The following is a 115,343-nucleotide window of genomic DNA, read 5'->3' on the forward strand; positions in this document are numbered from 1 at the left end:
CAAAGGGATCAGACTGTAAATCTGACGGCTCTGCCTTCGAAGGTTCGAATCCTTCTCCCTCCACCATCATTCAGAAAGCCCGGCCTTGCGCCGGGTTTTCGCTTTCTTGCCCACTAACACTTTCCGCCCTTGTCAGATTTGACAGTTGCAATTGCATCCCACCTTGCTCATCGTGGCATCATCAACATCAGAGTGTTCACATCATGTTTGAAGTCTGGGATGAGCATGGCCACGCAACAGGTCTGACACTGCAGGCGCTCAAAGTCAGAATTAGCAACGACTATCAGGGCGATCTGATGGTGCGCTACAGCAACAAGCTGGGACTCCCCACGACTCTTTTTCTGACGGTTCACAAGGGAGTGGCCTACCAGCGCTTTAAAGCGGGCTCGCCAAGACTGGACTGGGAGTGGCTGGCTGGGGCTGGTAATGGCCATACACCCCGCGATTTTATGAGTGAGCAGTTCCCCTTATTTCAGTTCTCCCTCGACAACAACTGACTCTTCATACCGTTCGCTTAACCCCCTCAGCTCCCCGATGATTTGCTGTAATTGGGCACGAAATCCGGTCAGCTCATCAGCACAAGATGAGGACCCGAGCTGGCGGATCTTCTCTTCCAGTCGCCATGCCTCTTCAGCCAGCTGCGGCGCCATCATCATGCTGATGGTCCCCGCCTGACGATGCACCCAATTCGCCAGTGCCTTGTCATCCTGTGGCTGCTGCACCATCGCTTGCTCAAGCTCCTGGCGAAATAGCGGAAACATCTGCCGTAACTTGTCACCTTGGCCAAAAAATGCCTCCATGGCCGCGACATCAATCAAGGATGGCGATGGCAGGATACACCACTTTTGCAGCATCTGACGCAAACCATCCAGCAGCACCGGCTTGCCCAGCAAATCATCCATGCCGGCGGCAAAGCAGCGTTCAGCCTGCTCAGGCATGGCATTGGCCGTCATGGCAATGATCAGCAAGCGCTTCTTATCCTCCCCAGCCCGTACCCTGCGCGTGAACTCATAGCCATCCATCACCGGCATCTGACAGTCACAGAGCACCAGATCATAGGGATACTGCGCGACCATCTCGAGGGCTTGCTGGCCGTGCTCAGCCAGCTCGCAGTTCAGCTTGAGCTGCCCGAGCTGGCGTATCACCAGCTGCTGGTTAAGGGGATTATCTTCCACCAGCAGTATCCGACAGGGCAGCATGGACCCACGCGCAGCGCTATTGGGCATCAATTGTGAGGCGGTCTCATCGCTCAAGACCAGCTGGCGATAGCAGACTTCCCGCACTGCATGCCAGGTCATGGGATTGCTGTTGAGAATGTAACCCTTCTCATCACTGCGATAGCCAAGAGGGGTTGCCAGCGGCAGCACCCGGATAACGCCCTCAGCCGCCAGGTCATGGTCACTGAAACGCAACTGAGCATTATCAGGGGGCGACGTTCGCGTGACTCCCAGAGCGTCAAGATGCAGTAACAGGGTGTGACACAGCTTATCGTCATGCAGTTCAATGCTGGCTTGCAGGCCATTGAGACGGAGATCCGGCTCTCGCAGTACCAGAACAGGCAACGTGACTGTCAAGGTGATAAAAGTGCCGAGCCCCGGGGCACTCTCCAGCCGGATCTCGCCCCCCATCAAGGTGGCCAGGGTCTGGCAGATACTCAGCCCCAAGCCAGTACCACCATAACTGCGGGTGGTAGAGCTCTCCGCCTGCTCAAAGGCATTGAAGATCCGGCCAAGCGCTTCGGGTGTCATGCCGATACCGCTGTCGCGCACGCCGAAGCGCAATTGCTGTTGCCCCTCCCCCTGTGCCAGCAGTTGCACCGAAATCTCGATAAAGCCCCGCTCGGTAAATTTGATGGCATTGCTGACAAAGTTGAAGAGGATCTGACGCAAACGCAACGCATCGCCGCTTACTCTGGCGGCAACACCAGCATCTGCCCAGAGGTAGACACGCAGCCCCTTGCGGTGTACCTCGCTCAGCGTCATGGTCAACACACTGTCGATCAGCTCACGGAGGAGAAACGGGGTTTGCTCGAGCTGCATCTTGCCTGCCTCCAGCTTGGCATAGTCGAGCACATTGTCGATCAGTGCATGCAGTCCCAGGGCACCGCGGTTGATGATCTCGACCATCTGGCGCTGATCCTGAGTCAGCTCGGTGAAGGTGAGCTGCTCCGCCATGCCGACGATACCATTCATGGGGGTGCGAATTTCGTGGCTCATGGTGGCCAGAAACTCCCCTTTCATGGTCGCCGCCGATTCCGCCCGCTCTTTCGCTCTGGCCAGTGCCAGCTCCACCTGCCGGCGCCTGGTAATTTCCTGACGAAGGCGCCAATACGCAATGCAGATAACCAGTATAAAGAGGGTTATACCCGACCCCAGCGGGATAAGTGTGCGCATCAGTTGCTGCCATGACACCCCCTCGCTGTAGTTCAATGCCAACCAAGTATTGCGGATCTGCCGTCGCTCCTTGTCGCTCATGCTGGCCAGCACCCGATTGACCAAAGGCAAGAGAGGGGTATAGGGCTCACGTACCGCTACCACCAGCTCATCCTTGAAGGGCGAAGGAGCCGCAATATTAAGCTGGTCTTCAAACTGATCCGCAATGAGTCGCGAGACTACCACCAGGTTGCCGATATAGGCATCCCCCTCACCAGCCGCAACTGCCGCCAACCCTTCACTGGCGTTGCTTGTCACCTTAATCGTCACATCCGGCAACAGCGCCTTGATCTGTGGAATTAACATGCCGTCGGTCAATAGCAGTCGCTTGCCTGTCAGGTCCGTGATATCTCCTATGGTGGGCGTACCGCTTGCCGTCACCAATACCATGGGAAATGATGCGAAAGGCTGGCTGGCATGCCACCCCATCAACCTGTCGATGATGCGGGTTGGCAGCACAACAAGATCGACATCATGATGCAGCAACTGTTGTTGAAGATCAGGCCAGCTCTGAACCGGAACCCTGCTGTAAGCCAAGCCAAGCTTCTCTTGCAGCAGCGCCAGATAGTCAACTACCATTCCAACCAGATTGCCATCCCTGTCACGATAGTAGAAAGGCATCCAATTGGGGCTCAATCCCAACTTCAATGGTGGCAGAGCCGACAACCATGCTCGCTCATCAGGGCGCAGCAAAAAATTACTGTGCCCCATAAAGTTGGGGACCAGGTTCTCCCCCAACCAGCGCTTCTCAAGCTCGCTGCGGGTCTCGACCGTCAACGCCTGAATGGCAGTATTAAGCTGGGTAGAAAGCGTTTGATTCTGGCTGGCAACAGCAAGATGAAGGGTCTCCATCAACAGGGGAGACTGTGCAACAACCGCCAGCGCAGGGTGACGCTTGATAAACAGATTGGCTACATACAGATTGCCGATATAGGCATCCGCTCGCCCTTGCTCCACCGCCTGAAGTGCGCTGCGAGTATCTACGAAGAGCCGCGGTGTGACCTTCGGATAGTGCAGCTTGACCAGCGTCTCGGTCATAAAGCCCTTTTCGATGGCAATGCTCGCAGACTGTAACCGGCTCACGTCGCGAAAGAGGGCGCTGTCCTGACGCACAACTACCACGGTCGGTGAGGTGTAATAGGGCAAACTGTAGGTGACACATGGGCGTCCCCCAGCATTAAAAGCATCGAGCAAGAGATCAATCTTGCCACGGCAAATATCCGCATACATGGCATCCCAGTCAGGGTAGGCATGCCAGGCAATCCGGTAATCCAGTTTTTTAGCTAATTGCTCCATTAATTCCACGCTGAATCCAGCGGCAACCTTACCATCCCATCGCTGAAATGGAGCCCATCCTCCTGCTAATATACCGACTTCAATAGTGGCAACCTCAGGCGGCTCAGAAGCCTGTAACACAGGGGTAAAGAATAAAGAAAATCCAACAATAATGGTAATTTGACTGAGCAATGACTTTATTGAGCAACATATCGACATAGTGGTTTACATATTTTTACAAATCAGTGTATGCATATAAAAAACAGGGATCGCACGGTAGTATATCAATGTCAGCTTTGATAGCCTTAATTTTACTAATCGCATCAAGAGAGACTCACTTATGACCTTTAGGATTATACTTTCTGATGATCATCCATTGATTTTAGCTGGTATCCGTAGCCTGATTGAAAAAATAACCCCACGCTGTGATGTCGTAGCAGAGGCATATAGGGTTTCTGATTTGTATATTTTATTAAGGCAACAGCCATGTGACTTGCTGATAACGGATTTCAGCATGCCGGGTGATAGTCGCAGTGATGGCCTCGTAATGGTACAGCAATTACGCAGAGAGTATCCCAATTTGGCGATCATTGTACTGACACAACTCCACAACAATGCAATATTACAGGCTCTGCTTCAATGTGGGATTAGTGGCCTGATATTAAAAAAATCTGTTATCACTGAGTTATCAGAAGCCATTCGCCAAGTGCTGCTTGGCCACACTTATATAGGTAAGTCTGTTAAAAACCTGCTGACTGAGGCAGGCATATCTCGTCACACCGATCTCACCCCGCTTACACCAAAAGAGAGCGAGGTAGTGCGTTTGCTGGCCAGTGGCATGTCGGTCACCCAGGTAGCAGAACACTTGAATCGCAGTGTGAAGACCATCAGTACACAGAAAAAGAGCGCCATGATGCGCCTAGGCTTGCAAAGCGATAGTGAACTGTTTTTTTATGCACAAAATAACGGTTTAGTTTAATATTACATACCACCAACAGGTATTGTTGCATCGACAATTAATGTCACAATGCCTTTATATGTAGCTCCTGGTCGCTTCCTCATTTCATCAACTTTAGACTGTTCTATTTCAAATAAGAAAAAATCATTGGCACTTTCTTTACTATTCTTAAATGGCACTTTCACGGATGGACTTAAAATAAACTTCCCATATGCATTATTACGTGAAATAACAATTGGTACTCTATGGCTACCAGAGCGATCTCTTATTTCACATTGCCCGCCCCCCACATGTGTATACTGGCACATCAAACCGATCCAGAAAGGCGTATCACTTGATATTCTCACAGGTAACGTTGAGTTTAATACTGTAGGCAATGTGGAATTCCACCAGCCTTTAGGTGGCGTCAAGACAACTGTATTACTACCATGAGGAAACTCTACTTTCATTTGATTTCTTACAACTAAAGATATATCCATTTCGATAATTGATGGTGCTCTATATGCCGAATTACCAAGATCAAGATCTTTGTTTGATGAACCAACAGTAAGTGTCACTCTTCCTTGGTATCGACCATTCGGAATAGTATCTATGTTATCAGCAGAAAGTTTATAACCAAAATAATATTTACTTATTATCGCATTGATCCTTTTAATTGGGTTTGGATATATTTTCGTGTAACATGAACCCCCATTTTTTTGAGCGTTGGCCGCGATTGAATAAAATACTGTTTTGGTGCTACTCGCGGTATCTCGATCAACTAGGGAACAGTTCGAGTTAGGATGCGCCTGATATGCATCACCAATATCCACCCCTACATTTTTTAGAGTATAGCCGGTATGAGTAAAGGAGAATTTCATGTTCACTTTACTGCCTGTGGGACTAGTCAGTGTGACAGATTTTTCTCTAGGGAAGCTATGGAAAAAAAATCGGTCCCATGCATTACTACCTCTAAATATTGGTTTGTCAATATCTGCATCCACAGCAACCACTCTAGACACATTATCATCACAGAAATAAGATAGTGGTAGTTTTATACAAGGGTCTGTAATTCTAAATTCATTTTTTCCAGGGTTATCCCGTGATTGTGAGTATTCTGCATTGACCTTCAAAACGACGGAATGCGCCATCGTAAATGGCATCATAAATATAAATATAAAAATTAATGTTTTAATCATATTTAACTGAACTCAATTTTGTTTCTAAACTGTGACAGGCTAGATCACCTAAAAATAGTATTCTGCTATTTATTGGTAAGGTGGGGACATCGACAACAGTCTCACACTGGCTAATGCCGTTTATCTCCATTTTCAAGATTGGATTGCGGGCGCTCATCTCAACGGCAAAAAAACCATCCACTTCACTCATGGTTCTACCTGCATGATTGACAACCATTGCCCCCTTCAAAGGAGCCCCCTTCTCATCCAACAGACGACCAATGACTGTTACCGTCTTCATGACGTGAACCTGATGATAGGCCACCCCCCCCTTGTTGAGGTGATAAGGCAACACGTTGGGGCGAATGCTCACCGAGGGGGCATCATGGCCAGCCAGATCCAGCTCAACAGCACCGCTGCGATAGGCTGCTACGGGTATTAGGTTGCGCCCTGGCCGCAACTTTAAATTACCACCCTGATCGTCATCGGCACGCAAGATCAGATCAGGCATATCGGACTCCAGATCCACTATCATGCCCGCCTCATACCCCTGAGATTGGCCGGTCATGGTCAGACTGCCCTCATCACCAAACGCCAGGGTGCTGTCAAGATTGAGCCCACCGCTCAGAGTACGGTTATAGGAGGAAGACAGCAGGTAGGCATCACCACTGACCAGATCCCCCTGAAACCTGGCATAGCCTGCTGTGCCGACGCCATAACTGTCAGTTGTCAGATTTACCCCGACGCTCTGCAGGGCCCCCCACTCCAGTAACTGCTGGTAACTGAGAGATCCGTTACGCTCTTGCCCGCCGGAACGGGAGGTTCGACTACCTATACCGACAGCCAATTGACTACGTTCTCCACCCAAGTTCATGCTTAGAGAGAGCATACTCCCCCTGTCCCTCGCGTTATCGGTACTGATGCTACCTGGCCGGTCAAATACCGTCAGGTTCCAGCTCACCGTCTGACCGAGTAGCTCGCCGTTGTAACGCCAGCCCAGATCAACCCCCAACCCACGCTCCGCCTGATGTGCCAAATAGAGGTTGGCAAAGTGTCGCTCGTCGAGCCGCTGCTGCAACGATATATTGCTCTGCTTGAGGTCGTGACTCCCCTCCCAAACTGGCCCTTTCTGGTGCTGCTGCTGGTGGCTGAGCACCAAGCTACCCTCGCCATAGTGATACAAGGCCTGCAGATCGAAGCCGCTTCCAAGTTCCTGTGTCGACATCAGGTTACCAAACAGCCGCCACTGATCATTCAGGCTCCAGTCGGCAGAAAGGCCGTGCTGCCAGCGCTGGTCGATATACTGGCTGGATGCCCCGACGATCACGGAGGGAGTGAGCAAATAATTGAGCATGATACCGCTACTTAGAGGACTGGGAGTGTCCTCTTCCAAGTTGCTGAACAGGCGGGTCTGCTGGCCAGCAAACAGGTTGAAACGCCATGCCTCATCAGGGTTTTGCCAGTTCATCGGCTTGTAGATCATCTCGCGCCGCCGTTCGGTAATCTGGCCATCTTCCAGCACACGCAGTTCCACCTCGTAGATCCCAGCAGGAAACACCTTGGTGTCCAGTGCCTGCAGCCCCGAACTCACCTGCTGCGAGTTAATGAGCTGCCCATCCCGATAGATCTCCACCATGCCGGGCCGGCTCGGGGTGACATAGACAGGAGTGGTACTGGCCTGGCCTTGCTCTATCAACAGGGTGTCGGAGTCCCCCAGCATGACACCCAACACGGTCGGGGTTCCCCCGCCAAACAGGGTAGGTTGACGCACCAAACCTTGTGCATAAGGCGAGAAGTAGCCCAACCTATAGAAGTGCCCCTTTCCTTCATGCTCGGCATAAAGTTGCTGTACATGGTGCTGCGCCACCTGCCCATTTCCTGACCGGCTCACTTCTCCCTCAAACAGCGGAGTCCATTGGCCTATGCTTCCCTGTGCAATTAGGTTGTAACGGCCACTACGCAGCTCACCTTCCTCCTGGGTCAGGTTCAACTGATGGCGCAACAGGGCGCCATAGCTGCCCCCACTGGGCAGATTGTAATAACGGTTCTGCGGCTGTCCCTTCTCGGCACCGGCCGTCAGCACCGACAACTGGGAGTTCTCTAGGCTGTACTCCAGCGCCAGCACTTCGTCAGCGCATGGATTCTGACATGGGCCCAGTCGATGGGATGCCTCCAGCGCCTTGGTCCAACGCTGACGGCTACGCTCGTCCAGCTCACTTTCATGGCTGCTGGTCAGAGCCAACAGTTGTACGCTGGTGTCTTTGCCCAGCACTATCTCGCCTTCCCCCAACAACTGCCCATCCACCAGAATGCGCACCGCCAGCGGGACGCCGAAGAAGTGATCGGCAAAGCCATCAGGCAAACCCTCTACTTGTTGCAACAGATCAAGGGGTTGTGCAACATGCCTACCCGTGGCCCAGGCAGGTGCGCAAAACACAACCAGGATCAACAGGAAAGAGAAATACTGCATGTATCTATCCCACTTCTTCTAAGCACAGACAAAAAGGCTCCCTTGATGCAGGGAGCCTCCATCAATCGGTTTATACGCCGCCTTTGGGTGCTTCTCCTTTGGGAGCTTCCGACTCAAAAATCATGTTGACCACACCTTGGTAGTTACCTGGCTTATAACCCGCGACAGGAGCATCCGCCGGGATCACTTCCAACCCGAGCAACTTGCCGGTCTTGGCATCATCCGCCTTCATAACTTCCACGGATGTTGTCCCCAACGTGACCCCACCAATTTTTACGGTCAATGCGATGTTGTCATTACCGCTGGCCATCATGGCCGGATTGGTCAAATAACCGGTAATTGCTCCGATTGTGCTTTTTACATCCAACTGCTTGGTAAGCTTGTCCAACTTTTTGGTATATGGGTTGTAAGCCAGCTTCTGCGGTACGTTCATCCAGTTGTCACCGCCTGTCGGCTGTACATAGAAAGCCTCACTCGGGATCTGAGCCGTCACTGTAACCTGATGCTCAAGACGTTCAGCAGCAATCAAATTGGCTGACACCAGCATGGCCAAAGGGACTGCTATCCATACTTTCATTACTCTCTCCTTTTTGGGAATATGAAACATCAGTGACCAATCACGATGCTTCTGCTCTTATCACCCTCTATCAATGAAAACTGATAGAGGTGATTACTTTTTTTGACTAATTGTTTAGACATGTTTGGCAACAAATGAATCTTGCTTGGCGTTGAACAGTTTTTTCCCCGTGAATCACATTCTTCAAAAAAATCCAACACTATAGTGGTATTTCCTTTATTAATGACTGTTGTCGTGGAATCCTCTTTTATAAATTGGGTATCAAATAGACTTTCTTTAGGCATGACAAAGACAATTGTGCCAAAGCCAGTCAATATATTTACACCCGCTGAAACTGCCTGCTGACTCTCTGAATCTATATTGGCCCCCAAGTCAAATCCATCCTCCTGTTTTGGCAAAACAGGAATGAAGCGAATTCTGAAGTAACGTTCCTTGTCCCGCCCCCCCATATATAATAGTCGGGTAGCCTGCATGCCATTGGCCGGAATAATCATGCGAGAGGGGCTAGCAATCAGCGGCCGAGGCCCTTCGGTCAACTCAGCCAACTCTGATGGTTTTCCCATCTCATCGTAGATGATCTCGTGGATTGCCACCTTAATAAAGGCAGTGCTATCGCCCTGATTACGAACCCGTTTTAAATAGGTACTTTGCTGGCCATTCATATAGTCATACAAAGTTCCTATATTTATTTCAGCAGAAGCAAAAACATCTTTATTAAAGAACATCAAAATAATGAATGCAGAACATATTTTTTTCATGAGCCTTCCACTAATTTTTAATACAGCATGATTCTTAACTCTTCGATTTCGAAAAGAAAAAAGCATATAACTGTATCTAGTCTATTGAAGTTCACAAATTACGTTAATAAGAGAATTCCTATTTTGATTACAGGCGCACTCTTATTATCAGATGATTCCTACAGGTCATTCTGCTATCCCTGTTGTATTATGCGCCCCTATGTCTATCAACAGGTAAGCGCCATGTTTGCGTTCAAAGAAGAGTTTTCGGTCGGTGACGTGGCATCCCTGGCAACAGCGGATATTGCCATCCCCTTCTATCAGCCGATCGTTGACCGGAACAGCCAGATCATCGGCTTTGAAGCGCTGGCCAGACGCTGGGAACCCCGCCAGCAGCGCTATCAGGGGATCGACTTTCTCTCCCTCAGCGATGAGGAGTCCCTTCATCTGGACATCGTCATGCTCAGAGCGATTCTGCGCGACCTGCCGACGCTCGCGCAGAGCAGCACCAGTCTGCTCTCAATCAACCTCAACCCGACTCTGAACAGCCCCACCTACCAGAACCTGTTGTTGCTGGTACTGATCCAGGCGCGCAAGGTAGGGCTCGACATCTGGTTCGAGGTACTCGAGCACGCCCCGCTACAGCACAAGGAGCTGGCCCTGATTGAAGTGTTGCGCAGCCACGGCGCCCATATCGTCTGCGATGACTTTGGCACCCAGGAGTGCAACTTCCAACGGGTGCTGGCGCTGCCCTACGAGATCATCAAACTGGATCGCTCCCTGTTGCTGCAAGCGACCAAGAGTAGCCATGCACTGCGGATGCTCACCGGTCTGGTAGAGTACCTGCAGCGGCTCGGCACCAAGGTGGTGTGCGAGGGAGTTGAGACCCAGCAACACATCGAGGTAGCCAACCTGCTCGGCTGTGACTATCAGCAGGGTTATGCCCATGCCATGCCATCTCCCCTCTCCCGCTGGGCCTGAGCGGCTGTTTCATTTCGGCATCCTGTCGGCTCGCGCAGCCAACAATTTCCTGCCAAATTGCATGATGACGTGGGGGCGAGTACAATCTCGCACCCCGAATATCCGGCGCATCTTCTTTCGATAACCCCGGATATGCCGTCATCGGGTCGCGCTGCATTGAGCATCCTCTCGGAGGCCATCTTGCACCGCAACTCAACCACTACGACGCCATCAGGTGGCGTTGTCCTGATTTGCAATCAGACATAAAGAGTCCGACATGTTTAAACCAGAATTGCTCTCCCCCGCAGGTTCCCTCAAGAACATGCGTTACGCCTACGCCTATGGCGCCGATGCAGTCTATGCCGGCCAGCCCCGTTACAGTCTGCGGGTGCGTAACAACGAATTCGATCACGAGAACCTTCAGCTCGGCATCAACGAGGCTCATGCCCTCGGCAAGCAGTTCTATGTGGTGGCCAACATCCAGCCCCACAACTCCAAGCTCAAGACCTTTATCCGCGACATGCGTCCGGTGGTGGAGATGAAGCCAGATGCGCTGATCATGTCAGACCCCGGTCTCATCATGATGATGCGCGAAGCTTTCCCTGATATGCCCATTCACCTCTCGGTGCAGGCCAACGCGGTCAACTGGGCCACGGTGAAGTTCTGGCATCAGATGGGCTTGACTCGGGTCATCCTCTCCCGCGAACTGTCGCTGGACGAAATCGAGGAGATCCGCATGCAGGTGCCGGAGATGGAGCTGGAAGTGTTCGTTCACGGCGCTCTGTGCATGGCCTACTCCGGCCGCTGTCTGCTCTCCGGCTATATCAACAAGCGCGACCCCAACCAGGGCACCTGCACCAACTCCTGCCGCTGGGAGTACAAGGTTCACGAAGGTAAAGAAGATGACGTGGGCCAGATCGTCCACCGTCAGGAGCCCATCGCCGTGCAGAAAGTTGACCCGACGCTGGGCCTCGGCAAGCCGAGCGATGCACTGGTGCTGCTGGAGGAGTCCAACCGCCCGGGCGAGTACATGAGCGCGTTCGAGGACGAGCACGGCACCTACATCATGAACTCCAAGGATCTGCGCGCCGTCGAACATGTCGAGCGCCTGACCAAGATGGGCGTCCATTCGCTGAAAATCGAAGGGCGCACCAAGTCTTTCTATTACTGCGCCCGTACCGCCCAGGTCTATCGCAAGGCCATCGACGATGCGGTTGCAGGCCGTCCGTTCGACCGCAGCCTGATGGGCACCCTCGAAAATCTGGCCCACCGCGGCTATACCGAGGGCTTCCTGCGCCGTCACAACCACAGCGAATACCAGAACTACGACTACGGCTACTCCGTCTCCGACACCCAGCAGTTCGTCGGCGAGATCACCGGTCGCAACGGTGACATGGTCGAGGTCGAGGTAAAGAACAAGTTCCTGGTGGGCAACAGCCTGGAGCTGATGACCCCGCAGGGCAACCTCAGCTTCAATCTGGAGCTGATGCAGAACCGCAAGGGCGAGCTGATCGACACCGCACCGGGCAACGGCCACGTAGTCTATGTGCCGGTGCCGAAGGAAGTGGACGTGAACTACGGCATCCTGCTGCGCAACCTCGGTGAGCGTCAGGATACCCGTCAGCCCCACTCGGCCGCCTGAGATGGCACTGCTCATCACCGACAAGTGCATCAACTGTGACATGTGTGATCCCGAGTGTCCGAACCAGGCCATCAGCCTGGGTGAGGAGATTTACGAGATCGACCCCAGTCGCTGCACCGAGTGCGTCGGTCACTATGAGAAGCCGACCTGTATCAGTGTCTGCCCTATCGACTGCATCATCTGGGATCCCGCTCATGTGGAAACCGAAGATCAGCTGATGGAAAAGTTTGTGCGGATGCATCGGCAGTAACCTCGGTATCAGCATCAACAACTCACAGGCTGCATCCTCCGGGAGCCCGTCCATATGATGAAACCGCAGCGCTGCTGATGAAGAAGTTTGTACAGATGCACCGACAGTAAATGCAACAAGGCCGGGAAATCCCGGCCTTTTTTGATCCCGCCATCATCTCCATGATGGCTATTTTTTGTTTACCAACCGGTGCAATTCATCCAGTTCCCGCTGCGCCGTCAGCAAGTCGGTCTGTGCCTGCTCCAATTTGCTCTGCTTGTCGGCAATCTTGTCCGGCTTGCCACTGACTCTCGCCTCCTGCAGCTCGAGCAGGCGCTCGTCCACCTCGCCGCGCAGTTTGTTAACCCGCTCTTTCTGCTCCTTGAGCAGACCTTCATCAGTACAGTTGGCCTTGATATTGCGTGCTGCCTGTTCGAGCCCGGCAATCTGCCCGGCATTGTTGTGTGCTTTGGCAAACACCAGCTGGTCATTGACGGCCTGCAGACGAGCCTTGCAACCGACCGCCTCACTGCCAAAGGCCTGACCCGCCAACAGCAGCAAGCCGGCTCCCAATACTTTCCACATCTCGATTCATCCGGTCTTGTTTGCGAGCTGACCATAAAAACCTCGATCGGCAGCAGGGTCAAGCAAGCGGGAAAAAGGTGCGACAGAAGTTGTGCAACATCACGCAATTGGCAACCTGTTGGTTCTACAATGGCGCTCTTTTCAATCTGGAGTCTGTTATGAGTCAACAAATTGTGGTCATTGCCAACGGGGCCCCCTATGGCAGCGAATCCCTGTTCAACGCCCTGCGTCTCGCTATCGCCCTCAACGAACAGGGGGGTGCCAGCCTCAAGCTGTTCCTGATGTCCGATGCGGTGAGTGCAGCGCTGGCCGGTCAGGCACCGGCCGAGGGATACAACCTGCGCCAGATGCTGGAGATCCTGCTGGCGCAAGGCGTCACCATTCGCCTGTGCAAGACCTGCACCGATGCCCGTGGCATCACCGCCCTGCCGCTGATCGAGGGCATTGAGGTCGGCACCCTGCCGATGCTGGCCCAATGGACCCTGGCTGCCGACAAGGTGCTGACCTTCTGAACCATAAGGGGCTGGCCAGCGGCGAAGTCAGCCCCGTTAGCCTATCACCGACTCCTGCCGGGCACTTCGCCGACCATGATGTCGGGCGCCAGCTTCATAAAGCGCAAAAATCGCCACACAAAGCAGCGCCATCAGCACATAGAGCAACTGCCCGCTCCACTGCTCGAGGATCCAGCCTCCCAGCAGGGCGCCGGCAGCCCCTCCCAACCCGGCCAATGCGCTGGCACCAAAGTAGCTCCCCTTGAGATGAGCGGGGGCCATCTGGTCGATCAGCACGTTGAGCAGGGGGAAGAGGATAGTCTCGCCGATGCTGAGCAGCAGCACAGCGCCAAACCAGTGGCTACGCACCAGCGGATCCCCTGCGGCAAACAGCAGCTGGGCCGCCAGAAACAGAGCCATGCCGATATGAAGCCGCACCCGCACCGGCCAGCGTGACAACAACCGCAGCAGCGGAAATTGCAGCAGCACCACGGTCAGGGCGTTGGTCGCCACCAGCAGGGCCACCAGCTCGGCCACCTGTGGCATACCGGCACGGGTCAGGTACTGCACCAGCGGCGAGTGAAACTGGGAGTAGACCAGCACCATCAGGAGATTGGCCATCACCAGCAACAAGAAGGCGCGATCCGCCAGCAACACCTTGATGGCATCCCGCAGTCCGGGGCCAGCCGCCCCCGGCTTGCCTGTGCTGCCAGCCCGGCGAAATCCCCAGCCAAAGGCCAGCGCCAGCAGCAGATAGCTCACCACCAGAAACAGGAAGGTCTCCTGCTGGGCGTTGATCCCGAGGGTCACCCCCAGCAGCGGCCCCAACGCCGCCCCCAGGTTGAGCAGAAAATAGCGCAGGTGCAGTGCCAGCTCCCGCGCCTTGGCCGAGGCCAGACTGTCAGCCATCAACGCCTTGCCGGGGGCATCGATGAGCCCCGACGAGAGGCCGCTGCCCATCACCCCGACCCCGAGCCAGAACACCGCATGGGAGAAACCGAGCAGGCCGAAACAGCTCATCGCCACCAGACAACCGGCCAGCAGTATGCTGCGCCGCCCGAAGCGATCAGAGAGCCAGCCGCCGTAAAAGCTGACCAGGGTAGAGAGGGCCATTGAGCCCCCCAGCAACAGGCCGATGAAGGTGGCCGAAAGGTCATACTCCCGATAGAGCAGAATGGAGAGGAAGGGCCACACCATGTAGTAGCTGGTACGCACCATAAAGGTGCCCAGAATGACGATCCAGACCAGCGGGGTAAATTGCCTGAAGGTGCTCCATGACATCGCTTTGCTCCATGCCCCGCAGCTCTTACCACAAGATCCTGTCATAAACGGGGAAAGCATTCAGTTGTAACAGAGGGTCTCAATAGAAACAACCCTCGCTCACCGACAAGGTGCAACCGGATGCAAAAAGGCCAGCCGATGGGCATCGGCTGGCCTTTTTATCGCGGGATTTCCCTCTGGCTAGCGCCAGGGGGCCGGGCTTAGCGCCAGGGGCTCTGCTGCCACAACCGCCCCAGTCCTGCCTCCAGCGCCTGTGCGCCCTGCTGTCCCAGCTTCTGAGTCAGGCTTTTTGGCTTGCGATAGCTGATGCCGATCACCTTGTGGTGGCTCGCCTGCGCCAACAGATAGTCATCACTGGTGCAGAGGGTATCCACCAACCCCAGCCCCTTGGCCTGACTTGCCAGCCAGTGCTCACCGGTCGTGACCTGATCGATATCGAGTTGCGGGCGGTGTTCGGCCACAAAGGCCTTGAAGCGCTCGTGGATCGCCGCCAGCTCCTCGCGAAACTTCTCGCGCCCCAGATCGTCGTTCTCGCCGAACATGGTGATAGTGCGCTTGTACTGACCGGCAGTGTGCATCTCGAATTCGATATCGTGCTTTTTCAACAACTTGTTGAAGTTCGGCAGCTGGGCGATCACCCCGATGGAGCCGACGATGGCAAAGGGGGCAGCCAGGATCTTGTCTGCCACGCAGGCCATCATGTAGCCACCACTCGCCGCCACCTTGTCAATCGCCACGGTGAGCTTGATGTCACGATCGCGCAGTCGCTGCAACTGAGAAGCGGCCAAGCCGTAGCCATGCACCACGCCGCCACCGGATTCGAGCCGCAGCAGTACCTCGTCGCCGGGCTGGGCGACGCCAATCACCGCGCTCACCTCTTCGCGCAGAGAGGCCACCTCTTTGGCATCCATGCTGCCGTTGAAATCGAGCACAAACAGGCGACTGCGCTCATCCCCCGCCTTGGCGCGCTTTTTCTGCTCCTCTTTCTGCTGCTTTTCCAGCACCTTGCGCTCGGTCTTGCTGGCGAGCGCGCTCTTGAGCGCAAATTGCCCCTGCTCCAGCTCGCTCGAGAGATCGGTCACCACTAGCTCCCCCTTGCGCGCTTTCGGCTGGCGAGTGCTGACAATCATCAGGATGATGGCGCCGATGGCCAGCAGGAAGGTCACTGTCTTGGCCAAAAACAGGCCATATTCGGTCAGAAATGTCACGATGGACTCCAGAATGGATCGGTTTTCGTCACATTCTAGGGAGTTTGATGGAGGCGCGCAAAAAATCGCTGCCAGTGCCATGAAAAACCAACCCGAGCATCACAACCTCTCTATTTTCTTCACATTTTTCTTGCCGCTGGCTGGTCAAACAGGCGCGCGGATCAGTACACTTGGCGCCGATTGCCATGCACTTATGGCCGGAATTTGTTAACAGGAGTTGTCATGCTCGATTATCAGGCACCCCGCGATCTGCTCAAGGATAAAGTCATTCTGGTCACCGGTGCCGGCGACGGGATCGGCCGCGAAGCCGCCCTCACCTACGCCGCTCACGGTGCCACCGTGATCCTGCTCGGCCGCACCAGCGCCAAACTCGAAGCCGTGTATGACCAGATTGAAGCGGCCGGTTATCCGCTGCCCGCCATCGTGCCGGTGGATCTGAAAGGGGCCACCGCCGCCCACTACCACGGCATGGCCGAAACCTTCGCCCAGCAGTTTGGCCGCCTCGACGGCGTGCTGTTCAACGCCGGTCTGCTTGGCACCCTCTCTCCGTTTGAACACATTCAGGAGAAGGAGTGGGACGAGGTGATGCAGGTCAACGTCAAATCGGAATTCCTGCTGACCCAGGCGCTGCTGCCGCTGCTGCGCCAGACCGCCAAGGCGCAGGGCGATGCCTCCATCGTCTACACCTCCTCCAGTGTGGGACGCAAGGGGCGCGCCTACTGGGGCACCTATGCCATCTCCAAATTTGCCATCGAGGGGATGATGGAAGTGCTGGCCGACGAGCTTGAGAACACAGGTGTGCGGGTCAATACCCTCAATCCGGGCGGTACCCGTACCAAGATGCGCGCCAGCGCCTTCCCGGCGGAAGATCCCATGAACCTCAAGACTCCGGCCGACCTGATGCCGCTCTACCTCTACCTGATGGGGTCGGACAGCCGCGGCAAAACCGGCCAAACCTTTGTGGCTCAGCCCAAATAAATCAATAAAATACCCAGAGTGTTGTGCGGCAGGGGTTAAATTGAATAGGGAGCACAGGCTCCCTGTTCGAACCACTGACCATCCTATCTCCAATCAGGTTGAACTATGTTTCGTCCCAAGAGCACGTTTGAGCAATGGCGGATCTTTCAGGCGGTGGTCGACTGCGGCGGCTACGCCCAGGCGGCCGAGGCGCTGAACAAGAGCCAGTCCTCCCTCAATCATGCGGTTGCGAAGTTGCAGCAGAGTCTGGGGGTGCCCTTGCTGGAGGTGCGCGGCCGCAAGGCGGTGCTGACGCCGGCGGGCGAGATCTTCCTCAAGCGGGCCCGTCAGTTGAGCCAACAGGTGGAAGAGCTGGAGAATCTGGCCAACAACCTGGAGCGGCAGTGGGAGCCGCAGATCAACCTCTATGTTTCGGCGTTGCAACCAAGGGATCGCCTCTATCGGGCGCTGGCCAGCTTCTATCCCCGCAGCCGGGGTTGCCGGGTCAACCTGCACGAACGCATTCACTGCCACTTCAACGCCCTGCAACCGGGGGACCTGATGCTCTCCGAGCACCTGCCCGGCGATCGCACCGGTCTGCTGCTGGACGAGGTGTGCCTGCTGCCCCTCTGCGCCGCCAGCCATCCGCTGGCGCAAGAGGAGGGGCCCATCCGCAGCGATGTATTGACCAGCCACAACCAGATCAGCCTTCATCCCCCCATTCACCGCTCGGTGGACTGGAATGATGCGGATGACACCGGCTGGAAGGCGACCCACTACCACGAAGTGCTCGCCATGCTGCGCCTCGGCCTCGGCTATGCCTGGCTGCCGCGCCATCTGGTAGAGCGGGAGCTGGCGGAAGGGTCACTCATACAGCTGGATCTGGAGAGCGGCAACGAGCGCCACCTCTACACCTATCTGCTGACCCTCTCCCCCGAATCTCTCGGTCCTGCGACCGAGCTGCTGCTGCGCTGCCTGCGCAACGAATATCAGGGCGAATCAGCGCCGCTTCCGCACGCCTAGCCCCAACACGACAAATTAACAGCCAGCCCCCCTGTCAGACGTTGGGCACCCGCCAGCTGGCGGCCAGTGCCACCAGCGCCAATCCCAGCGCCACCATAAAGACCCCGTGGAAACTCCACACCTCCGCCACCACACCGGCGATGGCCCCAGCCATGATGGAGCCGGTGCGGATGCTGTTGGCAAACAGGGTAGTCGCCACCCCGGCTCGCCCCGGCATCAGATCCTGAAAGTAGGACATGCCGATCCCCGCCACGATACCGATGAAGATGGCGTTGAACAGCTGCAAGGCGATCAGGGCGTATTGGTCGGTGAGGGTCACCAGACCTGTGTAAAAGGCCGCGCCAGCCAGCACCGCCAGCAACATCATGGGGCGCTTGCCAAAACGGGCAGTGTAATAACCCGCCAGCAGCATGAAGGGGATCTCCAGCGCCGCTGCCGTGCCCATCAGGATACCGGCAAGCTTCTCATCCATCCCGAGCTCCCGGGTGATGTAGAGCGGCATATTGATGAGGTACATGCTGTTGCAGGTCCACATCAGGGTTGAGGCGATAAAGAGTGCCCGCACCGCCGGATCCCGCCAGCTGCTGACCCGCTCGCTCTCTTCAGCCATCTTGGGCAAAGGGAGAGAGGGGAGCCAGCGCCACACCACCAGGGCACAGAGCAGATAGGCCAGTGCCGAAGCCAGGTACATCAGCTCGAAACCGTAGCCGATGGCCAGCGCGAAGGCGATGGGTGGGCCTATGACCCAGGCCAGCGAAAACTGGGCCCGCATCACCGAGCTGAACATGTCCGCCCGCCGGTTGCGGCTGTCAGAATACTCCCGCGCCAGCGCAAACAGCTGGGGACTGGCAGTGGCCGCCAGCGCAGCCAGCATCACCCCCAGACTCGCCAGCAGCCAGTAGTTGCGGTTCCAGGCAAACAGCAAGGAGAGCGCCACCCCGGCAAAACAGCAGCGCAGGATCAGTCGCTTGCGCTCCCCCTTGTTGTCGGAGCGGTGGCCCAGCCACTGGCTGACCAGAATGCCCACCACCGCATTGATGGTATAGAAGAGCCCGACCAGAAAGGGGCGCACCTGCACCTCCTCGGCCAGAAACAGACTTAAGGTAGGCACCTGCAGTGCCACCGCGACGCCGGTCATAAAGGTCACGGCAAGAAATGAAAGAGAGACGGGGTCCGGGCGTTTGACCGCCGCTATCGACAAGCTCATAGGGTTACCACTGATTGGAAGGACGATACGGGCTAACGGGCGGCAGCCGTATGAAAATTCGGCGCCTATCTTATGTCACTATCAAGAGCGGGCTCAAGGATGGCATAAGCAGGTGTGCGCCTTGCGAGGGAGGCCGCGACCCCGTAGAGTGAAAGCCCATCCTGCCAGCACAAGGAGTTCGCATGTTTGATTTTGATCAGGAAGTAGACCGCAGTGGCACCATGAGCCTGAAATGGGACAAGTACAAGGGTCAGGATGTGCTGCCCATGTGGGTTGCCGATACCGACTTTGTCTCCCCCCCGTCCGTGATTGAGGCGTTGACCAAACGGGTCGCCCACGGCATTTTCGGCTATTCACGCCCCTCGCCGCGCCTGATCGAACTCATTATCGAACGGATGGCGACCCGCTATGGCTGGGCCATCGAGCCCGAATGGCTGGTGTTCCTGCCGGGCGTGGTGCCGGGGCTCAACCTTGCCTGCAAGGCGTGGAGCCAGCATGGCCGCGGTATCATCACCCCCAAGCCGGTCTACTACCCCTTCCTGCAGGCGCCGGGCTTCAATGATCGTCCCCTGCTCACCGTGCCGATGATTGAAGAGGCAGGTCGCTGGGTGCTGGATCTGGCAGAGCTGGAGCGTCAGGCACCCGCCGCAGATCTACTGCTGCTCTGCAACCCCCACAACCCGGGCGGCACCATCTTCACCCGTGACGAGCTGCTGGCCATCGATGCCATCGCCGCGCGCCACAATCTGGTGATCTGCTCCGATGAAATCCACTGCGATCTGCTGCTGGATAAAAACGCCCGCCACATTCCCTACGGCGCCATCAGTGCGCAAGCGGCCGAGCGCTGCGCGGTGATGATGGCCCCGAGCAAGACCTTCAATATCGCTGGTCTCTGTTGCTCCTTCGCCATTATCCCCAACGCCCGTCTGCGCTTCAGGCTGCAACAGGCGATGCGCGGCATCAGCGCCGACGTCAACCTGCTGGGCTTTGTCGCCGCCGAAGCGGCCTATGAGGGTGGCGAACAGTGGCTGACCGAGCAACTCGACTATCTGGCGGCCAATCTGGCCCTGATCCAGCAGGCGGTTGCCCGCTGGCCCGGCGTCAAGCTGGCCAGTCATCAGGCGACGTATCTGGCCTGGATCGATGTGAGCGCACTTGGCCTTGCCGATCCCATCGCCTTCTTCGAGCTGGCAGGGGTTGGTCTCTCCCCCGGCGCCCAGTTTGGCGACGGCCAGTTCGTGCGGCTCAACTTCGGCTGCACCAGGGCACGACTGACCGACGCGTTGGCGCGGATGGAGCGGGCAATCCTCAACCACAGCAAGCCCTGATCAGCCAGCAACGGGATGGGCAAGCCCCATCCCTTTTCCCTGTGTCATCAGCCAGCGGTCAACTCAGTCAACGGTCAATTATGTCTCTACGGATCTTGCATCACCTTCTGCTCCCACTCTGTGCACTCTCTGCGCTGCTCCCCTTTGGCAGCCAGGCGCTGACTATCGGAACGGGCCCGCTCAATGGGGTCTACTACCCGACCGGTGGCGCCATCTGCCGGGTGCTCAATGCCGGCCATGCCCTGCATGGGGACAGCTGCACCGTGCAGAGCACCCGTGGCTCGATGGCCAACCTCAAGGCACTCGACAAGGGGGACGTACAGCTGGCGCTGGTGCAGTCCGATGTGTTGCACCACGCCCTGCACGGCACCGGCCCCTTCAGCGGGCAGGGGGCCAACAATGAGCTGCGCAGCCTGTTTCGCCTCTATCAGGAATCGTTGACCCTGCTGGCCGCCTCCAATAGCGGCATCACCACCCTGGCAGATATCGAAGGGAAGCGGGTCTATCCCGGCAACAAGGGCGCCGGTGAACAGATCACCAGCCAGGCCCTGATGGCAGCCATGGGATGGCAACCCGGGCAGTTTGCTGCCTATCAGCTCAAATCGGACAGCGAACCGCTGGAAGGGCTGTGCGATGGCTCGCTGGATGCCGCGTTTGTGGTTGCCGGTCACCCCAGTCTGGCGGTCGGCGATCTGATCAGCCGCTGCAAGGTGCGCCTCATCCCCATCGAAGGGGAGCAGATCGACAGGCTGCTCAAGCAACACCCCTACTACCAGCGCAGCCGCATCGCCGCCAACCTCTATCCGGGGCAGACCACCGCCATCAACAACATCGGGATGAGTGCTGAACTGGTGGCGCTGGCCAGCTTGCCGGACCCCATCGTCCGAACCGTGCGCGATACCCTGCTGGCCCGGGTCAAACAGTTCAGTCGGCTGCATCCCGCCCTGAGCAAGGTGACGCCCGAGCAGTTGCAGGCGCAAACCGAGCTGCCCCTCCATGCGGGGATGTCGGATCAACCGCCAGCCCCCTTGCCACTGACCCCCGAGCAGTTAACTGCGGAACAGCTGACGCCGGAGCCGTTAACACCAGCGCCATCGGCCTCGGAGGCGGTGCCCACGACAGGGCCGGTGAGCGCCGCCAACGGGACGACTGCGCCCATTGAGGCGCCCTCCGACGCGACCGCCACCAGCAGTGCCGCAGTGGCAACAGAAGCCACAGAGGTTAATCCCTTGCCCGAAGAGGCGCTCGAGGTCACCTCTGAGCTCACTGCGCCAGCCACCGAGGGTGAACGCGGGGCCCCTTCGGCCTCTTCTGCAGTGTCAACGGTTCCATCACCATCGGCTGCCGTGTCGACTCAGTTGCCACAGAGCGCCTCTGCGGCCACTTCGCTACAAGAACAGGCAAACCAGCCGGCCAGCAGTGCGGTGACTGGCGAAACCTCGCAGCAGGATAAAACCGATACACTGCCCTCCCCTGCCGCCAACGCAGCCACACAGCTGCAACCCTGAATGGTCAGCGCCCACAAACTCATCAGGGCAGCCTCGGCTGCCCTGATTGTTTACGCGCGTTCGATAGTGACGCAATTGATGGCAGCACAGTCACCCCGATAGGCCTGCTCACCTTGCCGCCCCGCTACGGCTCCATCACCCGGGTCAGATAGGGGTTGGGCTTCTGGATCTCCTCCTCCACCCAGTGCAGCAACTGCTTGATGGCCCGCGACAACACCTGATTCTGGCGCACCACGTAGCCCAGACTGGTACCGGGAAAGTCGCCGAGGCTGGTGACCGGCGCGGTGAGGTTGAGGCGCGGATGCAGGGAGAAATCCGGCACGATGGCGACACCAAAGCCTGCCTCGGCCCAATCGAGCTGGGCGTCCACGCTGCCCACCTCCATGATGCGACAGGGGGGCAAGGCCAGCAGCGGCAGGGACGGGTCGATCAGCGCCCGGGTGCGGGTGTCGTGACCGAGCAGGATCAGGGTCGGCTCGTCGAGGGGGTCGCTCTCCCCCGCCACCGCCCGCGCCTGCCAGCGGGCAAGGCCGTGGCCCAGCGCGCACCAGGTCACCTGTTGCAGCTCGGTGTAGAAGAGCGGCTCGCTGCGCTTTTGCGCCATGACAAAACCCAGATCCGCCTTGCCCGCCTTGACCAGCTCGGCGGCCTGATCCGAAGTGGTGTTGAACAGGGTAAGGTCGATGCCGGGGAACTCCCGCTTGAAGCGCTGGAACGGCTGGATAAGCAGCAGGCGGGAGATGATGTCGCTGGCGGCGATAGCCAGCGTCCCCTGACTCAGCTGGTTGAGGGCATTGAGATCGGACTGGCAGAGCTGCAACTCGGCGATGGTGCGCTCGGCGCTTTGCAGCAGCCGCTCCCCCGCCTGCGTCAGGCGAAACGGACTGCGTTCGATCAGCCGCACCCGGGTCGCCTGCTCCAGCCGTTTGATATGCAGGCTGACATTGGGCTGAGTCATGTGCAGTTCGGTGGCGGTCTGGCCAAAATGTTGCAATCGGGCCAGAGTGACAAAGGTTTGCAGCCAGTGAATATCCAGCATAAGAGTCCCTCAACCCGCGAGGTGCGGGGCTTGCCAGGAAAAATCGGACGGTTTGCCGCTTAATTGGCCATAATTATATGGTTCTCTTATCGGAATTATAAAGATAATTAATTTTTCTAATCCGCATCAGGCTCCTAGGATGGACGCCTAACGTCTTAGGAGAAAGAGTCATGTCGTCTATCGTAGTCGTAGGTGCTAACTGGGGTGATGAAGGCAAAGGCCGCATCGTGGATTATCTGGCAGGTCAAGCTGGCGCCAGCATTCGCTTCCAGGGCGGCAACAACGCTGGCCACACCGTGGTCAACGACCTTGGCACCTTCAAGCTGCACCAGGTTCCGAGTGGCGTATTCAACCCGGATTGCCTGGTTGTCCTCGGCCCGGGCATGGTGATCAGCCCCGAGAAACTGACCGTCGAGCTCGAGGAAGTCAAAGCCTCCGGCGTGACTCCGAAGCTGGCCATCTCTGACCGCGCAACCCTCTGCCTGCCGCTGCACGCGCTGGAAGATACCCTGGAAGAGCAACGTCTGGGTGATGGCGCCTATGGCTCCACCCGTCAGGGCATCGCCCCTGCCTACGGCGATCGCGTCATGAAGAAAGCGATCCTGGTCGGCTGGCTGAAACAGCCGGACGTACTGGTCGAGCGCATCCAGTTCATGCTGGACTGGAAACTGCCGCAGATGAAGGCTATCTACCCCTCCTTCGAATTCACCCAGACTGCCCAGGAGATGGCCGACTGGCTGCTGGAAGTCTCTGCACCCTGGATCGACGCCGTGTGCAACGTCAGCATGCCGCTCAAAGCGCTGCAGGCCGAAGGCAAGACCCTGCTGTTCGAAGCCCAGCTGGGCGCTGGCCGTGACCTGATCTACGGCGAATACCCCTGGGTGACCTCCTCCCACGTATCTGGCGCCTACGCCGGTATCGGTGGCGGTCTGCCGGGTCTGCGTCCGGAGCGCGTCATCGCTGTGGCCAAGGCATTCAGCTCCTCTGTCGGTACCGGCACCCTGCTGACCGCCATGGAGAACCAGGACGAGTTCCGCAAGATCACCAACGAGTTCGGCGCCACCACTGGCCGTCCCCGTGATGTCGGTTACTTCGACGCCGTCGCCACCAAGAACGGTGTCGAGCTGCAAGCCGCCACCGAAGTGGCTCTGACCAAGCTGGACTGCCTGACCGGCCTGCCGGATCTGAAGATCTGCGTGGCTTACGAAGGTGCCCACACCGAGAACCCGATTTGGCCGCAAACCGCTGCCCTGAAGCCGGTTTACGAGCAGATGGAAAGCTGGAGCGAAGACATCACCGGCTGCCGCACCTTCGAAGAGCTGCCCAAAGCGGCCCAGCAGTACGTGCTACGTATCGAAGAGCTGCTCGGCGTACCGGTTCCGATGGTTTCCGTCGGCCCGGGCCGTGACGAGATGATCCTGCGCTAAGCCGCACCTCTCATCGTCAAACAAAAAACCGGCATCTCTGATGCCGGTTTTTTTATGGTTGCTATTTACCTTATCGCCATAAAAACCACCCAAAGGCTCAATTAACTCACCAATCGACCTCACATTGAGCCGTTCTGCAATGTTATTCTGCCATGCTCTCGCTAAAGTGAACCCGTTACCACACGAGGAGTCACCCGATGAAATTGCTCAAACAGAGTGCCCTGTTGCCACTGCTCTGCCTGACGGCCATGCCGGCCTTTGCCATGACCCTGAAGAGCACGGACATTCACGAAGGCCAGTTGATGGACAAACAGTTCAGCTTCAACGGCTTTGGCTGCAGCGGCGACAACCACTCGCCCCAACTTAGCTGGCAGGATCTGCCGGCAGGCACCAAGAGTGTTGCCATCACCGCCTATGACCCAGATGCCCCTACAGGCAGCGGTTGGTGGCACTGGCTGGTGGTTAACCTGCCTGCCACCCAGAGCGAACTGGCCAGCAATGCCTCCGGCAAGCTCAAGCAGGGATTGGAGATCCGCACCGACTTTGGCAACCAGGGTTACGGCGGCCCCTGCCCGCCCGCAGGTCACGGCATGCACCGCTATCAGTTCACCGCCTGGGCCCTGCCCCATGATCTCGAGGTGAAGGCTGATACCCCGCCCGCTATGGTAGGCTACATGCTCAACAGCATGGCGCTCGGCAAGGCCACCCTGACCGCCACCTTCGTCACCCCCTAGGAGCCAACCGGATGAGCACTCCCCTGCTGCAACAGAGCCACTATCTCGGGATCCGCCAGCAGCCCCTGCATCGGGTGCTCATCTATGCCCCGACCCTTATCTGGGTCACCCAGGGGAGCAAGCAACTGTGGTGGCGCGAGCGGCGTCTGTCGTTTGACAGGGAGCGGTGGCTGCTGATCCCGGCAGGCCACCAGCTCACCTTCGTCAATCAGCCGGAGCAGGGCAAGTTTCGCTCCCACGCCATCACGCTGCTCACCCCGCCGCCGCCAGAATGGCTGGCCGAGTCAGCCCCTTCCCACGCCGATCTGGAGGAACCCGCCGTCAAGGTCACCCCCGGGCTCGCCTTCTGCTTTGAGCTCATCAGCACCATGGCCGAGCGGGGACTGAGCGAAGCAACACAGGCCGAACTGCTGCGCGGCTTCTATGCCGAGCTGCGGGCCGCCAACGCCCTCGGATTGCTCTTTCCCGCCAGCACCATGACCCTCGCAGAGCGGCTGGCACGCTACCTGGCGGTGGAACCCGGCATCGACCACACCCTGGAGGCGGTGGCCCCCCACTTCTCCATGAGCCGCGCCTCCATGGTGCGCAAGCTGGCCGCCGAAGGTCGCAGCTTTCGCCAGTTGCTGGCTCAGGTACGCATGAGCCACGCCCTCAACCTGCTGCAACAGGGCCTGACCCCGCTGGAGGTTGCCCTCGCCTGCGGTTATGACTCCCCCAGCCGTTTTGCCGCCCGCTTCAAACAGGAGTTCGGCCTGACACCCCACCAATACCTGCACACCTGCCCTGCCAGATTGGCGAGCAACGAAAAGTAAAATATTACTTAAAGACCATTCTATGTAACCTGATGTAACCCGGTGATCCCGCTCACATTGCCGCCTCTTCAGAGTGTGATCTCGCGCCAACGCTCCCTTTCCCCTTGCCATACAATGGCTACCGAACACCTTTTCACTAAAAATAAGCGTAAAAAATCTTCCTTTTAACCTACATAAACGGAATTGGAGCGAGAAATGTTTCGTGAAACTTTACTCTCGGTAGCCCTCGGCACCGCCCTGTTCGGACTGACCGCCTGCAACGATAACCAGACAGAGAGCAGCACAGTCGCCAAACCGGAGCAGGCCATCCAGTACAAGGACGTGATCGACCGTCGGGGAACACCGACCCAATTCCGCGACTTTGACAGCTACTCCAACCTCAAATACAACCCGCTGCTCGATCTGGGGGCATGGCACGGTTTCCTGCTGCCTGCCAGCGACAAGGAGTGGGGGGGCTTTACCGGCCCCATGGTCATCTCAGAGGAGTACAGCCTCTTCTTTGCCAGCGAGCTGGACAAGCTTACCCTCAGCGATGCGAGCGGCCGCCCGTTCCCGCTCACCAGCGCCCGCAAGCAGGAGGTGTACGCCATTCCCGGTGCGCTGGTGCAACGCTTCGAGTTCGAGCCCTTCACGCTGGAGCTGGAACTGCGTTATGGCGATGCCCGCACCGCTCTTATCCGCACCCGACTCATCAATCAGACCAATGCACCGCTCACCCTCAACCTCAACTGGCAGGGCGAGTTGCTCAATCAATGGGATGCCAAGGATACGATTGCCAGCAAATATCCAGGCTGGACTCGCACCATCAGCGAGAGCGACAAAGGAATCGAATTCCAGTTCGGCAAACTGCGCAGCACCTGGAACATCATGCAGAGCGGCAGCGCCCGCTATCGCATCGACCGCACCCTGCCAAGCCGCACCACCCTCGACCAGAAGACACTGGGCTACCAAAGTGACGCCAGCATTACCCTGGCCGCCAAGGGGAGCGAGGATATCTACACCCTGCAGAGCTATCTCCACTCCGCAGATGACGCCAGCCGCCATCAGCAGAGCCGTCAGGCCCTGCTGGCCAACCCGGCCAGCTATTTTGCCGACTCCATCCGCCGCTGGGAGGGCTACCTTGCCAACGGTCTCTCCAATCAGGGGATCCCCGAGTCGGAGCGCCGCATCGCCGTCAAGGCGATGGAGACCCTCAATGGCAACTGGCGCTCCCCGGCTGGCGCCATCCTCCACGACGGGGTAACCCCCTCCAATACCGCCCGCTGGTTCGACGGCGTCTGGGCCTGGGACAGCTGGAAGCACGCCTACGCCATGGCCCACTTCAACCCTGAGGTAGCCAAGAACAACGTGCGTGCCATGTATGACTATCAGGTACAGCCGGATGATCCGGTACGACCGCAGGATGCGGGCATGGTGATCGACGCCGTCTTCTACAACAAGCTGGCGGATCGCGGTGGCGATGGCGGCAACTGGAACGAGCGCGATACCAAGCCGCCCCTCTCCGCCTGGGCCATCTGGGAAATCTACAGCGCCACCAAGGACAAGGCCTTTATCGCCGAGATGTATCCCAAGCTGCAGGCCTACCACGACTGGTGGTACCGCGCGCGGGACAACAACCGCAACGGCATCATCGAATATGGCGCCACCAAGCATGTGGAGCACAACGACGAGTACGGCAATATCACCTTCAAGGTGCAGTACTCCAACGGTATTCCCGCCGGGCTGGATCTCACAAGCTGTACCAGTGAGGGGGATGGCTGGTATGCCTGCGCCGGAATGCCGCTCTATCAACAGGTGTTGAACGTGGGCGGTTACAGCGACATGGATATCGGTGCCCAGCACGGCGCCGGTTGGGAGTCCGGCATGGACAACGCCGCCCGCTTCGGCTTTATCGAACCGGGCCAACTGCAACGTTATGCCGACAAGACCTATGGCGGAGATTTGGCCAAGGCACGTCAGGACTGGAACGTCGCCTTCTTTGAAAACCATCAGGACAATGGCGATTTGATCGGCTTCTCCATCGATCAGGAGTCAGTGGAGCTCAACGCCTTCCTCGCCAAGGAGAAACGCATTCTGGCCGACATGGCCGACCTGCTTGGCAAGCCGAACGACGCAAGCCGCTACCGCGATGGCGCGACCCAGCTGGCTGGTTACATCAACAGCTGCATGTTCGATGAGGCATCAGGCTTCTATTACGATCGCCAGATTGGTCAGGGGGATGTTGCTGACGGCAACGGCTGCGTCGGCAAATTGCTGACTGCCCGCGGCCGTGGCCCGGAAGGGTGGAGCCCGCTCTGGGCAGAGGTCGCCGACAAGGAGAAAGCGGCGCGGGTGCGCGAGGTCATGCTCAACGCTCAGGAGTTCAACACAAAGATTCCGCTGGGCACAGCCGCGCTGACCAACCCGGCCTACGATCCCAATATCTACTGGCGCGGCCGGGTATGGCTCGATCAGTTCTACTTCGGGGTGAAGGGGCTGGAGAACTACGGCTACCGCAGCGATGCCGAAGCACTGGTCAACAAGCTGTTCAACAATGCCGAAGGACTGGCGGGCAGCGGCCCCATCCGCGAAAACTACAATCCGGAGACCGGCGCCATGCAGGGGGCCAGCAACTTCAGCTGGAGCTCGGCCCACCTCTACATGCTCTATCGCAACTTCCTCAAGCCACAGGAATAAGCCTCGAGAGAGGATGCGCCCTTCGGCTTGATGCATCAGGTGGCCTTGTAGAGTGTTGCCATACTGATTGAGCAAACTGAGCACTCGGGAAATATTGCTCAGGCGCTTGCTGCACCCCCGCAAAAAATGGTGATAGCGGGGGAATAAAAAACAACCCGGCACGAATACCGGGTTGTTTTTTTATCAGAGAGACGAACTCAGCTCTGGCCTTGCAGCGCCTGCTGCAACTCCTCTTCGCTCCAGATGGTAATGCCAAGCTCCTGTGCCTTGGCCAGCTTGGAACCGGCCGCTTCCCCCGCGACCAGCACATCGGTCTTGGCAGATACAGAGCCCGCCACCTTGGCCCCCAGCGCCTGCAATGCCGCCTTGGCGTCGTTGCGCGACAAGGTGGTCAGGGTGCCGGTCAGCACGAAGGTCTTGCCGGCAAAGGGTTGCTCCGCGGCCTCTTTCTTCTCGATGGCCGGCCAGTGGATGCCGGCAGCCAGCAAGGCTTCCAGCACCTCCACGTTGTGGGGCTGACGCAGGAAGTAGTAGACATGCTTGGCCACCACATCACCCACGTCAGCCACTTCGAGCAGTTGCTCCACCGAGGCCGCGCGCAGGGCATCCAGGGTGAGGAAGTGGTTGGCAAGGTTGAGCGCAGTCGCCTCCCCCACTTCACGGATCCCCAGGGCAAACAGGAAGCGCGGCAGGGTGGTACTGCGCGCAGCATCGATAGCAGCCACCAGATTGAGGGCCGATTTTTGCCCCATCCGCTCAAGACCGGCCAGCTGGATGGCATTGAGGCTGAAGAGATCGGCGGGGGTCTTCACCAGCCCCTTGTCCACCAGCTGCTCGACAATCTTGTCGCCAAGGCCGTCCACATCCATGGCGCGACGGGCGGCGAAGTGCTTGATCGCCTCCTTGCGCTGCGCCTCGCAGAACAGGCCACCGGAGCAGCGGGCAACCGCTTCCCCTTCCAGCCGCTCCACTGCCGAACCACACACCGGGCACTCGGTCGGGAAGAGAATTTCACGCGCATCAACAGGGCGCTGTGCCTCCACCACGGCCACGATCTGCGGGATCACGTCCCCTGCCCGGCGCACGATCACGGTATCGCCGACCATCACGCCAAGGCGCTCGATCTCGTCGGCGTTGTGCAAAGTGGCATTGGAGACGGTGACGCCGCCAACAAACACAGGTTTGAGCTTGGCCACCGGCGTCACGGCGCCGGTGCGGCCGACCTGAAACTCGACGTTCTCAAGCTCTGTCATCTCCTCCTGCGCCGGGAACTTGTGGGCGGTCGCCCAGCGCGGGGCGCGGGCCACAAAGCCCAGCTCCTCTTGCAGAGCGATAGCATCCACCTTGTAGACCACGCCGTCGATCTCGTAAGGGAGCTCGCCACGGCGGGCCAGAATGTCGTCGTGGAACGCCTGACAACCGGCTGCCCCCTCTTTGAGCTTCACCTCGGGACTGAGCGGCAGCCCCCACTCCTTGAGCTGGGTGAGACGGCCAAAGTGGGAGTCGCCCAGTTGCTCGCCGCCAACACCGACACCGTAAGCGTAAAAGCTCAGGGGACGGCTGGCGGTGATACGTGAATCGAGCTGACGCAGGCTGCCGGCGGCGGCGTTGCGCGGGTTGACGAACACCTTCTCGCCTGCGGCCAGCGCCTTGGCGTTCATCGCCTCGAAACCGGCCTTGGGCATAAAGACTTCGCCACGCACTTCCAGCCGCTCTGGCCAGCCAGTGCCACGCAGCGCGAGCGGAATGGCCTTGATGGTGCGCACGTTCTCGGTGATCTCCTCACCGGTGGCGCCATCACCCCGGGTGGCCGCCTGCACCAGCTGACCATTTACATAGAGCAGGCTCACCGCCAGACCATCGAGCTTGGGCTCGCAGCAGAAGGTGAAACGCACGTCACGCTTGAGGCGATCGCTCATCCGTTGTTCGAACGCCAGCAACTCTTCGCTGCTAAAGACGTTATCCAGACTCAGCATGGGGATCTCGTGGCGCACCTGTTTGAAGGCGGTCAGCGGCTGACCGCCGACCCGCACACTCGGCGAAGCCGGGGTTTTCAGCTCGGGGTGGTCAGCCTCCAGAGCGATCAATTCGCGCATCAGACGGTCGTATTCGGCATCCGGCACTGTGGGGTTATCCAGCACATAGTACTGGTGACCATATTCGGTAAGCAGTTCACACAATTGACGGTGGCGGGAGAGGGTGTCGCTCATGAAAAAGTCTCGAAGTGTGATTGAACATACGGCCGGGGTAGAAACAAAAATGCGGTACCAGGGTACCGCACTTTTTCTTCACTCGACCCGCATGGCGTATTAGTCGCGACTGGCCTCGTAGGCAGCCAGCTCGTGACGGTAACGGGCAATGGTCTCGTCGCTCAGCGGGCTGCGATCCATATCGGTCAGCATGGCATCGAGATCGCTGGCCAGCTGATCGGCAGCCTGCAGCATGTCCTCGAAGGCAAACGCGGCATTGCTGCGCAGCGGCAGTTGCATGAACAGGGAGACACCCGGCGTGGTGAACTGTTCCATCCGGTACGGATTGAAGGTGCCTGGCTTGACCATGTTGATCATGGAGAAGAGCACTTCACCCTTACCGTTTGGATCTTCGTGACGGTGGAAAATATCCATCTCGCCAAACTTGAAGCCCAGCGCCATCAGGGATGAGAGCAGGGTCGCACCTTGCAAGTCGTGACCCGGACGGCCCATCAGGTTGATGACATAGACATCCTGCCAGATCTTCTCGACCGGCTGGGGCGCCATGCGCGGCTCTTCAACCACAGGTGCAGGTGCCACATAGGCCGGCTCTTCATAAACAGGCTCGGGAGCCACATGACGGGGCTGCGGCTGATATTCCGGCTCGGGTGCACGCACCGGTTCGGCACGCACTGTGTCGGCGGTACGGACTGTCTCTGCACGGGCACCAAAAGTCGGGGCGGTCGCGTAAGCGGGCTCGACCAGCGGCTCGTCATCCAGCGACTGCATCATGGGCTCGCGCTGGGGACGGGAACGGTAGACCGGGGTACGACGATTGACCTGAGCTGGTTTGCGCACCGGCGCGGCGGGCGCCTCGTCGATCTCCTCGGGCAGCGGTTCGTCGAACGCTTCCTCCTCTTCATAGACAGGAGGCGGCGGAACCGGGCGGGCAGCAGGCTTGCGCACTACGGGCGGCGGCAGATCGTCCTCGTCATCTTCATCATCAAAGGCGGGGACGGCAGGGCGACGACCGAGTTCCGGCTGGCGGCTCTCTTCACTGCGCAGCTTGGGCTCGGCACGACGGCCACCACTGACCACACGTACCTGGCCGATGCCATCGCTGTCGAAGGCGTCGTTATCACGATCCCGCGACTTGGAGTCCATCCGTCCAATCGGTTTCTCTTTGATCGGTGCCTGACGATTCTTTTTGTTGCTCCACAACCCGTGAATGAGCAATGCCGCAATAGCAATACCGCCCAGGGCAACCAAGATGTAACGCAATTCCTGCATTAGCTGCTTCTCTTTCTAGTTTTGCTCAGCCAAAGCGACGGCTTCACCGATATCGACCGACACAATGCGAGAAACCCCGGGCTCTTGCATCGTGACGCCAACCAGCTGCTCAGCCATCTCCATGGAGACCTTATTATGACTGATGTAAACGAACTGTACTGTGCTCGACATCTCTTTGACAAGAGAACAGAAGCGACCGACGTTCACTTCATCGAGCGGTGCATCCACCTCATCCAGCAGACAAAAAGGTGCTGGGTTGAGTCTGAAGATGGCAAAAACCAGCGCAAGCGCGGTTAACGCCTTCTCCCCCCCGGAAAGCAGGGCAATGGTAGCATTCTTCTTACCCGGAGGTCTCGCCATGATGCTCACTCCGGCCTCCAAAAGATCATCAGAGGTGAGCTCAAGCCAGGCACTGCCCCCACCGAACACTTTCGGAAACAGGGATTTTAAATCTTCGTTGACCTTATCGAAAGTGTCCCGGAACCGTATTTGTGTCTCTTTATCAATTCTTTTAATGGCTTGGCTCAAGGTTTCCAGCGCTTGCTCGAGATCCTGACACTGATTTTCAAGATAGGTTGCCCGGGTTTTCGCCTCTTCGTACTCCTCCAGCGCCGCCAGGTTGATGGCGCCGAGCGCCTCCACTTGCCCCTCCAGGGTCTGGATCTCCTGCCGCAACTTGCTGCGATCAGCGGCGATGAGCACCGCCTGATCGAGATCGACCAGTCGAACCCCCAGCTCTTCGAACTGCTCGTGCAGCCCCTGTCGACGGGTGAGGTTGCGTTCGCGCTCAAGGCGCAGGGTCGCCAGCTTCTCTTGCAACGTCACCAGCTGCTTGTGATCGGCACTTCTGGCCTGTTCCAGCTCACCGAGCTGGCGCTCCAGCTCCGCAAGCCGTTGATGGCAGGCAAGCTGCTGCGCCTCCAGATTGCGCTGCTCGGCCAGCAGGGGCGCCAGATCCGGCACTGCCTCGCTATCCGGCCCTTTCAACCCGGCCAGCTCCAGTCCGAGCCTCGCCAACTCCTCTTCGCCCAAGGTAATGAGTTGGCGCAGATTGCCCAACTCCAGTTGCAAACGCTGGCAGGTCGCTTGTTGCTGTTCGCGGCGCGCACGGGCCTCGTCAACCGCCCGCTCGCAGCGAGTCAGCAGCTCCTGCGCGAGCTGCAACCCTTGCGTCAGCGGCTCCCCCTGCTCCTGCAGCTCGGCAAGGCGCGCCTCATCGAGTTCCAGTTGTTCGCGGGCGCTGGCCAGTCGCTCTGCCTCTTCGGCCTGCTCCTGATCAAGCCGGATCAGCTCTTCGCCGAGCTGACCGAGCCGCTGCAACCGCTCCTGCCGCTGACCCTGTTGCAGACTCCAGGCTTCGCGCAGTTGTTGCCATTTCTGCTCTTGCTCGCGCAAGGTTCGCTGCGACAACTCCTGCGCACTGGCAAGCTGGGCACGCCGGGCATCGGCAGCCACAAGTTGCTCGCTCAGCTGTGCCAGCCCCGCGGCAACCTTCTCCTGCTCGGTATGCAACCGCTCACGCTCACCCAGCAGCGCCATGGTGCCGAGCGCCGCGCCCTGTCCCAAATCGGCCCAGTTTGGCCCCAGCCAGTCGCCAGCAGGAGTCAGTACCGACTCACCGGCCGCAAGGCTTGGCTGGCGGATCAATGCGGCCTCCCGGCTCTCCACCAGCCAGATGGCGTTGAGGAAGGCGGGAATGTGCTCGCCGCCCAGTTGCGCCGCCAGCGTACCGGCAACCGCCGGTTGCGCCGGGCCAATCCAGAGCCCCTCTTGCGCCAGATTGCACTCGTCCGCCGGCATTGCGGTGAGCCAGCGACCCAGCACCTTGTCGAGCGCCGGTGCCCACTCGGGGGCAACCTGCAACCGGTCGGCCAGGGTTGCACCCTCCATCTGCTCCCCGAGGATCTGATCCAGGGTCGCCAGCCGCGCCTCCAGCTCCCGTTGCAGGCTCAACTGCTGGCCATGCTGCTGCTTGAGTTGTTCATGGGTGTCGACCGCCTGCGCCAGCTGCTCGGTCAGCTCGCCATTGGCCGCCCGCGTCAGCTCCAGCTCACCACTCAGGGCATCGAGGGCCGGTTGCAGATCGTCGGCCTCTGTACCGAGGGGGCCAGCGCGTTCATCTTCCAGCTTGAGGCGGGCCAGCCGGGTCTTGGCTTGCAGCTCCTGCAGGCCACCCAACCGGGTGCGGGTCTGGTTGAGCTGCCCCTGCAACCCGGCCAACTGTTGCTGCCACTGCTGCTGGCGCAAGCGAGCCTGTTCCAGCTGCTCGCTGGCGTGCTGGCGGGCCTCCTGCTGCTCGGTGAACAACTGCTCACACTGCTCCAGCCGGGCACTCTCCTGCTCGGCGCGCAATACCCCTTCGGTCAGTTGATCCTGCTGGCTGGCAAGCTGAGCCTTGCGGGTGGCGATCCGCTCGCCCAGCGCCTCTGCACGGGCCTGCCAGTCGCGCCCCAGTTCACTCTGGTGCAATTGCTGTTGCTCGAGACGGGCGATGGCCTGCCCGCCGAGAAAAATCTGTTGCTGACGGCTCGCCTGCTCGGCTTGCGCCTCTTGTCTGGCGACCGACAGGGTGACGTGGCGCCCCTCATCGGCGGTGCGCTTGGCATCGAGCGCCGCCAGCGCCTGCTCGGCTTGCGCCAGTTCGGTTTTGGCCTCGCCAAGGCGCGTCTCCAGCGCCCACAACTCGGAGCCAATCAGCTCGGCGCGAGCTGCGCGCGAACGACTCTTGAGCTGTTTGTAGCGCTCGGCGGTCTCGGCCTGGGCTTTGAGGTGGTCAAGGCGCGAGCCCAGCTCGCCGCGAATATCGCCGAGGCGCTCCAGGTTCTCCTGGGTGTGACGAATGCGCTGTTCGGTCTCGCGGCGCCGCTCCTTGTAGCGGGAAACCCCGGCGGCCTCTTCCATAAAGAGCTTGAGATCGGCCGGACGTGACTCCACCAGTCGGCTGACAGTGCCCTGCTCGATGATGGCGTAGCTGCGGGGGCCAAGACCGGTGCCGAGGAAGAGGTCGGTCACATCCTTGCGGCGGCACTTCTGGCCGTTGATCTGATAGTGGTTGGAGCCGTCGCGCAGCACTTCGCGGCGCACCGAGATCTCGGTAAAGCGGCCGAACTCACCGGGCACCCGGTTGTGGGGATTGTCGAACACCAGCTCGACCGAGGCGCGCCCGTGCGCACTGCGATTGATGGAGCCGTTGAAGATGACATCGGTCATGTTCTCGCCGCGCAGATGGCGGGCGGAGCTCTCCCCCAGCACCCAGCGCACCGCGTCGATGACGTTGGATTTGCCACAGCCGTTGGGGCCCACCACGGCGGTCATGTCTGCCGACAGTTCGATGCGGGTCGGCTCGACGAACGACTTGAAGCCGGCGAGTTTGATCAGTTTCAGACGCATGGCGACCTGTATCAGTGGCTAAATAATGAGGAGGCGGGCAGGCGATTTTACCAAATCCAGACCCGGCTTTGTTTGTAATATGCAGGCATCATCCCCATTCATGCCCGATTTTTGGTCGCCACGGCACGAAATAAGGAATAGTCGGCGACTTTACCAAATCAAAGGCTTGTTTGTAATATGCTGGCAGTTCTCCCATGCATAGATGGAGCTCACATGAGCCAATCACCCCATATGGTCAAAGATTCAATCAGCGGTGCAGACTACTTTCTGCGCGGTTTTTCCCTCATTCGCCAACCGGGCATCCGCACCTTTGTGCTGATCCCCCTGCTGGTCAACTTCGTGCTGTTTGCCGGGGCCTTCTATGCCCTGCTGCTGCAACTGGACGGCCTGTTCGCCTGGCTCCATCAGCAGATCCCCGCCTGGCTCGACTGGCTGGACTATCTGCTGTGGCCCATCGCCCTCATCACCATCCTGGTGGTCTTCTCCTTTATCTTCAGCTCGGTTGCCAACTGGGTAGCAGCCCCCTTCAACGGCCTGCTGGCGGAGAAGGTGGAGCAGATCCTCACCGGCCAGCCCGCCAATGACAGCGGCATGCTGGATATCGTCAAGGATGTGCCACGTACCTTCGGCCGCGAATGGACCAAGCTGAAGTATTACCTGCCCAAGGCTATCGGTTGCCTGATCCTGTTTCTGATCCCGGTGGTGGGCCAGACCCTGGCGCCTGTGCTCTGGTTCCTGTTCAGCGCCTGGATGATGGCGATCCAGTATGTGGATTATCCGTTCGACAACCACAAGATCGACTTCATCACCATGCGCGATGCCTTGAAGCAGCGCCGCGGCAAGTGCCTCAGCTTCGGCGCTCTGGTGACCCTCTTCTCCGCCATTCCGGTGGTGAACCTCTTCGTGATGCCAGTCGCCATCTGTGGTGCCACCGCCATGTGGGTCGATCACTACCGGCAGGAGCAGTTGGGGCGCTAACCCTTGAACATTGATTAGAAAAAGGCACCCTAAACGGTGCCTTTTTCGCATTTAGCATGAATTAAATTAATGCATGCATTCGATAGCTTGTCCCATATGACACGAGTTGGTAGGATTCTGGCCTTTCTCGTTCCCTGGGATATCTCATGTTACATGCACTCTTCTTGGTTGGCCTGGTGGCCGAAGGGATGACCGGCGCGCTGGCCGCGGGTCGGCGACGGATGGATCTGTTTGGTGTGGTGATCATCGCCTCGGCGACGGCCATCGGTGGTGGCACCATTCGCGATGTGCTGCTGGGCCACTATCCGCTGCTCTGGATTGAACATCCGGAATACGTGCTGCTGGTTGCCGCAGCTGCGATGGCGGGTGTGGTCTCCGCCCCCCTGATGCGTTACCTCGGCAAGCTGTTCATGGCCCTTGATGCCCTGGGACTGGTGGTCTTCTCCATCTTCGGTGCGGCCCGGGCGCTGGATATGGGCCACGGCGCCGGTATTGCCTGCATCATGGCGGTGGTGACCGGGGTCTTTGGCGGTGTGCTGCGGGATCTGCTCTGCCAGCGCATTCCGCTGGTGTTCCGTCGCGAGCTCTATGCGGCCATTTCGCTGATCACTGCAGCCCTCTACTGTCTGGCGCTGGATCAGGGCTTGCCGACCAACTGGGCGGCGTTCGGTTCCATCGGAATTGGCTTTGTGCTGCGGCTGCTGGCGGTTCGCTTCAAGTGGGGTCTGCCCACCTTCGACTATCAGTACGCGACCCACTGAGTACGCCAGCTTCTGGCGAGGCGGGTTGGATTGCGAGCAACAAAAAAGCGCCCGAGTGGCGCTTTTTTCATGGACGGTCTGCGACTCAGTTAATCCCTTCCGAGCTGAAGAAGGTCGCCTTGTCGGCGATAAAGCGGATCTTGATGTTCTTCCCTTCCCCGCCCCAGAGGCAGCTCGTAGTGCCCAGCGCATCATCACAGCGCTCCGCCTTGCCCAGAATGGTGCTGGCCTCAGCGTAGCTCATCCCCATCTTCAACTGGTCGTAATTTTCACGGTTGAGCTTGCTGCAACCGGTCAACAACAGGGCGATCAGGCCGCCAATCACTATCTTTTTCATCGCTATCTCCTCTCTGGTGGGAAGAGCTTGGCAGCTTGCCATCCCCTTTACCAGCTGCGCACCGGGCCGGTATCGAGGTGAACGAAGTTATCACGGGGATAGTAACCAACCCCACCCACCTTGAGCTGGAGCGCCGCCTTGCGCAGATGGGCCAGCTGTACGCCGGGGATCCGCACATCCACCGCCTGCCCCAGGGTGTGGTAGCTGTGTTTGGCCACGCCGTGGCTCTTGTGGCGCTTCTGACGATTGGTTGCCGGGGCGCGATAGCCGGAGATCAGCTGAATTTCGCTGCGCCGACCCAGCTTGTGCTGCAACAGAAACAGCTGATCAAACAGCTTCTTGTCGATGTTGAACACTTCGTTGCGCCGGTAATCGCGGAAGATGTGGTTGAGCTCGGCTAACCCGTCGCTCAGATAGTGGCCATTTTCCCAATAGCTGGCGCGCACCCGCTCGCCGGTATTGAGATTGAAGAAACTGAGTTCACGCCCGGTGGTACTGCGGCTGGCCAGTGCAGGGAAGGAGATCAGCGAGCTGCCCAGCAGGCAACCGGCTCCCAGCAACAGGCGACGTCGACTTATCTCTTGTTCCAGCATAAGGGGTTCGTCCATCGCAGATTCAAGCGAAAATAGTTGAATAAGATCACTGATTGAATGTGATACAGGCGCTTGAAACTACCCTCCGGCAGGGGGAACTGTCAAACCACAATCGCCCATAGAAAAGCCCGGCACAGGCCGGGCTTTTCACTCTGTGGCAGGGATCACAGCAGGCGGCTCTGGAAGCTGACCCGATCAAATCCGTAGATGTCGTTACGCAGTTGCTGGCGACCATTTTCGTCGATCCAGCTGCTCCAGTAGACGGTAAAGACCGGGATCGGCGTGGTGAGCGGCAACCATTTGGTCTGGCTCTCCTTGAGGATATTGGCCACCTTGTCCGGCTGATAGCGGGAATCTGCCAGCAACAGTTCGGCCAGATCGTCCGCATGTTCCACCCGGATGCAGCCCGAGCTGAAGGCGCGCGCCCCCTGCTCGAACAGCGCCTTGCGCGGGGTGGAGTGCAGATAGATGGCGTCATTGTTGGGCAGGTAGAACTTGTAGCGCCCCAGGGCATTATGATCCCCCGGCTTTTGCCGCAGGCGATAGGGGAAACCGGCAGCCAGCGCCTGATGCCACCCCTCTTCGGTGAACTGGACCGGATTGCCCTCGCTGTCGATCACCTCGAACTGCTCGCGACTCAGATAGGCGGGATCGCGGCCCAGCTTGGGCAGGATGTCCTTGCTCAGGATGGAGCGCGGCACATGCCAGGAAGGATTGAGCACGATGGAGCGAATTTCGCTGGCGAGGATGGGCGTGGCACGCTGCTCCTTGCCGACGATGACCCGGCTGGTAAACACCTCGTTGCCGGACTCCACCACGCTCAGGCGGTAGTCGGGAATATTGACCAGCACGTAGCGGCCACCGGCGAGCTGATCTACCAGATCGCGACGCCACAGGTTACGCAACAACAGGCTGGCGCGCACTTGCGGGCCGGTATTGAGCCAAGAGCGGGTCTGACGGCCGATGATGCCGTCTGCGGTGAGACCATGACGACGCTGGAACTGCTTGATGGCCTGCTCGGTATCACCATCGTAAATCTGATCACCATGGCTCGGGGCGCTGTCGCCCAGCTCGTTGAGCATGGCGCGGATTTGGCCGAGCTCGGCGGAGCTCTCTCCGGCACGCAGGGTCGGCATATCGAGAGTCGGCCACTTGCTGGCCATCGGCATCGCCAGCAGTTTGTGCACTTTAGCCCGCACCGCCTCGTATTCCGCCACTTGAGGGCGCAGGGATTTCACCTGGGTGAGCAGGTCATCATCGCTGGGTTGGGTCACTACAGGGCGGTTCAAATCGAGCTTGAGGGTCTTCATATGCTCGCGCGAGACCAGATCCATCCCCCGCCAGGCGTGCTGGAAACGGCTCAGCTTGGTAAAAATGTCGTCATAGATGGCGACACGCTTGTCTGCAGGGGTGGCCTGCAGGCGCTTCCAAAGCGTGAAAAAATCGGGATGCAGCTGGGCCAACACAGCCTCTTGCAACTGCTGTTCCAGCTCGACACGGGCCTGTTCGGCCTGACTGCCCTGATACCAGTCGTGTCCGGTTTCACTGGCCGCCACCACGACTTGTGCTTCGGTTGCATGTACCGCGCCGGCGGGCAAACATCCCAGCCACACCAGATTGGCAAGGGCCAGCCAATACTTCATCCCCATGGGTACCTCAAAACGGTTTGTTCACTCTGTCGGGCCTGACAAGCAGACCCGATGCTCAGGCCGCTCATGATGCGTGAACGGCCAATACTTTGCTAGCGCCCGGGGGCATAACGCTGCCAGATAATGTCATACGCATCTGTCTCCTTGAACCGCGCCAACGCCTGATTGAATTGTTGCAAGAATTGCGGCGAAAAGCTGCGCTTGCCCAACATAAAGAAGCTCGGCGATTCAGATACCACCATGGGGTGACTGGTGAACAGACCGCTCATCCCCTCCTTGTTAAGGGCGCTGGGGGTAGCCAGCATGTCACCGAGGAAACCGTCGATCCGCCCGCGGGCCAGCTTCTCAAAATTTTGCTGGTCGCTCACTGCACTCACCTGTTTGGCATAGCGAGCGAGCAGCGACATCACTTCATCACCATAGAAGTACTCTTTGGTGACACCGAGGGAGTAACCACTGGCCAGCCAGCTCGCCAGATCCTGCTCGGGGTAGTGGCTGCCCTTGCGGATCCACAGCAAGGTGCGACCCGGATTGTAGGAGTCGGAAAACCAGGCATAACGAGCGCGCTCATCATTGATATTCGCCTCCATCGCCATGTCTATCTCGCCATGCTCCATCTCGTGCAGTACCCGCTTCCAGGGCAGCTCCACGTAGTTGACCTTGCAGTGCATGGAAGTGAGCACAGCCGTCAGCACCTCGGCGGCATAACCGCGCACCTCTTGCGGTGAGTCGGCTTCGTAATAATGGTAGGGGGGCCAGTTATCGTAACCGACCTGAATAGGCTCGGGACACAGGGCCCTGGCCAATGCCATTGGCGCCCATAATCCAAGCAACAGACAGCAAGAGATCCACTTCATATGTCATCCTTGACGAATAAGTGAGTCATCATAAATCGCCCCCTGCAAAATGGCGATAGAGGCCAGATGACTATCGCATCCGCTAGAAAATGACGCAGCAAAGCAACGTCTATTTGCCAATTGCCCTGCCGGAGTACTACTGGCAACCGGCGCCCTGCCAGACCTGTTTAACCGGGATACAGCAACGTTTGGAACAGGGGTAAAAAGGGGTTAATATGTGACCAAATATTTTTTTGTGATCCACTATGCTTTTTTTGCAATTGGATTAGCATATGCGCGACATCGGCCTACCCATTCTGTCAGGCATAGAGAGTGATATGACGTACAAAAAGTTCGGTTTTTTGACTGCCATTCTGGCGTTAAGCGGTTTTTATCTTTACACCCTCTATCTGGCTGCTCACCCCAACGTGAGCCTGGCCTACAAACTCTATTATCTGGAAGGCAAAACCCGCTTCTGGGAACACAACTCCAGCATGACCTATCAGCCGGGTAACGAGCTCAATCTGACCAAGCCGAGCCGCTTCCTCTCCAGCGAAGGCTGGGCCAAGAAGCCGAGCGACGAAGGTACCCTGCTCAGCGGTCAGGGCGGTCTCTACTTTGTGCTGCCCAAGCAGGCGGCCAATCCGGATCAGCTTACCGTACAGGCCCGCATCAACAGCCCGGAAGCCGGTGCCCTGTTGAAAGTGGCGCTGGGTCACGACTTCACCACCACGGTGAAACTGGCCAAAGCGGGCATCAACGAAATCCGCCTCAGTCTGCCCGGCGACTCACTCACGGCAGATCCCAAGCGCCCCAATTTTCTGGCGCTCTCGGCACCTACTCCCATCAATGTGCAGTCGGTACGTTTGACCGTAGCCCAGTGATCCTTGCCCCGAATACCATTTTATAAAAACAACTATCCCAAATAAGGACGTTCTTATGTCGCATCCAGATTTTCGACTCTCTCTGGTCGTTCCCGTTTACAACGAGGAAGAGAGCATCGATGCCTTCATCAACGCGATAGACAACGAACTGGCCCCGCTCAAAGACCAGCTTGAAATTGTATTCGTCAACGATGGCAGCCGTGACCGCACCCGTGAAGTGGTCGAGCAGGCCATCGCCCGTGACCCGCGCGTGACCCTGGTCAACCTGGCACGCAACTTCGGTAAAGAAGCGGCCCTGACCGCCGGTCTGCATCAGGCCAAAGGGGATGCCATCGTGCCGATGGACGTGGATCTGCAAGACCCGCCCGCCCTGATCCTGGAGTTCGTCAAACTGTGGCAGACCGGTGACTATGACACCGTCTACGGCATCCGCGTCGATCGCAGCGCCGATACCCCGATGAAGCGCCTGACTGCCGGTGGCTTCTACCGCTTCTTCAACGCCCTCTCCACCAGCACCAAGCTGCCGGAGAACGCCGGTGACTTCCGCCTGATCGACCGTCGAGTGGTCGAGGCGATCAAGCTGCTGCCAGAGCGCAACCGCTTTATGAAGGGTCTGTTTGCCTGGGCCGGTTTCCGTGCCGTTGGCGTCCCCTACGAGCGCCCGGCCCGTCACGCCGGTGAAACCAAGTTCAACTATTGGAAACTGTGGAACTTCGCCCTCGACGGTCTGCTCAGCTTCTCCAGCTGGCCGCTGCGGGTCTGGAGCTATGTGGGTGTCAGCGTCTCGCTGGTTGCCTTCCTCTATATCCTGAAAATCATCACCCAGGTGATCTTCTTCGGCATCGACGTACCCGGTTACGCCTCACTGATGTCTGTAGTGCTGTTCCTCGGCGGTATCCAGCTGCTGTCGCTCGGCATCATCGGCGAGTACATCGGCCGCATGTTCGTGGAAGTGAAACAGCGCCCGGTCTACCTCATTGAAGGGGTCTATGGCCAGTATGCCAAGCAGGATGCGGCCAAACCGCAGAGCGCTGACAGCAACCCGCAAGAGCAGCAGGAGCAGGCGCCTCAATGATCTCCCGCGAGGAATTCTGGCGGCTGGTACGTTTCGGTTTTGTTGGCGGGGGGGCTACTCTCGTCGACCTTGGCACCTCCATCGCACTGTTTCATACCTGGCCCACCATCTCGGAGCACCTGGTTACCACGCTGGCTTTTGCCATCGCATTCTGGTTCTCCTTCTTTGGTCACCGCTACATTACCTTCCAGAAGCAGGGAGCCGCCAGCAAGTTTCTGCTGGTCGCCCTCTTCTCGCTGGCGGTGCGTAACCTGATCCTGAGCGGCCTGCTGTTTGCGGGGCTCTCCGGTCTGCTGCCGGTGGTCATCGCCACCCTGACCGTTACCGTCCTCACTTACGTTCTCTCTCGCGTCTGGGTTTTTGCCTGATGAATGATATGACCAATACTGCCCCGCTAACCGGGGCTGCACTCCCCTATCGCCCGTCACTGCGCATCAGCGGCCGTGACTGGCTGATGATCATCGCCGCCTTCATGCTGAGCCGGGTGGCGCTGTATGGCATGGGCTACTTCGGTGTCCAGCTCTATGGTTCCCCCGACATCGGCCCGCTGCAGGCCTATTGCCAGTTCGACTGCGTCTGGTTCCAGCGCATCATCGAAAACGGCTACGACCTCTACCCGCGCTGGCTGAGCAAGGGCAATGCGGCCAACTGGGCCTTTATGCCGCTCTATCCGATGGTCTCCGGTGCCATCTCCAACCTGTTCAATGTCGAGAGCCTGATCGGCCTCATTATTGTTACCAATATCTCTTTCTTCGCCAGCCTGCCGCTGATGCTGCTGGTGTTGCGTCAGCTCAAGCTGGGGGACGATACCGCCCGCTTCGGCGTCTGGCTGCTCGCCTTCTCCCCCTTCTCAGCCTACTTCGTCTCAGGTTATACCGAGTCGACCTTTATGGCGCTGATGCTGGGGATGTTCCTGTTCGCCTATCGGGAGCAGTGGCTGATGGTGGCCGTGCTGGGGGTTTGTATCTCCGCCACCCGCAACCTGGGGGTGATGATGGTCTTCCCGGTGCTGATCCTGGCGCTGCAGGCCTACGGCTGGCGGGAATTTTTCCGCTTTACCGAGCGCGCCTTCAAGGTGGTCTTCACCCTCTGGATGATCCCGTTTGGCCTGTTTGCCTACATGGTCTACCTCTATCACCTGACCGGCGATGCCTTCGCCTTCAAGCACATTCAGGTGGCCTGGGGTCGCTACATGGACAGCCCGCTGGACTGGTGGCTGAGCGGTTTCGAGCTGGGCGGCCGCAAGGCTTACCTCTCCATCATGGTGATCTTCGGCTGGTGCCTGAACGGTTACCTGTTCAGCCAGAAGCGCTGGGCGGAAGCGACCCTGATGTTCATCTGCTGCACCATTCCGCTGATGACCGGCCTCAACGCCATGCCACGCTACATGTTCGGGCTCTACCCGACCCTGCTGGCCATCATTCTGCTGACCCATCGCTGGCCCGCCATCCGCCCGGCGGTGCTCTGCATCAGCGGCATGGTTGCCTCCTTCATCGCGGTGGCCTTCGTCAACTTCAAGTTCTTCACCGTCTGATGTGACGACGATGCCTGACACAGCAAATGCCGGTCACCTGACCGGCATTTTTTTATGGCCGCTATTTTTATCGACAGAGCGTCTCTCTCCTCTCCGTCACACTTTCCTCGGCTTGAAAACGTAACCATTTGAACTGATGTCACAAATCGGCATTTTGCCGATCCAAGGCGCGCTTTGCTGCTCCTAGAATGGGCCCTTGTCCGAACTGCCCTGCTCAAGGAATGGCTTATGCATCGTGCTCATTACTTATCCCCTCTCTGGCTCGCCCTGCTGGCCACCCCTCTGTTCACCCAACAGGCGATGGCCGCCCCCGAGGTTCGCCTCTATGTGGATGGTCAACCAGTAGCGGCCCCGATCGCGTTGGACAAGGGCACGGTGGAGCTGACTCACCCTCTTGCCAAGGGGAGCCATCAGATCCGCATCAGCGACGCAGACAACAGTTGCGGTACCAGCTTTGGCCCGAGCGAGAGCAAGCCACTCCCCTTCGGCACCGCCCAACCAATGGACAAATGCAGCAAGGATCAGAGCTTTACCCTGCGGGTGATGCTGGCCGGGGAGTATCAGTTCACCTTCAACCCGGATACCCCCAGCCTCAAGGTGCTGCGGGCGACCAAGAAGAGCGAGTTCAAGCGCCAGCCACCAGAAGAGCCCTGCATCAGCTGGGATGGCGGCCCGGTCACTGTGTCCCTGACAGGGGTCTGGCCCGACGGCACCCGACTGAGGGATGCCTACTCGAAACAGGAGGCGGTGGTCAAACAAGGCAAACTGACCCTGACCCCGAGTAAAGAGAGCGGCGGCCTGCTGCTGCTCGAGCCGGTCAAGGCAGCCAAGCCAGCACCATTCAGCTGGGATCAGGCGAGCGTCTATTTCCTGCTGACCGACCGCTTCAACAACGGCGACCCCGCCAACGACCACAGCTTCGGCCGCCAGAAGGATGGTCAGGATGAGGTAGCCACTTGGCATGGCGGTGACTTCAAGGGGCTGACCGAGAAGCTCGACTACATCAAGAGCCTCGGCATGAACGCCATCTGGATCACCCCCATGGTGGAGCAGGTGCACGGCTTTATCGGCGGTGGCGAGCAGGGCAACTTCCCTTTCTACGCCTACCACGGATATTGGGCGCTCGACTTCACCAAGATTGACCCCAACTACGGCGATGAAGAGAGCCTGAAAACCCTGGTGGACGAGGCCCACAAGCGCGGCATGCGGATCATCCTCGACGTGGTGATGAACCATGCTGGTTACGCCACCCTCGCCGATCTGCAAGATCTGGGGCTCACCGAGCTAACTCAGAACAGCAGCAAACTGCCGACCGTCTGGAACCAGTGGCGCCCGAGCGGTGGCCTCAACTGGCATGGTTACAACCAGTTCATCGACTATCAATCACCCGCGTGGAACAAGTGGTGGAGTGGTGACTGGGTGCGCGCCGGTCTGCCCGGCTACCCGCAGCCCGGCACCGACGATGTGACCGGTTCGGTGGCGGGGCTGCCGGACTTTCTGACCGAATCGGCCAAACCGGTAGGGCTGCCGCCATTGCTGGCGGCGAAAAAGGATACCCTCGCCAAGGCGCTGCCCGACGCCACCGTGAGCGACTACCTGATCGCCTGGCACACCGACTGGGTGCGCCGCTTTGGCATCGACGGTTTTCGGGCCGATACCGTCAAACATCTGGAGCCCGAGGTATGGGCCAAGCTCAAGCAGGCGGGCACCGCTGCGCTCAAGGAGTGGAAGGCCGCCAACCCGACCAAGAAGCTCGACGATCTGCCCTTCTACATGGTGGGCGAGGTGTGGGATCACGGGGTGGCCAAGGATTTCTGGTATCAGAACGGTTTCGATTCCCTGATCAACTTCGACTATCAGCGTGAGTTCGCCCTGTCACAGGCTCAGTGCATGGCCAGCGCCGAGCCCACCTATGCCAGCTACGCCAGCCGTATCAATCAAGATCCCGAGTTCAACGTGCTGAGCTACATCAGCTCCCACGACACCAAGCTGTTCTTTGGCGACTATCAGGATGTGCCGCTACAGCGCCGGGTCGCCAACAGCTTTATGCTGCTGCCAGGCGGCATCCAGCTCTACTACGGCGACGAGTCCGGCCGCGGGCTGGCCAAGGATGGCGGTGTGTTCGATCAGGCGTTGCGCTCGGACATGAACTGGCAGGAGCTGGCCAGCGGAGACAAGGCCGAGCTGGTCAAGCACTGGCAGCAACTGGGCCAGTTCCGCGCCGCCCATCCGGCCATTGCGGCAGGCAGCCACCAGAAACTCTCGGATGCCCCCTACGCCTTCGTGCGGGAGAAGGGGGATGACAAGGTGGTGGTGGTCTTTGCCGGTCGGCAGAAGTAACTCTTGGGCCATATATACCAGCAACAGAGAGGGGAGCCACTGGCTCCCCTCTCTCGTTTATCTATCAGCCAAGGTTCACTGTGGCTGGCGCGCCGCCACCGGCCACTGCAACCGCGCCTTGAGCAGGGTCTCCTGCCACAGAGGCCAAGAGAGCAGCGCCTGCTGATAGACTCCCGCCTGACCGGGCAACAGGATGCCGTAGCTGGCCAGCCGATAGGCCATCACCGCATAGAAGGCATCGACAATGCCCGCCTCGCCAAAGTAGAAGGGGCCCCGCGCCTGCGACCAGATCTCCTGCAAACGGGCCAGCTCACCGACCGCCTCCACCGGGGGATCGATACGGGTTGGCGCCCCAAGAAAGAAGGGAAGCAGAGAACGGATCTGCCGAAATCCGGCGTGCAACTCGGCACAGAGGCTGCGAGCCAGTGCCCGCTCGACCTGCGAAACGGGATAGAGCTGGCGGTCGGGACAGAGCTCGTGAACATATTCGGCAATGGCCAGCGAGTCGTGAACCCGCACGCCGTCGTGTTCGAGCCAGGGCACCAGACCGGCCGGTGCCAACCGCTTGAGCCGCGCCAGCGACTTGGCATCCTCCAGATCGAACACCTGCTCCTGCCACGTCAGCCCGCTCATGGCGAGCACCAGTGCCGCCCGCATAGCCCAGGTGGAGCCGGTGCCCACCGCCAATACCAAGGATCCCATCTGTTGCCTCCTGCATGAGTTGCCTGCGACCGGCCTGTCTGCCCTTGATGGCAAAACATCCGATGGTCGCTTCACATTTGCGCACCGGCGGGTTTGACCCTCTTGGTGAGCGATGCTAGTTTGATTTTTCAAAACAATCAGTTAGCAACAATGTGAGCCATTAACCGAAATATGGACAGCCAATTTACCATCGTCATCGCAGATGACCACCCCCTGTTTCGGGGCGCCCTCTACCAAGCGGTGCACATGGCCATCAACGACGCTCAATTGCTGGAAGCGGACTCCATCGACAGCCTGACCAACCTGCTCGGCGAGCACCCCGAAGTTGACCTGTTGCTGCTCGATCTCAAGATGCCGGGGGCCAACGGCTTCGAGGGGCTGGCCCACCTGCGCGGCCAGTATCCCGACCTGCCTATCGTGGTGGTCTCCGCCTCGGAAGATGCGGCCATCATCCAACAGGTGTTGCGGCTCGGGGCGCTCGGCTTCATTCCCAAGTCGGTGCCGATGAAGGAGCTGGTCAACGCCCTCAATACGGTGATCGGGGGGGATAACTGGGTGCCGGAAGGCATCTCGCTCCATCCTGAATCGGAAGATGGCCCCGATTTCGCCAGCAAGCTGGCCAGCCTCACCCCCCAGCAGTACAAGGTGCTGATCATGCTGCGCGATGGCAGCCTGAACAAACAGATCGCCTGGGAGCTCAACGTCTCAGAGGCCACCATCAAGGCCCATATCACCGCCATCTTCAGAAAACTGGGCGTCAAGAACCGCACTCAGGCGGTTATCGCCCTGCAACAGCTCGATATCAAGGAGAGCTGAAACCCGCACGCAGTGACACGCGGGAGACGACATAGCCAGCCATGCTGGCTATCTGTTGCTAGACAATTAGCACGATCGTACTTTATGCTGCCAGCGCCAACGAGGAGAGAGTGATGAGCAAGGGGCGCCTGACCCGGGAAAACATTTTGCAGACTGCCTTTGAGCAGGCGAGCCAGCAAGGGCTGGAGAGCCTGACCATCGGCTCGCTGGCCAGCGCCTGCGAGATGTCGAAAAGCGGCCTATTTGCCCACTTTCAATCCCGCGACAATCTGCAGATCGCCGTGCTGGAGTACGCCGCCGAAGTGTTTCGGCTGCGGGTGATCCAGCCGGTACGCCAGCAGGAGCACCAGAGCCAGCATGACAAGCTGATCGCCCTGCTACGGGCCTGGCAGGCGTGGAACCACTGCTTCGCCGGTCGCTGCATGTTCCTCGACGCCTGGACCTCGGCGCAGGATGGCCATGAGCAAAAGAGCCTGGTGCAGCAAGCCGCCCGGCAACTGGTGCGCTTCTGGCTCGACTATCTGGCACGTCAGGTGGTGCAGGGTCAGGCTGCAGGCGAGTGGCGACAGGAGATGGATCCCTGGCGCGCCGTTTACCGCCTCTATGGCCTCTATCTGGCGGATCAGGTGTTCAACGATCTCGAACTGTGTCAGGATCCGGCCCGCCACTTCTGGCCCGAAGTGGACGCTCTGCTGAGCAGCTGGCGCTGATGTTTTGGCATCCGTTCAACACGACTTTTTAAAAACCGACAAAAAGCACGACCGTTCGCACATAAAAACCACAGGATGACCATGAGCAGCAAGATCTACTTCAACACCCGCCGCTTTAGCCCGAGCAAATGGCTGCTGGGGATCGGCACCCGCTTACACCACAGACTCGCCCCCAGCCATGCCAAGCGCACCGCCAGCAAGTTGCTGCTCACCCCCCAGCGCAACCAGCGGGGTGGCCACGAACCAGCCGGTCTGGTGAAGCAGGCCGTCCATACCAGCGAAGGGGTATTGATGAGCTATCGGCTCGGTCAGGGGCCGCTGTGGCTGCTGATGCATGGCTGGTCCGGCAGCGCCAGTCAGTTCTATCCGCTGATGAACCATATCGCCGCGCAGGGTTTCACCGCCATTGCCTACGATCATCCGGCCCACGGCCAGAGCGCAGGCAACACTGGCCACCTGCCCCGTTTCGTACGCGCCTTCGACGAGCTGGCGACCAAGCTGGCCAGCGAAGCAGGTCCGCTGCACGGGGTCATCGCCCACAGCATGGGAGGCGCCGTCACCCTCTCCAGCCGTCAGGCGGGTATCGATACCCTGCCGCTGCTGTTGATTTCGCCGGTGCTCGACTATGTGCCCCAGCTCTACGGCATGGTGGCGCGCTCCGGCTACTCCATCCGGTTGTTCGATGCGGTGGTCAAGGAAATTGAGCAAGAGTACCAGCACCCCTTGAGCACGGTCGATCCGCTGGGTCGCCTCGCCAGTCGCAGCGGTGCGGCAATGATCGTGCATGACGAGGAGGACAGATTCGCCCCCCATAGCGACTCCTTGCGGGCCAGTCAGGATGGTCATACCCGGCTGGTGAGCACCCGGGGTCTGGGCCACGGTCGCATCCTCGCCAGCGCCCCGGTATTCGCCGCCTTCGATCAGCTGGCGCGGCCGGAAAATCCTCACCGCGCCCTTTGACATGGGGCCATGAAAAAAACGGGCAAGCGCCCGTTTTTATATTTGATACAGCGCCTTATAGTTAACTTGTCAGTGGGAACATTCTTGTCAGAACACGATAAGGCGCCAGCATATGGCCAGACCCAATACAGCGTTGTTGCTCACCGGTGGCGGTGCTCGCGCCGCCTATCAGGTCGGTGCCCTCAAGGCGATAGCGGAGCTCTACCCGCGCAATCTTGGCATCCCTTTTCCCATCCTGTGTGGCACCTCGGCGGGGGCTATCAATGTCACCGCACTGGCCTGCTACGCCTCCTGCTTCCATCTGGGGGTGCGCAAGCTGGAGTGGGTCTGGCGCCGTTTCGAGACTCACCACATCTTCGATTTTCACCCCGGGCGCCTGCTGTGGCGGTTGATGTACGAGGGGTCGGCGGGGCTGATCAATCCCCACACCAACCACGCCTTTCACCTCTTTGACAACGCGCCGCTGCACCGCCTGCTGGATCAACTTATCGACTATCACCGCATCGATGACAACATCCTCTACGGCAGTCTGGAGGCGCTGGCCATCACGGCGTCGGATTACGATGACGGCCTATCCACCACCTTCTTTCAGGGTCGGGCCGACCACCATCCTTGGGAGCGGGCCAGACGGCGCGGGGTACGCACCGTGCTTACATCTGAGCATCTGCTCGCCTCCTCGGCGCTCCCCTTTGTCTTTCCAGCCACCCGGATCGGCGAGAAGTTCTACGGCGACGGCTCCATCCACCAGTTGAGCCCGCTCAGCCCCGCCATCCATCTGGGGGCGGAGCGGATCCTGCTGATCACCCTGGATCCGCCAGCGCACTCGGCGCCGACCCATCACCACGGCCATCTCACCAGCTCAAATATCGCCAGCCATCTGCTCGATACGGTCTTTACCGACACTCTCAACTCCGATCTGGAGCGGCTGTGGCGCATCAACCAGACTCTGGATCTGATCCCGGAGCGGGAGCGCAATCGCCTCAAGCTGAAGCGGGTGGAAACCTGCGTGCTGAAACCGAGTCAGGATCTCGACACCATCGCACTGGCCTACCTGCGCAAACTGCCGCTAAAGTTGCGCCGCCTGTTGCGGGTGCTGGGCGTGAAGGGGGATGAGACCAGCAGTCTGGCCAGCTTTTTGATGTTCTATCCGGGTTATTGCCAGCAGCTGATCAAGCTGGGCTATCAGGACACCCTGAGGGAGCGGGAGAGAGTCGTCGCCTTCCTCGATATCGAAGGGCTACCAAAAGAGCGGGAATAGAGGAGGCAGGCGATGAGTGCGAGGGGACTCAGCGCCCCTCCAGCAAACGCTGTTCCGCCTGCTCCATCGCCACCACGGTACCAAACAGGATCAGCCGATCGCCAGCTGCCAGCACCAGCTCGGGTCTGGGCTCCAGACTCTGATCGCCGCGCTGTACCTCCTTGATCCGCACCTCATCGAGTGGCAGCTCTCTCACTTCACGGCCTACCGCCCACGCCTGATCGTGCAGAAACAGCGGGTGGAGACGTTCAAGCAGCTGATCCGCCTCCAGATTGCTGGCACTCTGATCCCCCCAGTAGAAGCCGTGCAGGAAGCGATATTGGCTGCTGCGCTCCAGCTCCATGCGCCGGATCACCCGACCGATGGGGATATCACAATTGAGCAGCAGGTGGGAGACCAGCATCAGGGCCCCCTCCTGGGATTCGGGGATCACCTCGAAGGCCCCCGCCTGCTTGTACTGCTCCAGAAAGCTGTCATCCCGGGTGCGCACCAGCACCTTGAGATCCCCCGCCAATTCGCGGATCAGTGCCAGCATCGCCTCCACCCGCTTGCGATCATCGAAGGTGATGATCACCAGCCGTGCCCGCAACAACCCGGCGGCCAGCAGAATATCGCGGCGGCTGGCGTCGCCGAAGGCCACCTGCTCCCCCGCCAGCTTGGCCTCGCTCACCCGCTCCGGGTCAAGATCGAGGGCCAGAAAGGGGATCTCCTCGATCTTGAGGAAGCGGGCACAGGTCTGCCCCGCCCGGCCAAACCCGGCGATGATGACGTGCTGGTTTTTGCTCAGGCCCGACTGTGCCACCTCGGAGCGGGTCAGCAACGCCGGATCGGTGAGGCTGCGAGCCAGCGAATGGGCCTGGGTCACCAGCCAGGGGGTCATGGCGATGGAGATGATGCCGATGCCGATCAGCAGGGAGACCAGTTGTTGATCCAGCAAGCCGTGGTGGAGCGCCAGCGCCAGCAGCACGAAGCCAAACTCCCCCACCTGACTGAGCATGATGCCGGCGGCCATGCTGTCGCGCTTGCGCTCCCCCATCAGCCGCCCGGCCAGCAGTACCAGCAGGGATTTGCACAGCACCAGCAGCACCACGCAGATCAGTACCTGCCACCAAGCCCGCGCCACCAGCTCCCACTCCATGGCCATGCCGATGGTGATAAAGAAGAGCCCCATCAGCACATCGCGAAAGGGCTTGATGTCCACCTCCAGCTGATGACGGTAGTGGGACTCCCCCAGCATCATCCCCGCCAGAAACGCCCCCAGCGCCATCGACAGCCCCAGTGAATGGGTCATGTAGGCAGCCAGCAGCGCCACCAGCAGGGCACTCAGCACGAACAACTCGTCGGAGCGGGCTCGCGCCACCTCGTGAAACAGCAGTGGCAGCAACCACTTACCCACCGCCAGCAGGGTGAAGAGAGCAAACAGCCCCTTGAGAGTGGCCCAAGCGATCTCGGCGGCCAGGGCGCTGCCCTGCACTTCCGGCTGGGCGAGGATCGGGATCATCACCAGCAGGGGCACCACCGCCAGATCCTGAAACAGCAGCACGCTCACCCCCAGCTGGGCGCGGCGGGTATGGAGCTGCTTCTGCTCGCCGAGCTGCTTGATCACCACAGCCGTCGAGGAGAGTGCCAACGTTCCCGCCACCACCAGCGACTGGGCCAGACCCAGCCCCCACCACCAGCCGATGGCGAAAAAGAGCAGTGACGTGAGCAGCACCTGCAACATCCCGACCCCCAGCACCAACCGGCGCATCGCCAGTAGTTTCGGCAGGGAGAATTCCAGCCCCAGCGAGAACATCAAAAAGACGATCCCCAGCTCGGCAATGGTCTGCATGATCGACTGACCGGTGATCACCGCCAGCCCGTGGGGGCCGAGCAAGACGCCGGCAATCAGGTAGGCGAGGATCACCGGCAAGCCGAGGCGCCGGAAAGTTGCCACCAGCAGCACGGCGGCGAACAGCAGGATCAACAGGTCGGTGTACAAATTTTCCTCTCCTTTTATCGACTTAAGCTTAGTCAGCCGATCTGGCGGGCAGGAAAGATATATTGGGCATGCCAATTGCAGGGAGGAGACAGTAGTCAGGTGTTACAGGTGGAAGACCATGGAAAATACGTCGTCACTTAATGGCTTTAGCCATGGCATCGAGCAGTGGGTTCGCCAGATGGAGCGGCTCACGCCGTTGCCCAGCGTTGAACGCAACCAGTTGCTCGAGCAGTTGTTGGGGCAGAGCGATCTCGGCGGTCTGCTGACAACTTTTGCCGATCGTGCGGCAAGAATTGTCAGGATCCACGGTCTCTACCTCGATTGTGGCCAGCCCCATGTGCTGATCCAGCACCCGCCGCTGGCCACCCTCAACCTGCACAACTATCCGTTCGAGCTGCGCGGTCAGCATGGCCAGCTGCTCGGCCAGCTCCACTACGAGCTGGAACACCCGCTGAGCGGCAGCCAGCAACGGGTACTGATGCAATACCATCAGCTGCTCTGCCTGCTGCTGCCCCTCTATCTGCGGCTGGAAAAACTGGATCAGCTGGTCCGGCTCGATCACCTGACCGGCCTTGGCAACCGCTCCTACTTTGACGAAGCCATCGGCCGCGCCATCGAGCAGCATAGCCGCGAGCCCCACGGACTGGTGCTGGTGCTGCTGGATCTCGATCGCTTCAAGCAGATCAATGACACTTGGGGTCATCCAGTGGGGGATCTGGTGCTTAGCCGCTTCGCCCAGCTGCTCAAGGGGTGCATCCGCAGCACGGATCAAGCCTTCCGGCTCGGGGGAGATGAATTTGCCCTGCTGCTGCAACCGGCCGAACCCGAGGCGTGGCGCCCGGTCTGGCTGCGACTGCAGCATATGTTGATGACCAACAAGGAGCTCAGCACCTTCTCGGTCGGATGCAGCCTTGGCGCCGCCAGCTGGCAATCCGGGGTCGATGTGCCGAGCCTCTACGAGGCGGCCGACAACCACCTCTATGCTCGCAAAAAAGCCGGCTCAGCCGGCCTTATCGAATAATCCCGAACTCTTCTTTGCTCCGGCACATGCACGCCATGTGACCGGAGCTTCTTTTTTTTGGGCTAACTCCCCCTTACACCGAGATCACCTCAAGCAAGATCCTGCTCGGGCAGAACCGGGGCTGTACCGCTTCCCTGCCAGTGGCAGACCAGACCAGTTCCCTCAGCCATAAAGCCGTCGCAGACAAAGAGCCCCACCACCGCCGCCACCTGCTCGCCATAGTAAAGGATGGGGATGCGCCCCCGCTGCCACGAAGGCACGCCATACTCCTGCAGCAGCTTCTTCATCCGCCGACTGCCGCTTCGCCCCACCGGTTTGAGGGGGATCCCGGGCGCCACCTGAAAACGCACCGAGAGCGGCTCATCCGCTCGGGGGGCACGCAGCAGCCCCTCGCCGTGCTCCGCCATGCGCACCACCAGCTCGCCCAACCCGTCCGGCAGGGTCAGCGGCTCACCCACGGTCAGCGGCAATACCTGATGACAGGGTTGCAGGTCAGGGCTCACCAGATAGAGCCGCTCCTGATAACGGCGACAGCTCTGGCGCCCCCAGTTGAGCTGGGGATTGGCATCGCCGCGCGCCAGCGCTACCTCCTGCCACAGCCGGGCAAGCTGCTCACGGGATGGCATCTCGCCCCCCTGCCGGCGGATCCAGTAGCGCAGCAGATTGTTGCGCCGGGTGGGTGAAAGGGCGTGCAGCGGACCGATATGGAGCGCCTCCCCCTCGCCCGCCAGCTGCCAGTCACTCTCGGCCAGCTCATCCAGCAGCGCCTCCTGCTCGGCGCACAGGGCCATGCTGCGCGCCGCGGTCTGGGCCATGGCGGGCCAGCGCGCCTTGAGCTGGGGGATAAGCGTCTGGCGCAAAAAGTTGCGGTCATAACTCACGTCCAGATTGCTCTCATCCTCCACCCAGCCAAAGGGGAGGCTCGCCGCCGCCTCTCCCAGCTCGGCGCGACTCATATCGAGCAGCGGGCGCAGCAACAGGCCGCCGGCAAAGGGCTGGCTTGGCAAGATCCCCGCCAGCCCGCGCAGACCAGCGCCGCGCTTGAGGGCCAGCAGCAGGGTTTCCAGCTGATCGTCCTGATGGTGGGCGGTGAGCAGCCACTCCCCCTCCCGCATCCGGGCAGTCAGCCGCTGGTAACGGGCGGTGCGCGCCTGCGCCTCCAGACTCTCGCCATTGCCACGGGCCAGAGTCACTCGCTCGACCAGCAGCTCCACCGCCAATTGCTGACACACGGCTTCACAATGAGCGACCCACTCATCGGCATGGGGACTGAGGCCGTGGTGCACGTGCAGGGCGCGAAGTGGCAGGCCGTGCTCGCGGGCATACTGCGCCGCCAGCACCAGCAGCAGGGTGGAGTCGAGGCCGCCACTGAAAGCCACCAGCAGACTGGTGGAACCTTCCGGCGCTGGCATAGTCAGACAAAAGCGAGAATAAAGATGAGAAATCATAGGCTTCCCCAAAACGGACCGGCCGATCTTAGCAGAGTCGGGCTTATCAAGCTGCAACCCTGCTGCTAGAGTGAGGCTCGCCCGCCCTCTCCACCAGGCTGGCCGCAAGGCGGTCGTATAACCGGTTGGAGCAAGGAAGATGGGCAGGGAAGCAAACAATCCGAATTGGAATCAAACAAGATGAACAATAAGAAAAGCTTACTGGCCGGCCTGATTGGACTGGCCCTGCTGGCTGGCTGCAGTCAGGTACCGCAAGACTCCCCCAAACACTCCGGGCTGGCGCTGGCCAATATGGACACCCAGGTCAAACCCGGCGATGACTTCTTCCGTTACGTCAATGGCAAGTGGCTCGCCACCGCCAAGATCCCCGACGATCGCCCCGCCGATGGCGCCTTCTACATGCTGCGGGACAAATCCCTCGCCGATGTGCGGGTGCTGGTCGAGGGGCTGGCCAAGCAGGAGGCTGCCACCGGCACGCCGACCCAGCAGATCCGCGATCTCTACGCCAGCTATCTGGATCAGGCAGGCCGTGACGCCAAGGGGCTCACCCCGCTGGCACCGGCGCTGGCCGATATCGACCGGATCGGTGATCAGGCAGCACTGGCCCGCGCCTTTGCCCAAAGTGGCCGCATGGGCGGCGGCGCGCCGTTTGGCATCTGGATCGACGCCGATGCCAAGTCCCCCGACCGCTATGCGGTCTACCTCTATCAAGGTGGACTGGGGCTGCCGGATCGGGACTACTACCTCAAGCAGGATACCGAGAGTCAGGCCCTGCGCCAGAAGTACCAGCAGCATATCGCCGCCATGCTGAGCCGCCTCGGTGAGTCTGACCCGAGCGGCAAGGCCAAACGGATTCTGGCCCTCGAAACCCGGCTCGCCACCATCCAGTGGGACAACGTCGCCCTGCGGGATCGGGAGAAGAACTACAACAAGCGCCCCGCCAGTGAACTGGCACGGCTCGCCCCTCATCTCGACTGGCAGGCTTATCTCAATGCCGCGGGCATTGCTGGCCAGCCGGAGCTCATCATCGGTCAGCCGACCTATCTGAGCGCGCTGGATCAGGTGATGGCCCAGACCCCCATCGCCGACTGGCAGGCCTACCTCAAGTGGCAACTGCTGACCGACTACGCACCCTATCTCGATAGCGAGACCGACCGGGCCAACTTTGCCTTCTACGGCACCACATTGAGCGGCACGCCCAAGCAGCGCGCCAGCTGGGAGCGGGCGCTGGGGGTGTTGAACGATCATCTGGGTGAAGCGGTCGGCCAGCTCTATGTGGCTCGCTACTTCCCGCCAGCGGCCAAGGAGCGGATGGAGCAGCTGGTGGAGAACCTGCGCACCGCCTACGGCCAGAGCATCAAGGAGCTCGACTGGATGTCGCCACAGACCAAAACCCAGGCGCTCGAGAAGCTGGCCAAGTTCCGACCCAAGATCGGCTATCCGGACAAGTGGAAGGATTACAGCGCCATCGCCATCAAACCGGACGATCTGGTAGGCAACCTGCAGCGCTCGCAAGCCTTCGAGTATGCCGACAATCTGGCTCGCCTCGGCAAGCCGGTCGATCGGGACGAGTGGCACATGTCGCCCCAGACGGTGAACGCCTACTACAACCCGAGCAACAACGAGATCGTCTTCCCGGCGGCCATTTTGCAGCCCCCCTTCTTCGACATGACAGCGGATGACGCAGTCAACTACGGCGCCATCGGCGGGGTGATCGGCCACGAAATGGGCCACGGTTTTGATGATCAGGGGGCCAAATCCGACGGTGATGGCATGATGCGCGACTGGTGGACGCCACAGGATCTCAAGGAGTTCCGCTTCCGCACCAGCCGGCTGGTGGCCCAGTACAACCGCTTCGAGCCCATCAACGGTCAGTTCGTCAACGGCCAGTTCACCCTGGGCGAGAACATCGGCGATCTGGGCGGCCTCACCATCGCCCACAAGGCCTACGAGCTGTCACTGGATGGCAAGGAGGCGCCGGTGCTGGACGGCTTCACCGGCGAGCAGCGCTTCTTCCTCGGCTGGGCGCAGGTGTGGAAAGGGATGTATCGTCCCGAGCTGATGCAGATGCTGCTGCGCTCCGACCCCCACTCGCCGCCCGAGTACCGGGTCAACGGCGTGGTGCCGAACATTCCCGCCTTCTACGAGGCATTCAACATCCAGCCGGGGGACAAGCTCTATCTGCCGCCCCAGAAACGGGTGAAGATCTGGTAATGCACGCCTCTTGTGAGGCATAACAGAGGGGCGGATGCCATGTGTCGGCACCGCCCCATCTCCATACGTTGACGTCAGTGAACGGCCCTGCCGCTCACCGCAGTAACAAGGGTAACGCCTATGAAAACCTTGCTGATGACACTCGGTCTGCTCACTCTGCCCTTGACCGGCCAGGCAGCGGAGAGCTTCTTCAAACAGCTGACACTCCCCTCCGGTCAGGTGATCACGGTGGCTGAAGGACGCGGTGAACCCGCCTCCATCGGCAGCTACGACGTGCGCCTCTACTCCGGCGCCAATCCCCAGTTCCCGCTGGATCAGTTCATCGACGGCAAGGTGCTGCCGCGCGATGGCTCCATCAAGGAGCTGAAATTGCTGGATCTCAACGGTGACAAGCAGCCCGAGCTGGTGGTCATCATGGAGAGCGCCGGCAGCGGCAGCTACCTGAGCGCCGACGCCTTTACCATCAGTGCGCAAGAGGGGCTCGACACCTTCAACCATGTCGAGGGACTCGGGCCCAAGGAGGATGTGATCGAGGCGCTCAAGGATCCCAAGGATTAAGGCGCGACTGCCCCCGTGCTTCAGAAATAGAAAAAGCCCTGACCAGCAGGGCTTTTTTGTATCCAGAATCGGCGACGCTTCTACTCAAGGTGAGTGGCCCGGGTACGCACCAGCGGCAACGCCATTTCGTGCTGGGCCGCCACCAGTTGCAGCTCGTAGGCCCCCGTCAACCAGGTACGAGCCAGCACCGCATCCACGCTGGCGTTGGTAAGTTCGAACGCCGCTACCGGGGTACAACCGGCCAGCAGATTGGCCAGCATGGTGGCGCTCAGCAGATCCCCCACCCCGATGGGGTGGCGAGCAAAAGGGTAGAGCGGGCGGGAGAGGTGAAAGGTCCCCTCATCGCACACCAGCAGCATCTCGAAGCGGTCCATGGCAAAACCGGCCTTGCCCAGATGCTTGACCATCACCAGCTTGACCCCTTGCGCGCGCAGCTGCTGGCACGCCTCGATGGCCTCCGGCACATTGCGGATATCGCGGCCGGTGAGCTGCTCCAGCTCCAGCAGGTTGGGGGCCAGCAGGTCGGCGCGGGGCAAGGCCCGCTCCCGGAAAAAGTCGGTGACGCCGGGCGCCACTATGCACCCCTTGTCCGGATGACCCATCACGGGATCGCAGAAGTAGAGGGCGCCGGGATTGCACGCCTTGAGCCGGGCCACCGCCGCCAGGATCTCCTCCCCCTGCTCGGCCGAGCCGAGGTAGCCGCTCAGCAGCGCATCGCACTGGGCCAGCACGCCGATCTCCGCCAGCCCATCCACCAGCTGGGCGATATGGCCCGCCGGCATCACCATCCCCTGCCACCCCTCACTGTACTGGGTGTGGTTGGAGAACTGCACCGTGTTCATCGGCCACACCTCGATGCCGAGGCGACGCATGGGAAAGACGGCGGCACTGTTGCCGGCACAGCCAAAGACCACATGGGATTGAATGGAGAGCACTCGCTTCATGATGACTCACGCAAGAAAAGAGAAATTCCGGAGGGAAAAACGGGCCTTGCGGCCCGTTGTTGTCACTGTGATTAACGCAGCACCTTGACGGTGTAGCTGCCATCGGCCTGACGATAGAGACCGTGGATGTCGGTCTCGAAGCCCGGGTAGTGGGCACCGATCTCGCACAGCATCTCGAGGAACTCGAGCACCGGCAGAGAATCCTGGGTCACCATCTCGCCCGGCAGAACCAGCGGTACTCCCGGCGGGTACGGCAGGATCATGTTGGCGCTGATGCGGTCAACCATGTCACGCAGCGGCACTTCCACTACGTTGCCGGCCAGCTCTTGCTGCCATGCGGCGTGCGGAGTCATCTTCATCTCCGGCAGTACGTCGAACGCCTTGAACATCAGCTCCGGCAGACGGTACTTGCTGGTCAGCTCGTGAATGCGTTGCGCCAGCTCCTGGATACGCATCCCTTCGTAGAAGCTCGGGTCTTCACGATAGAGGCTCGGCAGGATGCTCTTGATGGTCAGGTTCAGGTCGTAGCCACGCTTGAACTCGGTCAGGGCACGCAGCAGCTGCATCGCCTTGGACTGATCGATACCGATGGAGAAGAGGAACAACATGTTGTAAGGGCCGGTCTTCTCGACCACGATGCCGCGCTCGTCCAGGAACTTGGAGACCAGAGAGGCAGGGATGCCCTTCTCCAGCAGCTGGCCGTCACGGCCCATACCCGGAGTCAGCAGAGTGACCTTGATCGGATCCAGGTACATGTGGTTGTCATCGATGTCCTTGAAGCCGTGCCAGTCATCTTTCGGATCCAGCTTCCAGCACTCGACGGTGTCGATGTTGTCCGGCTGCCATACGTCGAAGAACCAGCCTTCGCTCTGATCACGCAGACGCTTGATCTCTTTGCGGAAGGAGATGGCGCGATCGATGGAGTCCTTGATCAGACGCTTGCCGGTGTTGCCACGCATCATGGCAGCAGAGATCTCGGTCGATGCCACGATGCCGTACTGCGGCGAGGTGGAGGTGTGCATCATGAAGGCTTCGTTGAAGGTCTCTTCCTCCACGTCACCCTTGATGTGGATCATCGAGGCCTGGGAGAAGGCCGCCAGCAGCTTGTGGGTGGACTGGGTTTCGTAGAACACCTTGCCCGGCATCGCTTCGCCGCTCATGCCGCACTTGCCTTCATAGATCGGGCTGAAGTTGGTGTAAGGCACCCAGGCACTGTCGAAGTGGATGTAAGGAGTGTCCAGCGCCTCCTTGATGAAGCCGGTGTTGTAGAGCAGGCCATCATAGGTGGAGTTGGTGACGACGGCGTAACGGGGAGCCTGGGCACCCGGTGTAGCGGCAACCTTGGCTGCGATGGTGTCGCGGCTGAATTCGCTCTGCGGGATACCACCCAGAATGCCGTAGGCGTTGCGGGTCGGACGGAAGTAGATCGGCGTCACGTCGTTCATCATCATCAGGTGAGTGAGCGACTTGTGGCAGTTACGGTCAACCAGCACGGTACTGCCGGCAGGCGCGGAGTACATGCCGACGATCTTGTTGGCAGTAGAGGTGCCGTTGGTAACGATGTAGGAGCGATCGGCGTTGAAAGTACGGGCGATGTACTCTTCGGCTTCCTTGTGCGGACCTGAGTGATCCAGCAGGGAGCCCAGCTCCGGCATAGAGATGGAGACGTCAGCCTTGAACGCGTTCGGGCCATAGAAGTCATAGAAGATGCTGCCGGCCGGGCTCATCTGGAAGGCGGTACCGCCCATGTGACCCGGAGTACAGAAGGTGTATTTACCCTCTTCCACGTACTTGAACAGTGCCTTGGTGAACGGCGGCAGGATGGCGTCCTGATACTCCTGAGTGGCCTGACCCATCTTGAGGGCGATGTCGTCAGCCATGCCGAGACGGTACTCGAAGAAGTGCACGTTCAGACGCAGGTCGGTCAGGTGAATATCCAGGGTGGACTGGTCGTTGGCGAAGGCGAAGATCGGCAGCTTCTCGTTGCGATCGTGGATCTCCTTGCACAGGCCCAGAGAGTATTTGTCCCAGTCGAAGATGGCGCCGCAAACGCGGGGGTTCTTCTCGATCAGTTTCAGCAGGTCGGCCACATCGACCGGATAAACAACCTCGAAACCCTTGCGCTCGAGGGAGGCTTGCAGCTGGCGAATGGGTTCTTCTTTAAAGAAAACGCCCAGGTGGTTGAGGATGGCAATGATATTCATCGTAATGCTCCACACGTAAAGGGGCGCTCTCCATCAGGGATGGTGAGTGAAGAGCGCTCGGAAGATAAAAGGGGGAATTAGTTGCTGGGTTGCTCGTTGAGCAGGGCGTCGTGCTGACGCAGACCCTGTTTTTTGGCGTAGAACATCAGGATGATGAGCGACACCACGAAGGTAGCGGTAAGGTTGGAACCCTTGGCACCCATCAGGGCTACCAGACAGAAGACGCAGGCCACACCGGAGAAGATCATGGCGCCGATGCTGCGGGAGGTCATGCCTTCAAAACGGATCAGGTTAATGCTGGAGTAGAAGTAGGGCAGCATGGTCAGCAGCACCGCATCTGTGGTCAGCACGTTGAAGAGATCGGCAGCGTGAGCGGACTGGGAGGTGAAGGCGGTCAGGCCAACCATCAGGGCAGTCATCTTCAGGGAGCCCAGGATCAGACCCTTCTTGGCCACGCCGTTCTTGTCCACTTCGCCGTAGATTTTCGGGAAGTTGCCGTCGTTGGCGGCACGCTTGCCCGCCTCGCCCACCAGCATCATCCAGGAACCGAGCGAGGTGAAGCAGGCCAGGGCGGTGAAGGCAGAAACAAACGGCGCAGACCAGCTACCGAAGATGGCGGAAGAGGCCATGGCAAACGGGGCGCCGGAGGCTGCCACTTCACCGGCCGGGAACATGCCGCTGATCACCTGGGTAGAGAGGATGTAGATAACACCCGCGATACCGGTACCCAGCATGGTAGCGAGCGGTACGGTGCGCTTGGGGTTCTTCACCATGCCGGAAGAGACGGCGGCAGATTCAACACCGACGAAGGACCAGAGGCAGATCAGCACGGCACTGATGACCGCATGCAGGTCGCTGCCGCTGGTGGTGTTCCAGTTCTGGCTGTAGACAGTGGCATCAAAATGACCCCAACCCATCACCGCAGTACCGACCACCGGCAGCAGGATCAGCACCAGACCCAGAGTACAGAGTCGGCTCACCCAGCTACCGCCAAGCAGGTTGACGAAAGTGAAGATCCAGACGGCAGCGATGGTGGCTGCGGCGGCCGGGATCGGGCTGTTGAGAATGGGGAAGAAGACCGAGAGGTAGGAGACGCCGGTAATGGCGATGGCCAGGTTACCGATCCAGTTGGCGTGGTAATAGAGCACACCGGTCTGGAAACCGAACACCGGAGAGATCTCGCCAGCGTAAGCAATGGGGCCACCCTCTTGCGGGTTCTTGGTAGCAAGGCGGGCGAAGACGAAGGCGAGGCCCATGGCGCCTACCAGACAGATTGCCCAGCTAAAGACAGAGATGGAGCCGATGGTGGCCAGTGCCGAAGGCAGCAGCGCGATGCCACTCCCCATCATGTTGCCGGCCACCACACCTGTACAGGCGATAAGGCCAATCTTCTTGCTCGTATCGAGGGACATAAGATCTCCGGTTCTATAAAAGGTCGGGTCGTCACATACACATTTGGCGGAACGCCCCGCCAAAGAATGGGCACAGACTAGGCCTCTCATCCCCGGAAAACATAAAGACCAGCTAACGGATAAAAATATGAGACAACTTTTTTCGCCGCCTCGTCACTTTTGATAAAAACCATTTAAAAACAGTACATTGACATCACATTACACAGCCGTCTTGATAAAACCTTGATATCCGACCGCCCCATTCTTGCCCCTTGATAACCCCCTTATCTCGCCGTCTTGATATTTTTGGCCAGATAAACCCGGGATAAAGCAGCTCCCATTGCGCCCCCTGCCCTTGCGGCCATTTGGAAGCCCTGCGGATCATCACCCTGAGTGGCCGCTCACCTCCTGTTCGCCCCGCCGCTCGGCTCATCACAATCCAGGCTCAGAGGTAAAGCGCAACGGCGATAACCGGTCAGCAATGAGAAATGGGTCGAGACAGACAGCTTATCCCGCCGCCAACCATGAGCAGATGTCACAAGCTGAGCGCGGCGCAAAGCCGGGCAGAATGCCGCGTGCAAGACAAAGGCAAGTGGGGAGCTGCGGGGGATAAATCGGGCCGCACCAGAACGACTATCCCCGGTGGCAAACAAGCAGGATTGAAACAAGCAGAAACAGCACAGGCCGCCCGAAGGCAGCCTGTGGATGAGGTCGGCAACCGCACCGACCGGGGGAAAACCAACACTGCGGAGTTAGAAGAGCTTCACCTTGCTCTGACCCAGCGCATTGAACAGAGCCGGGGTGAGGCTCTCCATATTGCTGTAGAAACCGAGCTGCTGGCAGAGCAGATAGGTCTGCTCGGTCGCCTCCATCAGAAAGGCCTGACTGTAGGCATCACCCGCCGCCTCGGGACGACCGTCCAGCTCCGCCAGCTTGCCCTGCAGTATGTAATAGAGCACAGAGCGGCCGCGACTCGCCGCCTTCTCCAGCAGATAGTTGGCCTGCTGTTGCTGGCCGTTGAGGATCGCCTGCAGGGTCAACGCCTCCCACACCCGAGCAGGGAGAGCGCCGCTGCTTTGCACCACGCTGGCGAGATGGGTGCCAATCCCCTGCAACCGCTCGCTCTCGGATTTTCCCGCCAGGGTGGCCAGCGCCTCGCCCGCCAGATAGCGCTCCGCCAACAGCAGCGGCTGATCCGGATGGGCAATCAGCGCCTGCTCCAGCAGATCAATCCCACGCTTGAGGGCGACCGGATCCCGGCTGTTGATGTAGTACTGCGCCTCCATCATCGCCATCAGGGAGGCATCATCGGTCGGCCAGCCCATCCCCGGCTCGGCATCGGGCTGGTCGAGGGCACGCAGCAGATCCTGGCTGCTGGCCTGCAACACGCCGTGCACACTGTGGCGACTGAGCTGGTACTGATGGCTGAACAGCACCCGGTTGGTGTTGATATTGCGATACTCCAGATCGAGATAGGTTCCACGGGGCTGGCGGGTGACCCGCACACTCAGCTCCTTGCCGGGCATGATGCCCCCCATCAGAGTGGTGGCACCATACTGCACCCGCAGCGGCGTAGCCACGGCCACCTCCCCCATCAGGGCGCGGGTAATGCCATCGGCGAGGCGCACGTTCTCGTTGTTGTCATCCATGCCGGAGTGGAAGCGGAACACCAGCAGATTGGGATCCAGCATGGCATGCACCTGGGGGCTGGTGTGCTGGTAGCTGAGCATGCTGACAATGGCGATCAGCACGATGGCAACGAAGATATCGAAACTCACCATCTTCCAGCGGCTGCGAGCATCCTTGGCATGGGTGGAGATGGCGCGGGTCAGGGGCCCGGCGGGAAAAGGGGCGACATTGGGCTGTGCATCATCATCCTGCTCAGCCGCGGGCGGGCTCAGATCGGATAGAGTCGGGTTGTCGGAGAGAGCGGTATTGACCGCAGGAGCAGGCTGCTCGTCCGCCATCACCACGGAAACCACCTGCAGCGGCCTTACCGGTGCCACCAGCTTGTAGCCGCGCTTGGGCACGGTGACGATATAGTCGGTCGCATCGGTGCGACCATCTTTGAGGATCTTGCGCAGTTCGAAGATGGACTGGGTCACCACCTGATCGGTCACCTCGGCGCCATCCCACACCTCGTTGATCAGGGCATCGCGGCCAAACACGGTGCCGGCATTATGGGCCAGAAACCGCAACAGGTTGACCAGCCTGGGTTCGAGGTAGACCTCGCGGTCGGGGCGGCACAACATGTTGTCGTCAACGCTCAGGGTCCAGTCGTGGATCTCAAAAACCGATTCGCTCATGATTCACTCGCTGCAGATGGTGACAATGCACGATGAGAGAGACGCAAAACCCGGGCTGACTGAACGGAACAAGGCGCTATCACCACAGGTGACAGATAAAAAGAGAACCGAAGCAGTCACATCTCTGAGAGTCAGTCTGGCCAGGCCATCCTGTTTACGTCTGAAGGGCATCCTTGCGGGCATTCCGACCACCGGGATCGGAAGGGATCACTTTAAGCAAAACGGGAGCTGGATCCCACTTTTTTTGGCTATAAATCGCCGTTGAGTTGATCCGACACCGCACTTTTCGGCAAATAGCGTGCCAACTAGTATTCATATGAACATCCCATATGCCGGAATCAAAAAGCCCTGAACATCAGGGCTTTCTCATTTCTTCGACCATCGGGGAGATGTTACTTCGCCACTGAGAGCGCATCCTGCTGACGACTACGGCGCAGATGACGCCGCCACAGCGAGAAGCCGCCGTAGCCAAGACTGAGCACCACCGCATAGAGCACCTGAGAAGCGAGCGCCACCAGTACCAGAGCGCAGAGCAGCACGCTCACCCCAGCCAGCCCCTTGCCCACCCCGCCAAGCAGACGCCAGCCCGCCGCCATGCAGAGCAGGTAGACCAGCACGAAATTGCCGTTGGCGTAGCGGATCAGCTCATCGAGCGGCAGTCGCAGCCAGATGATCAGGGTGATGCAGAGCAGACAGATGGCGAGCACCAGAGTAAGCGCCCGCAGCGGCGCGCCGCGCGCGGTGAGCACGGCCAGCGAGGGGGGCAACTTGCCTTCCCGCGCCATGCTCCAGATCAGCCGGGCAAAGCCCTGAATGTAGATATTGATGCTGGCAAAGCAGGAGAGATAACCGAGCACCGCCACCAGCCACTTGGCGGTGGGGCCGAACAGCAGCGCCAGCAGGGAGGGGATGGCGGTGGCATTTTTCGCCTCATCGCCGTAGAGGCCATATTTGAGCACCACCAGCGAGTGTACCCAGTAGATGAGCCCCGCTAGCAGCACACCGCCGAGCAGGGCGATGGGGTAGTCCCGCTCCGGCCGCTTGAACTCCTCCCCCATGTGGGCGAAGGCTTCCAGCCCGACGAAACACCAGAACATCACCGCCAGCGCGGTGGCCATAGGGGGCCACTCATCCGCGCTCGGCAGCGGCCGGGCCGCATCGCGCCAGCTCACCTCCCCCTTGAACCAAATGAGCAGGGTGAGCCCCAAAATGGCGAGCGCAATCAGCAGTTGCAGATTGCCGGAGGAGCGCGCCCCGCGCAGCCCCAGCAGAAAGACCCCGAGCAGGGTCAGCAGCTGGATGGCCCAGAGGGTCCACTCCCCCATCTCGAACAGGGCGTGCCAGAAACCGGTGGCAATCATCAGGGCGGCGGGCAGCCCCACCGGCAGCACAGCCAGAAAGAGGAAGGCGGAGAAGCGCTCGGCGCCGTTGCCAAAGGCGAGGCCAATCAGGTGCGGCGCGCCACCCGCATGGGGATAGCGACGGCCGAGGAGAGCGAAGGTAAAGGCGATGGGCAGCACCAGCGCAATCAGCAGCAACCAGGCCCAGAGCGAGGCCCCGCCCGCCAGCGAGGCGGCAGTCGCCGGTACCACGAAGATCCCGGTGCCGAGCAGCGAGGTGGCGAGCAGCCCCATCCCCTGCCAGAGCCCGAGATCCTTTTTCAACCCAGACATATCCTTTTGTCCCGACTAGAAAAACATCCCGCCATGTTAGGCCTGCTCCGCCCCTTTGTTAAGCACGATGGTTAAGCGCGGTGGCGAGAATATGCAGCCTTTTATTCAGGCTCGGGCTCAGCTTGCAGGGATTCGGCCAGAAAATCCCCCAGCAGAGTGATCTTGAGCACCTGCCGCCGCGCCGCCGGATAGATGAAGTAGAGGGTCTTGGCCGGGCTCTGATAGCGGCCAAGCAGCGGCAGCAAACGCCCCGAAGCGATATGCTCACGCACCTGTTCGGCGGGCTGCAAGGTGATGCCAGCCCCCGAGAGCGCAGCCGTCAACAAGGCTGGCCAGTGATTGATGCGCAGGCGCGAGGCGACCCGCACCTCCTCGCTCTGGCCATCCTCGCCGACAAACTGCCAGCGCTCGTGCTCGCCCCAGTTGCCATGCAGACACTGGTGGCGGGCGAGATCGGCCGGATGACGGGGTACGCCGTGGCGATTGAGGTAGTCGGGGGCCGCGCAGAGGCGGTAGTGCTGGGTCAGCAGCGGACGGGCGATCAGCGCCTCATCCTGCGGGCGCAGGGTGCGGATAGCGGCGTCGAACCCCTCCTCCACCAGATCGACCCAGCGGGGGGTGAGCTGCAGATCTAGATCCAGCTTGGGGTAGCGGTCGAGAAAAGCGGGCAGCAGCGGCACCAGCCGGTGGTGGCCAAAGCTGAGGGGGGCGGCGATGCGCAGCCGTCCGGCCGGCTCGGCCAGCAGATTCTGGGTGAGCGACTCGGTCAGTGCCATCTCCTCCTGTACCCGCTGGCAGCGAGCCAAAAACAGCTGGCCCAGCTCGGTGAGAGTCTGCTGGCGGGTGGTCTTGTGAAACAGCTTGCCCCCCAGCCACTGCTCCAGTCCCAGCACATGCTTGCCCACCATCTGGGCGCTGATCCCCTCTTCGCTCGCCACCGCGCTGTAGGAGCCGAGATCCACCACCCGGGTGAAGATACGCATGCTGGTCAATCGGTCCACAACCCCTCCTTTTTGCCCGTTTCAAGGCCGTTTGGCCCGCGACAAGGGCTCTGATTCACAACCAAAAGTTTAGTAAGAAATGATTTTTAGCCAATTTATCGCACTTTTGGTTACCAATATAGTGACCAGCAACGCCACCAAACAGGACATATCCCCATGAAAAGCACCTATCTGGCCGCCCTGCTGGTCGGTCTGCTGGCCACCGGTGTCAGCCAGGCGGCCGAAAGCAGCTTTATCAGCAACCTCGATCACGCCCCGGCCACAGCAACTCAAGCCCGGCCCGATATCTTCCGGGTCAGCCTGCTCGGTACCGGCACCCCGGTGCCCCAGATCAGCCGCGGCGGCTACAGCACCCTGGTCGAGGCGGGCAACCAGAAGCTGGTGTTCGACTTTGGCCGCAACTCCGCCACTCGCCTGTGGCAGCTGCATATCCCCATCGGCCGGGTCAACGCCTTCTTCCTCACCCACTTTCACTCCGACCACACCAACGGGCTGGCGGATCTCTGGCTGACCGGCTGGCTGCAACCGGCCTATGGCCAGCGCCACGCGCCGATGGAGCTCTACGGCCCCAAAGGCACCACAGCTCTCGCCCGTGGCTTGCAGCAGGCCTACGCCACCGACATCGCCACCCGGGTCAAGGATGAGGGAACGCCGCTGGACGGGGTGGAGATCAACAGCCACGAGGTCACCGCCGGGGTGGTCTACAACCATGACGGGGTCAAGGTGACTGCCTTTGACAACGACCACGGGGTCAACATCAAGCCGTCATTCGGCTATCGCATCGACTACCACGGCCACAGCGTGGTGCTCTCCGGCGATACCCGCTACAGCCCCGAAGTAGTGAAGCAGGCCAAAGGGGCCGATCTGCTGGTGCACTGCGTCTCCATGACCTCTGCCGAGCAGATGAAGGCCAACCCCGGCTACAAGGCAATCGCCGGTCACCTCGCCTCCCCTGAGCAGGCGGCCCGGGTAATGAACGAAGCCAAACCGGCGCTGACCGTGTTCAGCCATATCGGCCTCAACGGCAAGATCAGGGTGAAGGATCTGGCGCAGGATCTGCGCGCCCGCTACTCGGGCCCCTTTGTCATCGGCAACGACCTGATGCAGATTGATCTGCCCACCACGGCCTCCGGCAAGGGCTATGCCCTCTGGCAGTCGGAGAATATCGACAATGCCCAATCCTGAATCCCGGCCATAAAAAAGCCGCCTCTTGCGAGGCGGCTTCTTCATTCAACTTGGTAACCGACGTTATCAGGCAATCAGCTTGTAGATGATACCGGACATGGCGATCAGGCCGATGATGGTCACGAAACCGTTGCTGATGTTGCCAGCGTATTTGCGCATGGCCGGAACCTTGGTGATGGCGTACATCGGCATCAGGAACAGCAGCATTGCGATGATCGGGCCGCCCAGGTCTTCAATCATGCCGAGGATGCTCGGGTTGATGGTGGCGATGGCCCAGGTAGTCAGGATCATGAACACGGCAGTGACTTTGTTCAGTTGCTTGGTGTCAACGTTCTTGCCCTTCTCGCGCAGCGCCTTGGCCATCAGGCCGTTCATGCCCTCTTGCGCACCCAGGTAGTGACCCAGGAAGGATTTGCTGATGGCAACCATGGCGATCAGCGGAGCCACAGTACCGATAACCGGGTTATCGAAGTGGTTGGCCAGGTAGGACAGGATGGAGATGTTCTGTTCTTTGGCAGCAGCCAGGTCAGCCGGGGAGAGGCTCAGTACGCAGCTGAATACGAAGAACATAACGGTCATCACCATCATGACGTGGGCGCCCAGCAGGATGTTGCTGCACTTCTTCTCGGCACCTTCACCGTAACGACCTTTGTTGTCCACCGCGAAGGAGGAGATGATCGGGGAGTGGTTGAAGGAGAACACCATTACCGGGATAGCCAGCCACAGGGTCTTGATGAAATCACCGTTGAAGGCGTCGGACAGGGCCGGAGCTTCAGTGATGATGGCACCGTTCCAGTGCGGGATCAGGTAGAACGCCAGACCCATCAGGGTGAGCACGAACGGGAATACCAGCACGCTCATCGCTTTGACGATAACCTGGCCGCCCAGACGAACAACCGCCATCAGACCGAGGATCAGGGCCAGTGACAGAACGGCACGGGGAGGTGCAGACATGCCCAGCTGGTGAACAATCACGCTCTCGACGGTGTTGGTAATGGCGACTGAATACATCAGCACGATCGGGTAGATGGCAAAGAAGTAGAGCAGGGTGATGAATTTGCCTGCGGTCTTGCCGAAGTGCTCTTCTACTACTTCAGTGATGTCGCCATCACGAGTAGAGCCGGACAGCACGAAGCGGGTCAGACCACGGTGAGCAAAGAAAGTCAGCGGCAGCGCCAGGATCAACATGGCAACCAGCGGCCACAGACCACCTACACCGGCGTTGATTGGCAGGAAGAGCACACCGGCACCGATCGCGGTACCGTACAGACCCAGCATCCAGACCACATCGGCCTTGTTGACGCCGCGGGAGGTGTTGCTGGCTAAACGACCATCAGCTGCAATATTCATGTCAGACATACGTTGTTCCTGTCATCTAGGAAAATGGGATTCTTGTTTGGTCGGGCCTTGGCCCGGTTCCATCTCCCTGGAACGCCTGCTGTCCGTCCTTGATATTAACCTCTCGCCCCCCGGCAACCTGGCCATCACTCCTTGTGACAACAGGATTGCAACAAACAACAGTGCGAGATTTTGACCCTGAGGGTCGGCGCCCGTCTCACTTAACAACCGATTAACGTGCGCCACTCTTGATGGGCTGACTTTAATTAAATGCCCTTATTAATCACAGCGTTTTTTTGAATTAATCAACCAAAGTTTGATTTTGGTCGCCTTTCGGACGACCAAGATCACACTCAAAGCGCCTTATTGTGAGTTTTTTTTAACAATTCAACTTAGTTTCACTGGAATCAATGGCCTGCGAGCAGCTACATATTTGCAACAAGCCACCCGTTTAGCGCGGATTGTGTGCAGCACGGCCTTGGCGTACCCTTGTGACTCACGCCTTTTTGTTGATTGATGATGACCATTACCCGTACCGATCTCGCCGAACTGGCGGTATTTGCCGCCGTCGCCCGTCACCGCAGTTTCAGCAAGGCCGCCCTCGAACTCGGGGTCTCCGCCTCCGCCCTCAGCCATAGCCTGAAGGGGCTGGAAGCCCGTCTGGGGGTGCGGCTGCTCAACCGCAGCACCCGCGCCGTGGTACCGACCGAAGCGGGCCAGCGGCTGCTCAAGCAGCTGCTCCCCACCCTCAATACTCTTGAAGAGGCGCTTTGCGAGCTAGCCCGCAACAGCGATGAACCGGTGGGTCGACTCAAACTCTGCGCCCCCCGCGGCGCCATCGACAGCCTGCTGGCACCTGTGCTGATCGACTATCTGGCCCGTTATCCGCGGATGCAGGTGGAGGTGGTGGAGCAGGAGCTGATGCCCCGGCTGATTGAAGATGGTTACGATGCCGCGCTCTTTTATGGCGATCTGCTGCCCAAGGAGATGATCGGCATCCCCCTCGGCCCGCCCCAGCGTTATCTGGTGGTGGGCTCCCCGGCCTATCTGGCGGAGCACGGTACGCCGGAGCACCCGAGCGAGCTGAGCCGCCACGCCTGCATCGGCTATCGCCTCACTCCGCACCATCACTATCGCTGGGCCTTTGCCGCCGACGGCACCATGCTGGAGATCGAAGTAACCGGGCCGCTCACCACCAGCACCCCGGCCCTCTATCTGGGCGCCGCCGAGGCTGGGTTGGGGCTCGCCTACTGTCTGGAAGAGGAGGTGAGCCAAAAAGTCGCGGAAGGGAAACTGCTCACCGTGCTGGAGCCCTGGTGCCCCACCTTTGCCGGCTTCTACCTCTTCTATCCCAGTCGGCATCAACTGGGCAGCGGCCTGCGCATCCTGATCGACATGCTCAAGGCCCACTACCAAAACCCCGGATTAATGAGTAATACTCAGCAATTCATCAAGTGAAACCCTGATTATCACCAAATAAGTATTAATCTAGACTAGCTGTTCGATAATCGAACTCCCCGAGAGAACAGATATGTCTGCCTATTTAACACTGCGGCAACGGGCCATGACCCGTCGCTTCTGGGCTTACGCCCTCCCCTCCATTCTTGCCATGCTGGTCTCGGGGGCCTACTACCTCATCGACGGCATCTTCGTCGGCCACTATGTCGGTGCCGCTGGCCTCGCCGGGATCAACCTGATCTATCCGGTCATCATGGTGCTGATTGGTCTGGCCGCCATGATCAGCATGGGGGCCGCCACTGCCATCTCCTTCCAGCAAGGGGCGAAAAACGACAAGCTGGCCCGTCAGGCGCTGGTCAACGCCCTCTGGCTGCTGGCCGGACTCGGGGGCGTTGCGCCGGTGCTGCTCTATTACACCCACACCGATATCCTGCTGGGGCTGGGGATTGAACAGGGCACCGAGACCTGGAAACAGGCAAGCGACTACCTAACCTGGATTGGCGGCGGTACCCTGCTGCTGGCCAGCAATCTGGCGGTGCCCTATCTGCTGCGCAACGATGGCCGCCCGAAACTGGCCATGGTGCTGGTGAGCAGCGGCGCCGTGCTCAATATCATCCTCAACTACATCATGGTGGGTCGGCTGGGGCTGGGATTGATCGGGACTGCGCAAGCCACCCTGATGGCAGAGGGTGCGGTGAGCCTGATCGGCCTTGGCTACTTCTTTACCCCCTGGGCGCGGCTGCGCCTCAGCTGGCGGGATCTGGTGCCCAACCTCCCCGCCATGCCGCACCTGCTCTTTACCGGCCTGCCGAGCCTGATTGCCCAGTTCAACCTCGGCCTGCTGCTGATGCTGCACAACAGCCAGCTGATGGTGTATGGCAATATGAAGGATCTGGCGGGTTTTACCGTTGCCGGTTACACCGAGGCGGTCTTTATCGTCATCCTGCAGGGGCTGGCGTTCGGCATTCAGCCGCTCATCAGCAAAGCGGCGGGGGCCAAGCGCCACCGCAACCTCAAGTACCTCATGGAGATGGGGCTCAAGTTCACCTTTATCTACGGCATGCTGGTGTGGCTCACCATCCAGCTGCTGCCGGGACAGGTCGCCATGCTCTATACCGGCGACAAGGATCCCGAACTGCTGGCCGCTGCCATCAGCAGCCTGACCCTCAACCTCGGCGCCATTCCGCTGGAGGGGATCATCATGTTCGGCATAGTGCTGCTGCAATCCATGGCGCGTACCCGTCAGGCGCTGGTCATCTCCATCGCCAAAACCGTGTTGCTGCTGCCGCTCATCTTCCTGCTGCCACAACTGTGGGGTCGTGATGGGGTGCTGATGGCCCAGCCCGCGACCGTGCTGCTGCTCACCCTGCCGCTCTGCTGGCTGCTGTGGCGCGAGTGGCTGCGCCTGAAGATGGCCTGCGCGCCAAAAAACAAGCGTCGCCCGCAACCGGCCCGCGCACGCGCCGCCGTCCAGCTGGCCCGTTAAGACCACCCATCCCGCAAAACAATAAAAAACCGGCATCCCCTGATGCCGGTTTCTGCTATATGGGCGGGTCTGCCTGCCCTTACTCGAGGATTCAGGCCAGCACTGCTGCCCACACTATGCCAATACTTCTGGCCTGAGCTGGGCCATCAGCCCCGGGTTGTCGGAGTAATCCACCGGAATGGCCACCACAGCAGGCCCCTCCACCGCCAGCGCGGCCCGCAGGGTGGCGCGCAGCTCGTCGGCCGAGCGCACCGCAAACCCGGCCGCCCCGAACGATTCGGCATAGCGTTTGAAGTCGATGGGGCCAAAAGAGACGCCAGAGGTGCGACAATACTTCTGCTGCTCCTGCATCGCCACCATGTTGTAGCCGTTATCGACCCAGATGATGTGGACGATATTGCTCTTGAGCCGCACCGCCGTCTCCAGCTCCATGCTCGACTGCATAAAGCTGCCATCCCCCGATACCGAGATCACCCTCTCACCCGGCCTTACCAGCGCCGCGCCGATGGCCCACGGCAGTGCCACCCCCATGGTCTGCTGACCGTTGGAGATCAGCACCTGACGGGCGCGGAAGCTGTAGAGGTAGCGGGCAATCCAGATATGGAAGCTGCCCATGTCGACGCAGAGGGTCATGTCGTCGCGCACCAGATCCTGCAGCTCGCGCACGATACGCAAGGGGTGAACCGGATTGCCGTGCATATCATCGGCCCGCATCGCCAGTCGCAGCCGCTGCTGACGTACCCCTTGCAGCAGCCGATCCACCTCGGGGGGGCGGATTTTCGGATTGCCCATGATGCGGGTCAGCTGCAACAGGTTGGCGCGGATCGACCCCACCAGCTCGGCGGTCGGGCAGTAGCTGCTGTCGATATCGGCAGGCAGCACGTCGATATGGAGGATGCGCCGCTCCCGGTCGCCATTCCACAGCACGGGGTCGTACTCGATGGGGCTGTAGCCGATGCAGATCACCAGGTCGGCCCCTGCCAGCAGTTGATCCCCCGGCTGGTTGTTGAAGAGCCCCACCCGTCCGGCAAAGTCATCGAAGTGGCAGCTGTCCACCACCCCGGCAGCCTGATAGGTACCGGTCACCGGCAGCCGCACCTTGTCGAGGAAGGCGCGCACTGCCTCGGCATTCTCCGGCCGACTCGCCATCAGGCCGAGCAGCACCACTGGATTCTGGGCGTTGCGCAGCAGGGTCAATGCCTGCTCCATATTCTGTTCATCGGCACAGCCCGGCTCCGGCACTTCCCGAGGCACCAGCACATTGCCCTTCACCGGCTTGTTGATGATATCCATCGGCAGGCTGACAAACGCCGCCCCCGGCCGTCCCAGCTCGGCGGCGCGAAAAGCGTTGGCCATCACTTCCGAGATCGCCGCCCCGCTGTTGACCTGGGCGCTGAACTTGGTGACCGGACGGCAGAGGTTGACCGTATCCATGCTCTGATGAGTGAGCTTGAGGCCATCGGCACGGCGCACTGCACCGCCCAGCGCCACCATGGGGTCTCCCTCCGAGGTGGCAGTCGCCAACCCGGTAATGAGGTTGGAGCAGCCGGGGCCCGAGGTGACCAGCGCCACCCCCGCCTTGCCGGTCAGGCGCCCCACGGCGGCCGCCATAAAGGCGGCATTCGCCTCGTGGCGCACCACTATGGTCTCGATGGGGGAATCCTCCAGCGCATCGAACACCCGGTCAATCTTGGCACCAGGAATACCGAACACCTGCTTGACCCCTTGCGCCTCCAGATGACGAACCACCAGCTCGGCACCGCACTTCCACTGTCTGTTTTCCATGTTATTGCTCCTTGTCTATTAGCCTTCGGCGGCTTGAATGGCGCGATCGAGATCGGCGGGGGTGAGGTCGGCCTGCCGGAAAGCGGGATCCGATGGCAGGGCCAGATTGAGGTGACGCACCACCGAAAGTCGCAGGGTGCCGTGGGCCATGGTGTAGTCGAGCAGATGGCCGCCCCCCTTGCGATCGGCGGTGATCATGTGTTCGTGAAAGCCCGCCACATTGACCCCCTGCACGAACGGCGGGCAGCGAAAGCCCACCAGAGTCCCCGCTACCGCGGCAAAGCGGAACAGCGGCTGCTGCTCGATGGCCTCCAGCATGGGGCGATAGGGGGGCTCCTGACGCGGCACGGTACGAACCTTGGCCGTTTCAAACTGGCCGTCGAGGCGCAGGGCGACGAAGACGTTGTCGGAGCCCACCAGCCGATCCACCCACTGGTGGATCTCGTCACGGCTCAGGGGGTGATCGAAACGACGCTCCAGACAGGGGCGAAAATGGGTCATCACCGCAAAGGGGGTCTTCTGATCGGCGCGGGCGGGCCGAGCCGAGCCATCGGAGCGCAACTGGTGGATCTGGCGCTCGAAGGCGATCAGCTCACCATCGAGGTGATTGAAGGTGCCGAGGCCAAAGTCGCCGTGGCGCAACAGCTCGCTCATGGTGGTCTCCCCTTCGTAGACCCCCGCCAGCAGGGCGCTCATCAGGGAACTCTGGTAGATCTCGCCACCGTCATGCTGCCTGCGCCAGCGAGAAAACTGCTGGCTCACTTCGAGGGCACAGCTGCACCCGGCACTGTCAGATGTTGCAATATGTTCCATTCGGGTTTCACCTCCACCGTGAATCCTGTTAGCGTTCGGATCCAATGGTGACTTGGTTCACATTTCAACACCAATACGCTGATCCCATGACTTTGAGACTCAATCGATATGGAACTTCGTACGCTCCGCTACTTCATGGCCGTTGTTGAAAAGCAGAATTTCACCCGCGCAGCCGAATCACTCAACATGGCCCAGCCGCCGCTGAGCCAGCAGATCCGCAAGCTGGAGGAGACCTTGGGCACCCCGCTGCTGCGCCGTTTGACCCGCAGTGTCGAGCTGACCGAGGCGGGCGAGAGCCTCTATCGGGATGCGGCGCAGATCCTGGCGCTGGCCGATGCGGCAAAACTGAAGGTAAAGCGGATTGCCCGGGGCGAGCAGGGGGCACTGCGGATCGGCTTTGCCGGTTCCACCGTGCTCCATCCCGCGGTGCTGACCCTGCTGCACGACTATCGGGAGCGCTACCCCGAGGTGGCCCTCAGCCCGCAGGAGGGCACCATGCCGGCACTGGTGGAGGCGCTACGCAACGATCGGCTGGACGCCGCCATCTTGCGGCTGCCCTGCCGGGGTAGCGAGGGCTTTGCCCATCACCTTATCGAGCAGGAGCCGCTGCTGATCGCCCTGCCCACCAGCCACCCCAAAGCCAAGCCTGGCCCCTTGCCACTGGCCAGCCTGAAGGACGAGAGTTTTATTCTGTTTCCCCACGCCATCGGGCCCGGGCTCTATGACGGCATCGTAGGTCTCTGCCGGGAGGCGGGCTTCGAGCCGATACTGGGGCCCGAATGCCCGCAGGTGATCTCCACCGTCGGCATGGTGCAGGCGGGCTTTGGCGTAACTCTGGTGCCCAGCTCGGTGGCGGCGCTGCGCCCGCTCGGGGTCAGTTATCACCCCATTGAGGGCAACGGCATGATGACCAGCATCAGTCTGGCGACACGGCCTCACCCAGGTAGTGCCGTGCTGCGGCACTTTATCGCCCAGATCCGTGCTGCCCAGATACGACAAGGCCTCCCGAAGGAGGCCCTGTTGAACAAGCTTGAACCGGTTTGATGACCAGCTTGCCTGATGCGACGGCTTATTTGACGGTGCTGCTTATTTGACAGTCACCCGGGCAAACTTGCGCTTGCCGACCTGATAGACGGCGGTACCGGCACCGATGAGTGCCTTGCCATCTTCCAGCTTCTCGCCATCCACCTTGACCGCCCCCTGCTTGATCATCCGCAGCGCTTCGGAGGTGGTGGCCACCAGATCGGCCTCTTTCAGCAGGTTGGCAATGGCCAGACCTTCACCTTCCAGTGCCAGCTCGATTTCCGGCATCTCGTCCGGAATGGCGTTCTTGGAGAAACGCTGGGTGAAATCTTCGTGGGCAGCTTCGGCCGCCGCTTCATCGTGATAACGGGCGATGATCTCTTTGGCCAGCCAGATCTTCACGTCGCGCGGGTTGAGAGTACCGGCAGCGATGCCTGCCTTGAACTCTTCGATTTCAGCCAGCGGACGGAAGGAGAGCAGCTCGTAGTAGTTCCACATCAGATCGTCGGTGATGGACATGATCTTGCCGAACATCTCGCCCGGAGCGTCGTGAACGCCGATGTAGTTGCCTGCGGATTTGGACATCTTCTTGACGCCATCCAGACCCACCAGCAGCGGCATCATCAGCACGCACTGGGTCGCCATGCCGGCATCTTTTTGCAGCTCGCGGCCCATCAGCAGGTTGAACTTCTGGTCGGTACCGCCGAGCTCAACGTCCGCCTTCAGCGCGACCGAGTCATAGCCTTGCAGCAGCGGATAGAGGAATTCGTGAATCGCGATGGATTGGCCGCCGGTGTAGCGCTTTTTGAAGTCGTCGCGCTCCATCATGCGTGCCACGGTCTGCTTGGCCGCCAGCTTGATCATGCCGGTCGCACCCAGCTCGCTCAGCCAGGTCGAGTTGTACTCGATGCGAGTCTTGGCCGGGTCGAGGATCTTGAACGCCTGCTCGGCATAGGTGAGGGCGTTGTGCTTGATGGCCTCTTCGGAGAGCGGCGGACGGGTGGCGTTCTTGCCGGAGGGGTCACCCACCATGGCAGTGAAGTCACCGATCAGCAGGATCACTTCATGGCCCAGATCCTGGAAGGTCTTCAGCTTGTTGAGGATCACGGTATGACCCAGGTGAATGTCAGGGGCAGTCGGGTCCATACCCAACTTGATGCGCAGCGGGCGCCCTTCCTTCAACTTGGCGACAAGTTCTTCTTCAACCAGAATTTCTTCCGCTCCGCGCTTGATCTCGGCTAGCGCCACCTCGAGCTGGGACATTTTTTGACTCTCCATCACGATTCCACAGGGCCAAACATATTACTGGAATGGCGGGCCAATTGGAAAGGCTGTAAAATCCGTCCATTCTGCCCGACTTCATCTGCTTCTCATGGTTATTTGGCACGCCTTCAACGCACTCCCCCACTGGCACCGCAAGATGGTGCTGATCTTGAGCATCATGATCATGATGCTGGCGGCCTGGCCCAGCGAACAGGCAGTAGCAACACGGGTCGATGAAAACGGCAACGAAATTGCCCTGCGGGAACCGGCCAACGACAACGCGCTAAACAACGAGCTGCCAGCCGAGGCCGCCCAGCCCGTTACCCCGCCCAAGCCGCGCTATATCACCAAGCAGGTGAAGGTGCGCCGTGGCGACAACATGGGGGTGATCTTCCAGCGCATTGGCCTGAGCACCACGGATCTGCACCTGATCGACCAGCTCGAGGGCAGCGATCCCCTGCGGATGCTGCAACCGGGGCAGGAGCTCACCTTCACGCTCACCGAGAACGGCGAGCTGCACAGCCTCTATTACCCCCACAGTCTGGAGCAGGCGCTCAAGGTGAGCCGCAAGGAGGAGACCTTTGTCGCCCGCAACGTCAAGATCGCCCTCGACACCCGCGAACAGGTGAGCAAGGGGGAGATCCGCTCCAGCTTCTGGGGCGCGGCGGTGGATGCGGGGATGACCGAAGATCAGATCATGGACTTGGCCGCCATCTTCGGCTGGGACATCGACTTTGCCCAGGACTTGCAGCCGGGGGACAGCTTCCGGGTGGTCTATGAAGACAAGTTCCGCGACGACGAGCGGGTCGCCTCCGGCGATATTCTGGCCGCCGAGTTCGTCAACCAGGGCACTGCCTACCGCGCCGTGCTCAATGAAGATGGCAACTACTACACCCCGGAAGGCAAAGCCATGCGCAAGAGCTTCCTGCGTGCGCCGGTCAACTTCAAATACATCAGCTCCAACTTCAACCCGCGCCGCCTCCATCCGGTGACCGGCAAGATCCGCCCCCACAACGGCATCGACTATGTGGCGCCGGTGGGCACCCCCATCATGGCGGCGGGCTCCGGCAACGTGGTGGCGGCGGGCTACAACCAGTTCAACGGCAACTACGTCTTTATAAAGCATGCCGGCAACTATGTGACCAAGTACCTGCACCTCTCCAAACGCACCGTCAACAAGGGACAGCGGGTGAAGCAGGGGCAGACCATCGGCACTCTGGGTGGCACCGGCCGCGTCACCGGCCCGCACCTGCACTACGAATTCGTGGTGGGCGGCATTCACAAGAACCCGCGCACCCTCACCCTGCCGCAGGCAGAGACCCTGAGCGGACGCGAGCTGGCCAACTTCAAAAAGCTGGCGATGCCGCAACTGGCCAAGCTCGACAGCCCCGAGCTGCAGCTGGCCCAGAACAAGCGGGATAGCCGCGGCAACTAAGCCATCAGGGCTGGCGGGGTAGCAGCCCCGCCAGCCCTTTTTATTTTGCCTGCGCATGGCTCGGCGCCATGCTGCATCGGTGTCGGGAAGCGGACTATCCCGACCAGCGAGTGAGGAGAGCCAATGGCTGAACGCTATATCGGATTGATGTCAGGCACCAGCATGGACGGTATTGACGCCGTGCTGGTGGTGATCGACGGGGATCAACTGCGGGTCGAGGCGGCCCTCAGCCACCCCTGGCCCACCGCCCACGAGCTGCATGAGCTCTGTACCCCTAGCGACAACGAGATCGATCGCATGGGGGTGGCCGACAATCTGGTGGCGCGCGAATTTGCCGCCGCCACCCACGCCCTGCTGGCCAAGACGGGCCTCACGCCCGCCGATATTCGCGCCATCGGCAGCCACGGCCAGACCATCCGCCACCGCCCCCAGCTTGGCTTCACCCTGCAGATCGGCAACGCCGCCCTGCTAGCGGCGCTAACCGGCATCGACGTTATCGCCGATTTTCGCACCATGGATATGGCCCTCGGTGGTCAGGGGGCGCCGCTGGTGCCCGCCTTCCATCAGGCGCTGTTTGCCAAACCCGGCGCCCTGCGAGTGGTACTGAACCTCGGCGGCATCGCCAATATCTCGGTGCTGCCGGGCAATCCGGGCGGGGTATATGGTTTTGATACCGGCCCGGCCAACACCCTGCTCGATGGCTGGTATCGCCGCCATCAGCCCCACGGCGGCAACTATGACGCCGGTGGCAAATGGGCCGCCAGCGGCAAGCCCATCCCTGCCCTGCTGGAGAAACTGCTGGCTCACCCCTACTTTGCCGCCCCCTCCCCCAAGAGCACCGGACGGGAGATGTTTACCCTCGATTGGCTCGATGGGGAGCTGGCAGGCACTTCATACGCCCCCGTGGATGTGCAGCGCACCCTGCAGGCGCTCACCTGCCACAGCATCGCCCGCCAACTGCCCGCCCGGCCCGAATCAGTCGGTGCCAGCCAGCCGAAAGCCGAGCTGTTTGTCTGCGGCGGCGGTGCCCATAACGCCCCCTTGCTGAAGGAGTTGGCCAGCCTGCTGCCTGCATGGCGCATCGCCAGCACCGCCGAACTGGGCATTGCGCCCGACTGGATGGAAGGCGCAGCCTTTGCCTGGCTGGCGGAGCGCTTTATCAAGCACAAACCCGGCAACCTGCCCGCCGTCACCGGCGCCAGCCGTCCGGCTGTGTTGGGTGCTCTCTACCCCGCACCCTAGATATCCCCCAGATATGCAAATGACGACAGCCCCGATATGGGGCTGTCGTCATGTCACATCATGAACAGTGGCACTTTGGCCAACACCCGTTGTTACATGGCATTGGTGGACTCAAAAATTTTGTCGGCGGACGCTTCGACAAAGCCCGGATAGAGCACGCCATCTATCTGCGGGTAGCGCAGGGCGAACTCGTAGAAGCAGCTCGGGATGGTACGCACCCCATCGCTGAACGGCACCTCGGCTTTGTCAGCCATGGTGGAGGATTGCTCCAGCATGACCTGCGGATCCCCCTTCACCTCGCCACCCACACTGTTGAGGACAAAACCCGCCGCCTTGAGCGCCGCATTGACCTGATGGATGGTGTCGAAGTCCTTCAACTTGTTGATATTGACCGTGAAGTGGTTGGCACGATAACCCCATGCTGCCATCCATGCCGCGTACTCGCTCTCCGCCAGCAGGGTCTGGTAATCGGCATAGGAGACCTGCCAGGGGGCGCCGGTGTAGAGAAATGCTGGGGTATCGGTCAGATGATCGGGCACCTGATCGGCAAGCTTGTGGATGATGGCCTGCGCAGCCGGAGAGAGCTCTTCGACCTTCAGCTCGCTGATAAACACCTTGGGAGCATCCGGATCCTGATGCTCGAAGTGCTTGGCGTAGAGCTTCTTGGCCTTGAAAACGTACTCGCCCTTCTGCTCGTAACCGAGCGCCAGGAAGTGGGCGGCCAGCTTCTCCAGCCCCAGCTTGGGCAGGTTGTAGGTACGAAACGCCACGTGATCGTTGACGATGGGCTCGCCGCCACCCAGCAGGGTGTGCACCTTGAGGGCGCTCGGGGTCACCTTGATGTAGTTGTCCCACAGATGGCTGAACAGGGTGTCGATATCCTTTTGCATCTCTCTTTCCTTTGATTGCGGGTACAGATGGGGGCACCGCTGGATGCCCCGTGTCGTTATTAGAAGTGCAGGCCGGGCGACAGTTGATCCGGCATGGCGGCTTTGCTGTCTTCAACAGAGGCAACTGGGTAAGCACAGTAGTCAGCAGCGTAGTAGGCGCTCGCCCTGTGGTTGCCAGAAGCACCGATACCACCAAACGGCGCGGCACTGGATGCACCGGTGATGGGCTTGTTCCAGTTGACGATACCGGCGCGGATCCGCTTGAAGAAGTGGTGCCAGTCCGCCTCCTTGTCCCCCAGCAGACCGGCCGAGAGACCGTAGCGGGTGGCGTTGCCCTGATCGATGGCAGCATCGAAATCATCGTAACGAATGAGTTGCAGCAGCGGGCCGAAGTACTCTTCGTCCGGCAGCGCGCTCACTGAGGTCACGTCGATAATGCCCGGGGAGACAAAGCCGGTGCCCGCTTCCAGGTGCTTGAGGGTAAGCAGGCTCTCGCCACCGAGGCGCTGCAGGTTGGCTTGCGCCTCGACCATGCCCAGTGCTGCCTTCTCGCTAATCATCGAGCCCATGAACGGCTGCTCGGCAGCGTCGTAGAGGCCGACCTTGATCTGGCTGACCACCTCGATCAGTCGATTGACCAGGGCATCGCCCCGCTCACCGCGCTCGACAAACAGACGGCGGGAACAGGTGCAACGTTGACCCGAGGTGATAAATGCCGACTGGACGATGGCATGGACGGCGCCGTCGATGTCGCTCACATCTTTCACGATCAGCGGGTTGTTACCGCCCATCTCCAGCGCCAGAATTTTGCCCGGCTGGCCGGCAAACTGTTGATGGAGGAAATGGCCGGTGCGGGAGGAGCCGGTAAAGAAGAGGCCGTCGATATCGGGATTGCCCGCCAGCGCCTTGCCGGTCTCGACCTCCCCTTGCACCAGATTGAGCACCCCCTTGGGCAATCCGGCCTGCTGCCACACCTTGACCATGGCCTCGGCCACCATGGGGGTCAGCTCGGAGGGTTTGAACACCACGGCGTTACCCGCGATCAGGGCCGGGACTATATGGCCGTTGGGCAGATGGCCCGGGAAGTTGTAGGGGCCGAACACAGCCACCACGCCGTGGGGCTTGTGACGGACAAACGCTTTGGCGCCCGGCATGGCATTTTCAACGGTGCCGGTGCGCTCGTCGTGGGCACGAATGGAGATGGCAATCTTGCCCTGCATGGCGGCTACTTCAGTGCGGGTCTCCCACAGCGGTTTGCCGGTTTCGCGGGCGATGGTCAGGGCCAGCGCCTCTTTCTGCTCGCCGAGCAGGTCGGCATAACGGCGCACTATGGCCAGACGATCTTCAAGGCTCAAATCCGCCCAGTGGTAGAAGGCGGCACGGGCCGCCTTGACGGCAGCATCCACTTGCGCCGCACTGGCGGCAGCCCCCTGCCAGATCACCTCGTTCTTGGCCGGATCGGTTGACTCGAACGGCTTGCCTTCACCGGCAAGCCACTGACCGTCGATAAATTGCACTAACTGGCTCATCCATTCACTCCCTGTCGCTGGCAGGCAGCCTCGGCTGCCTGCCTGATAATCGGTTTGCTTGTCCTGTTTGTCTCAGTCGAGGTCGACCACCCGCACCATGTCGCCATCCTGTACCTTGAGTGCCGCCGCCATCTTGGGCGGGATGATGGCTTCGTGCTTGTCGAGATCGACCCGGATATTGCCGTAGCAGGCGCGGTAATGCTCGAAACGGCTGTTGCAGATAAGGTGGGTCTTGCCACCGATGGGCTCGCCCACCAGCACCCGCAGTTTCTTGCTGCGGCGCACGCTGCGGATATTCTTCACGTCGCACTCGACGGTGGGGCCCGCATCGAAAATATCGACGTAGCCACGGTTCACGAAGCCCTCGTCCTGCAGCATCTTGATGGCCGGGCGAGTCTTCTCGTGGGTCTGACCGATAACGGCCCGCGCCTCTTTGCTCAGCAAATTGACGTAGATGGGGTACTTGGGCATCAGTTCGGCGATAAAACGCTTCTTGCCGATGCCGGTCAGATAGTCGACGGTGGGAAAATCCATCGAGAAGAAGTGGGTTTGCAGCCACTCGTAGAAGGGGCTGTGACCGTTGGCATCGGAGACGCCGCGCATTTCGGCGAAGACGGTCTCGTCAAACAGCTCGGGGTGCTCGGCCATAAACAGAAAGCGGTGCTTGGAGAGCAGGCGGCCGTTGAGCCCTTCGCGGGCACATTCGCGCAAGAACAGGGTGCAGAGCTCGGAGTTGCCGGTGTAGTCGTTGGAGAGAGTCAGGGTTTCAACGACGTTGTAGATGCCGAGCTTGGGAGAAGAGTGCACCACTTTGCCGATGTGGTAGTTGTAAAACGGCTGGGAGAGGCCAACCGCGGCATCGATGGCACAGGTGCCGACCATCTCGCCGGTCTCCAGATCCTCAGCCACGAAGAAGTAGAGGCAGTCCCCCTTGCCGGCGGGCTTGTCGGAAAAAGTCTGGGTAGAAGCATCGATCTTGCGCTGCAGCAACTCATCGTTGACGGGCAACGAGGTCATGCCGGTGCCGGACTCGATGGCGCAGGTCTTGAGCCCGGCAAAATCTTTTTGCTCGATGGGACGGATAACCAACATAAATGACAACTCCCTTTCATTGACGACAGGTGGGGGCCCGGCTCCTGCCGGGAGAGCTCCCCACCTCAATTTGGAATCAGGCGTTGACCACCTGGGCAACCGCCTTCTCGAAGCGGGCCAACCCTTCCTTGATGTCCGCTTCCGGGATCACCAGTGAAGGGGCAAAACGAACCACGTTGGTACCGGCAACCAGTGCCATCAGCCCCTGATCGATAGAGGCCAGCAGGAAGTCGCGGGAACGCCCCTTGAAGTCCTCGCTCAGAGCGGCACCCAGCAGCAGCCCCTTGCCACGCACTTCGCTAAAGCAGTGGTATTTGGCGTTGATCGCCTCAAGCCCATCGCGGAACAGCTGTTCGCGCCGCTTGACCCCGTCCAGTACCTCGGGAGTATTGATCACGTCGATCACTGCCTCGGCGACCGCACAGGCCAGCGGGTTACCGCCGTAGGTAGAGCCGTGAGTGCCCACTTTCAGATAAGAAGCGATTTCGTCGGTGGTCAGCATGGCGCCGATGGGGAAACCGCCCCCCAGCGCCTTGGCGCTGGTGAGGATGTCCGGCGTGACGCCGAGCCCCATATAGGCATAGAGATCACCGGTCCGGCCGACCCCTGACTGCACTTCGTCATACACCAGCAGGGCATTGTGTTTGTCGCACAGCTCGCGCACCCCTTTGGCAAACTCGTCGGTAGGACGAATGATGCCACCCTCCCCTTGCAGCGGCTCCATCACCACGGCGCAGGTGTTGTCGGAGATCACCTCGGCTAGTGCCGCCAGATCGTTGTAGGGAACATGGGTAATGTCACCGGGCTTGGGACCGAAGCCATCGGAGTAGGCAGCCTGGCCACCGACGCTGACGGTAAAGAAGGTACGACCGTGGAAGCCCTGATTGAAGGCGATGATCTGGGTCTTCTGCTCGCCAAACTTCTCGATGGCGTAGCGGCGAGCCAACTTGAGGGCAGCTTCATTCGCTTCGGCGCCGGAGTTGCAAAAGTAGACCTTGTCGGCAAAGGTGGCCGCGACCAGCTTCTTGGCCAGACGCAGGGCCGGTTCGTTGGTCATTACGTTGGAGAGGTGCCACAGCTTCTCGCCCTGGGTTTTCAGAGCCTCGACCAGCTTGGGATGACAGTGACCCAGGCCGTTAACGGCGATACCACCGGCGAAGTCGACATACTCGCGCCCCTCCTGATCCCAGACACGTGACCCTTCACCACGCACCGGGATGATCTTGGCTGGCGCATAGTTGGGAACCATCACTTCATCAAACACTTCACGTGTCACTGCCAACAACTCTGACATATAGCTCTCCTTCAGATTCGGCGACAGAATAATCCACCGCCTAAAAGTTAAATCCGTGTAAACGTGACGGGATTATCACAGAAATAAAGTAAAAAGTCTGTAACAAGACGACCTATGAGGAACAATGTTCGATTGACCTTGAGATTTTAGGCAACCGCATTGCATAACGACTCAGGGGGGCTTGGCAAGAGATAATTTGGGCTGGAAGGGGGCTGAATAAAGTGTCAGAGAAATATTTTTTACCTTCTTTCAAACTTGAGAAGGTGATCACAAATTTTTATGAACAGGACAGAAAATTGGCCAGCAGCAAATGGCCCTGTTCGCTCAAAATACTCTCCGGATGGAACTGAACACCCTCGACAGGAAGTGTCTTATGGCGTAATCCCATGATTTCGTCAAACGAGCCATCGGCATGCTCGCTCCAGGCGGTGACCTCGAAGCAGTCGGGCAGCGTGTCGCGCTCCACCACCAGTGAGTGATAACGGGTCACCCGCAAGGGATCCTTTAGACCGTAGAATACCCCTTCGCCGCGATGGCGAATCAGGGAGGTCTTGCCATGCATCACCTGACGCGCGCGAACCACGCGGGCACCAAACGCCTGCGCCAGCGACTGGTGACCAAGGCAGACGCCAAGAATGGGTAGCTTGCCGGCGAAGTGGCTGATGGCATCGAGAGAGATCCCCGCCTCATTGGGTGTACAAGGACCGGGAGAGATCACCAGAAAACGGGGGGAGAGCTGCGCTATGGCATCAAGCGTCAGTTCATCATTGCGCTTGACCACAACCTCTTGTCCCAGGGCGCCGAAATATTGCACCAGATTCCAGGTAAAAGAGTCGTAGTTATCGATCAACAACAGCATGAGATAACCAACAGTGGAGAATTAACGATCGAGATAACGACCCTGTTCCATTTCCCGTTCACGCTGACACTCGGCCAGATAGATGGCTGCAGCGATGGCAGCAGTCTTGTGATGTTTATCGATGGCATTGGAGACCATCAATTGCAGGGTATTGAGGTTTTTCGCCTTGCGGAACTTGCGCAGCCAGTGACCTTTATCACTCAGCTCTTCAATCGAAATATTTGGTTGAACAGACATGCGTACTCTTGGGGATATAACCCGGGTTGAAATAAAGAATTAAACAAAATACAACGTGGGAAAATAAAGAAAGCCAGGCAAATACCCAGCTCTCTTCTACTACACCTTCCCAGTATGTCAGGCTCGAGGAACGAAGCCGACTACATCATATACGCTGGTCAGGGTTTTTTCAGCTCTTTCACGCGCCTTTTGTGCCCCTTCGGCAAGAATCGCAATCAGATGGGCCTCATCCTGACGCAACTCGTGGAAACGAGCCTGGATCGGTTCCAGCAGCGCAACCACGGCTTCGGCGGTCTCGGTCTTGAGGTGACCATACATCTTGCCTTCGAAGTGCTGCTCCAGCTCGGGGATGGAGCGGCCAGTCACGCCGGACATCAGGGTCAGCAGGTTGGAGACACCCGGTTTGTTTTCCGGGTCGAAACGCACCACCGCCGGCTCGTCGGAGTCAGTCACCGCACGCTTGATCTTCTTGACGATCTGCTTGGGATCTTCCAGCAGGCCGATGAAGTTGGCCTCGTTGTCATCCGACTTGGACATCTTCTTGGTCGGATCCTGCAGGCTCATCACCCGCGCCCCTTCGGTCGGAATGAAGGGCTCCGGCATGGTGAACACTTCACCATAGAGGTTGTTGAAACGGGTACAGATGTCGCGGGTCAGCTCCAGATGCTGCTTCTGGTCGTTGCCGACCGGCACCTGATTGGCCTGATAGAGCAGGATATCGGCTGCCATCAGCACCGGATAACCGAACAGGCCGACGTTGACGTTGTTCTCGAAACGGGCGGACTTGTCCTTGAACTGGGTCATGCGCGACAACTCACCCATCTGGGTATAGCAGTTGAGGATCCAGCCCAGCTCGGCGTGCTGCGGCACGTGAGACTGGATGAAGACAGTGCTCTTCTTGGGATCGATACCGACCGCTAGATAGAGGGCGGCTGCGTCCAGACAAGCCTTGCGCAGGGCAGCCGGGTCCTGACGAGTGGTGATGGCGTGCAGGTCGACGATGCAGTAGAGGCAGTCGAACTCATCCTGCATGTTGACCCACTGACGCAGGGCCCCCATGTAGTTGCCGATGGTCAGTTGACCGGAGGGTTGCGCCCCGCTCAATACGATTGGTTTAGTCATGAGAGTGTTAATCCTTGTTATTCAGCCAGCCCAGCTGCGCTATTAGACCAAAAGTGCATCGAGCTGGGCAAACTGCTCGAATACCCAGTCTGGATGGGAGTCGGCAATGGGGCGGCCATAGTTGTAACCGTAGGTCAGGCCCACCACCTTCATGCCGGCCGCCTTGGCCGCCAGCACGTCATTTTCGGAGTCGCCCACCATTAGAGTGCGAGCCGGGCTCACCCCCAACTCCTGGCAAGCGTGCAGCAATGGCTCCGGGCTCGGCTTCTTGACCGGCACGCAGTTGCCGCCAAGCCAAAGTTCGAAACAATCGCTGATGCCAAGGGCATCGAGGATGGGTGCCACGAAATCACTCGGCTTGTTGGTGACGATCGCCTGCTTGTAACCCAGGGTTTGCAGGCGACGCAGACTCTGGGCAACCCCGTCATACATAGCCAACCCTTGCAGCAGGCAGGCGTTGTAGTGCTGGAAAAAGATCGGTCTGGCCTTGGCAAACAGCTCGGGATCGGCCTCGCGATAGGCGAGCGCCCGCTGGATCAGCTTGTCGGCACCATTGCCGACCCAGGTACGGATCACAACTTCATCAGCCTGTGCCAGACCGAGGTCTGCCAGAGTCAGATTGACCGCCAGCGCCAGCTGGGCGGCGCTGTCAATCAGGGTGCCGTCCAGATCAAACAGCACCAAATCAAATGCGCGCTCAGCGTGTGACATGAGCCAGCTCCGCACGCATCTTGTCGATCACCGCCTTGTAGTCAGGCTGGCTGAAAATGGCAGAGCCGGCGACAAACATGTCGGCGCCCGCTTCGGCGATTTCACGGATATTGTCGACCTTCACCCCGCCATCGATCTCGAGGCGGATATCGCGGCCGCTCTCGTCGATCAGACGACGCACCTGACGCAGCTTGTCGAGGGTGCCGGGGATAAAGCTCTGGCCACCGAAGCCCGGGTTGACCGACATCAGCAGGATCACATCCAGCTTGTCCATCACATACTCGAGGCAGGAGAGCGAGGTAGCAGGATTCAGAACCAGACCCGCCTGGCAGCCCATCTCCTTGATGAGGCCCAAAGAGCGATCAACGTGATCGGACGCTTCCGGATGGAAGGTGATGAGGGAAGCACCGGCCTTGGCAAAATCGGGAATGATGCGATCCACCGGCTTGACCATCAGGTGCACGTCGATGGGGGCCTCGATACCGTAGTCACGCAGCGCCTGACAGACCATGGGGCCAATGGTCAGGTTGGGGACATAGTGGTTGTCCATCACGTCGAAGTGAACCACGTCGGCACCGGCAGCCAGTACCTTGGCTACATCGTCACCCAGACGGGCAAAATCGGCAGAGAGGATCGAGGGGGCAATCAGAAAGTCTTTCATCAGCATCATCCATTGGCAGCCAGGGAGAAAAAGCGGCGCAATTTTAACGTAAAAGGCGGGCGAAAACGACTCGAATGCGGGGTAAATGGGGGCAATCGCCTCCCCTCTCCCAGCCACCCGGGTTTTGGGGCATCGGCACGGGCGCGGACTCGCCCATAAAAAACGGCGCCCTTGGGCGCCGCATGGTCTGTTACGTCAGTGGCAGCAGTTCACTGTCGCTGGGATAGTAGCCCTGCTCAGGTTCGATTCCGGGGGGATAGAGCGCCAGCAACTCGGCCACCTTGTTGCGGGTGCCGCCGTTGCGACTGATGGTGCGCTTGACCAGGATTTCGTCGAGGCGGGCACCGCGATAAAGCTCACGAGTCAGCTCGATATCATGGTTGCTGATCAGCACCGGCACCCCTTTGTGAGCAGCTGTGTGGCGGGCCAATCGCGCCAGGATCGCCTGATCATCCAGGGTAAACCCACCGGAGGCATAGGTGGTGAAGCTCGCCGTAGTGGAGAGCGGCGCATAGGGTGGATCACAGTAGATAACCCAATCCTCTTCGGCACGCTTGATGGCATCGGCGTAGCTCTCGCAGATAAAGGTCGCCTTCTGCGCCTTTTCGGCAAAGGCCCACAGCTCTTTTTCCGGGAAATAGGGTTTCTTGTAGGAACCGAACGGCACGTTGAAGCCGCCCTTCTTGTTGTAGCGGCACAGTCCGTTGAAACCGTGACGGTTGAGGAACAGGAACAAGAGTGCCCGCTCGAAGGTGGTCTCGGTCTGATTGAACTGGGTACGCAGCCGGTAATAGGCCGCCTTGTGGTTGTGCTCTGCCACAAACAGCTTGCGCGCCTCGGCAATGAAACTGTCCGGCGTCAGCTTGAGGTGGTTGTACAGGCAGATCAGATCCGGATTGATGTCGTTGAGCACATACGCGTCGTAGTCGGTGTTGAGAAACACAGACCCGGCCCCGACGAAGGGCTCCAGCAACACACGCCCGGCCGGCAGGCGCTCGGCAATCTCTTCAACCAGGGAGTATTTTCCCCCGGCCCATTTTAAAAAAGCGCGTGTTTTTTTCATGGAAATCCGGTGTGTAAGAAGGCAAGACCCAAAAAGGGGGACGATTCTACCCCCTTATCCGGTATCAAGGCTATTGCTTCAGCTCTTTTTGTACCTGTGCAAACGACTTGGGCCAGGGCTGACCTTTCAGCAAGGCTGGCGGAAGCTTGCGAATGGCACTCTTGGCCTGGGTCAGACCGGCATAATCCCCTTGCAGCACCACGTACCAGGGGCTGCCACGGAATTTGGTTTGATAGACCCATACCTTGCCCGCCAGACCATGCTCGGCGACAAATTGATCCACCGCCTTGGTGTTGCTCGCCCCCATCAGCTGAACGCTGTAGTGATTGCGCGGCTTCTTGTTCAAGGTGGCGACCGGTGTCAGGACCACCTTGGGTGCAGGCGCGGCAACCGGCTCGTTGCTGGCTGTTTTGGTGGTGGCCGCAGGCGTTGCGGTTGTCACCGGATTCAGTGCTTTGGCGGTACTGGCTGGCGCCGTGGTTGCGATTGCACCACTGGGGGCTGTGCCACTCGGGTTCTTGCCGGTCAGCTCGTCCACCACGTCAGTAGGCAGTGCGCCGCTCACCTTGGGTTCGGTCATCAGCTTTTGCACGACCTCGTCAGAGATCACCACCCGACGCCCTTCGTAATTGGTTGATTCGGTGGTCACAGTTTCGCTCTCCACCGATTTGGGCAGCACTTTCGCCTCCGGCTGCCAATCTTTCACAACCCCGTTTGGATTGCTGGCTGCATCGCTGTTTTGCGCGCCTTGTGCAGCGGAATCTGTATTCGAACCGCCAGCGGTGAGGGGATCGCCTCCCGCTACCGGGATCGGCAATGCCGTGTTCTGCGCAGGATCCTGCAGCGCCGGTTTGCTTTCATTGTCAAACAGCGCAGGCAGCAGGTAGCTCAACGCCAGCAGCCCGCCAGCGACCAACGCGATAGCGGTGGCAATCTTCTTGACAGGCAACTCCGCCTGACGCTTCTTGGGCCTTCTGTCGGTCATGATATCCTCCAGTGACTGCATGATGGTGGCCGGATGTCCATTCGCCGTTTTCAGGATCTCTTCCACTTGCAGCTTGGGCAGGAGAGCCGCCGGGATCTTGAGCTCTTTGGCTTTTTCATACAAGAAGATGCGCTGCTCCGGCGGGCTCAGTGGCGGCACTTCCAGCTCAAGGGCTGGCATGGCTCGCCCTTTGAGCTGCGGCCGTTGGGTACGACACCAGACGTCACTGCCCGAGACGATAATGGCCAGCTGATGGGGCGCCGCCAGGGTATCGTTGTGACGGCTGATGGTCCACAACTCTCCCAGCAGTTCAGCCGGTAACAGGTCGGCCCGCTCTATCAGCAGCAACAGGGTGGCAGGCTTGCCCCCTTCCAGCATGCGAAAGAAACTATCAGCAAGGGCATCCTGCGGGTTGAATAGGGGACGTGCCACCACCTGGGGCAGCAACAGTTGACGCACATCCACCATCTTCATGGCAGGCGTGCCGATCAGGCTCACCACCCGCACTTTTTCCGGCAACACGCCGAGCAGGGATTCGCACAGGGTACCGCGACCACAACCGGGTTTACCGGAGAGAAAAATGAAAGGGTGATTGAATTCAATCAGATGCAGCAGCCGGTCAACCAGCTGCCGCTGGGAAGGAAGTTTTAGCAGTTTATTCGTCACGACCAGACTCGATCACCGCCAGCAACTCGGCATCGGACACATCCCCCACCACCTGCGCATGGCCGATGCCAACCGGCAACACCAGACGCAGCTTGCCTTCAAGCACCTTCTTGTCACGGCGCATATGGCGAATAAAGGCGGCGAAATCCATCTCGGCAGGCGCATGAATGGGCAGATTGGCGGCCAGCAGCAGGGCGCGCACTCGCGCGACGTCCGCTTCGCTCATATCGCCACGGGCCTGCGCAGTCCAGGCTGCCAGCATGGTGCCGGCGGATACCGCTTCACCATGCAGCCAGTTGCCATACCCCTGCTCGGCCTCGATGGCATGACCAAAGGTGTGGCCCAGATTGAGCAGCGCACGGACGCCGTGCTCGGTCTCATCCTGACCGACCACATCGGCTTTGATCTCGCAGCAGCGTTTGATGGCGTAGGCCAGCGCGGCAGGTTCCAGCTGTTGCAGACGCACCATGTTCTGCTCCAGCCAGCTGAAGAAATCAGCATCCCAAATGATGCCGTACTTGATCACCTCGGCCATCCCTGCGGCAAATTCGCGGGCTGGCAAGGTACTCAGACATTCGGTATCGATAACAACTTGTTTGGGCTGATAAAAAGCCCCAATCATGTTCTTGCCGAGGAGGTGGTTGACCGCGGTTTTACCGCCAACAGAGGAGTCAACCTGGGAGAGCAGAGTGGTCGGGATCTGGATAAAAGGAATGCCACGTTGATAGCTTGCTGCCGCAAAGCCCACCACATCCCCGATCACGCCGCCCCCCAGAGCGATCAGTGTCGTATCGCGCCCATGGTTGGTTTCAAGCAGAGCAGACATGATCTGCTCAAAGGTCGCCAGGTTCTTGTACGCCTCGCCGTCGGGCAGAACAAGGTGTTCCACCTGAAAATCCGCCAGCAGGGAAGTCACTTTCTCAAGATAGAGCGGGGCGACGACCGTATTGGTCACTATCATCACCCGCCTGCCCTTGATGCTTGCTGCCAGCACCTCGGGGTGCTGTAGCAAACCGGCAGCTATCTCGATGGGATAGCTGCGCTCACCCAGTTCAACCTTCAACCGTTCCATGGACGTCCTCTTGATTACATACCGATCAGCTTCACAATCTGATTGGCAACGATCTTTGCGCTTTGATCATCTGTCTGGATAACAAAGTCAGCCACTTCTTCATACAGGGCGTTGCGCTCTTGTGCCAGACGTTCCAGCACCTCACGCGGCGGCTCTTCAGTCTGTAGCAGAGGACGGCGTTTGTCTCGCTGTGTACGCGCCAACTGCTTTTCAATGGTGGTTTCGAGGTAGACCACGATGCCACGAGCAGACAACTTGTTGCGGGTTTCCCGGCTCTTGATGGCTCCACCACCGGTTGCCAGCACGATACCCTGCTGCTCAGACAATTCGCTGATCACCTTCTCTTCGCGAATACGGAAACCCTCTTCGCCTTCAACATCAAACACCCAGCCGATATCAGCACCACTGCGGCGCTCAATCTCATGATCTGAGTCGAAAAACTCCATATGCAGTTGTTCTGCCAGATGTCTACCTATGGTGCTCTTGCCCGCACCCATGGGACCTATCAGGAAAATATTGCGTTTCTCAGCCATGTTTTTTCGTTAGTAATTACAAACTGTACGACCCCGATAAATACTGGATCGGGGTACCTATGAACCTTATCTTGCGATGGATCAGGAGGGGGATTATCTCAATAGATATCGGGACTGGCAACCGCAGCCCTTACGCCCCAGCCTCATTGGGGCGTAAGGTTATATGTGTTTTACCTTCACATGTAAAGCCTTCAGAAGGCGTCGGTGACTATCTTGGGGGTCACGAAAATAAGCAGTTCACGCTTTTTGTTCTCGCTGGTGGTCTTGCGGAACAGGGCGCCCAATCCGGGGATATCACCCAGCAAGGGCACCTTGGTCACATCGCTTTTGATAGTCTGCTGATAGATGCCGCCCAGCACCAGTGTCTCGCCATTGTTAACCAGTACCTGCGTCGTGATGGACTGGGCGTTGATGGAGACTGCATCACCGGTACCGGTCGGTACGGTTTCGCCCTTGGTATCCTGGGTCACGGTCAGGTCGAGGATCACCCGGTTGTCAGGGGTGATCTGCGGCGTGACTTTCAAGCTCAGTACCGCCTTCTTGAAGGTGACCGAGGTTGCACCACTGGAAGAGGACTCCACATAGGGGATCTCGGTACCCTGTTCGATCAACGCCGGTTTCTGGTTCGCAGTGGTCACCCGCGGACTGGCGATAATCTCGGCCTTGCTCTCTTTTTCCAGCGCAGACAATTCAAGGTCAAGCAGGGTTCCATCGGCCAGACGGGCAACCTGGAATGCCAAGGTACCGGCAGCATTGGTCACCGGCAGATTGACGTTCATCCGATTATCGACCGAGGGTCTGGTAATCGTTGAACTACCGTCGTTATTACCGGACGAATCATTCCCTTCAATAGAGCCTGAAGTGCTGTTGCCGTGACCATCGTTCTTGGTCACTCCCCAACGTACCCCGAGCGCTTCATCGAAACCGTCATCGATGGTCACCATACGCGCTTCGATCACCACCTGCTTGACCGGGATATCCAGAATATCCAGCATCCGCTTGATACTGCTGATAACCTCAGCCGTATCCTTCACAACCAGCACGTTGGTCCGTTCATCCACACTCACCGCGCCACGTGGCGATAGCAACTTGGTACTCTCGGATGAGAGCAGAGCAGCCACTTCGGATGCTTTTGCATAGTTGATCTGCATATATTCGGTATATAACTGGGCCAAATCAGCCACCTGATTCCGGCTCTCCAGCTGCTGTTTCTCCCGTGCCGCAATCTCTTCAGCCGGAGCAACCAGCAGGATGTTGTTATCAAGCCGCTTATCCAGACCGCGCACTTTTAAAATGATGTCGAGCGCCTGCTCCCAGGGCACGCCATCCAGACGTAGTGTCAGATTGCCTGCCACAGAATCGGTAGTAACCAGATTGAGGTTGTTGAAGTCAGCGATAAGCTGCAACACGGTTCTAACCGGGATATCCTGGAAGTTCAATGAGATGGGCTTGCCCTGATACTGCTTTGAAGACGCAGATGCCGCCGTGCGTTTTTTCACTTCGATAATGAACAGTTTATCAGCCTGATCGTAACGGTAATCAAACTGGCCATTAACCGACAGCTCAAACAGGGTATCGTTGCCCTGCCGGGACACCTCAACCTGAGAGACCGGTGTCGCAAAATCCTGCACATTGATCAGATTAAGCAAACCATCAGGCACGCGAGTACCATGAAACTTGGCCAGCACAGTTTGACCGCGGCTGCTCACATCGACGGCAGCCGAGCTGTTGTCAAGTGTGACCAGAAACTCCCCCTGACCATCCTTGCCACGACGAAAATCCACCCCGGTCACCGAGTTGAAATAGGCTCCACTGCCACTGTTTTGATAGCTGCCGAGCAGTGGTTTGCTGGCAGCAGGCGTCGCAACAGGAGGGGTTACCGGTGCAACAGGCATTGACTTGGCAACAACCTGAGAATTGAGCAGTGCCGAAGGAGCTGGAGTGGCCACCATGGCTGAGGAAGCCGTTGCGGCTGGTGCAATCAGGGCGCTTTCGCCATTAATCAGAGCTGATGAGGTCCCTTCACCAAGGGAAACCAGCAATTTGTTACCCTGTTGCTGCACCTGATAGGGAGCCAGCTGATCGAGAGCAATCTTGATATCAAGGCCAGCTCCCTTCCCTTCCACCTTGATGTTGTCTACTCCCTGACGCTGAATAGGCAGCGGGTTCACCTTGAGTGCACCCACAGCACCGGGGACATGCAGCAGGAGCTGGTTAGGTTTATAGGAGAGACGATCGGTAAAGCCACTCACAGGCTCGCTGAAGCTGAGCTCCAGTTGCAACTGGTCTGCCAGCAATGGATTAACTTTTATCTCTTGCAAGGTTGCCACTGCCCACGCCTGACCAAAGGCACTGGCGCAAAACAGCAAAGCCACTTTTGTTACACTGTCTATGGTTGTTCTCATTGCTGTTCGTCCCTGATTATTGTTTTTCTTGCATATTGGCCATCGCCAACTGGGTTTCTCTTGTTACCCAGCACCCCTTCCCGTCCGGAATGGTTTCCAGTAAATCCACTGCCGTAGGAGTAATCTTGATGACTCTACCCTGATCGAGCCCCATATACTGGTTGAGCCCGACCCGTATTGATTTTCCATCAGGTGTGCTGATCAGGGCCCACAACTGCCCGGCCTTTCCCAAGGAGCCGTGCATTGACAAGCTGGCGAGAGAGTAGTTTTCCAATACCTCTTTTTCTCTGTCCATCATAACCTGTGCGCAATCAGGCTTCACCTGGGCACTATTCGCGCGCCCGACACTTGCTTCTGGTTGCGGCATCATGAAGGGACTACGCAGATCGCGTTGTTGATAGTGCATGGGGGAAAACGGCTTCAACTGGGGTAAGGGTTCAATAGGTACAGGGGGTCTTGCCTTTGTTTCGGCAATATAGGAATCCATCTCCTCCTGACCACCACAGGCCGTCAGCAAGAGGGCAGGTAACAACCAGCAGATGCGTCTCATTGTTTCTGCTCCACTGTTTTACCGTTGTACTTGTAGGTTTTGGCCAGCATCGACATAGCAATCAGGTCTCCCTCATCCTTGCTCTGACTCAAGGTAAAGGAGTCGAGTATGACGATACGAGGCAGGGCTGCCATATCTGCCGTAAACTTGCCGATCTGATGATAATTACCTACTACCTCGATCCGCATGGGCAATTCGGTAGAAAACTCGTGCTTGACCTCAGGTTCCCAGTTGATGCGATTGAGTTTCAAGCCATTATCGGTGGCAATAAAACTGATATCGTCCAGCAAACCGGCGACCTCATGGGTATTGGGCAACTGCTTGAGCTGGGTATCGACCAGTTGCTCGAGCTGGATCATTTGTGCCTTGTAGGCGCCCAAATTGGCTGCCAGCATCGCCTTGCTTTCAAACTGGCCTTTAAGCTCCGTCTCTCTGGCGCTCTCTTTGGTCAGATTGCCTAAGGAATTGGCAATCACGTAGTAATAAATAGCGCCACCAGTCAACACACAGCACAGCAGGATAAAGACAGCTTTCGCCCATTTTGGCCAGCTCGCGATGTCATTCAGATCAAGCTCGTTGAGTTGCTGAAGGTTCATTTGCTCTCCTTGGCCATATCCCCGGCAGCCGCGGTATTATTGGCAATCAGGAACATCATCGAGAATTGACTCAACGATACCGGCGCGACCTCCGCTGCAAAAATGGTGCTTATTTTCGACTGTCCCAGCCAGCCGGAACCATCGATTCGACGCATCATGCTGGCAACTCGACCATAAGCTTCTGTCTTGCCGTTGACATCGATAATATTGTTCTGCAACGAGAGGGTATTGAGGTAAACCCCATTGGGTACCAGAGAGGGCAACTGGTTGAAAAGACGAACGGGCACATTTCGACGCATTTGGAGATGTTCGATGAGTTGCATCCGATCGATCAGCTCCTTGCGACGTTCTTTAAGCAGGCGGATTTCTCCCAGTTGTGCATCCAGGATGGTCATCTCCTGAACCAGACGCTGATTACGCTGCTGCTGGGCGGCAATCTGACGCTCGACCAGCCAGTTGGCAAAGAGGCTCAGTGCGACAGTGACCAACACGAAAAGCCCGAGCAGGGCACCAAACTGTTTCTTTTGCCGCTGAGCACGAGCCTCGCGCCAGGGGAGAAGGTTTATATTTGACATGGTGTAAAACTCCTCAGAGCCAACCCGAATGCCGTCATATATTTAGCGCCATGTACCAGCTCGGCCTCTCCTTTCGGTTTGCCAAACAGGGCGAACAGATCCGGGTGCAACACCTCGCAATTGACCTCTTCTTTTACCTGTACCAACAAACCGGGTAGCAGACTGCCTCCCCCCGTCAGCACCAGTTTTGCGATGTCGCGATAACCGGATGAACTGCAAAACAGCTGGATATTGCGCCGCACTTGCTGCAGCAGCGAGTTGATGTGGGGCATCAGCACATCCAGCTCATGGTCAACAGGCAAGGTACCTTTGGTTTTAGCCTGCTCAGCCTCATCCAGCGTCATGCCATAAAAGGAGGAGAGCGCCTGGCTGTACTGATCGCCGCCGAAGTTTTGCAAGCGGGAGTAGATCACCTCTCCCTTGACCAGCGCCGCGAAGGTCATGGCACTGGCACCGATGTCGATCACCCCGATCGGTCGCTCACTCTCCTGCAACTCGGGCAAACAGGCCACAACGGCCCGCCCCAAGGCATGGGCTCCCACATCCACTACCTTGACGGCAATGCCAGCCTCAGCGAGAGCGCTGACCCGGCCATTGACGCTCTCAGTACGGGCTGCGCTCAACAGGACATCCTGACGATCTTCACTGGCGCTGGTGTCCAGCACCTCAAAATCGAGGCTGACTTCATCGAGGGGAAAGGGAATGATCTGTTCGGCCTCCAGCTGCACCTGACTCTCCAGCTCCTTGTCACCAAGGCGAGCATCAATCTGGATGACCTTGGTGATCACATTGGAACCAGTCACCGCTGTCGCGGCATAATCGCTGTGGCCAGAGATAAGGCGCTTGAGGGTTTTCAAAGATGGGCTGACCCGCTCGATATCCTGTAGCTGGTAATCAACCAGCGTACCTTTCGGGGTGGCGACCTCGGCAACAGATTCAATATGAAGCTTGCCGGGACGACCAGTGAGGGTAACGGCCTTGATGGTCTGGCTACCGAAATCAATGCCCACCAGGGGGAGGAGGGATCCCTTATTAAATAGCCCAAACATATACACATCCATGCGTTATTGGGTTTTATACCTGAATTGAGTGTAGGACACTCTAATCAGATGAGAGCTTGATCCATCCTAAATGCTCTAACTATCAATGTCATAAAGTTTATACCGAAAAGTGACCCACCTCGCTTTCTTGAGATAAAGGGAGGCACCTTGGTTATTGCTCACTGTAGTGCTAACCTCTCGCATCCTGTCGATGGGTGACTTGCCACAGGAAAACCTCGAATTCCAGATGGCAAAAGGGCTATACTCTGCGCCCGTTGGCTAAATTTAAGACGATTGGTAGTTCTTCCATGCTGAAATGGCTCGTTCGCCTGTTTATTGTCATGATGCTGGGTGCTGTGCTGGGTGTTGCCAGCCTCATCGGTATCTACTTCTATATCAAACCCCAACTGCCCGATGTCACCGCACTGCGTGATGTCAAACTGGCAACCCCGATGAGGGTCTACAGCCGAGATGGGGAATTGATCGCCCAATATGGTGAAATCCGTCGCATTCCGTTGCGCTTGGATGAAATCCCCCAACCAATAATCGATGCCGTACTGGCAACCGAAGATGCCCGCTTCTACGAGCACCCCGGCATTGACCCCATCGGCATCATTCGCGCCGCCTCCGTCTGGGCCGTATCAGGTCATGCCCGTCAGGGTGCCAGCACCATTACCCAGCAGGTTGCACGCAACTTCTTCCTGAGCAATGAGAAAACCATCATCCGCAAGATAAAGGAGGTCTTCCTGGCCTGGCGGATCGAGCAGAATCTCTCAAAAGACGAGATCCTCGAACTGTACCTCAACAAGATCCCTCTCGGTTATCGCTCCTTCGGGATCGGTGCTGCGGCTCAGGTTTATTTTGGTAAAGAGGTCAAGGATCTGGGGCTGGACGAGATCGCCATCATTGCAGGTCTGCCCAAAGCCCCCTCCATGCTCAACCCCATCCGATCCCCCGAGCGCGCCTTTGCGCGCCGCAACGTTGTGCTTGGTCGGATGCTGGAGACCGGCAAGATCACCCAGGCCCAGTTTGACGAAGCGTCCAAAATGCCGATCAAGGCCCGTTTTCACGGCGCCGAAGTGACCCTGCACGCTCCCTATCTGGGTGAAATGGTACGCCAGAAGATGGTAGAGCAGTTTGGTGAAGATGCCTACACCATGGGCCTGCACGTCTACACTACCGTCTCTGCCGAACGCCAAAGGGCCGCCAGACAGGCTCTGCTGGATGGCGTCTTTGCCTACGATATGCGTCACGGCTATCGTGGCCCGACGGCCCAGTTGTGGAAGGCAGGCGAAACGGCTTGGGATTACGAGCAGATCGTGGCCCACCTTGGCAAGCAACCCACTTATGATCCGCTGATGGCGGCCGTAGTTACCAAGCTCGGTGACCGTAGCGCCACACTGGTACTTAAAAATGGCAAGGAAGCAGAGCTGGGCTGGAACGGCATTAAATGGGCTCGCTCCTTTATTACCGACGACCGCCAAAGCTATGCCCCGAAATCGGCACGCGATGTACTGAAAGTCGGCGCCCAGATCTGGGTGCGGGAAGAGGGCGAAGAGTTGCTGCTGGCCCAAATCCCGGACGTCAACGCCGCGCTGGTTGCCATGAACCCGAAAAATGGCGCGCTGGAAGCAGTAGTTGGCGGCTTCAGCTTCGAACTATCCAAATTCAACCGGGTCGATCAGGCGCGTCGCCAGATCGGTTCAAATATCAAGCCTTTCCTCTATGCGACCGCGCTGGAGCACGGCTATACCCTGGCGTCGCTCATCAACGATGCGCCAATCAACCAGTGGGATCCGTCAAAAGGGCCCATGTGGCAGCCCAAGAACTCCCCGGCCGTTTATGATGGCCCCACCCCGCTGCGTCTGGGTTTGGCCAAGTCCAAGAACGTGATGTCGGTTCGACTGATGCGCGCCATCGGTCTGGATACCTATATCGACGGTCTGACACGCTTTGGCTTCCCCCGCGACTTCATCTCGCCCCATGAGTCACTGGCGCTGGGCGCAGCCGAATTTACCCCCCTCGAGGTGGTGCGTGGTTACTCGGTACTGGCCAACGGTGGCTTCCTGGTGACCCCATACTTCATCGACAAAGTCACCGACAGCCTGGAGAACACCCTCTATCAGGCCAATCCTGCCATTGCCTGCAACAATTGCGAACAGCAGACGGCGTCCGAGCAGAGCACACTGCCGGAGCCAACTGTTGATGGCGCAGCACAAGATGGCACGCAGACCCCTCTCGCGCCAACCATCGCCCCGCATACCATCAGTGCCCAGAGCGCGTTCCTGATCACCGACACCTTGAGCACAGCCATCTGGGGTGGCAACGGCTGGCGTGGTACCGGCTGGCGTGCAGCCCGTGACCTGAAACGTCACGATATCTCCGGCAAAACCGGTACCACCAACGAATCGCGGGATGCCTGGTTCTCCGGCTATACCCCGGACATCGTAGCTACTTCCTGGATCGGTTTTGACAACCACCAGCGTGGCCTTGGCCGTGCCGAGTTTGGTGGTGGCGCTGCACAGCCTATCTGGATCGACTTCATGAAAGTCGCCCTCAAAAAGCAGCCGGAGCACAAGATGCCGGTTCCCGAAGGGATCATGACGGTGAAGATTGACAGCGAAACCGGACTGCTGGCGACCAGTGGCGGAACCGACGAATACTTCAAGGAAGGGACCGAGCCGACCCGTTACGCCGCGCCCAGTTCGGACGGCAATCAGGTCTACGGTGGCGACAACCCCGATGTGGAAGGGCCTGTCTCTACCGACGATATCTTCTAAGCTGCTCTCGCGGCAGCAACAAAACCGGCAGCCTTGGCTGCCGGTTTTTTTATTGGGCCAACTGCTTGCTCATCAGCGTGGAGATCGAGGCGGCCAGCTCGTTGAAACAGGGGCGACGTACCGAGTAGTGGCGATAGAGCAGCGAGATGGTACGACCCGGCACAGGGTCAACCACAGGACGATAGCTCACCCCTCCCTCATCATGATCGGCGGGTACGGCCAGCTTTGGCACCAGGGTCATGCCGCTACCGGCGGCCACCATGTTGCGCAGCGTCTCGAGACTAGTCCCCTTGAAGCGTTGATCCTCACCTATCCCGCCAGCGAAACAGAAGCCCATCGCCTGATCCCGCAAACAGTGGCCATCGGCCAGCATCAGCAATTTCTTGCCCTTGAGATTGCCGAGTGGCACTTGTCTGGCCTGTGCTTCGGGGTGATGGCAAGGCACCGCCAACCACATCGGCTCATGATAGAGCTGGATTGAACCAAACCCCTCCATCCCAGGCATCTCGGCCAGAATGACGCAATCCAGCTCCCCCTCTTCCAGCCGTTTGAGCAGGGTTTGGGTCTGCTCCTCATAGAGATAGAACTCCAGCTGGGGAAAACGCTCACGCAGGGTCTGGATAATGCGGGGCAACAGGTAGGGGCCCACGGTCGGAATAAAACCGATATGGATCTCCCCTGACATCGGCTCGGAGAAGTGCTGACCGATGCTCTTGAGCTCGCGCACCTCCTTGAGCACCCGACGCGCCTGATGGGCCATGGCATCGCCAGCCGGAGTAAACAGCACCTTGCGCGAGGTACGTTCGATCAGAATGACCCCGAGTTCATCTTCCAGCTTGCGCAGCTGGCCGCTCAGGGTGGGTTGACTGACAAAGCAGCGTTCAGCGGCTTTGCGAAAATGTTTTTCCTCATCCAGCGCCACCAGATATTCGAGATCGCGAAGATTCATACAGCAAGAGTCCTGCCTGGAAAATGGGCCATCAGCATGCACAATATCGTCCGGCGGGACAAGTCATCCACTTGCAGTGAGCCTCTCTGGCTGCCCCTCCAAAACAGAAAAGCCCGATCACCTCGCGGTAATCAGGCTGTTTGACTCGCCGATGGATTACACCCTGAAACGGCGCACCATATCCTGCAGTTGGGTAGCCAGGTGGTTCAACTCGTTGCACGCCTGAGCCATCTGGGTGGCACCGGCGGCCACCTCTTCGGAAGCATGACTGATATTGACCACGTTACGGTTGAGCTCCTCGCTCACCGCGCCCTGCTCTTCGGTGGCCGTTGCAATCTGGATGTTCATGTGGGAGATGCTGCTGACCGAGCCACTGATCTGGGAGATAGACTCGCCCGCTTCCCGCGCGGTAGCTACCGTGGTGTTCATCAGCTCCTGACTCTGTTGCATGGTACTGCCCGCCTGTTCGGCACGCTGCTGCAACTCGGCAATGATGGTATTGATCTGGGAGGTGGAGTCCTGGGTTCGTTTGGCCAGAGTACGCACCTCATCAGCCACCACCGCAAAACCCCGTCCCTGCTCACCGGCCCGGGCCGCTTCAATCGCCGCGTTCAATGCCAGCAGGTTGGTCTGTTCGGCAATGCCGCGGATCACCTCCAGCACCATGCCGATATTGCGGCTATCATCGCCCAGTTGGCGGATCACCACTGCAGTGCTCTCGATGGCCCCCGCCACCCGCTCGATGCGCAAAATAGAGTCATTAACAGTCTTGGCCCCAATCTCTGCTGTTTCGCTGGCCGAGGTGGCGGCACTGGCGGCATCGCTGGTGTTGCGAGAAACCTCCTGAACCGTAGCCTGCATCTCGTTCATCGCGGTTGCCAGCTGATTAAGTTCATGCTGCTGGGCACTCATGTTGGCCGCTGACTGCCTTGCTACCGAGCTCATCTCTTCGGTGGCCGAACTCAGTTGCACCACTGAGCCCGAGACTTCACTGACCAGGGTACGCAAATTGGTCTGCATCTCGCCAAACCCTTTGGCAAGAGTCCCCAGTTCATCATTGTTGAACTGTTGCATATCGATGCGGGAGGTAAGATCACCGGAGGAGACACGGCGGGTCTGCTCCAGCAGGGCCATCACCGGATTGCGGATCTGGGCGGTCAACAGCCAGGCAATCACCACCACAAAAGCCAGCGTCACCAGGCTGACAATAATGCTCATGGTTCTGGCATTGCTATACATGGCCGCAATGTCTTTCACCATCTCATCGGCAATCTCGTTATTGATCTCCCGCAAACGATAAGACTTGGCACCAACCTCTTCCAATGCGGCACGAGTCTCGTTTTTGCGCAGACTTCTGACTTTATCCAGATCGCCAGCAGCAAAGGCATTTAACAGCTGGTCATGTACCGAAAAATACTTGGCCCCCGCCGCAACCACCTGCTCATAAACCTGCTTCTCTTCACCAGTAGTGAAAGGTAAAGCACCATATTTTTGGGCTGCTTGCTCAAATTCCTGCTTGGCCTTATTGAAGGTCAGGGTGCGATCGCTTACCTCTTGCTCATCCTTGTTCAGGCCACCGATGACCTGGGCCAACTCTGAACGACGCGCATCCAGCACGGCAACATGCATCTGGCTCGCCAGACGAGTAGAAGGCAGTAAATTACCCGTGATGGTTTCGGTATCACCATAGAGCTTTGCCAGCTGGCTGATTGAAAACCAGGCCAAGCCCAGTACCAACAAGGCCAGGATGGCAAATCCGGCACTCAGTTTCTGGCCGATGGACATGTTTTTGAACATATAAGGGCTTCCTTGAAATGAGTCTTCACTCCCGCAACATCCACCGGGAATGGTCATATAGAGCATAGCCTGTACCCGGAAAACAGAAGGATTTCATACCGTTTCTGTGATTGTTTGCCTATCGGCCCTGGACACCTTTCCTGAAGCGGTCTCGTGTTCAAATAACAGCCATCATGTCATTAGAGCCAGCAGATGCGTGCTCAGAGCATCCGGCTCCCCCAGAAAATCGGCAACCCGTACAGGCGTGACCCGCCCCTTGTGCATCAGCCCAAGGGTGGGATAACCCTGACCACCCAGCCGTTTCATCCAGCCCTGGCTATCTGCCAGATGTTGCAGCAATGGGGCCTGCAGATAGGCTTGCTGGAACGCGTCTTCACTGACCCCCTGCTCTGCCGCCAGCGTGGCGAGAAATGCCGGCTCACCAATCCAGATCCCGTCCCGATAGTGGGATTGCTGGATCCGGTGCAACATGGCCAACCCATCCCCCCCCAAGGCCGTGACGGCCAAAACCGCACGGATCGGCGGCTCGGAGTCCAGCAGACACCCTTCGCGCAGCAGCAGTTCGTTAAAGTAGCGCTCGCCAAAATGCTGGCCGGTCAGCGCCTCGATCCGCTGATCATGGGGGCGCACATAATCACGCAATGCCTCGCCCATAGGCTGACGGCGACTACCCAGCCAGAGACCGCCCGCATGCAGCTCGATCTTGAGCCCAGCAATGGTGGCTGCCGCCTGCAACAGGTGGGCGGCACCGTAGCACCAGCCACAGAGCGGGTCATAGACATAATGGAGGGTGGTTTGTTGTTCGCTCATCTTCATTCTCACTTCAATCTCGGATAAAAAACCGGGCCCTTAGGCCCGGTAAAAACACAGGGAAAGCAGGCTCAGTGGCTTACCACTTCATCTCGCCGGTATTGACCTTGGCACCGATGGCCAGACCATCGTCAACCGGCAGTGCCGGATAGGCTTTCTTCAGAGCCTCAATCAGCTCACCGGAGTTTTTCGCCTTGGCCAGCTCCTGTTCGAAACGCTCTACATAGTCACGGGTAAAGGTCACAGCAGCAGTGCCTTTGGGAGCAGTGCCCAGGAAGTGGCCCGGTACCACACGCTCGGGTTTCAGGGCCAGCAGGTTATCCAGCGCCTTGACCCAGTTGCTGCGAGCCGCTTTGGTCTGGCTGTCGGCCATCCAGACATGCACCCCGTGGTAGACCGGCACACCACCAAAAGCAGTCTTGATGGAAGGGGCCCAGAGGTAGGCATTCGGGGTATTCATCTCTTTGATTTCAATCTTCTCGCCATCCAGCGTCAGGTGGCTGGCGGTCATCACTTGCGGCACGGTCAGGCTCTTCGGTGCACCCTTGCCGAGGATCGGGCTCCAGTAGCTCAGCTTGGCATCCTTGGTCTTGTTGATATGGTCAACCACATGCTGGTCGGCCAGCACTTTGACATCCGGGAACGCCGCCATGACCGGCTCCAGACCGAAGTAGAAGTCGGGGTCACCGGCACTGATATAGACAGTGGTCAGCTTCTTGCCGCTCTTCTTGATCATGTCGACCAGCGCCTGACCATTTTGCACGTCGAACTGGGCATCGATCAGGATGGCCTCTTTGTCACCGGTCACCAGTGAGGAGGAGACCGGGAAGATCGCCTTCTCGCCAGGGTTGTAGACGGTCACGCTCAGGGGGGCGGCCAGTGCGGCGCCACTCAACAGGGTGGTCGCCAGAGTCAAGTTGCGGATCAGGGTGTTGTTCATCATCTATTCCTCATTAAGTATTCGGGGGTTCATTTGATGGACACAGTGTATTGGATCACTTAAGGTGCAAATACAGCATAAAAAGCGCATCACTGTTGCACATATCGAACATATAGAGAGCCATACATGGATCGACTGACCGCATTGCAGGTCTTTGTCAGCGTAGTCGAACAGGGGAGCCTGAGCGGCGCCGGAGAGAAACTGGATATGTCGCGCGCCATGGTGTCGCGCTATCTGGCCGAGCTGGAGAGCTGGATGGGCGCCCGCCTGCTGCACCGCACCACCCGTCGTCTGAGTCTGACCGGACCGGGAGAGGAAGCGCTGAACCGGGCCCGCGCCATGCTGGCACTCGGCGAAGAGATGGAGCAGATCGCCGTGAAGGGGGATGACGCCCCCAAGGGACAACTGCGGATCACCAGCAGCTACTCCCTGTCGGAAGCCTTGCTGGTCGGGGCTGCTAACGACTATCTGGCGCAATACCCGGGGACGGCCATCGACATTCTGCTGCTCGACAGAACCGTCAATCTGGTGGAGGAGCGGATCGATCTGGCGGTGCGCATCACCAACGACCTCGACCCCAATCTGGTGGCGCGTCGTCTCGGCACCTGCCACTCGGTAGTCTGTGCCAGCCCGGCCTATCTGGCCCGTCATCCAATGCCACACAAGGTGCAGGATTTGGCGCTGCACAACTGCCTCACCTACACCTACTTTGGCAAGAGCCTGTGGGAGTTCAATGGACCGGACGGTCCCGAGTCAGTGCCGGTCAGCGGTAACCTGAGCGCCAATATCTCCAACCTGCTTCTGGAAGCAACGCTTGAAGGTGCCGGGATCAGCCTGCAACCCCGCTACTCGGCACAACCCTATCTGGAGCGTGGGGAACTGGTGCCCCTGCTGACCGACTGGCAACCCAAGCGCCTCGGGGTCTACGGGGTGTATGCCACCCGCAAGCAGATGTCGCCACTGCTGCGCAGCTTCCTCGATTTTCTGCTGGCCCGCATGGCGGCGGATCCCATCTGGCAGGAGTAAGCACTCCGCACACCCAAACATAACGAAGGGGCCGCTGCGGGCCCCTTCTTCACTCTGATCCCTTGATCAGGCTTCAAATCCGAATGGTTCTGAGTGCGGCGCTTCCGGCTGCGCACTCTCGTCGAGGAAAATATCCCGATAAGCCACATAGATGGAGTAGTTGAGCGCCGGGATCACCACCAGCAGACCTACCAGTAACAGCACAGCGCCAAACAGCAACAACATGGCTGAGAGCAGTCCCCACCAGAAGAAGGGCCACATATTGCGCCAGCAGCCGAAGAAGCTCAGCCGTACCGCCTGGATGATGCCGATATCGTGGTGGTAGATCAGCGCCGGAGCAAAGGTGACCCCCATCAGCACGGGAATGATAAGCAGCATACCCACCAGCAATACCAGCAGCAGTTGTTGCAACTGGCTGGCTGAGACCACCATGCTCTCGGGATCCTGCGTCAGCAGCGGGAGCAGCCCCCACATGGAGAGCAGACCGAGACAGACGAGGCCCACCAGGCTGAACAGCAGCAACACCAGCAGACCGCCTAGCATCAGCGGGGTCAGCTTGTGGCGAAAACCGGCGAAGAGATCGGCAAACTGCAGCGGCTCCCCCCGATAACCCCGAGCGGCGACCGCCACCCAACCCGCGCCCCACACCATGTAGAGCAGCTGGGAGATAAGGCCACCCGCCGGCAGTTGCTCCAGCAGCATGCCCACCATAAACCAGACCAACACCATGGCCACGCTGATCCCCATACCCTTGTTGAAGATATCGAACCCGCTGCGAACCCAGAGCCAGCCACGACCTGTCGTGTACCGGGCCGGAGTGGTGCGCAAAGGGGGTAATCCGTTCATATCGTCTCCTCGGAGTGTCGGTGGCATCAGTGCCGGAAGCCGATTCTAGAGCCAGGGCGGGGGCGACTCAATGGCGAAGCGGCCCGACCACGACATAAAACCTGACGCAGCTATGCACAAAAGGGGCGTCAGCCACGCCCCGCCTCTGGCTGCCCCGACCATAACGAGGCACAATCTGCCCCCTTCCCCAGCCGCGCCTGTCGTGGCCAGCGTGCCGTGATCACCCTTTAGTGATCGACGAATGCCGGACAGGGGGTTGTCATCCCGCCATCCCGGGCGCTTTAACATCGAGTGGTATCGTCATGAGAGTTGTGTGTTGTCTGTTGTTGTTACTGGCCAGCCAGTCGGCCTTGGCCGAGGGTTTTATCAGTCGCCTGCTCAACCATCCGGTACCAGGTGGCGTTGCGGTGATCCCTCTTGGCGCGTCACCCACTGCCCCCACGGCCCGCTATCACGACAAGCCCGTGCTGGTAGTGCGCGAAGACAACCAGTGGATCGCCATCGTCGGCATCTCTCTGAAAAGCACGCCCGGCGCCCAGCAACTGACCACAGGTGATGGCCGTACTCTCGGCTTCACCGTGACCCCCAAGCACTACCGCGAGCAGCACATCAAGCTCAAGAACAGCCGTCAGGTCAATCCGCTCGCCGAGGATATGACCCGCATCAACCGAGAGCTGGCGGAGCAGACCCGGGCTTACCAGACCTTCAGCCCCAACCAGCCGAGCAACCTGCTGTTCGACAAGCCGGTCAACGGCCCCCTCTCCAGCCCGTTTGGCCTGCGTCGTTTCTTCAATGGCGAGGAGCGCAATCCCCACTCCGGCCTCGACTTCGCCGTGGACGCCGGCACCCCGATCAAGTCCCCCGCCGCCGGCAAGGTGATCCTGATCGGCAACTACTTCTTCAATGGCAATACCGTCTTTGTCGACCACGGTCAGGGGCTCATCAGCATGTTCTGCCACATGTCGAAGATCGATGTGAAGCTCGGCCAGAGCCTGCCGCGTGGCGGCATCGTCGGGCGAGTCGGTTCGACCGGCCGCGCTACCGGCCCCCATATGCACTGGAACGTCAGCCTCAACGACACCCGGGTCGATCCCGCCATCTTTATCGGTGCCTTCAAGCCCTGAATCGGCAGAGCCCGTTAACAAAACATCCTCTAACAAAACAGGCAGCCCATGGCTGCCTGTCTGCTATCTGCACGTCGAACCTGATTACCTATCCGGCCAGCGTGTGGGCGCCGGACTCCCGACGCATCGCCCGCCACATCACCAACACCAGCAATGAGCTGCACGTTGGCAATGCCAGCCAGACCCCGGGCACGCCCCACAGGGTCGAGAAACCCCACAAGAAACCGCCAATCAGCACCAGCTTGCCGCCGGTGAGCAGGGAGGCGATGCGGGCCCGATTGATGGCCTGAAAGTAGGTGGCCCCCACCAGCAGCAAGCCCTCCATCGGCAGCCCCCAGAAGTAGAGCCAGATCCCGAGGCTCGCCACCGGCAGCAGGGTGGCGTTGTCGCCGGCAAACAGATAGACCGCCGCCTCCGGCCACAGATAAAGCGGGAACATGGCGCACAGGGCGATCCCCAACGTCACTCCGAGTGCCAGGTTGCGGATCCGCAGCACCCGCCGCCAGTGACCGGCTCCTGCGTTGAAGCTGGCGATGGGCTGGATACCCATGGCGATCCCCTCGAACACCAGATAGAAGAAGGCCTCGGTGTAACTGATCACCCCGTAGGCCGCCACATGCAGCGAAGTGCCGACCGCCAGCAACGCCTTGTTGTGCAGCGCCAGCACTACCGAGAGATAGAGGTACATCAGAAAACTGGAGACCCCGAGGCGCACCGTCTCTCCCATCAGCCGCAGATCGGGGCGCAAGGTGTCCCAACTTATCCGCAGCTGGCTACGCGGTGTGAAGAAGTGCCACAGGCAAGCAAGGCCCGTCACTGCCTGGGAGAGCATGGTGGCCGTCGCCACCCCGGCCAGTCCGAACGGAAACACCACCATCAACAGATAGTCGAGCAGCACGTTGAGCAGCCCCCCGACTACCATGATGAGGGTGACAAATCCGGGGCGGCCATCGTTGCGCAGCAGCGAGCTGAACGCCATCGACAGCACCGCAAAGACGCCAAGCCAGGCGTAGGCCTGCAGGTAGGAGAGCCCGGCGGTGAAGATCTCCCCCTCCGCCCCCATCCAGGCCAGCATGGGCTCGCCATAGCGGATCCCGATAAAACTGAGCAGTGCCGAGGCCAGCAACACCATCACCAGCGCATTGCCGACGATATGGCGGGCTTTGGCCGGGTTGCCCTGCCCCAGATAGAAGGAGACCAGCGACGAGGCCCCCATGCCGATCAGCGCCCCCACCGCATAGAGCACGGCGCAGATGGGATAAGCCAGCATCAAACCGGCCATGCCATCCTGACCCAGCACATGGCCAACGAAGATGCCATCGATGGTGACATAGATGCCGGTGATCAGCATGGCCGCCACGGTCGGGGTTACGTAACGCCAGAAAAGGCGAGATAGCGGGGCTGTGCCCAGATCAACAGCTGACATATTCGACTCGGTGGAGAGAAAGCGGCCGGGATCATAGCGAAACGGCAGCACGACTTCCTGTTATTTGTGTTATGAATCATTAATATAGACTGCTTTACCCGCCTCCCTGCCCTGTTTTAGGCTAGGGCCACCTCTTCTGAACGGAAACGAGCCTCATGTTGCAACGCCTGCTCACCCTCTTGCTGCTCTCCCTTATCTTGTTGCCGCCAGCCGTGCGCGCCGACGATGCCATTGCCCAGGCCGAATCCCTGTTGCAGAGCGTGCCCAAGAGCGATACCCCGGAAAACCAGAAGCTGCGGGAGAGCTACCAGCAGGCGCTGCAATTTGCCAGAGAGGCCGAGCGTTACCGGGAGCAGAGCAAAGCCTATCAGCAGATCCTTATCGATTACCCCAAGGAGTCGGCACGTCTCAAGGAGAGCCTGCACAACTATCAGCCCGCCGCTCGCCCGCCGCTGGCGAGCCTCAAGGAGGAGGCGCTGCGCCAGGCCATAGGCCTGAGCAGCAACCGCCAGCTCAACCTGCGCAAGGAGCGGCAGGGGGTGATGGATAGCCTCAACCAGCTAGAGAGTACCGGGCAGGAGTATCACCTGCGGGTGGATGATCTGCGCAAACAGCTGCAACTGACCCGCAGCCAGCTGGAGCGACTGAGCTTCAGCAGCGAATCGGATCGCCAGCAGGAGGCACAGCTGCTGCTGACCAGAATGAAAGAGCAGAGCCTCTCCGACCGGATCCAGATGCTGGAGCTGGAGCAGCTCTCTGCCCAGCAGCGCAACGATCTCGGCAAGCTGAAACTGCAGGAGCTCAATCTGGCCATCGCCGACGAGGATGAGTGGCAAGCCAGCCTGCTGACCCAGCAGAACCAGCTGCGGCGGGAGAAGACCGAGCAGGCGCTGGAGGAGAGCGAACGGCTGCGCAAGCAGCTCACCACCGACATGCCGCTGCTGCTGGAGCAGCAACAGCAGAATCAGGCGCTCTCCATCCAGCTCGGCACACTGGAAGATCAAATTGAGCGGGTGCAGGACGAGCAGCGCAGCGTCGACAAGAATTTGTTTGAACTGAATGAGCTGGTCAACTCGGTACGCGAACAGCTGGAGTGGCTGCAGATCAGTAATGCCTACGGCGAGAACCTGCGCAGCAAACTCTCCGATCTTCCTCCCCAGTTCCCCCTCGACAAGCTGGAGTCCGCCATCGTCAGCGCCCGCATGGCCAAGTACCAGTACGAGAGCGAGCAGGATGGGCTCAAGGATACCCGCCAGCTGCGCGACAAGCTGATGGCCGAAGAGGATGTGACGCTGGATCGGCCGCAGCAAGCTGTGCTCGACAACCTGCTCAAGGCCCGGCGCCAGCTGCTGACCCGGCTCAACGACGCCTCCGATACCCTCATTCAGGAGCAGACCCGTCTCAAGCTGCTCTACAGCCGCCAGAACAGCAAGATCGACGAGATCCGCGAAATAAGCGCCAGCCACCTGTTCTGGATGCCGGATGTGCGCCCCTTTACCCCACAGGTGATGCTCGGTATTCCTGCCGCGCTGACCCTGGCCTTCAACCCGGACAACTGGTTGCAACTGCCCTACGCCATCGTCGAAAACAGCCCGCTGAGCCTCACGCTGGCCAGTATTGGGCTGCTGGTGCTGGCCTGGAGCTGGTTCAAGCTGGCCCGTCACCTGAGCCTCTATTGCGACCATATTGCGCCGCGGATCGGCAAGGTAACTCAGGACAAATTCAGCCTCACCAGCCGCTTGCTGCTGCGCTCCCTGCTTGCCGCCCTCCCCTTGCCCGCCATGGTACTGATGGTGCGCGGCCTGCTCGAAGGGGCCTGGCAATACCCGTTTGCGGTAGCGGTGGCGCGCGGTCTTGGCGAGATCTGGTTTCTGCTGCTGGCGCTGGTGATGGCCCGCCATCTGACGCTGGAGCGGGGGATTTTGATCCACCACTTCCGCTGGCCCCGGGAACAGGTGCAAAAGGTATGGGGGCAGTTTCGCACCCTGCTGCTGGTGCTGATCCCGAGTTTCTTTGTGCAGGGGATGGCCAACAGCTATCAGGAGCACGCCTTCTACGACTCCCTCGGCCGGATGGCCTTCATGATCGGTGCACTCTGGCTGCTGCTCTTCTTTGCCCGCCTCAACCGGGAGCGGCTGCCACTCACCTGGGGCCAGACCGATATGACCAAGCCCCATCTGCTGCACCACTTCATCTGGAACAGCCTGATGCTGGCGCCGCTGCTGGCGGTGATCGGCGCCCTGTTTGGCTACTTCTATACCTCGCGCACCCTGCTGCGCCAGCTGGAGCTTAGCCTGCTGATGGGGCTGGGTTGCCTGCTGGTCTACTATCTAGCCAGACGCTGGATGCTGATCCAGCGCCGCCGCCTAGCCTTCGAGCGCGCCAAGAGCAAGCGGGCTGAGATCCTGGCCCAGCGCGGCCGGGAAGAGGGGCATGACGAGCTCAGCTCCGAGACCCCGGACGTGGTGGAAGAGACTGAGCTGGATCTCGATACCATCAGCGCCCAGTCGCTGGGACTGGTGCGCACCCTGCTGATGCTGGGCTTCACCATGCTGGTGGTGGTGCAATGGTCGGATCTCAACTCCGCCTTCAGCTTCCTCAGCAATATCGAGGTGTGGCAGGTGAGCAGCAAGATTGGCGGCATCGAGCAGCTCTCGGCCATCACCTTGCAGGATCTGATGCTGACCGCCTTCGTCTTCATTCTGACCGTGGTGACAGCCCGCAACCTGCCGGGGCTGATGGAGCTGACCCTGCTGCAGCACCTCAGCCTCTCCCCGGGTACCGGCTTTGCACTCACCACGATCAGCAAGTATCTGGTGATCCTCGTTGGCGCCCTCACCGGTTTCTCCATGCTCGGTATCGACTGGTCGAAGACCCAGTGGCTAGTAGCCGCCCTCTCGGTAGGGCTGGGTTTCGGCCTGCAGGAGATCTTCGCCAACTTTGTTTCCGGCCTCATCATCCTGTTCGAGAAACCAATCCGGCTCGGTGACACTGTTACTATTCGCGATCTCACCGGCACCGTAACCAAGATCAAAACCCGGGCGACCACCATAGTGGATTGGGATCGCAAGGAGATCATCGTGCCCAACAAGGCCTTTATCACCGAGCAGTTCATCAACTGGTCGCTCTCCGATGCGATAACCCGGGTCAAACTGCGGATCCGGATCGGTCTGACCCGTGATCCGAAACTGGTGCAACGTATTCTTGAGGAGGCGATCCATGCCTCTACTCTGGTACTGGAGACCCCCAGTCCGGAAGTATTCCTGATCGAATTCACCGACTCGGCGCTGATCTACGAGATCCGCCTCTACGTCAACAACATGGATCACCGGATGCCCATCACTCACGAGGTTCACTCGCTGGTGCTGGAGAAGATGCAGCAGCAGGGACTTCCCCTACCCCATCAACAGATCGACATTCACCTGAGCCGCGGCTGATCCCCGAGGTACAAGGAGCAGAACATGCAAATTATTGCCCACCGTGGTGCCAGCGGTCTGGCACCGGAAAACACCCTCAAGGCGATGGCAAAAGCACTGACGCTGGGAGTCAGTGCCATCGAACTGGATGTACAGGCAGCAGATGACGAGTTATGGGTATTTCACGATCGGAGGCTGGAGCGTTGTACCAACGGCAAGGGGGTGCTGACTGAACAATCACGAGCCTATCTGGAGCAACTCGATGCCGGTGAGGGAGAGGTGATACCGACCCTGTGGCAAGTGATGGAGATTATCGCCGGACGCTGCGAGCTGCATATCGAGCTCAAGGGTGCCGATACCGCTGACGCAGTGGCATCCCTGACCCGAAGGGCAGAGGCCAAGCTTGGTTTTACCCCAGAGCAGTGGGTGGTTTCGTCCTTCCATCACCCGGAGCTGGCCCGATTTGCCGCCTTGCGGCCCGATATCCGCCTCGGCGCCCTGACCGCCAATCTGCCACTCAACCTGGCGCTGTTTGCTGATGAGCTGGGGGCCTGGTCACTTAACTGCGACGTGGATTTTGTCGACCGGATACTGGTGGAAGATGCACATCAACGCGGATTAAGGGTTCTAGTTTATACCGTTGATTATCATGAAGATTATGAAAAACTAGCCAGCATGGGGGTCGATGGAATCTTCACCAATCGTCCAGATCGTTTCCTGTAGCCACCTGACAAGGATACACATATGGATAAGCTCTGATTTAGGCACTAACTTTAAATAGCTGATCGGGATACAAAGAGTTCAACTTCAGCCGATAAGAACAGGCACATAACAATAACCAGTTTCCACACACTCAGACTGACGCTCACAAGGATGTAACTATGAACTTATCGATTAAAAACAAGCTGGTCCTGGCTATCGGGGTCATCATTCTGGTGATCACCGGGATACAGGTCTGGTACAACACCTCGCAACTGCGCAGCGAAACCCAGCGGCTGGTCTGGAATATCATCGACGAAAGCTCCATGGCCAACGTCAAGGGGATCTCCCGCTGGGTTGACTCCCGTATCGCCATCGTCAGCACCACCAAGGAGGCTTTCACCAAAGAGGATGAACCCATCAGCCATCTGGCCCAATCCATGAATGCAGGTGGATTCGACCTGGTCTATGCCGGTACTGCCGATGGCAAGATGATCCAGAGCAAGCCCACCAACCTCCCTGCCGGTTATGACCCCCGTCAACGCCCCTGGTACAAGGATGCAATGGCAGCTGGCAAACTGGTCATTACTGCCCCTTATGCGGATATCTCTACCGGACAACTGATTGTCACCATTGCCGAGCCGTTCCAGCGCGGCAACACTCAGGGCGTCATCGCCGGTGACGTATCCATCAGCGCCCTTATCTCGGATATTCTGGCAGTCACCACCGAGGGCACCTACGCCATTCTGGTAGACAGTAATGGCACCATCATCGCCCACCCGGATGCCTCGTTGAGTCTCAAGTCTGCCACCGCACTGGCCCCTGAATTGACTGCTTCTTACATCAACCAGATCGCCCATGACGGC

At 59.2% G+C, this 115,343-nt stretch carries 95 protein-coding genes (1 of these 95 running past the window's edge); 41 read left to right on the top strand and 54 right to left on the bottom strand.

Annotated features, from left to right (window positions below):
- Positions 1–203: 203 nt before the first annotated feature.
- A complete protein-coding gene (locus G5533_RS06850) occupies positions 204–497 on the top strand; it encodes a hypothetical protein (RefSeq protein ID WP_441254642.1) in 294 nt (97 codons plus the stop codon).
- Here G5533_RS06850 and G5533_RS06855 read toward each other — a convergent pair.
- Positions 468–3,926, bottom strand: coding sequence for an ATP-binding protein (locus tag G5533_RS06855; RefSeq protein WP_421255668.1), 3,459 nt, complete (start codon positions 3,924–3,926; stop codon positions 468–470). The genes G5533_RS06850 and G5533_RS06855 overlap by 30 nt on opposite strands.
- A gap of 121 nt (positions 3,927–4,047) precedes the next feature.
- On the opposite strand from G5533_RS06855, the gene G5533_RS06860 reads away from it, so the two are divergent.
- Positions 4,048–4,686, top strand: coding sequence for a response regulator (locus G5533_RS06860; RefSeq protein WP_421255667.1), 639 nt, complete (start codon positions 4,048–4,050; stop codon positions 4,684–4,686).
- A 2-nt stretch (positions 4,687–4,688) separates the two neighbouring features.
- Here G5533_RS06860 and G5533_RS06865 read toward each other — a convergent pair whose 3' ends face one another.
- The 4 genes from G5533_RS06865 to G5533_RS06880 form a co-directional block, all read right to left on the bottom strand.
- Entirely contained in the window at positions 4,689–5,843 is a 1,155-nt protein-coding gene (locus G5533_RS06865) for a hypothetical protein (protein ID WP_441254643.1), read from the bottom strand.
- Entirely contained in the window at positions 5,836–8,292 is a 2,457-nt protein-coding gene (locus G5533_RS06870) for a TcfC E-set like domain-containing protein (protein ID WP_421205244.1), read from the bottom strand. Before G5533_RS06870 ends, G5533_RS06865 begins: the two co-directional genes overlap by 8 nt.
- Positions 8,293–8,362: 70 nt before the next feature.
- A complete protein-coding gene (locus tag G5533_RS06875) occupies positions 8,363–8,869 on the bottom strand; it encodes a CS1 type fimbrial major subunit (protein WP_421205242.1) in 507 nt (168 codons plus the stop codon).
- A gap of 29 nt (positions 8,870–8,898) precedes the next feature.
- A complete protein-coding gene (locus tag G5533_RS06880; protein ID WP_421205240.1) occupies positions 8,899–9,627 on the bottom strand; it encodes a hypothetical protein in 729 nt (242 codons plus the stop codon).
- A 222-nt stretch (positions 9,628–9,849) separates the two neighbouring features.
- Between G5533_RS06880 and G5533_RS06885 the strand changes: the two genes are divergently transcribed.
- The 3 genes from G5533_RS06885 (at position 9,850) to G5533_RS06895 (ending at position 12,458) form a co-directional block, all read left to right on the top strand.
- Positions 9,850–10,587, top strand: coding sequence for an EAL domain-containing protein (locus G5533_RS06885; protein WP_421205238.1), 738 nt, complete (start codon positions 9,850–9,852; stop codon positions 10,585–10,587).
- Between the two features lie 256 nt (positions 10,588–10,843).
- Positions 10,844–12,208 carry a prephenate-dependent tRNA uridine(34) hydroxylase TrhP gene (gene trhP, locus G5533_RS06890; RefSeq protein ID WP_421205236.1) on the top strand — a complete coding sequence of 455 codons (1,365 nt, stop codon included), beginning with the start codon at positions 10,844–10,846 and terminating at the stop codon, positions 12,206–12,208.
- A 1-nt stretch (position 12,209) separates the two neighbouring features.
- Complete coding sequence (locus G5533_RS06895; RefSeq protein ID WP_005334896.1) at positions 12,210–12,458, top strand: YfhL family 4Fe-4S dicluster ferredoxin; 249 nt, start codon at positions 12,210–12,212, stop codon at positions 12,456–12,458.
- A gap of 168 nt (positions 12,459–12,626) precedes the next feature.
- Here G5533_RS06895 and G5533_RS06900 read toward each other — a convergent pair whose 3' ends face one another.
- A complete protein-coding gene (locus tag G5533_RS06900) occupies positions 12,627–13,022 on the bottom strand; it encodes a DUF1090 domain-containing protein (RefSeq protein ID WP_227342149.1) in 396 nt (131 codons plus the stop codon).
- Between the two features lie 158 nt (positions 13,023–13,180).
- On the opposite strand from G5533_RS06900, the gene G5533_RS06905 reads away from it, so the two are divergent.
- Positions 13,181–13,534, top strand: coding sequence for a DsrE/DsrF/TusD sulfur relay family protein (locus tag G5533_RS06905; RefSeq protein ID WP_043822380.1), 354 nt, complete (start codon positions 13,181–13,183; stop codon positions 13,532–13,534).
- Positions 13,535–13,570: 36 nt separating this feature from the next.
- Here G5533_RS06905 and G5533_RS06910 read toward each other — a convergent pair whose 3' ends face one another.
- Together G5533_RS06910 and sohB are read right to left on the bottom strand one after the other, a co-directional pair.
- Positions 13,571–14,794, bottom strand: coding sequence for an MFS transporter (locus G5533_RS06910; RefSeq protein WP_441254644.1), 1,224 nt, complete (start codon positions 14,792–14,794; stop codon positions 13,571–13,573).
- A gap of 200 nt (positions 14,795–14,994) precedes the next feature.
- The gene (gene sohB / locus G5533_RS06915) at positions 14,995–16,002 is read right to left on the bottom strand and encodes a protease SohB (RefSeq protein WP_421255664.1); all 1,008 of its coding nucleotides are present in this window, start codon (positions 16,000–16,002) and stop codon (positions 14,995–14,997) included.
- 13 nt (positions 16,003–16,015) lie between these two features.
- Between sohB and G5533_RS06920 the strand changes: the two genes are divergently transcribed.
- The 3 genes from G5533_RS06920 to G5533_RS06930 all read left to right on the top strand — a co-directional run bounded on the left by G5533_RS06920 (position 16,016) and on the right by G5533_RS06930 (position 17,982).
- Complete coding sequence (locus G5533_RS06920) at positions 16,016–16,213, top strand: hypothetical protein (protein ID WP_150995625.1); 198 nt, start codon at positions 16,016–16,018, stop codon at positions 16,211–16,213.
- An 11-nt stretch (positions 16,214–16,224) separates the two neighbouring features.
- Positions 16,225–16,980 carry a YciK family oxidoreductase gene (locus tag G5533_RS06925; RefSeq protein ID WP_150995626.1) on the top strand — a complete coding sequence of 252 codons (756 nt, stop codon included), beginning with the start codon at positions 16,225–16,227 and terminating at the stop codon, positions 16,978–16,980.
- Between the two features lie 105 nt (positions 16,981–17,085).
- On the top strand, positions 17,086–17,982 hold the full coding sequence (locus G5533_RS06930; RefSeq protein ID WP_227095061.1) for a LysR family transcriptional regulator: 897 nt from the start codon (positions 17,086–17,088) through the stop codon (positions 17,980–17,982).
- Between the two features lie 34 nt (positions 17,983–18,016).
- Here G5533_RS06930 and G5533_RS06935 read toward each other — a convergent pair whose 3' ends face one another.
- Complete coding sequence (locus G5533_RS06935; RefSeq protein ID WP_441254645.1) at positions 18,017–19,189, bottom strand: MFS transporter; 1,173 nt, start codon at positions 19,187–19,189, stop codon at positions 18,017–18,019.
- A 182-nt stretch (positions 19,190–19,371) separates the two neighbouring features.
- Here G5533_RS06935 and G5533_RS06940 point away from each other — a divergent pair, with 182 nt between their 5' ends.
- Both G5533_RS06940 and G5533_RS06945 read left to right on the top strand, forming a co-directional pair.
- Positions 19,372–20,517 (top strand): MalY/PatB family protein, encoded by a 1,146-nt coding sequence (locus G5533_RS06940; protein WP_441254646.1) that lies wholly within the window; start codon positions 19,372–19,374, stop codon positions 20,515–20,517.
- Between the two features lie 80 nt (positions 20,518–20,597).
- Positions 20,598–22,025, top strand: a complete 1,428-nt coding sequence (locus G5533_RS06945) for a TAXI family TRAP transporter solute-binding subunit (RefSeq protein WP_441254647.1) — start codon at positions 20,598–20,600, stop codon at positions 22,023–22,025.
- Positions 22,026–22,149: 124 nt separating this feature from the next.
- Here G5533_RS06945 and G5533_RS06950 read toward each other — a convergent pair whose 3' ends face one another.
- Entirely contained in the window at positions 22,150–23,064 is a 915-nt protein-coding gene (locus G5533_RS06950) for a LysR family transcriptional regulator (RefSeq protein ID WP_005353868.1), read from the bottom strand.
- 170 nt (positions 23,065–23,234) lie between these two features.
- Between G5533_RS06950 and G5533_RS06955 the strand changes: the two genes are divergently transcribed.
- From G5533_RS06955 to ygjK, 4 genes are all read left to right on the top strand, one after another.
- Positions 23,235–24,491, top strand: coding sequence for an adenylosuccinate synthetase (locus G5533_RS06955; protein WP_005362191.1), 1,257 nt, complete (start codon positions 23,235–23,237; stop codon positions 24,489–24,491).
- 197 nt (positions 24,492–24,688) lie between these two features.
- The gene (locus tag G5533_RS06960; RefSeq protein ID WP_005347798.1) at positions 24,689–25,225 is read left to right on the top strand and encodes a YbhB/YbcL family Raf kinase inhibitor-like protein; all 537 of its coding nucleotides are present in this window, start codon (positions 24,689–24,691) and stop codon (positions 25,223–25,225) included.
- Between the two features lie 11 nt (positions 25,226–25,236).
- Complete coding sequence (locus G5533_RS06965; protein WP_042054529.1) at positions 25,237–26,037, top strand: helix-turn-helix transcriptional regulator; 801 nt, start codon at positions 25,237–25,239, stop codon at positions 26,035–26,037.
- 195 nt (positions 26,038–26,232) lie between these two features.
- Positions 26,233–28,713: an alpha-glucosidase gene (ygjK, locus tag G5533_RS06970; RefSeq protein ID WP_441254648.1), complete on the top strand. Its 2,481-nt coding sequence runs from the start codon at positions 26,233–26,235 to the stop codon at positions 28,711–28,713.
- A 197-nt stretch (positions 28,714–28,910) separates the two neighbouring features.
- On the opposite strand, the gene ligA is transcribed toward ygjK, so the two are convergent.
- From ligA to G5533_RS06985, 3 genes are all read right to left on the bottom strand, one after another.
- Positions 28,911–30,923: an NAD-dependent DNA ligase LigA gene (gene ligA, locus G5533_RS06975; protein ID WP_266134289.1), complete on the bottom strand. Its 2,013-nt coding sequence runs from the start codon at positions 30,921–30,923 to the stop codon at positions 28,911–28,913.
- Positions 30,924–31,022: 99 nt separating this feature from the next.
- A complete protein-coding gene (gene zipA, locus G5533_RS06980; protein ID WP_040066671.1) occupies positions 31,023–32,192 on the bottom strand; it encodes a cell division protein ZipA in 1,170 nt (389 codons plus the stop codon).
- 15 nt (positions 32,193–32,207) lie between these two features.
- A complete protein-coding gene (locus G5533_RS06985; protein ID WP_441254649.1) occupies positions 32,208–35,582 on the bottom strand; it encodes an AAA family ATPase in 3,375 nt (1,124 codons plus the stop codon).
- Positions 35,583–35,795: 213 nt separating this feature from the next.
- On the opposite strand from G5533_RS06985, the gene cysZ reads away from it, so the two are divergent.
- Positions 35,796–36,560, top strand: a complete 765-nt coding sequence (cysZ, locus tag G5533_RS06990; RefSeq protein WP_005338455.1) for a sulfate transporter CysZ — start codon at positions 35,796–35,798, stop codon at positions 36,558–36,560.
- A 146-nt stretch (positions 36,561–36,706) separates the two neighbouring features.
- Entirely contained in the window at positions 36,707–37,321 is a 615-nt protein-coding gene (locus tag G5533_RS06995) for a trimeric intracellular cation channel family protein (RefSeq protein ID WP_335841859.1), read from the top strand.
- Between the two features lie 85 nt (positions 37,322–37,406).
- On the opposite strand, the gene G5533_RS07000 is transcribed toward G5533_RS06995, so the two are convergent.
- The 4 genes from G5533_RS07000 to G5533_RS07015 form a co-directional block, all read right to left on the bottom strand.
- Entirely contained in the window at positions 37,407–37,658 is a 252-nt protein-coding gene (locus G5533_RS07000; RefSeq protein ID WP_005338457.1) for a lipoprotein, read from the bottom strand.
- A 47-nt stretch (positions 37,659–37,705) separates the two neighbouring features.
- The gene (locus G5533_RS07005; protein ID WP_421202826.1) at positions 37,706–38,251 is read right to left on the bottom strand and encodes a DUF882 domain-containing protein; all 546 of its coding nucleotides are present in this window, start codon (positions 38,249–38,251) and stop codon (positions 37,706–37,708) included.
- Between the two features lie 164 nt (positions 38,252–38,415).
- A complete protein-coding gene (locus tag G5533_RS07010; protein WP_421282648.1) occupies positions 38,416–39,900 on the bottom strand; it encodes a L,D-transpeptidase family protein in 1,485 nt (494 codons plus the stop codon).
- A gap of 92 nt (positions 39,901–39,992) precedes the next feature.
- Positions 39,993–40,757, bottom strand: coding sequence for a substrate-binding periplasmic protein (locus G5533_RS07015; protein ID WP_159158380.1), 765 nt, complete (start codon positions 40,755–40,757; stop codon positions 39,993–39,995).
- A 317-nt stretch (positions 40,758–41,074) separates the two neighbouring features.
- Between G5533_RS07015 and G5533_RS07020 the strand changes: the two genes are divergently transcribed.
- From G5533_RS07020 to G5533_RS07040, 5 genes are all read left to right on the top strand, one after another.
- Entirely contained in the window at positions 41,075–41,620 is a 546-nt protein-coding gene (locus tag G5533_RS07020; protein ID WP_041202288.1) for a hypothetical protein, read from the top strand.
- 55 nt (positions 41,621–41,675) lie between these two features.
- Positions 41,676–42,695: a glycosyltransferase family 2 protein gene (locus G5533_RS07025; protein ID WP_058056731.1), complete on the top strand. Its 1,020-nt coding sequence runs from the start codon at positions 41,676–41,678 to the stop codon at positions 42,693–42,695.
- The gene (locus G5533_RS07030; RefSeq protein ID WP_005338463.1) at positions 42,692–43,063 is read left to right on the top strand and encodes a GtrA family protein; all 372 of its coding nucleotides are present in this window, start codon (positions 42,692–42,694) and stop codon (positions 43,061–43,063) included. Before G5533_RS07025 ends, G5533_RS07030 begins: the two co-directional genes overlap by 4 nt.
- Positions 43,063–44,229, top strand: a complete 1,167-nt coding sequence (locus G5533_RS07035; RefSeq protein ID WP_005338464.1) for a hypothetical protein — start codon at positions 43,063–43,065, stop codon at positions 44,227–44,229. The genes G5533_RS07030 and G5533_RS07035 overlap by 1 nt, the downstream gene beginning before the upstream one ends.
- Before the next feature lie 228 nt (positions 44,230–44,457).
- The gene (locus G5533_RS07040; protein WP_441254650.1) at positions 44,458–46,569 is read left to right on the top strand and encodes an alpha-amylase; all 2,112 of its coding nucleotides are present in this window, start codon (positions 44,458–44,460) and stop codon (positions 46,567–46,569) included.
- A 75-nt stretch (positions 46,570–46,644) separates the two neighbouring features.
- Here the strand turns inward: G5533_RS07040 and G5533_RS07045 are convergent, their stop codons facing one another.
- Positions 46,645–47,271: a glutathione S-transferase gene (locus G5533_RS07045; protein WP_441254651.1), complete on the bottom strand. Its 627-nt coding sequence runs from the start codon at positions 47,269–47,271 to the stop codon at positions 46,645–46,647.
- 171 nt (positions 47,272–47,442) lie between these two features.
- On the opposite strand from G5533_RS07045, the gene G5533_RS07050 reads away from it, so the two are divergent.
- From G5533_RS07050 to G5533_RS07065, 4 genes are all read left to right on the top strand, one after another.
- Positions 47,443–48,087 (top strand): response regulator, encoded by a 645-nt coding sequence (locus tag G5533_RS07050; RefSeq protein WP_076492859.1) that lies wholly within the window; start codon positions 47,443–47,445, stop codon positions 48,085–48,087.
- A gap of 113 nt (positions 48,088–48,200) precedes the next feature.
- The gene (locus tag G5533_RS07055; protein WP_159158377.1) at positions 48,201–48,797 is read left to right on the top strand and encodes a TetR/AcrR family transcriptional regulator; all 597 of its coding nucleotides are present in this window, start codon (positions 48,201–48,203) and stop codon (positions 48,795–48,797) included.
- An 81-nt stretch (positions 48,798–48,878) separates the two neighbouring features.
- Positions 48,879–49,757 carry an alpha/beta hydrolase gene (locus G5533_RS07060; protein WP_441254652.1) on the top strand — a complete coding sequence of 293 codons (879 nt, stop codon included), beginning with the start codon at positions 48,879–48,881 and terminating at the stop codon, positions 49,755–49,757.
- Between the two features lie 112 nt (positions 49,758–49,869).
- Complete coding sequence (locus tag G5533_RS07065) at positions 49,870–51,015, top strand: patatin-like phospholipase family protein (RefSeq protein ID WP_005347843.1); 1,146 nt, start codon at positions 49,870–49,872, stop codon at positions 51,013–51,015.
- 28 nt (positions 51,016–51,043) lie between these two features.
- Here G5533_RS07065 and G5533_RS07070 read toward each other — a convergent pair whose 3' ends face one another.
- The gene (locus G5533_RS07070; protein ID WP_227342126.1) at positions 51,044–52,996 is read right to left on the bottom strand and encodes a monovalent cation:proton antiporter family protein; all 1,953 of its coding nucleotides are present in this window, start codon (positions 52,994–52,996) and stop codon (positions 51,044–51,046) included.
- Positions 52,997–53,114: 118 nt separating this feature from the next.
- On the opposite strand from G5533_RS07070, the gene G5533_RS07075 reads away from it, so the two are divergent.
- On the top strand, positions 53,115–54,017 hold the full coding sequence (locus tag G5533_RS07075) for a GGDEF domain-containing protein (protein ID WP_421332418.1): 903 nt from the start codon (positions 53,115–53,117) through the stop codon (positions 54,015–54,017).
- A gap of 89 nt (positions 54,018–54,106) precedes the next feature.
- Here G5533_RS07075 and tilS read toward each other — a convergent pair whose 3' ends face one another.
- A complete protein-coding gene (gene tilS / locus G5533_RS07080) occupies positions 54,107–55,465 on the bottom strand; it encodes a tRNA lysidine(34) synthetase TilS (protein ID WP_441254653.1) in 1,359 nt (452 codons plus the stop codon).
- A gap of 180 nt (positions 55,466–55,645) precedes the next feature.
- Between tilS and G5533_RS07085 the strand changes: the two genes are divergently transcribed.
- Complete coding sequence (locus tag G5533_RS07085; protein WP_216953077.1) at positions 55,646–57,679, top strand: M13 family metallopeptidase; 2,034 nt, start codon at positions 55,646–55,648, stop codon at positions 57,677–57,679.
- A 120-nt stretch (positions 57,680–57,799) separates the two neighbouring features.
- The gene (locus tag G5533_RS07090; RefSeq protein WP_005347855.1) at positions 57,800–58,237 is read left to right on the top strand and encodes a PliI family lysozyme inhibitor of I-type lysozyme; all 438 of its coding nucleotides are present in this window, start codon (positions 57,800–57,802) and stop codon (positions 58,235–58,237) included.
- An 80-nt stretch (positions 58,238–58,317) separates the two neighbouring features.
- Here the strand turns inward: G5533_RS07090 and pdxY are convergent, their stop codons facing one another.
- The 6 genes from pdxY to G5533_RS07120 all read right to left on the bottom strand — a co-directional run bounded on the left by pdxY (position 58,318) and on the right by G5533_RS07120 (position 67,756).
- Complete coding sequence (gene pdxY, locus G5533_RS07095) at positions 58,318–59,181, bottom strand: pyridoxal kinase PdxY (RefSeq protein ID WP_441254654.1); 864 nt, start codon at positions 59,179–59,181, stop codon at positions 58,318–58,320.
- Between the two features lie 71 nt (positions 59,182–59,252).
- Complete coding sequence (locus tag G5533_RS07100) at positions 59,253–61,385, bottom strand: lysine decarboxylase CadA (RefSeq protein ID WP_058059046.1); 2,133 nt, start codon at positions 61,383–61,385, stop codon at positions 59,253–59,255.
- A 77-nt stretch (positions 61,386–61,462) separates the two neighbouring features.
- On the bottom strand, positions 61,463–62,797 hold the full coding sequence (cadB, locus tag G5533_RS07105; RefSeq protein WP_005347861.1) for a cadaverine/lysine antiporter: 1,335 nt from the start codon (positions 62,795–62,797) through the stop codon (positions 61,463–61,465).
- A 731-nt stretch (positions 62,798–63,528) separates the two neighbouring features.
- Positions 63,529–65,082, bottom strand: coding sequence for a lysine decarboxylation/transport transcriptional activator CadC (cadC, locus tag G5533_RS07110; RefSeq protein WP_115521350.1), 1,554 nt, complete (start codon positions 65,080–65,082; stop codon positions 63,529–63,531).
- A 392-nt stretch (positions 65,083–65,474) separates the two neighbouring features.
- Positions 65,475–66,755 (bottom strand): L-methionine/branched-chain amino acid transporter, encoded by a 1,281-nt coding sequence (gene yjeH, locus G5533_RS07115; RefSeq protein ID WP_441254655.1) that lies wholly within the window; start codon positions 66,753–66,755, stop codon positions 65,475–65,477.
- 101 nt (positions 66,756–66,856) lie between these two features.
- A complete protein-coding gene (locus G5533_RS07120) occupies positions 66,857–67,756 on the bottom strand; it encodes a LysR family transcriptional regulator (protein WP_441254656.1) in 900 nt (299 codons plus the stop codon).
- A 156-nt stretch (positions 67,757–67,912) separates the two neighbouring features.
- Here G5533_RS07120 and G5533_RS07125 point away from each other — a divergent pair, with 156 nt between their 5' ends.
- Positions 67,913–68,941: an MBL fold metallo-hydrolase gene (locus G5533_RS07125; RefSeq protein WP_421298447.1), complete on the top strand. Its 1,029-nt coding sequence runs from the start codon at positions 67,913–67,915 to the stop codon at positions 68,939–68,941.
- Positions 68,942–69,007: 66 nt separating this feature from the next.
- Here the strand turns inward: G5533_RS07125 and G5533_RS07130 are convergent, their stop codons facing one another.
- Positions 69,008–70,300: an HAAAP family serine/threonine permease gene (locus G5533_RS07130; protein ID WP_005338498.1), complete on the bottom strand. Its 1,293-nt coding sequence runs from the start codon at positions 70,298–70,300 to the stop codon at positions 69,008–69,010.
- A 498-nt stretch (positions 70,301–70,798) separates the two neighbouring features.
- Here G5533_RS07130 and G5533_RS07135 point away from each other — a divergent pair, with 498 nt between their 5' ends.
- Positions 70,799–71,737 (top strand): LysR family transcriptional regulator, encoded by a 939-nt coding sequence (locus G5533_RS07135; protein ID WP_064338523.1) that lies wholly within the window; start codon positions 70,799–70,801, stop codon positions 71,735–71,737.
- A 73-nt stretch (positions 71,738–71,810) separates the two neighbouring features.
- Entirely contained in the window at positions 71,811–73,223 is a 1,413-nt protein-coding gene (locus G5533_RS07140) for an MATE family efflux transporter (protein WP_441254657.1), read from the top strand.
- A gap of 114 nt (positions 73,224–73,337) precedes the next feature.
- Here G5533_RS07140 and alsS read toward each other — a convergent pair whose 3' ends face one another.
- Both alsS and budA read right to left on the bottom strand, forming a co-directional pair.
- Positions 73,338–75,008 carry an acetolactate synthase AlsS gene (gene alsS / locus G5533_RS07145; RefSeq protein ID WP_227342117.1) on the bottom strand — a complete coding sequence of 557 codons (1,671 nt, stop codon included), beginning with the start codon at positions 75,006–75,008 and terminating at the stop codon, positions 73,338–73,340.
- A gap of 18 nt (positions 75,009–75,026) precedes the next feature.
- Positions 75,027–75,821 carry an acetolactate decarboxylase gene (gene budA / locus G5533_RS07150; RefSeq protein WP_227342115.1) on the bottom strand — a complete coding sequence of 265 codons (795 nt, stop codon included), beginning with the start codon at positions 75,819–75,821 and terminating at the stop codon, positions 75,027–75,029.
- A 108-nt stretch (positions 75,822–75,929) separates the two neighbouring features.
- On the opposite strand from budA, the gene G5533_RS07155 reads away from it, so the two are divergent.
- The gene (locus G5533_RS07155; protein WP_124929994.1) at positions 75,930–76,865 is read left to right on the top strand and encodes a LysR family transcriptional regulator; all 936 of its coding nucleotides are present in this window, start codon (positions 75,930–75,932) and stop codon (positions 76,863–76,865) included.
- A gap of 42 nt (positions 76,866–76,907) precedes the next feature.
- On the opposite strand, the gene tyrS is transcribed toward G5533_RS07155, so the two are convergent.
- Complete coding sequence (tyrS, locus tag G5533_RS07160) at positions 76,908–78,107, bottom strand: tyrosine--tRNA ligase (protein WP_005347884.1); 1,200 nt, start codon at positions 78,105–78,107, stop codon at positions 76,908–76,910.
- Between the two features lie 109 nt (positions 78,108–78,216).
- Between tyrS and G5533_RS07165 the strand changes: the two genes are divergently transcribed.
- Positions 78,217–79,542, top strand: a complete 1,326-nt coding sequence (locus G5533_RS07165; RefSeq protein WP_157161227.1) for a peptidoglycan DD-metalloendopeptidase family protein — start codon at positions 78,217–78,219, stop codon at positions 79,540–79,542.
- 123 nt (positions 79,543–79,665) lie between these two features.
- A complete protein-coding gene (locus tag G5533_RS07170; protein ID WP_227342114.1) occupies positions 79,666–80,784 on the top strand; it encodes an anhydro-N-acetylmuramic acid kinase in 1,119 nt (372 codons plus the stop codon).
- 92 nt (positions 80,785–80,876) lie between these two features.
- Here the strand turns inward: G5533_RS07170 and G5533_RS07175 are convergent, their stop codons facing one another.
- The 18 genes from G5533_RS07175 to tapM form a co-directional block, all read right to left on the bottom strand.
- Entirely contained in the window at positions 80,877–81,674 is a 798-nt protein-coding gene (locus G5533_RS07175) for a DUF1338 domain-containing protein (RefSeq protein WP_441254658.1), read from the bottom strand.
- A 59-nt stretch (positions 81,675–81,733) separates the two neighbouring features.
- Positions 81,734–83,203 carry a succinylglutamate-semialdehyde dehydrogenase gene (gene astD, locus G5533_RS07180; protein WP_441254659.1) on the bottom strand — a complete coding sequence of 490 codons (1,470 nt, stop codon included), beginning with the start codon at positions 83,201–83,203 and terminating at the stop codon, positions 81,734–81,736.
- A gap of 72 nt (positions 83,204–83,275) precedes the next feature.
- Positions 83,276–84,295: an arginine N-succinyltransferase gene (gene astA, locus G5533_RS07185; protein ID WP_005334994.1), complete on the bottom strand. Its 1,020-nt coding sequence runs from the start codon at positions 84,293–84,295 to the stop codon at positions 83,276–83,278.
- A 76-nt stretch (positions 84,296–84,371) separates the two neighbouring features.
- Complete coding sequence (locus G5533_RS07190; RefSeq protein WP_216953066.1) at positions 84,372–85,589, bottom strand: aspartate aminotransferase family protein; 1,218 nt, start codon at positions 85,587–85,589, stop codon at positions 84,372–84,374.
- Between the two features lie 277 nt (positions 85,590–85,866).
- Positions 85,867–86,448 carry an aminodeoxychorismate synthase component II gene (locus G5533_RS07195; protein WP_216953065.1) on the bottom strand — a complete coding sequence of 194 codons (582 nt, stop codon included), beginning with the start codon at positions 86,446–86,448 and terminating at the stop codon, positions 85,867–85,869.
- Positions 86,449–86,469: 21 nt separating this feature from the next.
- The gene (locus G5533_RS07200) at positions 86,470–86,685 is read right to left on the bottom strand and encodes a hypothetical protein (protein WP_216953064.1); all 216 of its coding nucleotides are present in this window, start codon (positions 86,683–86,685) and stop codon (positions 86,470–86,472) included.
- Positions 86,686–86,802: 117 nt separating this feature from the next.
- The gene (trpS, locus tag G5533_RS07205; protein WP_005362251.1) at positions 86,803–87,807 is read right to left on the bottom strand and encodes a tryptophan--tRNA ligase; all 1,005 of its coding nucleotides are present in this window, start codon (positions 87,805–87,807) and stop codon (positions 86,803–86,805) included.
- Between the two features lie 42 nt (positions 87,808–87,849).
- A complete protein-coding gene (locus G5533_RS07210; protein ID WP_227342109.1) occupies positions 87,850–88,518 on the bottom strand; it encodes a phosphoglycolate phosphatase in 669 nt (222 codons plus the stop codon).
- A complete protein-coding gene (rpe, locus tag G5533_RS07215) occupies positions 88,505–89,179 on the bottom strand; it encodes a ribulose-phosphate 3-epimerase (RefSeq protein ID WP_005335006.1) in 675 nt (224 codons plus the stop codon). Before rpe ends, G5533_RS07210 begins: the two co-directional genes overlap by 14 nt.
- Before the next feature lie 190 nt (positions 89,180–89,369).
- Positions 89,370–90,242, bottom strand: a complete 873-nt coding sequence (locus G5533_RS07220; RefSeq protein WP_005335008.1) for a Dam family site-specific DNA-(adenine-N6)-methyltransferase — start codon at positions 90,240–90,242, stop codon at positions 89,370–89,372.
- A gap of 70 nt (positions 90,243–90,312) precedes the next feature.
- The gene (locus G5533_RS07225) at positions 90,313–91,893 is read right to left on the bottom strand and encodes an SPOR domain-containing protein (RefSeq protein ID WP_421255652.1); all 1,581 of its coding nucleotides are present in this window, start codon (positions 91,891–91,893) and stop codon (positions 90,313–90,315) included.
- A complete protein-coding gene (gene aroB / locus G5533_RS07230) occupies positions 91,883–92,965 on the bottom strand; it encodes a 3-dehydroquinate synthase (protein WP_421208787.1) in 1,083 nt (360 codons plus the stop codon). The genes G5533_RS07225 and aroB overlap by 11 nt, the downstream gene beginning before the upstream one ends.
- 14 nt (positions 92,966–92,979) lie before the next feature.
- Positions 92,980–93,498: a shikimate kinase AroK gene (gene aroK / locus G5533_RS07235; protein ID WP_005347909.1), complete on the bottom strand. Its 519-nt coding sequence runs from the start codon at positions 93,496–93,498 to the stop codon at positions 92,980–92,982.
- A gap of 191 nt (positions 93,499–93,689) precedes the next feature.
- Complete coding sequence (locus G5533_RS07240) at positions 93,690–95,903, bottom strand: type IV pilus secretin PilQ (RefSeq protein ID WP_421255651.1); 2,214 nt, start codon at positions 95,901–95,903, stop codon at positions 93,690–93,692.
- 16 nt (positions 95,904–95,919) lie between these two features.
- Positions 95,920–96,453 (bottom strand): pilus assembly protein PilP, encoded by a 534-nt coding sequence (locus G5533_RS07245; protein ID WP_216953060.1) that lies wholly within the window; start codon positions 96,451–96,453, stop codon positions 95,920–95,922.
- On the bottom strand, positions 96,450–97,049 hold the full coding sequence (gene tapO, locus G5533_RS07250) for a PilO family type IV pilus biogenesis protein TapO (protein WP_216953059.1): 600 nt from the start codon (positions 97,047–97,049) through the stop codon (positions 96,450–96,452). The genes G5533_RS07245 and tapO overlap by 4 nt, the downstream gene beginning before the upstream one ends.
- On the bottom strand, positions 97,046–97,624 hold the full coding sequence (gene tapN / locus G5533_RS07255) for a PilN family type IV pilus biogenesis protein TapN (protein WP_216953058.1): 579 nt from the start codon (positions 97,622–97,624) through the stop codon (positions 97,046–97,048). Before tapN ends, tapO begins: the two co-directional genes overlap by 4 nt.
- A complete protein-coding gene (tapM, locus tag G5533_RS07260; protein ID WP_323137627.1) occupies positions 97,612–98,673 on the bottom strand; it encodes a PilM family type IVa pilus assembly protein TapM in 1,062 nt (353 codons plus the stop codon). The genes tapN and tapM overlap by 13 nt, the downstream gene beginning before the upstream one ends.
- A gap of 299 nt (positions 98,674–98,972) precedes the next feature.
- On the opposite strand from tapM, the gene G5533_RS07265 reads away from it, so the two are divergent.
- The gene (locus tag G5533_RS07265) at positions 98,973–101,444 is read left to right on the top strand and encodes a penicillin-binding protein 1A (RefSeq protein ID WP_421255650.1); all 2,472 of its coding nucleotides are present in this window, start codon (positions 98,973–98,975) and stop codon (positions 101,442–101,444) included.
- A 49-nt stretch (positions 101,445–101,493) separates the two neighbouring features.
- Here the strand turns inward: G5533_RS07265 and oxyR are convergent, their stop codons facing one another.
- The 4 genes from oxyR to G5533_RS07285 form a co-directional block, all read right to left on the bottom strand.
- Positions 101,494–102,393: a DNA-binding transcriptional regulator OxyR gene (oxyR, locus tag G5533_RS07270; protein WP_257687017.1), complete on the bottom strand. Its 900-nt coding sequence runs from the start codon at positions 102,391–102,393 to the stop codon at positions 101,494–101,496.
- 156 nt (positions 102,394–102,549) lie between these two features.
- Positions 102,550–104,190 carry a methyl-accepting chemotaxis protein gene (locus G5533_RS07275; RefSeq protein ID WP_216953054.1) on the bottom strand — a complete coding sequence of 547 codons (1,641 nt, stop codon included), beginning with the start codon at positions 104,188–104,190 and terminating at the stop codon, positions 102,550–102,552.
- 171 nt (positions 104,191–104,361) lie between these two features.
- A complete protein-coding gene (locus G5533_RS07280; protein WP_421310284.1) occupies positions 104,362–105,006 on the bottom strand; it encodes a DsbA family protein in 645 nt (214 codons plus the stop codon).
- 73 nt (positions 105,007–105,079) lie between these two features.
- Entirely contained in the window at positions 105,080–105,940 is an 861-nt protein-coding gene (locus tag G5533_RS07285; RefSeq protein WP_026035063.1) for a Vmh family MBL fold metallo-hydrolase, read from the bottom strand.
- 126 nt (positions 105,941–106,066) lie between these two features.
- Here G5533_RS07285 and G5533_RS07290 point away from each other — a divergent pair, with 126 nt between their 5' ends.
- Positions 106,067–106,966, top strand: a complete 900-nt coding sequence (locus G5533_RS07290; RefSeq protein WP_167573451.1) for a LysR family transcriptional regulator — start codon at positions 106,067–106,069, stop codon at positions 106,964–106,966.
- A gap of 66 nt (positions 106,967–107,032) precedes the next feature.
- On the opposite strand, the gene G5533_RS07295 is transcribed toward G5533_RS07290, so the two are convergent.
- The gene (locus tag G5533_RS07295; RefSeq protein WP_005362278.1) at positions 107,033–107,812 is read right to left on the bottom strand and encodes a BPSS1780 family membrane protein; all 780 of its coding nucleotides are present in this window, start codon (positions 107,810–107,812) and stop codon (positions 107,033–107,035) included.
- 302 nt (positions 107,813–108,114) lie between these two features.
- Between G5533_RS07295 and G5533_RS07300 the strand changes: the two genes are divergently transcribed.
- Positions 108,115–108,936, top strand: a complete 822-nt coding sequence (locus G5533_RS07300; protein ID WP_216978206.1) for a peptidoglycan DD-metalloendopeptidase family protein — start codon at positions 108,115–108,117, stop codon at positions 108,934–108,936.
- An 88-nt stretch (positions 108,937–109,024) separates the two neighbouring features.
- Here the strand turns inward: G5533_RS07300 and G5533_RS07305 are convergent, their stop codons facing one another.
- A complete protein-coding gene (locus tag G5533_RS07305; RefSeq protein WP_279488254.1) occupies positions 109,025–110,362 on the bottom strand; it encodes an MATE family efflux transporter in 1,338 nt (445 codons plus the stop codon).
- Between the two features lie 155 nt (positions 110,363–110,517).
- Between G5533_RS07305 and mscM the strand changes: the two genes are divergently transcribed.
- The 3 genes from mscM to G5533_RS07320 form a co-directional block, all read left to right on the top strand.
- Positions 110,518–113,799 carry a miniconductance mechanosensitive channel MscM gene (gene mscM, locus G5533_RS07310; protein WP_421255647.1) on the top strand — a complete coding sequence of 1,094 codons (3,282 nt, stop codon included), beginning with the start codon at positions 110,518–110,520 and terminating at the stop codon, positions 113,797–113,799.
- Positions 113,800–113,823: 24 nt separating this feature from the next.
- Positions 113,824–114,501: a glycerophosphodiester phosphodiesterase gene (locus G5533_RS07315; RefSeq protein ID WP_421208789.1), complete on the top strand. Its 678-nt coding sequence runs from the start codon at positions 113,824–113,826 to the stop codon at positions 114,499–114,501.
- 158 nt (positions 114,502–114,659) lie between these two features.
- Positions 114,660–115,343 carry the 5' end (the start) of a methyl-accepting chemotaxis protein gene (locus G5533_RS07320; protein ID WP_421208790.1) on the top strand. The gene runs 1,194 nt beyond the window's last position, so only the first 684 of its 1,878 coding nucleotides appear in the window; its start codon is at positions 114,660–114,662; its stop codon lies beyond the right edge, outside the window.

This window comes from Aeromonas sp. A600620, from assembly GCF_029479985.1.
Classification (GTDB): domain Bacteria; phylum Pseudomonadota; class Gammaproteobacteria; order Enterobacterales; family Aeromonadaceae; genus Aeromonas; species Aeromonas veronii_A.

Bases quoted from the DNA above. Each gene is read 5' to 3' on its own strand.
- G5533_RS06850 (WP_441254642.1), top strand. From the start codon at position 204: ATGTTTGAAGTCTGGGATGAGCATGGCCACGCAACAGGTCTGACACTG.
- G5533_RS06855 (WP_421255668.1), bottom strand. From the start codon at position 3,926: ATGTCGATATGTTGCTCAATAAAGTCATTGCTCAGTCAAATTACCATT.
- G5533_RS06860 (WP_421255667.1), top strand. From the start codon at position 4,048: ATGACCTTTAGGATTATACTTTCTGATGATCATCCATTGATTTTAGCT.
- G5533_RS06865 (WP_441254643.1), bottom strand. From the start codon at position 5,843: ATGATTAAAACATTAATTTTTATATTTATATTTATGATGCCATTTACG.
- G5533_RS06870 (WP_421205244.1), bottom strand. From the start codon at position 8,292: ATGCAGTATTTCTCTTTCCTGTTGATCCTGGTTGTGTTTTGCGCACCT.
- G5533_RS06875 (WP_421205242.1), bottom strand. From the start codon at position 8,869: ATGAAAGTATGGATAGCAGTCCCTTTGGCCATGCTGGTGTCAGCCAAT.
- G5533_RS06880 (WP_421205240.1), bottom strand. From the start codon at position 9,627: ATGAAAAAAATATGTTCTGCATTCATTATTTTGATGTTCTTTAATAAA.
- G5533_RS06885 (WP_421205238.1), top strand. From the start codon at position 9,850: ATGTTTGCGTTCAAAGAAGAGTTTTCGGTCGGTGACGTGGCATCCCTG.
- trhP (WP_421205236.1), top strand. From the start codon at position 10,844: ATGTTTAAACCAGAATTGCTCTCCCCCGCAGGTTCCCTCAAGAACATG.
- G5533_RS06895 (WP_005334896.1), top strand. From the start codon at position 12,210: ATGGCACTGCTCATCACCGACAAGTGCATCAACTGTGACATGTGTGAT.
- G5533_RS06900 (WP_227342149.1), bottom strand. From the start codon at position 13,022: ATGTGGAAAGTATTGGGAGCCGGCTTGCTGCTGTTGGCGGGTCAGGCC.
- G5533_RS06905 (WP_043822380.1), top strand. From the start codon at position 13,181: ATGAGTCAACAAATTGTGGTCATTGCCAACGGGGCCCCCTATGGCAGC.
- G5533_RS06910 (WP_441254644.1), bottom strand. From the start codon at position 14,794: ATGTCATGGAGCACCTTCAGGCAATTTACCCCGCTGGTCTGGATCGTC.
- G5533_RS06920 (WP_150995625.1), top strand. From the start codon at position 16,016: ATGGATCGGTTTTCGTCACATTCTAGGGAGTTTGATGGAGGCGCGCAA.
- G5533_RS06925 (WP_150995626.1), top strand. From the start codon at position 16,225: ATGCTCGATTATCAGGCACCCCGCGATCTGCTCAAGGATAAAGTCATT.
- G5533_RS06930 (WP_227095061.1), top strand. From the start codon at position 17,086: ATGTTTCGTCCCAAGAGCACGTTTGAGCAATGGCGGATCTTTCAGGCG.
- G5533_RS06935 (WP_441254645.1), bottom strand. From the start codon at position 19,189: ATGAGCTTGTCGATAGCGGCGGTCAAACGCCCGGACCCCGTCTCTCTT.
- G5533_RS06940 (WP_441254646.1), top strand. From the start codon at position 19,372: ATGTTTGATTTTGATCAGGAAGTAGACCGCAGTGGCACCATGAGCCTG.
- G5533_RS06945 (WP_441254647.1), top strand. From the start codon at position 20,598: ATGTCTCTACGGATCTTGCATCACCTTCTGCTCCCACTCTGTGCACTC.
- G5533_RS06950 (WP_005353868.1), bottom strand. From the start codon at position 23,064: ATGCTGGATATTCACTGGCTGCAAACCTTTGTCACTCTGGCCCGATTG.
- G5533_RS06955 (WP_005362191.1), top strand. From the start codon at position 23,235: ATGTCGTCTATCGTAGTCGTAGGTGCTAACTGGGGTGATGAAGGCAAA.
- G5533_RS06960 (WP_005347798.1), top strand. From the start codon at position 24,689: ATGAAATTGCTCAAACAGAGTGCCCTGTTGCCACTGCTCTGCCTGACG.
- G5533_RS06965 (WP_042054529.1), top strand. From the start codon at position 25,237: ATGAGCACTCCCCTGCTGCAACAGAGCCACTATCTCGGGATCCGCCAG.
- ygjK (WP_441254648.1), top strand. From the start codon at position 26,233: ATGTTTCGTGAAACTTTACTCTCGGTAGCCCTCGGCACCGCCCTGTTC.
- ligA (WP_266134289.1), bottom strand. From the start codon at position 30,923: ATGAGCGACACCCTCTCCCGCCACCGTCAATTGTGTGAACTGCTTACC.
- zipA (WP_040066671.1), bottom strand. From the start codon at position 32,192: ATGCAGGAATTGCGTTACATCTTGGTTGCCCTGGGCGGTATTGCTATT.
- G5533_RS06985 (WP_441254649.1), bottom strand. From the start codon at position 35,582: ATGCGTCTGAAACTGATCAAACTCGCCGGCTTCAAGTCGTTCGTCGAG.
- cysZ (WP_005338455.1), top strand. From the start codon at position 35,796: ATGAGCCAATCACCCCATATGGTCAAAGATTCAATCAGCGGTGCAGAC.
- G5533_RS06995 (WP_335841859.1), top strand. From the start codon at position 36,707: ATGTTACATGCACTCTTCTTGGTTGGCCTGGTGGCCGAAGGGATGACC.
- G5533_RS07000 (WP_005338457.1), bottom strand. From the start codon at position 37,658: ATGAAAAAGATAGTGATTGGCGGCCTGATCGCCCTGTTGTTGACCGGT.
- G5533_RS07005 (WP_421202826.1), bottom strand. From the start codon at position 38,251: ATGCTGGAACAAGAGATAAGTCGACGTCGCCTGTTGCTGGGAGCCGGT.
- G5533_RS07010 (WP_421282648.1), bottom strand. From the start codon at position 39,900: ATGGGGATGAAGTATTGGCTGGCCCTTGCCAATCTGGTGTGGCTGGGA.
- G5533_RS07015 (WP_159158380.1), bottom strand. From the start codon at position 40,757: ATGAAGTGGATCTCTTGCTGTCTGTTGCTTGGATTATGGGCGCCAATG.
- G5533_RS07020 (WP_041202288.1), top strand. From the start codon at position 41,075: ATGACGTACAAAAAGTTCGGTTTTTTGACTGCCATTCTGGCGTTAAGC.
- G5533_RS07025 (WP_058056731.1), top strand. From the start codon at position 41,676: ATGTCGCATCCAGATTTTCGACTCTCTCTGGTCGTTCCCGTTTACAAC.
- G5533_RS07030 (WP_005338463.1), top strand. From the start codon at position 42,692: ATGATCTCCCGCGAGGAATTCTGGCGGCTGGTACGTTTCGGTTTTGTT.
- G5533_RS07035 (WP_005338464.1), top strand. From the start codon at position 43,063: ATGAATGATATGACCAATACTGCCCCGCTAACCGGGGCTGCACTCCCC.
- G5533_RS07040 (WP_441254650.1), top strand. From the start codon at position 44,458: ATGCATCGTGCTCATTACTTATCCCCTCTCTGGCTCGCCCTGCTGGCC.
- G5533_RS07045 (WP_441254651.1), bottom strand. From the start codon at position 47,271: ATGGGATCCTTGGTATTGGCGGTGGGCACCGGCTCCACCTGGGCTATG.
- G5533_RS07050 (WP_076492859.1), top strand. From the start codon at position 47,443: ATGGACAGCCAATTTACCATCGTCATCGCAGATGACCACCCCCTGTTT.
- G5533_RS07055 (WP_159158377.1), top strand. From the start codon at position 48,201: ATGAGCAAGGGGCGCCTGACCCGGGAAAACATTTTGCAGACTGCCTTT.
- G5533_RS07060 (WP_441254652.1), top strand. From the start codon at position 48,879: ATGAGCAGCAAGATCTACTTCAACACCCGCCGCTTTAGCCCGAGCAAA.
- G5533_RS07065 (WP_005347843.1), top strand. From the start codon at position 49,870: ATGGCCAGACCCAATACAGCGTTGTTGCTCACCGGTGGCGGTGCTCGC.
- G5533_RS07075 (WP_421332418.1), top strand. From the start codon at position 53,115: ATGGAAAATACGTCGTCACTTAATGGCTTTAGCCATGGCATCGAGCAG.
- tilS (WP_441254653.1), bottom strand. From the start codon at position 55,465: ATGATTTCTCATCTTTATTCTCGCTTTTGTCTGACTATGCCAGCGCCG.
- G5533_RS07085 (WP_216953077.1), top strand. From the start codon at position 55,646: ATGAACAATAAGAAAAGCTTACTGGCCGGCCTGATTGGACTGGCCCTG.
- G5533_RS07090 (WP_005347855.1), top strand. From the start codon at position 57,800: ATGAAAACCTTGCTGATGACACTCGGTCTGCTCACTCTGCCCTTGACC.
- pdxY (WP_441254654.1), bottom strand. From the start codon at position 59,181: ATGAAGCGAGTGCTCTCCATTCAATCCCATGTGGTCTTTGGCTGTGCC.
- G5533_RS07100 (WP_058059046.1), bottom strand. From the start codon at position 61,385: ATGAATATCATTGCCATCCTCAACCACCTGGGCGTTTTCTTTAAAGAA.
- cadB (WP_005347861.1), bottom strand. From the start codon at position 62,797: ATGTCCCTCGATACGAGCAAGAAGATTGGCCTTATCGCCTGTACAGGT.
- cadC (WP_115521350.1), bottom strand. From the start codon at position 65,082: ATGAGCGAATCGGTTTTTGAGATCCACGACTGGACCCTGAGCGTTGAC.
- yjeH (WP_441254655.1), bottom strand. From the start codon at position 66,755: ATGTCTGGGTTGAAAAAGGATCTCGGGCTCTGGCAGGGGATGGGGCTG.
- G5533_RS07125 (WP_421298447.1), top strand. From the start codon at position 67,913: ATGAAAAGCACCTATCTGGCCGCCCTGCTGGTCGGTCTGCTGGCCACC.
- G5533_RS07130 (WP_005338498.1), bottom strand. From the start codon at position 70,300: ATGTCTGACATGAATATTGCAGCTGATGGTCGTTTAGCCAGCAACACC.
- G5533_RS07135 (WP_064338523.1), top strand. From the start codon at position 70,799: ATGACCATTACCCGTACCGATCTCGCCGAACTGGCGGTATTTGCCGCC.
- G5533_RS07140 (WP_441254657.1), top strand. From the start codon at position 71,811: ATGTCTGCCTATTTAACACTGCGGCAACGGGCCATGACCCGTCGCTTC.
- alsS (WP_227342117.1), bottom strand. From the start codon at position 75,008: ATGGAAAACAGACAGTGGAAGTGCGGTGCCGAGCTGGTGGTTCGTCAT.
- budA (WP_227342115.1), bottom strand. From the start codon at position 75,821: ATGGAACATATTGCAACATCTGACAGTGCCGGGTGCAGCTGTGCCCTC.
- G5533_RS07155 (WP_124929994.1), top strand. From the start codon at position 75,930: ATGGAACTTCGTACGCTCCGCTACTTCATGGCCGTTGTTGAAAAGCAG.
- tyrS (WP_005347884.1), bottom strand. From the start codon at position 78,107: ATGTCCCAGCTCGAGGTGGCGCTAGCCGAGATCAAGCGCGGAGCGGAA.
- G5533_RS07165 (WP_157161227.1), top strand. From the start codon at position 78,217: ATGGTTATTTGGCACGCCTTCAACGCACTCCCCCACTGGCACCGCAAG.
- G5533_RS07170 (WP_227342114.1), top strand. From the start codon at position 79,666: ATGGCTGAACGCTATATCGGATTGATGTCAGGCACCAGCATGGACGGT.
- G5533_RS07175 (WP_441254658.1), bottom strand. From the start codon at position 81,674: ATGCAAAAGGATATCGACACCCTGTTCAGCCATCTGTGGGACAACTAC.
- astD (WP_441254659.1), bottom strand. From the start codon at position 83,203: ATGAGCCAGTTAGTGCAATTTATCGACGGTCAGTGGCTTGCCGGTGAA.
- astA (WP_005334994.1), bottom strand. From the start codon at position 84,295: ATGTTGGTTATCCGTCCCATCGAGCAAAAAGATTTTGCCGGGCTCAAG.
- G5533_RS07190 (WP_216953066.1), bottom strand. From the start codon at position 85,589: ATGTCAGAGTTGTTGGCAGTGACACGTGAAGTGTTTGATGAAGTGATG.
- G5533_RS07195 (WP_216953065.1), bottom strand. From the start codon at position 86,448: ATGCTGTTGTTGATCGATAACTACGACTCTTTTACCTGGAATCTGGTG.
- G5533_RS07200 (WP_216953064.1), bottom strand. From the start codon at position 86,685: ATGTCTGTTCAACCAAATATTTCGATTGAAGAGCTGAGTGATAAAGGT.
- trpS (WP_005362251.1), bottom strand. From the start codon at position 87,807: ATGACTAAACCAATCGTATTGAGCGGGGCGCAACCCTCCGGTCAACTG.
- G5533_RS07210 (WP_227342109.1), bottom strand. From the start codon at position 88,518: ATGTCACACGCTGAGCGCGCATTTGATTTGGTGCTGTTTGATCTGGAC.
- rpe (WP_005335006.1), bottom strand. From the start codon at position 89,179: ATGAAAGACTTTCTGATTGCCCCCTCGATCCTCTCTGCCGATTTTGCC.
- G5533_RS07220 (WP_005335008.1), bottom strand. From the start codon at position 90,242: ATGAAAAAAACACGCGCTTTTTTAAAATGGGCCGGGGGAAAATACTCC.
- aroB (WP_421208787.1), bottom strand. From the start codon at position 92,965: ATGGAACGGTTGAAGGTTGAACTGGGTGAGCGCAGCTATCCCATCGAG.
- aroK (WP_005347909.1), bottom strand. From the start codon at position 93,498: ATGGCTGAGAAACGCAATATTTTCCTGATAGGTCCCATGGGTGCGGGC.
- G5533_RS07240 (WP_421255651.1), bottom strand. From the start codon at position 95,903: ATGAGAACAACCATAGACAGTGTAACAAAAGTGGCTTTGCTGTTTTGC.
- G5533_RS07245 (WP_216953060.1), bottom strand. From the start codon at position 96,453: ATGAGACGCATCTGCTGGTTGTTACCTGCCCTCTTGCTGACGGCCTGT.
- tapO (WP_216953059.1), bottom strand. From the start codon at position 97,049: ATGAACCTTCAGCAACTCAACGAGCTTGATCTGAATGACATCGCGAGC.
- tapN (WP_216953058.1), bottom strand. From the start codon at position 97,624: ATGTCAAATATAAACCTTCTCCCCTGGCGCGAGGCTCGTGCTCAGCGG.
- tapM (WP_323137627.1), bottom strand. From the start codon at position 98,673: ATGTTTGGGCTATTTAATAAGGGATCCCTCCTCCCCCTGGTGGGCATT.
- G5533_RS07265 (WP_421255650.1), top strand. From the start codon at position 98,973: ATGCTGAAATGGCTCGTTCGCCTGTTTATTGTCATGATGCTGGGTGCT.
- oxyR (WP_257687017.1), bottom strand. From the start codon at position 102,393: ATGAATCTTCGCGATCTCGAATATCTGGTGGCGCTGGATGAGGAAAAA.
- G5533_RS07275 (WP_216953054.1), bottom strand. From the start codon at position 104,190: ATGTTCAAAAACATGTCCATCGGCCAGAAACTGAGTGCCGGATTTGCC.
- G5533_RS07280 (WP_421310284.1), bottom strand. From the start codon at position 105,006: ATGAAGATGAGCGAACAACAAACCACCCTCCATTATGTCTATGACCCG.
- G5533_RS07285 (WP_026035063.1), bottom strand. From the start codon at position 105,940: ATGAACAACACCCTGATCCGCAACTTGACTCTGGCGACCACCCTGTTG.
- G5533_RS07290 (WP_167573451.1), top strand. From the start codon at position 106,067: ATGGATCGACTGACCGCATTGCAGGTCTTTGTCAGCGTAGTCGAACAG.
- G5533_RS07295 (WP_005362278.1), bottom strand. From the start codon at position 107,812: ATGAACGGATTACCCCCTTTGCGCACCACTCCGGCCCGGTACACGACA.
- G5533_RS07300 (WP_216978206.1), top strand. From the start codon at position 108,115: ATGAGAGTTGTGTGTTGTCTGTTGTTGTTACTGGCCAGCCAGTCGGCC.
- G5533_RS07305 (WP_279488254.1), bottom strand. From the start codon at position 110,362: ATGTCAGCTGTTGATCTGGGCACAGCCCCGCTATCTCGCCTTTTCTGG.
- mscM (WP_421255647.1), top strand. From the start codon at position 110,518: ATGTTGCAACGCCTGCTCACCCTCTTGCTGCTCTCCCTTATCTTGTTG.
- G5533_RS07315 (WP_421208789.1), top strand. From the start codon at position 113,824: ATGCAAATTATTGCCCACCGTGGTGCCAGCGGTCTGGCACCGGAAAAC.